The sequence below is a fragment of the Photobacterium marinum genome, assembly GCF_000331515.1.
Lineage (GTDB): Bacteria > Pseudomonadota > Gammaproteobacteria > Enterobacterales > Vibrionaceae > Photobacterium > Photobacterium marinum.
This window is the reverse complement of record NZ_AMZO01000002.1, coordinates 115343-230685: the sequence shown is the minus strand read 5'-3', so window position 1 is coordinate 230685 and position 115343 is coordinate 115343. Positions and strand designations below refer to the sequence as shown.

97 protein-coding genes, 3 tRNA genes, 1 other RNA gene and 1 other annotated feature are annotated in these 115343 nt (G+C 47.5%); of the genes, 41 read left to right on the top strand and 60 right to left on the bottom strand.

Annotated elements, in window-relative coordinates:
* Positions 1 to 74: 74 nt before the first annotated feature.
* From lapB to aroA, 6 genes are all read right to left on the bottom strand, one after another.
* Positions 75 to 1244 carry a lipopolysaccharide assembly protein LapB gene (lapB, locus tag C942_RS02405; RefSeq protein ID WP_007462032.1) on the bottom strand — a complete coding sequence of 390 codons (1170 nt, stop codon included), beginning with the start codon at positions 1242 to 1244 and terminating at the stop codon, positions 75 to 77.
* A gap of 6 nt (positions 1245 to 1250) precedes the next feature.
* Positions 1251 to 1535, bottom strand: a complete 285-nt coding sequence (locus C942_RS02400; RefSeq protein ID WP_007462031.1) for a LapA family protein — start codon at positions 1533 to 1535, stop codon at positions 1251 to 1253.
* Between the two features lie 130 nt (positions 1536 to 1665).
* On the bottom strand, positions 1666 to 1956 hold the full coding sequence (gene ihfB / locus C942_RS02395) for an integration host factor subunit beta (RefSeq protein ID WP_007462030.1): 291 nt from the start codon (positions 1954 to 1956) through the stop codon (positions 1666 to 1668).
* Between the two features lie 74 nt (positions 1957 to 2030).
* Positions 2031 to 3701 carry a 30S ribosomal protein S1 gene (gene rpsA / locus C942_RS02390; RefSeq protein ID WP_007462029.1) on the bottom strand — a complete coding sequence of 557 codons (1671 nt, stop codon included), beginning with the start codon at positions 3699 to 3701 and terminating at the stop codon, positions 2031 to 2033.
* A 99-nt stretch (positions 3702 to 3800) separates the two neighbouring features.
* Positions 3801 to 4484, bottom strand: a complete 684-nt coding sequence (cmk, locus tag C942_RS02385) for a (d)CMP kinase (protein WP_007462027.1) — start codon at positions 4482 to 4484, stop codon at positions 3801 to 3803.
* 257 nt (positions 4485 to 4741) lie between these two features.
* Positions 4742 to 6022, bottom strand: coding sequence for a 3-phosphoshikimate 1-carboxyvinyltransferase (gene aroA, locus C942_RS02380; RefSeq protein ID WP_007462026.1), 1281 nt, complete (start codon positions 6020 to 6022; stop codon positions 4742 to 4744).
* 145 nt (positions 6023 to 6167) lie between these two features.
* Between aroA and C942_RS02375 the strand changes: the two genes are divergently transcribed.
* Complete coding sequence (locus tag C942_RS02375) at positions 6168 to 6593, top strand: nucleotide triphosphate diphosphatase NUDT15 (RefSeq protein WP_007462025.1); 426 nt, start codon at positions 6168 to 6170, stop codon at positions 6591 to 6593.
* Positions 6594 to 6696: 103 nt separating this feature from the next.
* Here C942_RS02375 and C942_RS02370 read toward each other — a convergent pair whose 3' ends face one another.
* Complete coding sequence (locus C942_RS02370) at positions 6697 to 7371, bottom strand: hypothetical protein (protein WP_007462024.1); 675 nt, start codon at positions 7369 to 7371, stop codon at positions 6697 to 6699.
* A gap of 333 nt (positions 7372 to 7704) precedes the next feature.
* On the opposite strand from C942_RS02370, the gene C942_RS02365 reads away from it, so the two are divergent.
* Positions 7705 to 8223, top strand: a complete 519-nt coding sequence (locus C942_RS02365) for a lipocalin family protein (protein WP_036798391.1) — start codon at positions 7705 to 7707, stop codon at positions 8221 to 8223.
* 74 nt (positions 8224 to 8297) lie between these two features.
* On the opposite strand, the gene C942_RS02360 is transcribed toward C942_RS02365, so the two are convergent.
* From C942_RS02360 to gyrA, 3 genes are all read right to left on the bottom strand, one after another.
* Positions 8298 to 9554 (bottom strand): DUF5666 domain-containing protein, encoded by a 1257-nt coding sequence (locus C942_RS02360; RefSeq protein ID WP_157372534.1) that lies wholly within the window; start codon positions 9552 to 9554, stop codon positions 8298 to 8300.
* Positions 9555 to 9702: 148 nt separating this feature from the next.
* Entirely contained in the window at positions 9703 to 10785 is a 1083-nt protein-coding gene (gene serC, locus C942_RS02355; protein WP_007462021.1) for a 3-phosphoserine/phosphohydroxythreonine transaminase, read from the bottom strand.
* 270 nt (positions 10786 to 11055) lie between these two features.
* Complete coding sequence (gene gyrA, locus C942_RS02350; protein WP_007462018.1) at positions 11056 to 13692, bottom strand: DNA topoisomerase (ATP-hydrolyzing) subunit A; 2637 nt, start codon at positions 13690 to 13692, stop codon at positions 11056 to 11058.
* Between the two features lie 728 nt (positions 13693 to 14420).
* Between gyrA and ubiG the strand changes: the two genes are divergently transcribed.
* Both ubiG and C942_RS02340 read left to right on the top strand, forming a co-directional pair.
* Positions 14421 to 15131, top strand: a complete 711-nt coding sequence (gene ubiG / locus C942_RS02345; RefSeq protein ID WP_007462014.1) for a bifunctional 2-polyprenyl-6-hydroxyphenol methylase/3-demethylubiquinol 3-O-methyltransferase UbiG — start codon at positions 14421 to 14423, stop codon at positions 15129 to 15131.
* Between the two features lie 280 nt (positions 15132 to 15411).
* Positions 15412 to 16089: an HAD family hydrolase gene (locus C942_RS02340; protein ID WP_007462011.1), complete on the top strand. Its 678-nt coding sequence runs from the start codon at positions 15412 to 15414 to the stop codon at positions 16087 to 16089.
* Positions 16090 to 16097: 8 nt separating this feature from the next.
* Here the strand turns inward: C942_RS02340 and C942_RS25270 are convergent, their stop codons facing one another.
* Positions 16098 to 16268, bottom strand: a complete 171-nt coding sequence (locus C942_RS25270) for a hypothetical protein (RefSeq protein WP_198287459.1) — start codon at positions 16266 to 16268, stop codon at positions 16098 to 16100.
* A gap of 203 nt (positions 16269 to 16471) precedes the next feature.
* On the opposite strand from C942_RS25270, the gene nrdA reads away from it, so the two are divergent.
* From nrdA to C942_RS02325, 3 genes are read left to right on the top strand one after another with little or no spacing between them, the layout of a single operon-like run.
* Positions 16472 to 18739, top strand: coding sequence for a class 1a ribonucleoside-diphosphate reductase subunit alpha (gene nrdA, locus C942_RS02335; RefSeq protein ID WP_036798489.1), 2268 nt, complete (start codon positions 16472 to 16474; stop codon positions 18737 to 18739).
* A 53-nt stretch (positions 18740 to 18792) separates the two neighbouring features.
* Positions 18793 to 19926 carry a class Ia ribonucleoside-diphosphate reductase subunit beta gene (gene nrdB, locus C942_RS02330; RefSeq protein WP_007462009.1) on the top strand — a complete coding sequence of 378 codons (1134 nt, stop codon included), beginning with the start codon at positions 18793 to 18795 and terminating at the stop codon, positions 19924 to 19926.
* Positions 19923 to 20222 carry a 2Fe-2S iron-sulfur cluster-binding protein gene (locus C942_RS02325; RefSeq protein WP_007462008.1) on the top strand — a complete coding sequence of 100 codons (300 nt, stop codon included), beginning with the start codon at positions 19923 to 19925 and terminating at the stop codon, positions 20220 to 20222. Before nrdB ends, C942_RS02325 begins: the two co-directional genes overlap by 4 nt.
* Positions 20223 to 20300: 78 nt before the next feature.
* Here the strand turns inward: C942_RS02325 and C942_RS02320 are convergent, their stop codons facing one another.
* Complete coding sequence (locus C942_RS02320; protein ID WP_269744758.1) at positions 20301 to 21506, bottom strand: CinA family nicotinamide mononucleotide deamidase-related protein; 1206 nt, start codon at positions 21504 to 21506, stop codon at positions 20301 to 20303.
* A gap of 506 nt (positions 21507 to 22012) precedes the next feature.
* Here C942_RS02320 and tyrP point away from each other — a divergent pair.
* The 3 genes from tyrP to C942_RS02305 all read left to right on the top strand — a co-directional run bounded on the left by tyrP (position 22013) and on the right by C942_RS02305 (position 26553).
* Entirely contained in the window at positions 22013 to 23221 is a 1209-nt protein-coding gene (gene tyrP / locus C942_RS02315) for a tyrosine transporter TyrP (protein ID WP_007462003.1), read from the top strand.
* Between the two features lie 229 nt (positions 23222 to 23450).
* Positions 23451 to 24338, top strand: a complete 888-nt coding sequence (locus tag C942_RS02310; RefSeq protein WP_007462002.1) for a DUF3943 domain-containing protein — start codon at positions 23451 to 23453, stop codon at positions 24336 to 24338.
* A gap of 250 nt (positions 24339 to 24588) precedes the next feature.
* Positions 24589 to 26553 carry a putative bifunctional diguanylate cyclase/phosphodiesterase gene (locus C942_RS02305; RefSeq protein WP_007461999.1) on the top strand — a complete coding sequence of 655 codons (1965 nt, stop codon included), beginning with the start codon at positions 24589 to 24591 and terminating at the stop codon, positions 26551 to 26553.
* Positions 26554 to 26610: 57 nt separating this feature from the next.
* Here the strand turns inward: C942_RS02305 and C942_RS02300 are convergent, their stop codons facing one another.
* Both C942_RS02300 and cysB read right to left on the bottom strand, forming a co-directional pair.
* The gene (locus C942_RS02300; RefSeq protein ID WP_007461997.1) at positions 26611 to 27810 is read right to left on the bottom strand and encodes a methyltransferase; all 1200 of its coding nucleotides are present in this window, start codon (positions 27808 to 27810) and stop codon (positions 26611 to 26613) included.
* A 125-nt stretch (positions 27811 to 27935) separates the two neighbouring features.
* Positions 27936 to 28910 (bottom strand): HTH-type transcriptional regulator CysB, encoded by a 975-nt coding sequence (gene cysB, locus C942_RS02295; RefSeq protein WP_036798388.1) that lies wholly within the window; start codon positions 28908 to 28910, stop codon positions 27936 to 27938.
* Positions 28911 to 29231: 321 nt separating this feature from the next.
* Here cysB and C942_RS02290 point away from each other — a divergent pair, with 321 nt between their 5' ends.
* Together C942_RS02290 and miaE are read left to right on the top strand one after the other, a co-directional pair.
* A complete protein-coding gene (locus tag C942_RS02290; RefSeq protein ID WP_007461987.1) occupies positions 29232 to 29993 on the top strand; it encodes a hypothetical protein in 762 nt (253 codons plus the stop codon).
* Positions 29994 to 30145: 152 nt separating this feature from the next.
* Entirely contained in the window at positions 30146 to 30934 is a 789-nt protein-coding gene (miaE, locus tag C942_RS02285) for a tRNA isopentenyl-2-thiomethyl-A-37 hydroxylase MiaE (protein WP_007461985.1), read from the top strand.
* A 47-nt stretch (positions 30935 to 30981) separates the two neighbouring features.
* Here miaE and topA read toward each other — a convergent pair whose 3' ends face one another.
* A complete protein-coding gene (topA, locus tag C942_RS02280; RefSeq protein WP_036798385.1) occupies positions 30982 to 33627 on the bottom strand; it encodes a type I DNA topoisomerase in 2646 nt (881 codons plus the stop codon).
* A 618-nt stretch (positions 33628 to 34245) separates the two neighbouring features.
* Between topA and C942_RS02270 the strand changes: the two genes are divergently transcribed.
* The gene (locus C942_RS02270; RefSeq protein WP_007461981.1) at positions 34246 to 34506 is read left to right on the top strand and encodes a YciN family protein; all 261 of its coding nucleotides are present in this window, start codon (positions 34246 to 34248) and stop codon (positions 34504 to 34506) included.
* A gap of 69 nt (positions 34507 to 34575) precedes the next feature.
* Here the strand turns inward: C942_RS02270 and C942_RS02265 are convergent, their stop codons facing one another.
* Together C942_RS02265 and sohB are read right to left on the bottom strand one after the other, a co-directional pair.
* On the bottom strand, positions 34576 to 34989 hold the full coding sequence (locus C942_RS02265; RefSeq protein ID WP_036798486.1) for a DUF805 domain-containing protein: 414 nt from the start codon (positions 34987 to 34989) through the stop codon (positions 34576 to 34578).
* An 8-nt stretch (positions 34990 to 34997) separates the two neighbouring features.
* The gene (sohB, locus tag C942_RS02260; protein WP_007461978.1) at positions 34998 to 36059 is read right to left on the bottom strand and encodes a protease SohB; all 1062 of its coding nucleotides are present in this window, start codon (positions 36057 to 36059) and stop codon (positions 34998 to 35000) included.
* Between the two features lie 106 nt (positions 36060 to 36165).
* On the opposite strand from sohB, the gene C942_RS02255 reads away from it, so the two are divergent.
* Positions 36166 to 36927, top strand: a complete 762-nt coding sequence (locus tag C942_RS02255; RefSeq protein WP_007461976.1) for a YciK family oxidoreductase — start codon at positions 36166 to 36168, stop codon at positions 36925 to 36927.
* Between the two features lie 83 nt (positions 36928 to 37010).
* Here C942_RS02255 and rluB read toward each other — a convergent pair whose 3' ends face one another.
* The 3 genes from rluB to rnm form a co-directional block, all read right to left on the bottom strand.
* Positions 37011 to 38018 carry a 23S rRNA pseudouridine(2605) synthase RluB gene (gene rluB, locus C942_RS02250; protein ID WP_007461974.1) on the bottom strand — a complete coding sequence of 336 codons (1008 nt, stop codon included), beginning with the start codon at positions 38016 to 38018 and terminating at the stop codon, positions 37011 to 37013.
* 187 nt (positions 38019 to 38205) lie between these two features.
* Complete coding sequence (locus C942_RS02245) at positions 38206 to 38826, bottom strand: L-threonylcarbamoyladenylate synthase (RefSeq protein ID WP_007461972.1); 621 nt, start codon at positions 38824 to 38826, stop codon at positions 38206 to 38208.
* Complete coding sequence (gene rnm / locus C942_RS02240) at positions 38826 to 39716, bottom strand: RNase RNM (RefSeq protein WP_007461970.1); 891 nt, start codon at positions 39714 to 39716, stop codon at positions 38826 to 38828. Before rnm ends, C942_RS02245 begins: the two co-directional genes overlap by 1 nt.
* 121 nt (positions 39717 to 39837) lie before the next feature.
* Positions 39838 to 39934, top strand: a sequence feature (Trp leader region).
* A gap of 85 nt (positions 39935 to 40019) precedes the next feature.
* On the opposite strand from rnm, the gene aroF reads away from it, so the two are divergent.
* The 12 genes from aroF (at position 40020) to C942_RS02180 (ending at position 51373) form a co-directional block, all read left to right on the top strand.
* Positions 40020 to 41033 carry a 3-deoxy-7-phosphoheptulonate synthase gene (gene aroF / locus C942_RS02235; protein ID WP_007461964.1) on the top strand — a complete coding sequence of 338 codons (1014 nt, stop codon included), beginning with the start codon at positions 40020 to 40022 and terminating at the stop codon, positions 41031 to 41033.
* Positions 41030 to 42610, top strand: a complete 1581-nt coding sequence (locus C942_RS02230) for an anthranilate synthase component 1 (RefSeq protein ID WP_007461963.1) — start codon at positions 41030 to 41032, stop codon at positions 42608 to 42610. Before aroF ends, C942_RS02230 begins: the two co-directional genes overlap by 4 nt.
* A 12-nt stretch (positions 42611 to 42622) precedes the next feature.
* The gene (locus C942_RS02225; protein ID WP_007461962.1) at positions 42623 to 43243 is read left to right on the top strand and encodes an aminodeoxychorismate/anthranilate synthase component II; all 621 of its coding nucleotides are present in this window, start codon (positions 42623 to 42625) and stop codon (positions 43241 to 43243) included.
* Positions 43244 to 43264: 21 nt separating this feature from the next.
* On the top strand, positions 43265 to 44275 hold the full coding sequence (gene trpD, locus C942_RS02220) for an anthranilate phosphoribosyltransferase (RefSeq protein ID WP_007461954.1): 1011 nt from the start codon (positions 43265 to 43267) through the stop codon (positions 44273 to 44275).
* A 2-nt stretch (positions 44276 to 44277) separates the two neighbouring features.
* Positions 44278 to 45648 (top strand): bifunctional indole-3-glycerol-phosphate synthase TrpC/phosphoribosylanthranilate isomerase TrpF, encoded by a 1371-nt coding sequence (gene trpCF, locus C942_RS02215; protein ID WP_007461952.1) that lies wholly within the window; start codon positions 44278 to 44280, stop codon positions 45646 to 45648.
* A gap of 14 nt (positions 45649 to 45662) precedes the next feature.
* A complete protein-coding gene (trpB, locus tag C942_RS02210) occupies positions 45663 to 46853 on the top strand; it encodes a tryptophan synthase subunit beta (protein ID WP_007461949.1) in 1191 nt (396 codons plus the stop codon).
* Positions 46853 to 47662: a tryptophan synthase subunit alpha gene (gene trpA / locus C942_RS02205; protein WP_007461947.1), complete on the top strand. Its 810-nt coding sequence runs from the start codon at positions 46853 to 46855 to the stop codon at positions 47660 to 47662. The genes trpB and trpA overlap by 1 nt, the downstream gene beginning before the upstream one ends.
* A gap of 435 nt (positions 47663 to 48097) precedes the next feature.
* Entirely contained in the window at positions 48098 to 49354 is a 1257-nt protein-coding gene (locus C942_RS02200; protein ID WP_007461944.1) for a dicarboxylate/amino acid:cation symporter, read from the top strand.
* 234 nt (positions 49355 to 49588) lie between these two features.
* Positions 49589 to 50128 (top strand): septation protein A, encoded by a 540-nt coding sequence (locus C942_RS02195; protein ID WP_007461936.1) that lies wholly within the window; start codon positions 49589 to 49591, stop codon positions 50126 to 50128.
* A 15-nt stretch (positions 50129 to 50143) separates the two neighbouring features.
* Positions 50144 to 50542, top strand: coding sequence for an acyl-CoA thioester hydrolase YciA (yciA, locus tag C942_RS02190; protein WP_007461934.1), 399 nt, complete (start codon positions 50144 to 50146; stop codon positions 50540 to 50542).
* Between the two features lie 96 nt (positions 50543 to 50638).
* On the top strand, positions 50639 to 50938 hold the full coding sequence (locus C942_RS02185; RefSeq protein WP_007461933.1) for a YciI family protein: 300 nt from the start codon (positions 50639 to 50641) through the stop codon (positions 50936 to 50938).
* 42 nt (positions 50939 to 50980) lie between these two features.
* A complete protein-coding gene (locus C942_RS02180; protein WP_007461932.1) occupies positions 50981 to 51373 on the top strand; it encodes a GspS/AspS pilotin family protein in 393 nt (130 codons plus the stop codon).
* An 88-nt stretch (positions 51374 to 51461) separates the two neighbouring features.
* Here C942_RS02180 and C942_RS02175 read toward each other — a convergent pair whose 3' ends face one another.
* From C942_RS02175 to C942_RS02165, 3 genes are all read right to left on the bottom strand, one after another.
* Positions 51462 to 52400 carry a class I SAM-dependent methyltransferase gene (locus C942_RS02175; protein WP_007461931.1) on the bottom strand — a complete coding sequence of 313 codons (939 nt, stop codon included), beginning with the start codon at positions 52398 to 52400 and terminating at the stop codon, positions 51462 to 51464.
* 496 nt (positions 52401 to 52896) lie between these two features.
* A complete protein-coding gene (locus C942_RS02170) occupies positions 52897 to 53583 on the bottom strand; it encodes a TIGR01621 family pseudouridine synthase (RefSeq protein ID WP_007461929.1) in 687 nt (228 codons plus the stop codon).
* A gap of 130 nt (positions 53584 to 53713) precedes the next feature.
* Complete coding sequence (locus C942_RS02165) at positions 53714 to 55048, bottom strand: sodium-dependent transporter (protein WP_051035691.1); 1335 nt, start codon at positions 55046 to 55048, stop codon at positions 53714 to 53716.
* A gap of 352 nt (positions 55049 to 55400) precedes the next feature.
* On the opposite strand from C942_RS02165, the gene cls reads away from it, so the two are divergent.
* Positions 55401 to 56858: a cardiolipin synthase gene (cls, locus tag C942_RS02160; RefSeq protein ID WP_007461925.1), complete on the top strand. Its 1458-nt coding sequence runs from the start codon at positions 55401 to 55403 to the stop codon at positions 56856 to 56858.
* Between the two features lie 119 nt (positions 56859 to 56977).
* On the opposite strand, the gene C942_RS02155 is transcribed toward cls, so the two are convergent.
* The 5 genes from C942_RS02155 to C942_RS02135 all read right to left on the bottom strand — a co-directional run bounded on the left by C942_RS02155 (position 56978) and on the right by C942_RS02135 (position 61351).
* Positions 56978 to 57820 (bottom strand): nitrilase-related carbon-nitrogen hydrolase, encoded by an 843-nt coding sequence (locus C942_RS02155; protein WP_007461923.1) that lies wholly within the window; start codon positions 57818 to 57820, stop codon positions 56978 to 56980.
* An 87-nt stretch (positions 57821 to 57907) separates the two neighbouring features.
* Complete coding sequence (locus tag C942_RS02150) at positions 57908 to 58798, bottom strand: glycine betaine ABC transporter substrate-binding protein (RefSeq protein WP_007461922.1); 891 nt, start codon at positions 58796 to 58798, stop codon at positions 57908 to 57910.
* Between the two features lie 12 nt (positions 58799 to 58810).
* Positions 58811 to 59542 carry an ABC transporter permease gene (locus C942_RS02145; RefSeq protein ID WP_007461921.1) on the bottom strand — a complete coding sequence of 244 codons (732 nt, stop codon included), beginning with the start codon at positions 59540 to 59542 and terminating at the stop codon, positions 58811 to 58813.
* A 3-nt stretch (positions 59543 to 59545) separates the two neighbouring features.
* Entirely contained in the window at positions 59546 to 60667 is a 1122-nt protein-coding gene (locus tag C942_RS02140) for an ABC transporter ATP-binding protein (RefSeq protein WP_007461920.1), read from the bottom strand.
* A gap of 27 nt (positions 60668 to 60694) precedes the next feature.
* Entirely contained in the window at positions 60695 to 61351 is a 657-nt protein-coding gene (locus C942_RS02135; RefSeq protein ID WP_007461919.1) for an ABC transporter permease, read from the bottom strand.
* A 481-nt stretch (positions 61352 to 61832) separates the two neighbouring features.
* Between C942_RS02135 and C942_RS02130 the strand changes: the two genes are divergently transcribed.
* Positions 61833 to 62330, top strand: coding sequence for a hypothetical protein (locus tag C942_RS02130; protein ID WP_007461918.1), 498 nt, complete (start codon positions 61833 to 61835; stop codon positions 62328 to 62330).
* Between the two features lie 3 nt (positions 62331 to 62333).
* Entirely contained in the window at positions 62334 to 63485 is a 1152-nt protein-coding gene (locus C942_RS25585) for a diguanylate cyclase domain-containing protein (protein WP_007461916.1), read from the top strand.
* Between the two features lie 100 nt (positions 63486 to 63585).
* Here the strand turns inward: C942_RS25585 and yiaY are convergent, their stop codons facing one another.
* The 6 genes from yiaY to cobA all read right to left on the bottom strand — a co-directional run bounded on the left by yiaY (position 63586) and on the right by cobA (position 72546).
* Entirely contained in the window at positions 63586 to 64734 is a 1149-nt protein-coding gene (gene yiaY / locus C942_RS02120; protein ID WP_007461911.1) for an L-threonine dehydrogenase, read from the bottom strand.
* Between the two features lie 454 nt (positions 64735 to 65188).
* On the bottom strand, positions 65189 to 66946 hold the full coding sequence (locus tag C942_RS02115; protein WP_007461909.1) for a bifunctional protein-serine/threonine kinase/phosphatase: 1758 nt from the start codon (positions 66944 to 66946) through the stop codon (positions 65189 to 65191).
* 71 nt (positions 66947 to 67017) lie between these two features.
* The gene (locus C942_RS02110) at positions 67018 to 68493 is read right to left on the bottom strand and encodes a NarK family nitrate/nitrite MFS transporter (protein WP_007461907.1); all 1476 of its coding nucleotides are present in this window, start codon (positions 68491 to 68493) and stop codon (positions 67018 to 67020) included.
* A gap of 286 nt (positions 68494 to 68779) precedes the next feature.
* Positions 68780 to 69109 (bottom strand): nitrite reductase small subunit NirD, encoded by a 330-nt coding sequence (gene nirD / locus C942_RS02105; RefSeq protein WP_007461905.1) that lies wholly within the window; start codon positions 69107 to 69109, stop codon positions 68780 to 68782.
* A 9-nt stretch (positions 69110 to 69118) separates the two neighbouring features.
* Positions 69119 to 71668 carry a nitrite reductase large subunit NirB gene (gene nirB, locus C942_RS02100; RefSeq protein ID WP_007461903.1) on the bottom strand — a complete coding sequence of 850 codons (2550 nt, stop codon included), beginning with the start codon at positions 71666 to 71668 and terminating at the stop codon, positions 69119 to 69121.
* 26 nt (positions 71669 to 71694) lie between these two features.
* Complete coding sequence (cobA, locus tag C942_RS02095; protein WP_007461901.1) at positions 71695 to 72546, bottom strand: uroporphyrinogen-III C-methyltransferase; 852 nt, start codon at positions 72544 to 72546, stop codon at positions 71695 to 71697.
* Between the two features lie 442 nt (positions 72547 to 72988).
* On the opposite strand from cobA, the gene C942_RS02090 reads away from it, so the two are divergent.
* Both C942_RS02090 and C942_RS02085 read left to right on the top strand, forming a co-directional pair.
* Positions 72989 to 75712, top strand: a complete 2724-nt coding sequence (locus C942_RS02090) for a nitrate reductase (RefSeq protein ID WP_036798377.1) — start codon at positions 72989 to 72991, stop codon at positions 75710 to 75712.
* Between the two features lie 181 nt (positions 75713 to 75893).
* On the top strand, positions 75894 to 78356 hold the full coding sequence (locus C942_RS02085) for an ATP-dependent Clp protease ATP-binding subunit (protein WP_007461896.1): 2463 nt from the start codon (positions 75894 to 75896) through the stop codon (positions 78354 to 78356).
* A 104-nt stretch (positions 78357 to 78460) separates the two neighbouring features.
* On the opposite strand, the gene C942_RS02080 is transcribed toward C942_RS02085, so the two are convergent.
* From C942_RS02080 to C942_RS02070, 4 genes are all read right to left on the bottom strand, one after another.
* Positions 78461 to 80095, bottom strand: coding sequence for a methyl-accepting chemotaxis protein (locus C942_RS02080; protein WP_007461893.1), 1635 nt, complete (start codon positions 80093 to 80095; stop codon positions 78461 to 78463).
* A gap of 932 nt (positions 80096 to 81027) precedes the next feature.
* A non-coding RNA gene (locus C942_RS24530) (RtT sRNA) lies at positions 81028 to 81156 on the bottom strand.
* Positions 81157 to 81202: 46 nt separating this feature from the next.
* Positions 81203 to 81293 (bottom strand) — tRNA-Ser (locus C942_RS02075).
* Between the two features lie 6 nt (positions 81294 to 81299).
* Positions 81300 to 81387 (bottom strand) — tRNA-Ser (locus C942_RS02070).
* 199 nt (positions 81388 to 81586) lie between these two features.
* Between C942_RS02070 and mscM the strand changes: the two genes are divergently transcribed.
* The gene (gene mscM / locus C942_RS02065) at positions 81587 to 84901 is read left to right on the top strand and encodes a miniconductance mechanosensitive channel MscM (protein ID WP_232428122.1); all 3315 of its coding nucleotides are present in this window, start codon (positions 81587 to 81589) and stop codon (positions 84899 to 84901) included.
* A gap of 95 nt (positions 84902 to 84996) precedes the next feature.
* Here mscM and C942_RS02060 read toward each other — a convergent pair whose 3' ends face one another.
* The 3 genes from C942_RS02060 to C942_RS02050 all read right to left on the bottom strand — a co-directional run bounded on the left by C942_RS02060 (position 84997) and on the right by C942_RS02050 (position 87254).
* On the bottom strand, positions 84997 to 85449 hold the full coding sequence (locus C942_RS02060; RefSeq protein WP_007461884.1) for an L-alanine exporter AlaE: 453 nt from the start codon (positions 85447 to 85449) through the stop codon (positions 84997 to 84999).
* Between the two features lie 837 nt (positions 85450 to 86286).
* Positions 86287 to 86709, bottom strand: coding sequence for a hypothetical protein (locus tag C942_RS02055; protein ID WP_007461882.1), 423 nt, complete (start codon positions 86707 to 86709; stop codon positions 86287 to 86289).
* A gap of 457 nt (positions 86710 to 87166) precedes the next feature.
* Positions 87167 to 87254, bottom strand: a tRNA-Ser gene (locus C942_RS02050).
* Positions 87255 to 87538: 284 nt separating this feature from the next.
* Here C942_RS02050 and C942_RS02045 point away from each other — a divergent pair.
* Positions 87539 to 88114, top strand: coding sequence for a UPF0149 family protein (locus C942_RS02045; RefSeq protein WP_007461880.1), 576 nt, complete (start codon positions 87539 to 87541; stop codon positions 88112 to 88114).
* Between the two features lie 80 nt (positions 88115 to 88194).
* On the opposite strand, the gene C942_RS02040 is transcribed toward C942_RS02045, so the two are convergent.
* The 19 genes from C942_RS02040 to aspS form a co-directional block, all read right to left on the bottom strand.
* Positions 88195 to 89049: a bile acid:sodium symporter family protein gene (locus tag C942_RS02040; protein ID WP_007461878.1), complete on the bottom strand. Its 855-nt coding sequence runs from the start codon at positions 89047 to 89049 to the stop codon at positions 88195 to 88197.
* 77 nt (positions 89050 to 89126) lie between these two features.
* Positions 89127 to 90188 (bottom strand): quinolinate synthase NadA, encoded by a 1062-nt coding sequence (nadA, locus tag C942_RS02035; RefSeq protein ID WP_007461877.1) that lies wholly within the window; start codon positions 90186 to 90188, stop codon positions 89127 to 89129.
* Between the two features lie 213 nt (positions 90189 to 90401).
* Positions 90402 to 91157, bottom strand: coding sequence for a tol-pal system protein YbgF (gene ybgF / locus C942_RS02030; RefSeq protein WP_007461876.1), 756 nt, complete (start codon positions 91155 to 91157; stop codon positions 90402 to 90404).
* Positions 91158 to 91175: 18 nt separating this feature from the next.
* Positions 91176 to 91715: a peptidoglycan-associated lipoprotein Pal gene (gene pal / locus C942_RS02025; RefSeq protein ID WP_007461875.1), complete on the bottom strand. Its 540-nt coding sequence runs from the start codon at positions 91713 to 91715 to the stop codon at positions 91176 to 91178.
* A gap of 34 nt (positions 91716 to 91749) precedes the next feature.
* Positions 91750 to 93096 carry a Tol-Pal system beta propeller repeat protein TolB gene (tolB, locus tag C942_RS02020; RefSeq protein ID WP_007461874.1) on the bottom strand — a complete coding sequence of 449 codons (1347 nt, stop codon included), beginning with the start codon at positions 93094 to 93096 and terminating at the stop codon, positions 91750 to 91752.
* 13 nt (positions 93097 to 93109) lie between these two features.
* Positions 93110 to 94174, bottom strand: coding sequence for a cell envelope integrity protein TolA (gene tolA / locus C942_RS02015; protein WP_007461873.1), 1065 nt, complete (start codon positions 94172 to 94174; stop codon positions 93110 to 93112).
* A gap of 13 nt (positions 94175 to 94187) precedes the next feature.
* On the bottom strand, positions 94188 to 94634 hold the full coding sequence (tolR, locus tag C942_RS02010) for a protein TolR (RefSeq protein ID WP_007461872.1): 447 nt from the start codon (positions 94632 to 94634) through the stop codon (positions 94188 to 94190).
* 3 nt (positions 94635 to 94637) lie between these two features.
* On the bottom strand, positions 94638 to 95327 hold the full coding sequence (gene tolQ, locus C942_RS02005; protein ID WP_007461871.1) for a protein TolQ: 690 nt from the start codon (positions 95325 to 95327) through the stop codon (positions 94638 to 94640).
* Positions 95324 to 95731 carry a tol-pal system-associated acyl-CoA thioesterase gene (gene ybgC, locus C942_RS02000; protein WP_007461870.1) on the bottom strand — a complete coding sequence of 136 codons (408 nt, stop codon included), beginning with the start codon at positions 95729 to 95731 and terminating at the stop codon, positions 95324 to 95326. The genes tolQ and ybgC overlap by 4 nt, the downstream gene beginning before the upstream one ends.
* Positions 95732 to 95994: 263 nt before the next feature.
* Positions 95995 to 96222 (bottom strand): cyd operon YbgE family protein, encoded by a 228-nt coding sequence (locus C942_RS01995; RefSeq protein WP_232428128.1) that lies wholly within the window; start codon positions 96220 to 96222, stop codon positions 95995 to 95997.
* A gap of 70 nt (positions 96223 to 96292) precedes the next feature.
* Positions 96293 to 96400, bottom strand: coding sequence for a cytochrome bd-I oxidase subunit CydX (gene cydX / locus C942_RS24525; protein ID WP_036798371.1), 108 nt, complete (start codon positions 96398 to 96400; stop codon positions 96293 to 96295).
* A gap of 11 nt (positions 96401 to 96411) precedes the next feature.
* The gene (gene cydB / locus C942_RS01985; RefSeq protein ID WP_007461867.1) at positions 96412 to 97548 is read right to left on the bottom strand and encodes a cytochrome d ubiquinol oxidase subunit II; all 1137 of its coding nucleotides are present in this window, start codon (positions 97546 to 97548) and stop codon (positions 96412 to 96414) included.
* 17 nt (positions 97549 to 97565) lie between these two features.
* Positions 97566 to 99152 carry a cytochrome ubiquinol oxidase subunit I gene (gene cydA / locus C942_RS01980; RefSeq protein ID WP_007461866.1) on the bottom strand — a complete coding sequence of 529 codons (1587 nt, stop codon included), beginning with the start codon at positions 99150 to 99152 and terminating at the stop codon, positions 97566 to 97568.
* Positions 99153 to 100142: 990 nt separating this feature from the next.
* Positions 100143 to 101156, bottom strand: coding sequence for a Holliday junction branch migration DNA helicase RuvB (gene ruvB, locus C942_RS01975; RefSeq protein WP_007461865.1), 1014 nt, complete (start codon positions 101154 to 101156; stop codon positions 100143 to 100145).
* 13 nt (positions 101157 to 101169) lie between these two features.
* Complete coding sequence (ruvA, locus tag C942_RS01970) at positions 101170 to 101790, bottom strand: Holliday junction branch migration protein RuvA (protein WP_036798369.1); 621 nt, start codon at positions 101788 to 101790, stop codon at positions 101170 to 101172.
* 100 nt (positions 101791 to 101890) lie between these two features.
* Positions 101891 to 103345 (bottom strand): methyl-accepting chemotaxis protein, encoded by a 1455-nt coding sequence (locus tag C942_RS01965; RefSeq protein WP_007461863.1) that lies wholly within the window; start codon positions 103343 to 103345, stop codon positions 101891 to 101893.
* A 157-nt stretch (positions 103346 to 103502) separates the two neighbouring features.
* Entirely contained in the window at positions 103503 to 104024 is a 522-nt protein-coding gene (gene ruvC, locus C942_RS01960; protein ID WP_007461861.1) for a crossover junction endodeoxyribonuclease RuvC, read from the bottom strand.
* A 67-nt stretch (positions 104025 to 104091) separates the two neighbouring features.
* The gene (locus C942_RS01955; RefSeq protein ID WP_007461859.1) at positions 104092 to 104835 is read right to left on the bottom strand and encodes a YebC/PmpR family DNA-binding transcriptional regulator; all 744 of its coding nucleotides are present in this window, start codon (positions 104833 to 104835) and stop codon (positions 104092 to 104094) included.
* A gap of 171 nt (positions 104836 to 105006) precedes the next feature.
* Entirely contained in the window at positions 105007 to 106791 is a 1785-nt protein-coding gene (gene aspS / locus C942_RS01950; protein WP_007461858.1) for an aspartate--tRNA ligase, read from the bottom strand.
* Positions 106792 to 107104: 313 nt separating this feature from the next.
* On the opposite strand from aspS, the gene C942_RS01945 reads away from it, so the two are divergent.
* The 8 genes from C942_RS01945 to C942_RS01910 all read left to right on the top strand — a co-directional run bounded on the left by C942_RS01945 (position 107105) and on the right by C942_RS01910 (position 115093).
* Positions 107105 to 107992, top strand: a complete 888-nt coding sequence (locus C942_RS01945; RefSeq protein ID WP_036798366.1) for a DUF72 domain-containing protein — start codon at positions 107105 to 107107, stop codon at positions 107990 to 107992.
* Between the two features lie 175 nt (positions 107993 to 108167).
* On the top strand, positions 108168 to 108896 hold the full coding sequence (gene cmoA, locus C942_RS01940) for a carboxy-S-adenosyl-L-methionine synthase CmoA (protein ID WP_007461855.1): 729 nt from the start codon (positions 108168 to 108170) through the stop codon (positions 108894 to 108896).
* A 16-nt stretch (positions 108897 to 108912) separates the two neighbouring features.
* Complete coding sequence (gene cmoB / locus C942_RS01935) at positions 108913 to 109887, top strand: tRNA 5-methoxyuridine(34)/uridine 5-oxyacetic acid(34) synthase CmoB (protein WP_007461854.1); 975 nt, start codon at positions 108913 to 108915, stop codon at positions 109885 to 109887.
* A gap of 89 nt (positions 109888 to 109976) precedes the next feature.
* Positions 109977 to 110753 carry an ATP-dependent zinc protease family protein gene (locus tag C942_RS01930; RefSeq protein WP_007461852.1) on the top strand — a complete coding sequence of 259 codons (777 nt, stop codon included), beginning with the start codon at positions 109977 to 109979 and terminating at the stop codon, positions 110751 to 110753.
* A gap of 14 nt (positions 110754 to 110767) precedes the next feature.
* A complete protein-coding gene (locus C942_RS01925) occupies positions 110768 to 112273 on the top strand; it encodes an inactive transglutaminase family protein (protein WP_007461850.1) in 1506 nt (501 codons plus the stop codon).
* 4 nt (positions 112274 to 112277) lie between these two features.
* Positions 112278 to 113252, top strand: coding sequence for an alpha-L-glutamate ligase-like protein (locus tag C942_RS01920; RefSeq protein ID WP_007461848.1), 975 nt, complete (start codon positions 112278 to 112280; stop codon positions 113250 to 113252).
* 103 nt (positions 113253 to 113355) lie between these two features.
* The gene (locus C942_RS01915) at positions 113356 to 114516 is read left to right on the top strand and encodes a MalY/PatB family protein (protein WP_007461846.1); all 1161 of its coding nucleotides are present in this window, start codon (positions 113356 to 113358) and stop codon (positions 114514 to 114516) included.
* Between the two features lie 67 nt (positions 114517 to 114583).
* Entirely contained in the window at positions 114584 to 115093 is a 510-nt protein-coding gene (locus C942_RS01910; protein ID WP_007461844.1) for a VC2046/SO_2500 family protein, read from the top strand.
* The last annotated feature ends 250 nt before the right edge of the window (positions 115094 to 115343 follow it).

Here is a 115343-nt window from a genome sequence, read left to right as displayed (position 1 = left end):
TTGTCTGCTTTTTTACTTTCATTAGATAATAAAAAACCCGTTCGGATTACGAACGGGTTTTTCGATAATTCATTTTATTCGCCATCCAAGCCACGGATTGGTTTCACTGCTCCCCAGCCTTTACACGACGGGCATTGCCAATAGAGCGAATGAGTCGCAAACCCACACTTACGACAGCGGAAATGCGGTTTAATCTTCAACTGCTCACCAACCAGCTCTCGCAGAGTACCAAGACTATCTTTTGCCCGGCCTTCTTCAGCTTCATCCAGATGGTAGTCCATCAACTGATAAAATCCTTTCATAGTCGGGTTTTTAGTCAGCTGCCTGGTCATAAATGCCTGAGCAACGATCGAACCTTCATGCTTAGAAATTTCATCTGCCAGCATCAATTCAGCAGTAGCACCCGCCTTAAGGTCAACGCAATGACGAAGATACTTCAGCCAACCGGTCTCATTATTCATGGCTTCATAGCATTGCAACAGCATCGGCAATGTTTCACTGACGTAATCAATATCCTGCTCAGCAACACGCTCCAGCTGTTTAGTCGCTGCCTTGTATTCTTCTGCACTGATCATGATTTTAGCCATCATGATAGATGCCCGTACACAAGTTTTATCCGCTGAAAGGGCTTTTTTGAGGAACTGTCGTGCTTTATCCGAATTCAGTGCGCTCATTTCCAACATCGCCATTTCACACCAGTAATGAGCGATGTCATGCTTAAGTTCAGGCTTACCCATCTTAACCAGTTGGGTCGCCATCTCAATAGCCTTTTCCCACTCGCGGGTTTGCTGATAAATAGTCAGCAACTGCTTCAATGCCCCTTTACGGTGGTCCGGCTCATCCAAAAGCTGCTCGAAGATTTTTTCAGCACGATCAAGGAAGCCTGCGACCATATAGTCCTTAGCTAACTGCTGCAACGCCAGGTTACGTTGATCAATAGTCAGATTAGGGCGGGCAATCAGGTTCTGGTGAATACGAATAGCGCGATCAACTTCACCCCTGCTTCGGAACAGATTCCCCAAAGCAAGGTGAGTATCAATAGTTTCACTATCAACCTGGAGCAGCTCTATGAATACATCAACAGCCTTGTCTGACTGATCAGACAACAGCAAGTTCAAGCCAGTTACATACTGGCGTGACATGTGATGCGACTGCTCCTGTTGTTTGTTACTAGCGCTCCTGTTACCCATGTACCAGCCATAAGCAGCTGCAATTGGAAGTAACAGGAACAACAGCTCTAGCATTAACGATTATTCCTTAACAGGCTCTGCACGAAGCTGATCCAGCTCTTTTTGCTGCTTTTGTACTTTCTTGCTCAGACGATTTTTAGAAAAACGCGCCTTCAGGTAAAGCGTACCGCAAATCAACCAACCAATAGCAAAACCGGCACCAAATGCGATACCAAGTAGAGTAGATAATTGGAACTCACCTTGAGCTATCAGAAAATCAAAGTTGACCAGCTGTTGGTTTTGCGCACCAAGCGCCAATGTAACCAAAAAGCAGACAACTAATACAAGAATGCTAAGTATCTTCATCGTGAATCCTTATCACTTGATCAAAAGTTTGATTGGTTGATTATGCAAGATTTTCACTCGTCAGACCATGATCTATAGACATAAAAAAACGGCATACTATCAGCATGCCGTTTTTTTGTTCTATGTGTGGTTAGCCAGCAAAAGCTGTGTTAACCCGGTCACGTAATTCCTTACCTGGTTTGAAGTGAGGAACGTACTTGCCGTCCAACTCAACCTTATCACCAGTTTTTGGGTTACGACCTACACGTGGAGCACGGTAATGCAATGAGAAGCTACCAAAGCCACGGATCTCAATACGATCACCCTCTTCAAGAGTGGTCGCCATGTGCTCAAGGATTTCCTTGATTGCATCTTCTACCTGTTTGGCAGAAAGATGTGTTTGTTGACTACACAGCCTTTCAATCAATTCAGACTTTGTCATAAACACTCCGTCTTTTTAGTATGTTTCTCAATAGTATAACCGCTTAGGGGGAAAAATCCTCCCCCTATGCTCAATTATTCGCCTTTAGCAGCTTTGAAAGCGTCAGCCATAGCGTTACCGAATGCAGCATCATCTTGCTTGTTCAGTGCAGCCATTGCTTCTTGCTCTTCAGCAACGTCTTTAGCGCGTACAGATAGGTTGATTACGCGGTTCTTACGGTCAACGCCAGTGAACTTAGCTTCAACTGAATCGCCAACAGAAAGAACTAGAGTTGCGTCTTCAACACGGTCAACTGATGCTTCAGAAGCACGTAGGTAACCTTCAACACCTTCAGCTAGCTCGATAGTTGCGCCTTTAGCGTCAACTGCAGTAACAGTACCAGTTACTAGAGCACCTTTCTTGTTTACAGAAACGTAGCCGTTGAATGGGTCTTCTTCGATCTGCTTGATACCTAGAGAGATACGCTCACGCTCAGCGTCAACTGCTAGAACAACTGCAGAGATTTCGTCGCCTTTCTTGAAGTCGCGAACTGCTTCTTCACCTGCAACATTCCAAGAAATGTCAGATAGGTGAACAAGACCGTCGATGCCGCCTTCAAGACCGATGAAGATACCGAAGTCAGTGATAGACTTAATCTTACCAGTTACGCGGTCGCCCTTAGCTTGCATTTCAGCAAATGACTGCCATGGGTTAGCTTTACACTGCTTAAGACCTAGGCTGATACGACGACGTTCTTCGTCGATATCAAGAACCATAACTTCAACTTCGTCGCCCACGTTAACAACTTTAGATGGGTGGATGTTCTTGTTAGTCCAATCCATCTCAGAAACGTGAACAAGACCTTCAACGCCTTCTTCGATTTCAACGAAGCAGCCGTAGTCAGTTAGGTTAGTTACGCGGCCAGAAAGCTTAGTACCTTCTGGGTAACGCTTAGCGATAGCTACCCATGGATCTTCGCCTAGCTGCTTAAGACCTAGTGATACGCGAGTACGCTCACGGTCGAACTTAAGAACTTTAACGTTGATCTCGTCGCCAACATTAACGATTTCAGATGGGTGCTTAACGCGTTTCCAAGCCATGTCAGTGATGTGTAGAAGACCGTCAACACCACCAAGGTCAACGAACGCACCGTAGTCAGTAAGGTTCTTAACGATACCTTTAACTTCCATGCCTTCCTGTAGAGAAGCAAGAAGTTCATCACGCTCAACGCTGTTTTCAGATTCGATAACTGCGCGACGAGAAACAACTACGTTGTTACGCTTCTGGTCTAGCTTGATTACTTTGAACTCTAGCTCTTTGTTTTCTAGGTGAGCAGTGTCACGAACTGGACGTACGTCTACTAGAGAACCTGGTAGGAACGCACGGATGCCGTTAAGTTCAACAGTGAAACCACCTTTAACTTTACCGTTGATGATACCAACAACAGTTTCAGCATCTTCGTAAGCTTTTTCAAGCTGGATCCAAGCTTCGTGGCGCTTAGCTTTGTCACGAGAAAGTTTAGTCTCACCGAAGCCGTCTTCAACAGCGTCTAGAGCAACGTCAACTTCTGCGCCAACTTCGATTTCAAGTTCGCCAGCAGCGTTCTTGAATTCTTCAACTGGGATAGAAGACTCAGACTTAAGGCCTGCGTCAACCAGTACGTAACCGTTTTCGATAGCTACAACAGTACCTTTAACGATCGCGCCTGGACGTGTTTCTAGTTCGTTTAGAGACTCTTCAAAAAGTAGAGCAAAAGATTCAGTCATTATTTAATCTTCAACTTGATTAACAACCATGGGTATCCTACCGCATGGGGTTGGAAGTAAAGTCGATCATCATCCATGATACCGACGCCATCACGCTGATTACTCAGCCGATAATTTTGTTTCAATATAAGCCAATGCCTGGGCAGTTACCTGCTCTATTGACATCTCAGTAGAGTCTAGCACCAAAGCATCAGCCGCGGGACGCAACGGAGCGACCGCACGATTGCGATCTCGGTAGTCACGTTCCTGAATTTCTTTCAAAAGGTGGTCAAAGTTAACATCTAAGCCTTTCTGTTGCAACTGATTCATACGGCGATTCGCGCGCTCTTCAGCACTTGCATCGAGGAAAATCTTAACTTCAGCCTGAGGGAAGACCACTGTTCCCATATCTCGACCATCAGCAACCAGGCCCGGAGCCTCACTGAATGCGCGCTGACGACGAAGCAGCGCTTCTCGCACACGAGGCAAAGCAGCCACTTTTGATGCCGCCATGCCAGTTTCTTCCTTGCGCAGCTCAGAAGAAACATCTTCACCTTCAAGAACAACCTTTACCAGCTCGCCTTCAGCCACAAACTGAACATCCAGATGTGCAGCTAAAGGAACCAACGCGTCTTCAGACTCAAGATCAACACCGTGATGAATCGCAGCCAAAGCCAGAACACGATAAATAGCGCCGGAATCAAGTAAATTCAGGCTCAGTTTATCTGCCAATAGCATACACAGGGTACCTTTACCGGCGCCGCTTGGTCCATCAACAGTGATCACTGGAGCATCTGTAGACATAGTTTTCTCCGAACTTGTTATAACTTAAAGCGATATAATGAAATGCATTCGTTTTGCGTTGCATTATACCCTTCACAAACGGGGGCGCATTATACGGGAAAAATTAACGAAGTACTATTAAAACAAAGGAATTCACCGTTCGAGATTTGACCGTTACCAACTGAGAATTTGTAGGACAAAGAATAACTTGGTTCTATTTCTGTACAAAAAAACCCGCCAGAGGCGGGCTTGAATCAATGACTTACTAACCTTCCGACTTAGCTGCTCAACTGAGCCAATTTGTCGAAATAATCAGGGAAGGTTTTAGACGTACATTTAGGATCATTAATCGTCACCGGCATATCACTCAGTGCCACCAGCGAGAAACACATTGCCATACGATGATCGTCATAAGTATCGATCGCAGCATGCGTTAATTTTGACGGTGGTGTAATCGTAATGTAGTCATAGCCCTCTTCAACTTCAGCGCCAACTTTGCGAAGTTCGGTGGCCATTGCTGCCAGTCGATCAGTCTCTTTAACCCGCCAGTTATACACATTGCGAATAGAGGTCGTGCCTTCAGCAAACAGTGCCGTGGTCGCGATAGTCATCGCAGCATCCGGAATGTGGTTAAAATCCATGTCGACAGCTTTCAGCTCTCCGCGGCGGGCAATCACGTAATCATCCCCCCACTCGATTTCAGCCCCCATCGCGGCCAGTGCATCTGCAAACTGAACATCACCTTGGATGCTTTTCTTTCCAATACCAGTAACTTTCACTTCACCGCCACGAATCGCGGCGGCCGCCAAAAAGTAAGATGCTGACGACGCATCACCTTCAACCAGGAAGTCACCCGGTGCTATGTATGTCTGTCCAGCAGGAACAACAAACTCTTTATAGTCACGATTTTCAACAGACACACCAAACTGCGACATAATCTGCAGCGTGATATCAATATAAGGTTTAGAAACTAGATCGCCTTTAATGCGAATGACGGTGTCGCTTTTCGCCATCGGTGCTGACATTAAAAACGCAGTCAGAAACTGACTGGAGATCGAACCATCAATTTCAACTTGACCACCTTGCAGGCCCGTTCCATTGATCTTCAACGGTGGATAATTGTCCTGTTCAAGGTAAGTGATATCAGCCCCAGCCGTGCGAAGCGCTTCCACTAGGTGGCCAATCGGACGCTCCTTCATACGTGGTTCACCCGTCAGCACAAACTCACCGCTTCCCAGACAAAGAGCTGCAGCTAACGGACGCATAGCAGTACCTGCATTCCCCAAAAACAACTCAAGAGCCTGAGACGGATGGAAGGCAGCCCCCAAGCCTTCAACTTCGCAGACGGTTTTATCGTCTGAAAGCTGATAGTTTACGCCCAGCTGTTTCAATGCATTCAGCATGTGGCGGATATCATCACTATCAAGCAAGTTAGTGAGGCGCGTGGTACCCTGTGCTAGTGCAGCTAACAATAGCGCACGATTAGAAACACTTTTCGACCCCGGCAGATTTACTTCGCCATTAATCTGATTTATCGGCTGTAACGTTAAACTTTCCATCTGTTTGTATTCGATCCTGTATTTTATGCGTTCCAGCAGATTAGCGAATAATGTCTCAGTCCGCTAGTACTGATTCAGTCAATTACTTCAGGCAGAAAATGGTATGCTTAGCCCCCGGGAGCCTCATTCAAAATAAGGAGCAATTGTGGCAGCAGAAACACCTATGGTAGGTATCGGTGTGATTATCGTAAACCGCAAAGGGGAAGTACTGGTTGGTAAGCGACAAAACAGCCATGCGCCCTATTATTCCATTCCCGGCGGCCACATGGAAATTGGAGAGACCTTCAGTCAATGCGCGGCTCGGGAAGTCGAAGAGGAAACCGGACTGCTAATTAAAAACCCACATGTTATCGCTGTTACCAATAACCTGGAAACTTACCACGAGTCAGGTAAGCACTATATCAGCATTGCTTTGCTTGTTACTGAATTCACTGGGGAGCCGGAGCTACGGGAGCCCGATAATTGTGAAGGCTGGTTATGGGTCGATCCTGCCAACCTACCCCAACCTCATTTTGATGCCAGCGAACAATCCATCCGTTGCTACCTTGAACAACGATTCTGTCTGAATTGAGCAGCCCACGACTGAACGAAAAGTTATAGGCCCGCAGTTATCGCGAGCGCATTAAAAAACGGTGTCAGGAACACCGTTTTTTTAGATGAGACGTAGTTTGTTGTTAACATTCAAACTTAAGAAAAGTCCCTTCAACCCACTTATCCCCTAGCTCATCTTGAGACAAGGCAACAATTCGTTCCATTGCCGGTAATGAGGTCAAACCGCTATATATGATGCCGCAACTTTCGGTTACAAAAAGGCGTTTAATCAGCACAAGAACTAAAGAGGTATAACTCTGATGTTGCTTTTCGGAGTCGGTATCGAAAGGAACTACCAGATTATCAGCACCAGCAACCAGACAGAGCTTAACGATATCTTTCAGCTCATTCTCCGAGGCGATTCCCCACAAAGGCAGACGAATATTGAGAGTGTGGTATTCATGCTGTTCTTTCAATGCAAGCAACAGATTAAAAATCGTATGGCGATTAACTGCACGATATCGTGCCAGCGGGAAATCAACATCAATCTCTTCTACAGCAGAATCTGTCATTGGTGAATTAATAGAAATATGCTCACCGTCAGTAACACCTTCAAATGCTTTGACGTCAATACGATGCTTTCTTAATGAATAAAAGTGCGGAGCCTGTTGCTTAAACACCAGATAGCGAGTGACATCTTGTTGCTGATTCGCCTTGTTCTCATTGAACAGCGATGCCAGGTTCTTCATATCACAGCTAGCTAAGTTCAATAACTGAAAATCTGATGCTTTATTATTATGTACATCTGAGTTCATCATTGTTCTGCCCATCCCTCGCAAATTTTTTGCAACATAATACTCGAAAAATGAGCAATTACTGTTTCTGTAGAGGGAAACTGTGTTTATCCTAGTGATTGATTTTCTTACAGTCTTTGTGATTTACATCTGATGTTAATTGCATAAATATATATAGAATGGTGTTGATTATTTCTGTCTCCTATCAACACAACTAGCATTCATATCAATACTTCTTCAGTGCTGGACAGATGCTCGAAGATTTACACTACATACGTATAGAAACAGGCGTATCAAGTCAGTTACAAAGCAATAAATAAAGAAGCTATCTAATCACCTGTAAAAAGAGATTGTAAGATGCGAAAAATCACCCGATTTCTTGCTACTGTTATTTTGTTCGGAATGACAGGATGTACTGGCATGCCAGTACAGGTCACTCCGGTGAAACCATTTAGCATAGAAAGTTATCTTGGCACCTGGTACGAAATTGCCCGCCTAGACCACAGCTTTGAACGTGGACTGTCACAGATCTCCGCTACTTATTCGCTTAATGATGATGGTTCAGTAAAAGTGATAAACAGAGGATTCAATGAAGAGGCTGGTGAATGGAAAGAAGCCGAAGGCAAAGCGAAATTTGTCGGATCACCAGATATCGCCCATCTCAAGGTCTCTTTTTTCGGCCCTTTCTACGGTAGTTATGTGGTGTTTTATCTTGAGCCTGACTACTCCACAGCTTTAGTCAGTGGGTATAACACGGATTATTTTTGGATCCTTTCCCGCAACAAATCTCTACCACAAGAAAAATTGCAATATTACTTAACTATCGCAAGACAAAAGGGCTTTGATACCAGCCAAATTATCATGACAACTCAGTAAGTTTTAACCTGATAAAAGTTAACATGATGGAGCCACTTCACTACAAACCATCGTATTAACCAATGGCTTTTTTACTAATTCAAATCAAGCCGACATAAGGTCAGAACATTACCATTACGTGAACACTCTATATCTACCCACTGCCCGTTGAAGGTTGCCAGCGAATTATCTAAAGAGGAGTAACCCCACAGAGTGTTGTTTTCTACCGGTCCTTCCAGGCTGATTTCATTATCTCGGGATTCCGGCTCGATTACTTTCAGCACCAGCTGGTTATTGATATTCTTTCCTTTTAATTCAACCCAGCTACCATCAAGGTTGTTAAGCGTCAGTCCGTCATCAAAACGTGTTCCGGTATTAACTTCAAAAGGGATACCATTTATCGACACTACGCCATTAGAGAAGCGGGCCTCTCCTTCCACCTTGAATTCAAGGTTATCAGGTGCCACAACCTGATCTTCAAAATCGACCTTAGTGGCAATAAGCGAACTACCGGACTGAACTAAATCCAACTCAACAATAGCACCAGCCTGAAGGTTATTAGCAGTACCATCATCAAATACAGTATTACTGTTGATATTAACTAATAAATATCCTGCGACTTCAAACAACGTCTTGTCATCACTGACCCAGGTCACCACACCTTCAAATTCCAGTCCGTTAAAATCCTGTGGGTCCTTAATATCAATTGAAAAAGCCACAAAGCGACCATTACTAAACAGTCCGTATATTTCAACCCACATACCATTCTCTAATGCACGGTCATCTTCAATCGTGGCATTACTATAATCAACCAGAACGGTTCCCAACAAAGCCGTTCTCGTTCCGTTTTGGTCAACACCGGTAAGGACACCTTCAATTTCAGCATTAAGCAATGGATTAATTTGATTTAAAGAAGTGACCGACCAGGTATTATCTGGGTGGAGCCGGGCGAACAGCATAACCCAGTCACCAACCTCCACTCCGCTTGCAGAAAAGTTAAAAGTAATCCCGTTGACAGTTATAGAATCAGCAGATAACGCGCTTACAGCCCCGGTTACAATTGGTTTCAGAACAATTTCCTGTGCAATATCGTTCTGGTTACTGACTTCAACCTGCATCCCCGTAGTGACAAAATCAAAATTGAAAGTTTGTCCGTTGTAACTCACATCAGAATCAGATGCATCAAGCTCATGACCATTAACGCTAAGCTGTAGAGCAGTATAAGAAATCGTATCAACGGTACCGTTAATTTTGGATACCGAACCCGAACCATCAGCCGAAGAATCAGAACCGTCACCTCCACAGCCGGACAGCAAAATACCCCCTATTACTACGTAAACTAACGCTCTCATTTTTCTATTCTCAAGGAGTTTACCCAATCTTAAATGTAGGCAATCCCTGTGTAGTTCCTGAAAGCGAAAATAAGAAAAGGAACACAATAGTTGCGAGTCATAAAAAAAGCCTCTCAACAGAGAGGCTTCATTATTATATTTCAGAAGGTTATGCGTGCTCTTGCTCGAACTTCGCCATAAAGTCGACTAATGCCTGCACACCTTCAATCGGCATTGCATTATAAATTGATGCTCGCATACCACCTACTGCACGATGACCTTTCAGTGCTTTAAGACCTGCCGCATCAGCCTGTTCCAGGAACAAAGCATCAAGTTCAGGGCTCTTTAACTGGAAAGGTACATTCATCAGGGAACGATTGTCCGGGTGGATCTCGTTACGGTAGAAATCAGAGTGATCAACGAAATCATACAAAATCTTGGCTTTCGCTTCATTGCGGCGCTGCATCTCTTCAACACCACCAATCGCTTTCAGCCACTTGAATACCTCACCAGCCAGATACCAGGCAAAAGTCGGTGGTGTGTTGAACATTGACTCTTTATCAACCAGCACGGTGTAATCCAGGATACTCGGCAAGATCTGCTTGGCCTTACCCAGCAAATCATCACGGACAATGACAATTGTCAGGCCGGCCGGACCCACATTTTTCTGCGCACCGGCATAAATCACACCGTACTTAGAAACATCAATCTTACGTGACAGAATAGTTGAAGACATATCGGCAACAATAGGCTTATCCGTATCCGGCAGATCGCGGATTTCGATACCATCGATGGTTTCATTCGGACAGAAATGAACAAACGCCGCATCATCAGACAGCTGCCACTCAGAAGCAGGCAAAATAGCCCGCTTACCGTCACGCTCACAGGTAATATCAACAACATTCGGCTGACAGTACTTTTGCGCTTCATTTGCAGCGCTATGAGCCCAGTAACCACCATCCATGTAATCAGCCGTTTCAGCATCACCCAGCAGGTTCATCGGCACTGCGGCAAACTGACCACGTGCACCACCGTGGCAGAAAAGCACATGGTAGTTATCAGGAATAGCAAGCAGATCACGCAAGTCCTGTTCTGACTGCTGAGCCACCGCAATGAACTCTTTACTACGGTGACTGATTTCCATCACGGATGTCCCTAGACCATTCCAGTTCACCAGCTCTTCCTGTGCTTTCTTCATAACGTCTGCTGGGATCATTGCCGGACCAGCACAAAAGTTATAGACCTTTTCCATGATGTAAGACTTGCTCCTGCTGTATAAAACATTGGTTTTAAAAGGCATTGTGATTTATCAACCGTAAACCACACGACCTATCTTTGACTCTGTCCGCCTCAAGATGTGACGGAGATCAGGTCTTTGTTTTTACACCTTTATTGCATAAGAGAAAAGTCTTTCTTGATATCTTTCGCAGGAAAAGCAATTAAGTGGACAGGAAATAAATGCTGAAAACAAAAAAACGCAGCCCATAGGCTGCGTTTTTATCAGAACAAATGACTAAAGCAATTATTCTTCGTCAGTTGATTCATCGGCTTCAGAATCGGCTGCCGGTTGTTCTGACACTTCTGCAGTTTCACCTTCGGCTATTACAGCCTCTTCGATGTCCTGCTCGTCTTCTTCCGGCTCATCGATACGCTGAAGACCAACAACCTGCTCGTCGTCAGCAGTACGGATCAGGGTAACACCCTGGGTGTTACGACCCACTCGGCTCACCTCAGCTACACGGGTACGAACCAGTGTACCGCCGTTGGTGATCATCATGAACTCGTCACCTTCCTCAACCTGTACCGCACCTACAACGCTACCGTTACGCTCTGAAACCTTGATAGACACAACGCCCTGAGTTGCACGGCTCTTGGTTGGGTATTCGCTCAGCTCAGTACGCTTACCGTAACCATTTTCAGTTACAGTCAGTACATCACCTTCATTCTGAGGAACAATCAGTGAAACAACCTGGTCGTTTTCAGCCAGCTTGATACCGCGTACACCAGCCGCTGTACGGCCCATGCCACGAACCTGATCTTCAGAGAAGCGAACAACTTTACCCGCAGAAGAGAACAGCATGATGTCATCAGAACCGTCTGTCAGGTCAACGCCGATCAGCGAGTCACCATCACGCAGGTTCACTGCGATAATACCGGCACTACGAGGACGACTGAAGTCAGTCAGCGGTGTCTTCTTAACTGTACCGTCTGCCGTTGCCATGAATACGAACTTGTCTTCTTCATATTCTTTCACTGGCAGGATAGCAGTAATACGTTCGTCTTCTTCCAGAGGAAGGATGTTAACAATCGGCTTACCGCGTGCAGTACGAGTTGCATGTGGCAGCTGATAAACTTTCAGCCAGTACATGCGACCACGGCTAGAGAAGCACAGAATTGTATCGTGGGTATTGGCAACCAGCAGACGTTCAATGAAGTCTTCATCCTTCATTCGCGTTGCCGCCTTACCTTTACCACCACGGCGCTGAGCTTCGTAGTCGCTCAGTACCTGATACTTCACGTAACCTTCGTGAGATAGGGTCACCACTACATCTTCCTGGTTAATCAGATCTTCCAGATCGATGTCATGGCTTGCTGCTGTGATTTCAGTGCGACGCGCATCGTTGAACTGCTCTTTAACCAGTTCCAACTCTTCACGTATCACTTCCATCAGACGCTCAGAGCTAGACAGGATGTGCAGCAATTCTGCAATTTCTTCCAGCAACGTCTTGTATTCGCCAAGAATCTTCTCGTGCTCAAGACCAGTCAGCTTGTGCAGACGAAGGTCAAGAATAGCCTGAGCCTGTTGCTCAGTCAGGTAGTATTTGTTGTCACGGATGCCGTATTGCTCTTCCAGCCATTCTGGACGAGCAGCATCTGTACCGGCACGCTCCAGCATCGCTGCAACGTTACCCAGATCCCAGCCACGAGCAACCAGGCCAGCTTTCGCTTCAGCCGGAGTCGGAGCATTCTTGATCAACTCGATGATTTCATCGATGTTCGCCAGCGCCAGTGCCAGACCTTCAAGGATATGAGCACGGTCACGAGCTTTACGCAATTCGAAGATAGTACGACGAGTCACCACTTCACGGCGGTGATCGACGAAGCACTTCAGCATCTCTTTCAGGTTGAACAGTTTTGGCTGACCATCAGCCAGTGCAACCATGTTGATACCGAATGTTGTTTGTAGCTGAGTCTGTGCATACAGGTTGTTCAGTACAACCTCACCTACAGCATCACGCTTACATTCAATAACAATACGCATACCGTCTTTATCAGACTCATCGCGCAGTGCACTGATACCTTCAACTTTCTTATCTTTAACCAGCTCAGCAATCTTTTCGATCAGACGAGCTTTGTTTACCTGATATGGAATCTCTGTAACAACAATGGTCTCTTTGCCATTCTTGTCCGCTTCGATATCAGCTTTTGAGCGCATGTAAATCTTACCGCGACCCGTTTTATAAGCGTCAACAATGCCTTTACGGCCACTGATCAATGCTGCGGTCGGGAAGTCCGGGCCCGGGATGTATTCCATCAGCTGATCAATGGTGATGTCTTCATCATTGATGTAAGCCAGACAGCCGTCGATAACTTCGCCCAGGTTGTGTGGCGGAATATTCGTCGCCATACCAACGGCGATACCAGACGCACCGTTAACAAGAAGGTTCGGGATCTTTGTCGGCAATACTGCCGGGATCTGCTCAGTGCCATCGTAGTTAGGCACATAATCAACCGTCTCTTTTTCCAGGTCGGCCAGCAGCTCGTGGGCAATTTTTGCCATGCGCACTTCGGTATAACGCATTGCCGCCGCAGAGTCACCATCGATAGAACCGAAGTTACCCTGACCATCCACCAGCATGTAGCGGAGAGAGAAAGGTTGCGCCATACGTACGATTGTGTCGTAAACCGCGCTATCACCGTGCGGGTGATATTTACCGATTACGTCACCAACCACACGGGCTGATTTTTTGTATGCTTTATTCCAGTCATTGCCAAGCACATTCATCGCGAATAATACGCGGCGGTGTACAGGCTTAAGGCCATCACGCACATCCGGAAGAGCACGACCAACGATGACTGACATCGCATAGTCGAGGTATGAGCCTTTCAGCTCCTCTTCAATATTTACGGGCGTGATCTCTTTTGCAAGATCGCTCATGGAGCCAATATCCCTCAGGTAATTTCTGTCGTATATCTATACGTGCAAGGTGCGAGAATATAGCACAAATCGGCCCAGATAGGCACACCTTTCACTATTTATGTTGTGAGTAATTTAGCGGATTTACCAAAAATCAGACACAAACTTATGTCTCTCTTAAGCTCTTTCCGAGTTGAATGGTTATTTTTCAGGCAAAACACTTCCTTGTGATTCATAAACACTGAAGTGAAAGTCATCACACCAAAATATAAAGTGCTACCAATTGTAAAATTCCGACCCGATATCCGTTTATGCAAATTAACGCATTAAGCGCCATCATGCTGGGAAGAAGCCCGATCATGGTCACTTTTATCCTTTAACAGAAGCGTAGAATTGTCTTTGCACCCAGCCGTTTAGCTGTTCGAAACGGGCCTGCACTCTAATTTTTAACACACAAAAATAAGTGAGGTCGTTATGTTAGGAAAAGCAATCAATACTATCGGACTATGCATCATTGGCGGAAAATATATTCTGATACTCATTCTCGCTGCCATGACCTTATCTTCCGGCTCATTTGAACCTGAGTTTCTATCTTTTAGTCAGGAATAAAACTCACTTGTCTATGCTGAACTGTCATCAGTACAACACAAGGGAACAAGTCAGGCAAAACCCGCTATCGAATCAAATATTTCAAGTCGCGACGGTTCCGCTATAATAGCGCCATCAATTGATGATGAATGGCAATAAGAATGACCAAACAGTTAAATGTCGATCCGGCTGAAATCAGTAAATTTGAAGAAATGGCATCCCGTTGGTGGGACATGGAGGGTGAATTCAAGCCCCTGCACCAAATCAACCCTCTACGCCTGAACTATGTGATTGATAATGCCGGTGGCCTGTTTGGCAAAAAAGTCCTCGATGTTGGCTGTGGCGGCGGCATCCTGGCTGAAAGCATGGCCGTTGAAGGTGCAGAAGTTACAGGCCTGGATATGGGCAAAGAGCCATTAACCGTAGCCCGCCTGCATGCTCTGGAAACTGGCACTAAACTGGAATATGTCCAGCGCACTGCAGAAGAGCACGCCGAACTGCACCCGGCAACCTATGACGTCGTCACCTGCATGGAAATGCTGGAACACGTTCCAGATCCGGCGTCTGTGATTGCTTCTTGCGCCAAAATGGTCAAGCCGGGCGGTCACGTCTTTTTCTCGACACTGAACCGCAACCTGAAATCCTACCTGTTTGCGATTGTCGGTGCAGAGCAACTGCTGAAACTGGTGCCAAAAGGCACCCATGACCACAATAAGTTTATTCGACCGTCTGAGCTGTTAGGTATGATTGACGAGACCCCACTTGAAGAGCGTCATATCACCGGCCTTCATTACAACCCACTAACGGACAATTACTGGTTGGGTAATAACGTGGACGTCAACTACATCATCCATACCGTTAAGCCAGAATAATTTTTCACGGCTAACGTTATCGTCCAAGATACGTATCAAAGAGACATAAAGAAGAGAGGATGCCAGCCAGCATCCTCTCTTTCTATCCCCCGCCCACAATTCAACAAGCCAATCACTCTGTTACGAAGCTCAACCCGCCTGTTACTACAATAGTTAAGATGGTTCACAACACTGACGCTCCTGCTTGTTTTTTGTTCTGCAGCCATAAGCTAACCCCATAGATAAGGCGTATAGTAGATACCAATTGATTTAATCAGTCTCACAGATAAGGATATTCACGATGAGTTCACCGATAATGGCAGTATTATTTGATCTCGACGGTACCTTACTGGATACCGCGCCTGATATGGCAGATGCCGCTAACAAGGTACTTGCCGATTATGACTATGGTCCGCTAACTGAAGAGCAAATCCAGGCTAACACCAGCTACGGCGCCAAAGGACTGCTTACTGCCGGCTTCGGCACAGTTCCATCACACTTGGATCACAGTCAGCTCAGACAACAATTCATCAACTATTATCAGCAGAACATTTGTGATGGTACCTCCATCTATAGCGGAATCACCTCGCTACTTACCTACCTAGAGTTAGAAAAGATCCCATGGGGGATCATGACCAATAAGCCCGGTTTCCTAACAGAGCAACTGCTTCCTTTTTTCCCGGAGCTGATGAAAGCACAAACTGTTGTCTGCGGCGATACCCTCAGTGTTGCCAAACCCCACCCCGAACCATTGCTACATGCTTGTGAACTATTGGGAGCCTCCCACCATCAATGTGCTTATGTCGGTGACATTGAAAAAGACATGATCGCAGCCAGAGCCGCTAGTATGTCCGGATATGTTGCCGGTTGGGGCTATATAGGAGAACGCCATGCGCCGGACAGCTGGCAGGCTTCAGGTATTCTTGCCCAGCCGGAGTCACTGATTGATGTTCTCGAACACCAAAAATCGCTCAGATAAGTCAATAATTAAGCAACCAAGTCACGACCCTCAACGAGTGTATAAAATTGATAAAAATCAAGGAAAAAATTTTTTCTTGTGTATTTTTTTGCTGCGATTTTTCGTTGATTTTTTCTATTATATTGGCGTGCCTGCTTAAATCGGTTGGTAGGCACTAACTTATTTTTGCGAATCCCCATGTTATCCACAGCTGCTTAAAATTTCCCACCTTGCAAAAAGGTCGACACATCACTATCTTGTAACCAAATAAGCTCAACACCCCAATATATAGTGTTTTTGCCCACAAGTGATAAATGTAACAAAGATCACAATCTTTGCTAACGTTATCGTTAAAGTTGCAAAAAACGCTGTTATTAAAGAAATACTGGGAAAACTACAAAAAATGAATCAACAGCTAACTGTTACCAAGCGTGATGGACGCAAAGAAAGTATCGATTTAGATAAAATTCACCGAGTGATCGCATGGGCTGCGGAAGACCTGGAGAACGTCTCGGTTTCACAAGTCGAACTAAAATCCCACATTCAGTTCTATGACGGAATCAAAACTGAAGATATTCACGAAACCATCATTAAAGCAGCAGCAGACCTGATTTCAGAAGAAACCCCAGATTATCAATACCTTGCTGCACGTCTGGCGATCTTCCACCTACGTAAGAAAGCGTACGGTCAATTTGAACCGCCAACGTTGTACAACCATGTTTCTAACCTGGTAGAGCAAGGCAAATACGACAAACATCTGCTTGAAGACTACACCAAAGAAGAATTCGAGCTGATGAACGATTTCATCGATCACTGGCGCGATATGAACTTCTCATACGCGGCAGTTAAGCAACTTGAAGGCAAATATCTGGTACAGAACCGTGTTTCCGGCGAAATCTACGAAAGTGCACAGTTCCTGTACATTATGATCGCAGCATGCCTGTTTGCGAAATATCCGAAAGAAACTCGTCTTGATTACATCAAGCGTTTTTACGATGCAGTATCAACATTCAAGATCTCACTGCCAACGCCAATTATGTCCGGTGTTCGTACTCCTACCCGTCAGTTCAGTTCATGCGTACTGATCGAGTGTGACGACAGCCTGGACTCAATCAACGCAACAGCAAGCTCAATCGTACGTTACGTTTCCCAGCGCGCCGGTATCGGTATCAACGCAGGCCGTATCCGTGCCCTTGGCTCTGAAATCCGCGGTGGTGAGGCATTCCATACGGGTTGTATCCCGTTTTACAAATACTTCCAGACTGCTGTTAAATGCTGCTCTCAGGGCGGTGTACGCGGTGGTGCGGCAACTGTGTTCTACCCTATCTGGCACGGTGAAGTTGAATCACTGCTGGTATTGAAGAACAACCGTGGTGTTGAGGAAAACCGTGTCCGTCACATGGACTACGGCGTACAGATCAACAAACTGATGTACACCCGTCTGATCAAAGGCGAAAACATCAGCCTGTTCTCTCCGTCAGATGTTCCTGGCCTATATGATGCCTTCTTTGCCGATCAAGACGAATTTGAGCGTCTGTACGTAAAATATGAGCAGGACGAAAGCATCAAGCGCAAGAGCATTAAAGCCATTGAGCTGTTCTCGCTGCTGATGCAGGAGCGTGCGTCAACCGGCCGTATCTACATTCAGAATGTTGACCACTGTAATACCCACAGCCCGTTTGATCCATCTGTGGCTCCGATTCGTCAGTCTAACCTGTGTCTTGAAATTGCGCTACCAACCAAGCCACTAAACAACGTTGAAGACGAAAACGGCGAGATTGCCCTGTGTACCCTGTCTGCATTCAACCTGGGTGCAATTGATTCACTGGATGATCTTGAAGAGCTGGCAGACTTGACAGTTCGCGCACTTGACGCCCTGCTTGATTACCAAGACTACCCGCTGCCGGCAGCTCGTCGCGCAACAATGAACCGCCGTACACTGGGTGTTGGTGTGATCAACTTTGCGTACTACCTGGCGAAACACGGTGTGCGTTACTCTGACGGCAGTGCAAACAACCTGACTCACCAGGCATTTGAAGCAATTCAGTACTACCTACTGAAAGCATCTCTAGGTCTGGCTAAAGAGCAAGGTGCGTGTCCGGCATTCAACGAAACAACCTATGCACAAGGTATCCTTCCTATCGATACCTACAAGAAGGACATCGATAAAATTTGCACGACAGAACTGAACTACGACTGGGAAACACTGCGCGAAGAGATCAAAACGCATGGTCTGCGTAACTCAACCCTGTCAGCACTGATGCCATCCGAGACATCGTCTCAGATCTCGAACGCAACCAATGGTATTGAGCCACCTCGCGGCTTCGTATCAGTTAAGGCGTCTAAAGACGGCATCCTGAAACAGGTCGTGCCGGAATACAGCAAGTATAAAGACAATTACGAGTTACTCTGGAACATTGGCAGCAATGACGGTTACCTGCAGCTTGTCGGTATCATGCAAAAGTTCATCGATCAGGCAATTTCAGCTAACACCAACTACGACCCGAGCACACAGCCGAATGGTAAGGTACCAATGAAGCTGCTGCTTAAAGATCTGCTGACCGCATACAAGCTTGGTGTGAAGACCCTGTATTACCACAATACACGTGACGGCGCCTCTGACGGCCAGAGCGATATGGGTGCAGACGACTGCACAAGCTGCAAAATTTAACGAATTACCGAATTAAATGGGAGCTTCGGCTCCCCTTTGATGCTGAGGATATAATGGCTTATAGCACTTTTTGTCAAACTAACAATGATCAGCTAAAAGAACCGATGTTCTTTGGCCAGCCTGTCAACGTTGCTCGCTACGACCAACAGAAATTTGAAATTTTCGAAAAACTGATCGAAAAACAGCTGTCTTTCTTCTGGCGCCCGGAAGAAGTTGACGTATCTGGTGACCGTATCGACTACAACGAGCTGCCAGATCACGAACGTCACATCTTCATCAGCAACCTGAAATACCAGACACTGCTGGATTCCATTCAGGGCCGCAGCCCGAACGTTGCTCTGCTACCGATCGTTTCAATCCCTGAGCTGGAAACCTGGATCGAAACATGGTCTTTCTCAGAGACCATCCACTCACGCTCGTATACGCATATTATCCGTAACATCGTAACCGACCCATCGATCGTATTTGACGATATCGTGGATAACGAGCACATCATCAAACGTGCCGGCGATATTTCAAAGTACTATGATGATCTAATCACTGCAACCAACGACTACCACCGCCTTGGTGAGGGTTCGCATACAGTTAACGGCGAGACAATTACCGTCAACCTGCGTGACATCAAGAAAAAGCTATACCTGTGCATGATGTCAGTTAACGCACTGGAAGCGATTCGCTTCTACGTCAGTTTCGCCTGCTCGTTCGCTTTTGCCGAGCGTGAACTGATGGAAGGTAACGCTAAGATCATCAAACTGATTGCCCGAGATGAAGCACTTCACCTGACAGGCACTCAGCACATTCTGAACCTGCTTCGCACCGGACAGGATGATCCTGAAATGGCAGAAATTGCCAAAGAGTGTGAACAAGAATGCTTCGACATCTTTAAAGATGCCGCAGAGCAGGAAAAAGAGTGGGCTGAATACCTGTTCAAAGATGGCTCCATGATCGGTCTGAACAAAGACATCCTGTGCCAGTACGTTGAATACATCTCTAACCTTCGTATGGCTGCAGTTGGCTTGGATCACGCTTACCCTGGCGCAACCCAGAACCCGATCCCATGGATTAATTCATGGCTGTCTTCCGACAATGTTCAGGTAGCACCACAAGAAGCCGAAATCAGTTCTTACCTGGTTGGTCAGATTGACAACGACGTCAGCGCCGACGATCTGGGTGATTTCGAGCTATGAGTCAATTAACCATTAAGGTTAACGGACAAACGGTTCACGGCAACAGCCGTGAACCCTTGCTGCACCAGTTGGAGAAAGCCGGACTTCGACCTGAATTTCAGTGTCGTACCGGTATGTGCGGAGCTTGTCGGTGTAAGCTGAAAGCTGGGGCGATTGATCAAGGTGATGCGATGGCCTTCATCGCTCCGAATGAAGTACTGGCGTGCTGTTCGATACCAAAATCCGATGTCGATGTTGAATTCGACTATCAGTTGGCATCTTTGCCAGAAACTAAAAAGGCTGTCGGCACCAACTAATAGCAACAATTGCCATTAGCTAAAACGCCATTCAGCCTCTTTCTTTTATTCTCTCTTAATTTCTATTTTCTGACTTATTTAGCGAACACGAGTCAGAAATTCATACTGCCCTATAACCGGCTTTCCATCCAGATAACGTCTCAGCATATCCAACATTACAGTTGCAATTACATTGCGATACGCTCGGTACTCATAATGGCGTTTTGACTTAATTATCTGCGCCCACTCACCTTCAGGTGTAATCAAAGCGACCGGAATCCCTTCTTCATATTCAGCCCCGGAAACCAGAGCCAGCTGTGCTCCACTTTCTTTCATGATTGATGGAGCCTGCACCGTTACTGCAAGTAACGGATCTGCGACCTGAACATCGCTAACCAACGCTTTTTCCTGTACCACTTTTCCCTGTAAAAGCGCTTTCCGACTGTCAGGGTAATCCTGTAACCAGTTTGTCAGCCAACCTCCACTGAACTGTTCTTGTAACGCCAGATGCAGTTGCCTTTCCTTCAGAACATGACCGACATGGATCGGCAACTCACGCTCAACACTCACAACATTGTCGCCGAGCAACTCAATCATCTGATGTTGAAGCTGAGGAGCCATACCATCTCCTTTTGGCGAGAACAGCTTCACCTCGATAAAAGGCAGTGATGAACGATAACCGACTTCATACTCATCCGGCACATTCAAATCCTGCAACTGCTGACCAATACCAGATTCTGACAGTCCGAATGTATAGAAACGATGACAGTCTTTAGCATGGCTGTGCTCAAACCGCTCGCGTATCCGAGGCAGAATTTCATCCTGAACCATCATTTTGAATTCGCGAGGTACGCCCGGGGTAAAATACAACCAAGCCCGGTTCAGCTTCATTGCAAAACCACAAGCCGTACCTATCGGATTTTTCAGTAGCTCTGCGCCTTCCGGCAACATGGCTTGCTTAAGGTTGGTATGCGGCATTTCTCTGCCCAGAGCACGATATTTTTCCTGCATCTGCTCAACCCAATAATCCGATTGCTCCAGACCAGAACCCGCAGCGACAGCAGCAGCCTGAGCCGTGAGATCGTCAGTTGTCGGCCCTAGCCCGCCATTAACCACCACAACATCAGCAATCAAACTACAGTGCTCAATTTCAGCTGCCAATGTTTCCAGGTGATCGCCAACTGTTGTTCTGCGTGATAATGGAAAACCTTGCTGGAAAAAAATACGTGACAGCCAAGCTGCATTGGTATCGGTGATATCACCATGCAACACCTCTTCCCCGGTACTGATCATTGCTACGTGCAACTTGCTTCCCCTCTGGTTGCGATACTTATATGCTTTCTATACACCTTATACCAATTTACATCAGCCGATACAGATTTATCGCACAGTAACAATAATGCAATAAAACCAGGCAAGTATGAGTAGTTATAAATGCAGAAAGATGCCAGGCACGTACCAATTGTAAAGCTAGGTTTACACACAAACACAATAGTTGACAGTCAGGAAAACTCCCTTTAAGGTAGCAGTCAGTCGCAATCATCACTGTATGATGAGATATTAGACATTACAGCTAAAGAAAAGGTAAACCACCGTGAAAAAGCACTACAGCTACACCTACTATCGATAGCCACAGTGGCTCGATCAGGTGTAAAGAAAAGTTACCACCCGTAACCCATTCATCTCGATTTCGCCATTGTGGCCATTTCCTCACCAGGGAGATAGACCACAGGTCGGCGTCCTTCATATTGCCAACCTCTCCCACAACGCATAACGGCAGCAGACACAAATATTTGGGAGCAACAAATAAAATGAGTATGAACAAAACTTTCGGCAGTACATTGATTATTGCCGGAACAACTATTGGTGCCGGTATGTTGGCACTTCCACTTGCTTCTGCCGGTTTAGGCTTTGCCACAGCAACACTGACTATGTTCGGGATCTGGGCGCTGATGAACTACACCGCCCTGCTAATGCTGGAAGTCCATCAGCACGCAGACAAGGACGCAACCCTGCATACCCTTGCCCATCAGCTATTAGGTAAAAAAGGCCAGCTGATTGCCAGCTTCGCCATGATGTTCCTTTTCTACTCTCTGTGTGCAGCATACATCGCAGGTGGCGGCGCGCAGCTTAACGACAAACTGAATAACTGGATGGGGCTTAACGTCGGCCCGCAAACAGGCACCATTTTCTTTACCCTGATGATTGCCTCTGTGGTTTCAGTCGGTACCCATTCTGTCGATATGGTCAACCGTGTTCTGTTCGGTCTGAAAATTGTTGCGCTGACGGTTATGCTTTGCCTGTTAGTTCCACATGTACAGAGCGTTCACCTGATCGAGATGCCTGTTGAAAAAGGCCTTCTGCTATCAGCACTACCAGTTATTTTCACCTCATTCGGCTTTCACGGCAGCATTCCTTCAATCGTTCGCTACGTCGGCCTAGACATGAAAGCACTGCGTAAAATCATGATTATTGGTTCAGCGACACCACTGATGATCTACGTACTGTGGCAGGTGGCAAGCCAAGGCGTACTAAGCCAACCGGATTTGATGGCCAGCACCACACTGGGCACATTTATCGGAACCCTGAACAATATGCTTCACAACCCAATGGTCAGCCAATCGGTTTCAATCTTTGCTGACCTGGCGCTGGCAACCTCATTCCTGGGTGTGAGTCTAGGGCTATTTGACTTCCTGTCTGACACCCTGAAGCGCGACGATCAGGCAAAGGGACGTGTACAAACAGCATTAGTGACCTTTGTTCCTCCGCTTTGTTTTGCTCTGTTTTACCCTCAGGGCTTCATTATGGCTCTTGGCTTCGCAGCAATCGCACTGGTTATCCTTGCTATTTTCCTACCAGTCGCAATGGTTAAGGCTCAACGTCGTCAACGTCCTGCCAACTGTAACAGCTACAAAGTTGGTGGTGGTAACCCGGCACTTATCATCGCCAGCGGCCTGGGTTTAATGATTATCGCTTCCCAGTTCCTACAGATGGCGGGGATAATTCCTGCCGTGGGCTAAAACTTGAGTTCAAACAGTTAAGTTCTCTAATTACAAAAAGGCCTGCATATGCAGGCCTTTATTCCAATTAAAGCTAATTATCACGAAACAGAAGCGATGTTTCGCTAAATTGCTTTTAATATCGTGATTTTTGACAAGAACTTTTCATTTTCGCTCTATGAATCCAGCATTTTTTCAGTGATACTAAATTATTCCGTATCCTGTTCTGCTTTATATTTCGGAGCGTAACTTGCGCACTTGTGTTTTATCTTCCATTGCTTTGGGCCTTTCGCTTAGCGGACCTGCTATTGCCTGGAGCGATACCCAATCAACTTATAATACCTATACCCAAAACACATTTTTAAACAACTATAGTGATCAGATCTATTATGCCGACTCTGAGACTATGCCATTTGCTGTTGATGCTGATACACAGTCGATCAATACACTTCCGATGCACCTTTCTGTCGCACCGGAAAAAGACTGGGATTATCTGCTCGGTCAGTCCTACACCATTTTGGGTCTCAGCCTCGCCACAGTCGGTTTGATGACCTTATTACCGGAAAGCGTCACTAACTGGGATGAAGAAGACAGAAACCTAAGCAACCTGGGGAAAAAATGGTGGGATAATGTCAGCGCAGGGCCTGTTTGGGATGAAGATGATCACTACCTGAACTACATCATGCACCCTTACTTCGGTGGCGTTTACTATACTGCAGCCCGCCATGCCGGCTTTGATGAGTGGGAATCATTTTTGTACTCAGCAACCATGTCGACTTTTTTCTGGGAATATGGTGTGGAGTCTTTTGCTGAAGTCCCTTCAATTCAGGATATTATTGTGACACCGTTATTCGGCGCAGCGGTGGGTGAGTGGATGTTTCAAGCAGAAACTGAAATTACGGCTAACGGCGGTGAAGTAATGGGATCTAAAACTCTTGGTGATGTCAGCCTGTTCTTACTCAATCCAGTGGGTCACATCCATTACTGGGTCAATGGCTGGTGGGATGGCAAAACGGATGTCAGCCTAACTTACACCCCGTGGTTCGGCAATACTGAAGCTGCAAACTTTGCCCTTGATGCCGGTGCAAACTACGACCCTCTGTTTATTGGTTTGCAAATATCACTGCCACTGAACTAACATCACCATTTCACTGGGGCTGAATAAAATGTTACCTTCGCAAATCTCTTCTAAGACATCATGGATTTCATTCAGCCCTTCAGCTTAAAAAGCAAAAAAGATTATTCTATTCCATACGTACTCAATTTGTATGACTTTCCTTTTATTTAGTGAAGCAAGCTCACGGATTTTTGCTTGTTTCATATTTATACATTGCTTTTTAAGCTAACCTGTTGATAACAAGTATCAAAATAATAAGCCCAACCAGGTAATGAACCATACCTTTTCACTTTTCAATCGACTTCAGTCTCCGGTGTGGGTCTATGATCTTCATCAGAAAAAAATCATCTGGGCCAACAGTGCCTCATTACCACTCTGGGAAACTGACTCCGTAGAAGAACTTACTGCAAGAGATCTCGGTGCTGATATGTCCGAAGCTGTCAGTGCTATGCTCGATAACTACCAAGAAAGTTTCCAGCAAGGGAAAGCCATCAAGACATGGTGGTTCTTCTCTCCAAACAACACATTGAAAAAAGCACTTTGCCATTTTTCGGGTATCCCGCTTTCAGACGGTCGGACAGCTATGCTAGTGGAAGTCGTTTCCGAAGAATCCAGTCTTCGCCGTGATCTGGCTTTCTCTGGCTGCTCAAATCTTGCTTTACTCTTCTCGGCTGAGGGGGATTTGATCAGTGCGAATAATGCTTTCAGTCACTCATTCGGTGCCCACCTTAATGATCTAGCCAGCTTTCTGGGTGATTTAAACCAATCCCATAACTGGATTAACGAAGCACGCCAGCGCGGTACGATCCACCACAAAAAATTATGTTGGACAGGTAAAAGTCATTACTGGTTCGACATTGATGGCAAGTGGCTGCAGGACAAAGAACAGTTACTGCTAAACCTTGTTAATATAAGCCAGGAAAAAGAACAGCTTCATACTGCCAAGTACAATGCTGAACATGACTTCCTGACAGGGTTACTGAACCGCCGCGGCATCAGCGATGCCATCACAGAAAACCAGCATGAACAACAGCACTACAGCCTGTTCTTCCTGGATATCGACGGCTTTAAGCTGGTTAACGATACATACGGGCATGCCATCGGCGACAAGCTACTGCGCGCCATTGCCATTCGCCTTCAAGAATGTGTGAAATTCAAAGGCCTGTTGGCTCGTTTCGGTGGTGATGAATTCATCATTCAGGTTGAGCAGCGTAACGTCGCCGATCCGGCAGTCTTTGCAAAAAACATCATTGCCGCACTGAACAAGCCGTTTCATCTTAAAGAAGTAGGTGAGCTGTCAATAGGATGCAGTATCGGTATTTCCAGCTTTCCAGATGATGCCAAAGATATCGAAACACTAATCACCCAAGCCGATATGGCAATGCATCGAGCCAAATTACGAGGCCGTAACCGCAGTCACCGTTTCTCTCCAGATATGGCCGATGCTCTGTACCGGAAGATGACGCTACGTCACCATATGACAATGGCGTTGGAAGAAGATGCGTTTGAATTGTATTACCAACCAATCATTGATTTAAAGAAACGCGATCTGAAAGGTTTTGAAGCACTGATCCGCTGGCATAACGAAGAACTAGGACATGTTTCCCCTGCTGAGTTTATTCCGCTGGCAGAAGAGACCGGACAAATCGTTCCACTAGGCCACTGGATCCTCAAAACCGCCTGCAAACAACTTGCTGACTGGCGCAAGAAATATGATCAGAACTTTGTCATGAGCATCAATCTATCTCGGGCTCAGCTTCAGTCCAGCCTTGCTCACAGTATTGAACAGGTGATTCAGGAGAATGATATCGATCCTAAACAGCTGGCACTGGAACTGACCGAGTCCACCATGCTGCAGGAACATGACGAAGCCAAACAGTGCCTCAAAGATCTTGATGCACTTGGGATCGAGCTTTACCTGGATGATTTTGGCACAGGCTACTCTTCTCTTTCCCAACTGCAGGATTTGCCAATCAGTACGGTAAAACTGGACCGCAGCTTTGTTCAGGGTGAACACAAAGGCAGCCAAGCGATAATCGAAGCGACACAAGCTATTTGTGAAAAGCTTGATTTGAAAGTTGTTGCCGAAGGTGTTGAAACCCTGAGCCAGCTAAAGTATCTGCAAGCCTGTAACTTCGATTTCTGTCAGGGCTTCTATCTTGGCAGACCTCTGCCAAGCTATGAGCTGGAAGCAAGAAACTTCAGCCTGCTCAATGAAATCCCGGATATTGCGTAGAGATAATTAATTATTATCTATTTCAAAGGCCTCGAAAGAGGCCTTTTTTCTACGAGCTCAACTCTTCTGGTTAAGCTGGGCATGAATAAGAATATTTCTCGGCGTCACCGGCTTATCACAGAATGTACCGACAGAAACCCGATAACCAGACTCTTCCATATAGCTTGCCCGATCATAAACCAGCCACATCTCCAGTGGTCGCCTAAACAATTGACGCACCAGCTCCATCCTGTCAACAAAGTGAAAACGTTGTTCCCCCTGCGACTGCCAGTGATCATAATCAACGCCATCATGCAAACTAAGCCCCTTCTTTTCTGCAGCCCATTGACAAAATGCAGCAAAACCATCATTTAACAATGCTTTTTGGACGTTTGGAACTGGCATGTAATCATTACTACTGCGCAGATGCCTTTGAAGGCTGTCAAAGCCGAGGCGAAAGCTCACTTCAACAAAGCGCTGACGGCGTACACGCTCACCCGCTGTCACTGTTTCCTGAAGTGGCAGGCGAAGGTCATGCTTGCTCAGCACCATTTCACTTTGCTTTCCTATTTGTGATAACGGCTGATACTGTTTATCGCGGATCAAATGGTAACAACAAGGAGAGATGGTTACTGCTTTGCCCTGCTTCGCCGTTACACGCTGCAACAACGAGACATGGAGATCGCCACAGGCATGAAGAGCCACAGCGTGTTGTTCAGCACAAATGTGCTGCTCACTTTCAGGGGAAAAAGCATCACCATGAATAAAACGTATGGGTAAGTTAAGCTGTCGAGCAGCTACGTCACCTTCATCACATAATGTTTTTTGCCATTCCAGGCTGGTTACCGGCATCTGGTGACTGGCCGCCAGAACCCGGCCAAGATGGCCTTTGCCGGCACACCACTCTAACCATGGCAATTGCAAAGCCGGAATAGCGCCATTAAATGCAGTAATTTGTTGCCATTTTCTTCCGGGAATACCAACATCCAGTCCTTTAGGTAACACTTTATCTTCTATCGGATAAGCTGTGACATGAGACAGCTCATAAAGCTCAACCGCATCAGGAATCCACCGAGCCAACTCATCGGCAAGAACTTTACCATCTTGGATATAACATTCGATAACGTCATCACTTAATGACATCAGCCACTGACACAGTTCAGGCTGACTTTTCTCCCACACCAACTGCTCAAAGGCAAACGGCATGAACTGCCAGAACGCAACATTTTTTGTTAATAGTTCATCAAGTCGCTCAAACTGCGGGAAACAACCAGACATGGCCTCACTCTTCGAATTCATGATCGATAAAACAACTGGTCATTCTATAACAGGGATAGCGACAGACACAAAAAAAAGGACTGCACTAAGTCACCCTTAATGCAGCCCTTATCTGGTGTTTCTGGTTATCTGACTGGCAAGTCCATAGTCGAGAACAATGCCTCAATTTCAGAATTATTCTTCAGACCCACAGCCTGATCGACCACATTCCGGGTAAGGTGCGGCGCGAAACGTTCCATAAAGTCATACATGTATGAACGTAAGAACGTCCCTTTCTTGAAACCTATCTTTGTGGTACTAGCATCAAAGATATGGCTGGCATCAATAGCAACCAAGTCGCTGTCAGTGGCAGGATCCATTGCCATGCTGGCAATCACACCCACACCGATTCCCAAGCGAACATAAGTCTTAATCACATCGGCATCAGTTGCCGTAAAGACAATCCTCGGCGTCAGGCCTGAACGGTTAAATGCACTGTCCAGTTCTGAACGGCCGGTAAAACCAAAGACGTAGGTAACCAAAGAGTAGGCTGCCAGATCATGGATCGTAATTTCCGATTTCTTAGCCAGCGGATGATCAGCCTTAACCACAATTGAACGGTTCCAGTGGTAACAAGGCAACATAATCATGTCCTGGTAAAGATGCAGCGCTTCCGTCGCAATGGCAAAATCTGTTGTACCTTTGGCAACCGCATCAGCAATTTGAGACGGTGTACCCTGATGCATGTGCAGTGACACCTTAGGATAACGTGCCGTAAAGCCTTGTATCACTGAAGGCAGCGCATATCTTGCCTGTGTATGGGTTGTCGCTATGTTAAGTGTCCCCATTTCCGGATGGGTATGCTCACCTGCTACGGATTTTATGCTCTCAACACGTGACAGAATATCACGGGAAATACGAACAATATCTTCCCCGGCTGACGTTACTTTTGTCAGGTGCTTGCCGCTACGCTCAAAAATCTGAATACCCAATTCATCTTCCAGCAGGCGTACCTGTTTACTGATGCCGGGTTGAGATGTATACAAACTCTCTGCTGTAGAAGAAACATTGAGGTTATGATTAACAACCTCAACAATATACCTTAACTGTTGTAATTTCATGGTACCGCCCAATTTATAGTCCGTTACATCATATCAGTCCAACCATGTATATCATCATGTTATATGTTAAAACATGTTAATTTCATAGCATTTCTGCTTTATTTTGCCAGCCGTTAGCGTCTTTTTTATTGTTAAAGCGTGATCCTGAGATAAGGATGCTGAAAACCTTGTAAGCAGATGTTTCTGATGCACAACAAGGCGCTTTACTCTTAATGCTTTTTATCGATAGAGATATCAAAATTTACTCTCCCGCTATGCCGCATTAGCCAGATAGTGTATCTTATAAGGCTCGACTAAAACCACGGAAGACAGACGCATCTTATGAGCATACCTTTAATCATTGGTCTCATAGCATTGTTGCTATTTCTGATCGTTGGCTACAACATCATCATCCAGTACCGCCAGCGCATCGAAAATACCAAACATCAGGAACTTGCCAAGTTCATCGCTATTATCGATGCTACAGAGGAGCTGATCGGTAACGCCCATCACCTACCTTACAGCAAAGAACTGTTAGTTTGTTTGAACCAGCGTGTACTTTATGCACTTGAAGGCATGAGAGAGGTTGATCCGTCGGATAAGTCACTACCAGTCAGAATCAAAAACGTGTCTGAGCAGATGCGTCAGCTGAAAGAAACGTATTCAGACTCCGACATTACACCATTTAAAGTACCAAGCACGGATAAACAAGCCATTGGCATGCTTCAGCTTGTCAAACGCTTGAAAACCGTAATTAAAAGCGAGCATAGTAAGGGCCGAATGCCAACTCAGGCATTTGTGAACGAAAATGCGCGTCTGGAAAATATCCAGTTACGGATTAACATAGAAAACGTGGTTAAACGCGCTAACGATGCCCGCATCAAGCGACAGCTGGGTACAGCCAAACAGTTGCTGAAAAAAGGTATCGATGCTCTGGCAAGTAAAAACGATAACTACGCCAACCAAGCCAGGGAAAAACTTCAGACTATGCTGGCTGAAGTCGACAACAGCCAAAGCCGCACTCAGGAAGAAGAGCGTCAGCAGATCATCGAGAAGGAGCAGGACGAGCTGGATGTTCTGTTCCAGCCAAAACGTAAGTGGTAATTCACTTATTTTAGTCGAATAAGAAAAGGTCGCGGGCGCGGCCTTTTTTATTATCCCTTCCCATTCCACCCTCTATTTACTGATATACTCCTTCACGGTAAAAGGCTGGATGGCCAGCTCCTAAAAAAAACAAGTCTCAACAAAAGTCAGCCATGAACTATCAACAAAAACAGATAAACGAATTGCTGGCTCCTGTACGGCAGTTCCTACAGTGCGAAACGCCTGACAGCTGGTTAGCTGAAGCTACGAAACCTGAAAACCTAAACGCCCTGCTGGTGGATCACTGTAACTGTGAACTTAAAGCCAGTCAGACGGCGATCTTCCTGATCCGTAAATATGCTGTCGATGCTGAAAGCGGTAAGGCATTGCTGGAATGGGCGAAACCGTATGAAGACTTTGTCTACGGTAAAGAACGTAACAACCACTTTTTCCACGGCAGAAAAAACGGCTTATCAGCGAGCCTGACACCTCGTGATAATTTTCCTTTTGGACAAGAACTTATCGACAAGATGGTTCGCCTAATCAAAGAAGAGTTCCATCACTTTGAACAAGTGCTGGAAATTATGGAGGCCCGGCAAATCCCCTACCAAAGCCTCCGGGCAGGTCAATATGCCAAAGGGCTTATGAAGATCGTCCGTACCCATGAACCAGGTACGCTGGTAGATAAACTCATCATTGGTGCTTATATTGAAGCACGCTCCTGCGAGCGCTTTGCCAAACTGGCTCCATTACTAGATGAGGAGCTTTGCAAATTCTATATTTCCCTGCTCCGTTCCGAGGCGCGCCACTACCAGGACTACCTTAAGCTGGCCGAGCAAGTTGCCGGGGATAATATCAGTGGGCGAATAAAACAAGTAGGTATCAAAGAAGCGGAATTGATCACCAGCCCAGATGAGATATTCCGCTTTCACAGTGGTATTCCAGCTTTTACAGAAGCTTGATGTTATGCCCGATACCCATAAAAAAACCGCCTTTCGGCGGTTTTTTATTATTTCTCGGCTTTTTCTTTCTTAGGCTTCTTTCGCTTGTCGGTAATTTCCCACTTACCGTCAATGAACAAACCTGTCCAGCCTGATGGCTTACCATCGATTTCCGAACGAATGTAGTTCTCTTTGCTCTTACGGCTGAAGCGAACAACTGTCGGGCGACCATCCGGGTCTTCTGTCGGTGCGTCAGCCAGGTACTTGAACTTAGGCGACAGTCGCTCTTTGAAGCGAGCCAGCTCAGAAACCAGCGGTGCGCGTGTTTCACGAGATTTAGGGAAAGTGCTCGCCGCCATGAACAGACCAGATGCACCGTCACGCAATACAAAGTAAGCATCAGGATCCTGAGTACAAGGTAATTCAGGCAGATGTACCGGATCTTCTTTCGGCGGTGCAATTTCACCGTTCTTCAGAATCTTGCGGGTGTTCTTACACTCTTCGTTAGTACAACCCATGTACTTACCGAAACGGCCGTTCTTCAGCTCCATGTCCGAGCCACACTTATCACATTCGATAACCGGACCGTCATAGCCTTTCAGCTTGAATTCGCCTTTTTCAACAATATAGCCGTCACAGCTCGGGTTGTTACCACAGACGTGCAGCTTGCGCTCCTGGTCAATCAGGTACGCATCCATTGCTGTATCACACTTAGGGCAACGTTTCTTAGCACGCAGCGCCGCTGTTTCAACGTCTTCTTCCAGAACGTTGACAATACCTTCCTCGTCACCAAGGTTAATAGTCGTCTTACAACGCTCTTTCGGTGGCAGAGCATAGCCTGAACAACCAAGGAACACACCGGTAGAAGCAGTGCGGATACCCATTGGGCGACCACAAGTCGGACACTCGATATCGGTCAGCACGATGTTGTTAGGCTTCATGCCGCCTTCATTTTCATCAAGCTCAGCTTTTTCCAGCTCAACCGTGAAGTCGTTGAAGAACTTGTCCAGCACGCCCTTCCAGTTCGCTTCGCCTTCAGCAATCTTATCAAGGTTACCTTCCATGCGAGCAGTGAAGTCGTAGTCCATCAGATCAGAGAAGCTTTCATCCAGACGATCCGACACGATCTCACCCATTTTCTCAGCGTAGAATCGACGCTGATCAACGCGCACATAACCACGATCCTGAATAGTCGAAATGATTGACGCGTACGTCGAAGGACGACCAATGCCCTTCTTCTCAAGCTCTTTAACCAATGCAGCTTCTGTAAAGCGCGCTGGCGGCTTAGTGAAGTGCTGTTTAGGTTCCAGACCTTCCAGCGCCAAAGTATCGCCTACGTGTACCATAGGCAGCGTAGTATCTTCGTTCTTACCAGACGGACGCTGAACATGAGTCCAACCTGCAAAGCGCAGGGTACGGCCTTTCGCTTTCAGAGTGAAATCACCGGCTTCAACGGTAATCGTGCTCGAGTCGTATTTCGCAGGCACCATCTGACAAGCCACAAACTGACGCCAGATCAAGTCATACAGCTTAACGGCATCAGCATCCATTCCTTCCAGGTTTTCAGCTTTCACATCAACACTGGACGGGCGGATCGCTTCGTGCGCTTCCTGGGCGTTTTCTTTGCTGCCGTAAGTGTTCGGCTTCGCCGGCAGGTAGTTTTCACCGTACTCGTTTGTAATAAACTCACGAGCAGACTCAACCGCTTCTTTCGACAGGTTAGTCGAGTCAGTACGCATGTAGGTAATGTAACCGGCTTCGTACAGGCGCTGTGCAAGGCCCATAGTACGCTTAACACCGTAGCCCAAGCGTGTACTCGCCGCCTGCTGCAGCGTCGAGGTGATATATGGTGCTGACGGTTTACTGCTTGTAGGACGGTCTTCACGATCGATAACCTTGTATGCAGCATTTTCAAGCAGTGCTTTGGCAGCCATGGTCTCGGTTTCGTTGACCGGACGGAAAGCTTTACCTGCTTGTTGGGAAACCATCAGGCGCAATGCATCTTTACCCTGAGTCAGAGTATTAGCATGCATGTCCCAGTATTCTTCCGGCGTGAAAGCTTTGATTTCGCGTTCACGCTCAACGATAAGTTTTACGGCAACCGACTGAACACGTCCTGCAGACAGGCCACGCGCAACTTTTTTCCAAAGCAGCGGTGATACCATAAAGCCAACAACGCGATCGAGGAAACGTCGAGCCTGCTGGGCATTAACCCCATTGATATTCAATTCGCCCGGCTGTTCAAAAGCCTGCTGAATTGCATTTTTGGTGATCTCGTTAAAAACCACTCGCTTATAGCGTTCATCATCGCCGCCGATGATCTCACGAAGGTGCCACGCAATAGCTTCCCCTTCGCGGTCCAAATCGGTTGCGAGGTAAACGCAGTCTGCGTCAGCCGCAAGTTTCTGTAGTTCGTTAACTACTTTTTCCTTGCCCGGTAGCACTTCGTAATGCGCATCCCAATCGTTATATGGGTCTACACCCATCTTGCCGATCAGCGCCTTACGTTCTTTCTCTTTCTTAATACGGGCTTTCTCTTCCGCGCTCAACCCTTTTGTCGAGGTCGCCGCAGCTTTCTTACCCGTACTACGTGCACCCGTCGGCAAATCACGTACGTGACCCACGCTCGACTTTACGATGAAATCCTTACCTAGGTACTTATTAATAGTTTTTGCCTTGGCAGGGGACTCCACAATAACGAGAGATTTACCCATAATGACTCTATTACGTCCTCGTGCTCGTAAAACTTTATAATAAAAACAGATAGTTGCTCGCTAAAACTCAAAATGGCACGGCAACGCTAGCTAGTAAACCAATCTGATTAAGTAACTAATCAAGAAGCGCTTTCTCAACCTAGCCAGATAGAACGCTGGATAAGCAGTTACTTAATGTAATTGGTATTTACATATTGGGCTACAATCCAAGAAGGTCAACTGCTTTTTAACAAAAACAAACTGTTTGCTCGTCCCTTCCCCACCTGCTAACAACAAGTTAACAGCAGGATAAGAGCAGGTTAACGGCAAACATTTACTCCTGCGGATATAACCCGCCACTCTCTACTTTATATAGTCTTGCAGTGGCTGAGGGCGCTAATCATTACCACCTCCAACCCATTTTGACTATTAAAACCCATGAATTTTTGCCATCGCTCACATAATTTGGCCACATTAGCAGCGAAAGCATACACTCTTTAGTCGATTTGGCTACCAAGCCCTTATCCATAACAAGGGTTTGTTTTATCGCGCCAACTTCAATAAACTGACCGCCTTCATCGCTTCCGGATTTCAACCGCCAGCCATGAATTAATCGTTTTTAGTTCAAGAGATAACAGCATGAGCGACAAAAAACCTATTTCTGCAAGCGAATTACTGATGATCGCTAACCAACTGATCCAAGACCACGAAGCCTACATTGAAGACATGCGAGCGACATCAGTTGAAGAAAAAGACGGTGTACTGGTATTTAAGGGCGAATACTTCCTGGATGAGAAAGGCCTGCCGACCGAAAAAACCACTGCTGTTTTCAATATGTTTAAATTCCTGGCGCACAAGCTTTCACCGGAATTTACGGTACAGAGCGAATTCTCGGCCTGATACAAATTGAAACGAAACAGCCCTGCAATTGCAGGGCTGTTTGTTTTAAGCGACCAGATAGGCCTCCAATTAAATATCAATCGTAATTGAATCTTTATCGTTGCCTTGATCTTGTGATGGCGGTGTTGTTCCTCGCCCTTTCGGGTCTGGACCAAACTGGTTAGTCCCTTTAGTACCATCCAGAATGCCCAGCTCGACAATCACAAAAACCGGGCCGATCACCGGTAAAAATGTCACGATCACCCACCAACCGCTTTTGTTCCGATCATGCAGGCGCTTAACGTTCAGAGCCAGTGAAGCCCAGAACACAAAACCCAGAATGACCAACGACAAAATATCCAGCAACGGATTTGCTGCCGTCGCTTCCGGTGTCGCATACAGAAATACCGGCAGGGAAACCAACAGCACAGGCAGACTGTAAAGCCAGTAATCCCGACGACGCATCCGTCCTTTAAGGGAGAACAGAGCCCATTTCTGATTCATCATAACAATTAAACAATCGGACGCTGACCGCGGCTAATCCATTTTAGCAGCAGGTTATCGGCAGCTTCGCTGGTCGCACCGGCCAGTTTCTCAGCCAACTTTTTACGCTGAACATAACGAATATTCAGCACTTCACGATCTTTACAGGCATTAGTGATGAAATCATCACTGGTACCAAGCTCATCAACAAGACCCAGCTCAAGAGCCTGCTTACCGAACCAGTGCTCACCGGTTGCCACTTTTTCCAACTCCAGAGAAGGACGATGAACCTCAATGAACTGCTTGAACAGGTCATGCGTTTCTTCAATCTCAGCCTGGAATTTCTCGCGTGCCTTATCGGTATTTTCACCGAACATTGTCAGGGTTCGCTTGAACTCACCGGCAGTGATCTGCTCAAAATCAATATCGTTTTTCTTCAGCAACTTATTGAAGTTTGGCAACTGGGCAATAACACCGATAGAACCGACAACCGCAAACGGTGCCGAGATGATTTTATCTGCCACACAAGCCATCATATAGCCGCCACTTGCCGCAACCTTATCGACGGAAATTGTCAGCTTAATACCAGCAGAACGCAGGCGATCTAACTGAGATGAAGCCAGGCCGTAGCCATGCACCATACCGCCGCCGGTCTCAAGGCGAAGTAATACTTCATCACCTTCAATAGCGACAGCCAGAATCGCGCTGATCTCTTCACGCAATGCTGTCACTTCACGTGCGTCGATACTGCCGTGGAAGTCCAGCACAAACAAACGAGGTTCGCGGGTATGATCAAGATCGCCGGCTTTAGCCGCTTTCTTAATCTCGCTTTGGCGAACCTTATCTTTTTCTTTATCGGCTTTTTTCTCTGCCTTGGCACGGGCCTTCAGTAAAGGCTTGTCAAACAAATGAGATTCTAACTGATGTACTGTGTCTTTGTACTGCTCAGTCAGATCAGTCACTTCCAGTTCACCCTTCTGTGAACCATGACGACCACTTAATCCCTTTGCTAAAACCAGAATGCTGACAATCGCGATGACAACTGTCGCGATTTTGGCCAGGAAAAGCCCGTAATCAAACAAAAAATCCAATGTTGAGTCCTCATTTTTGGAAATTGCCCCATTGTAACCAAGTTGTCACTGAGACTGCTATGGCAATACAATAGGAAGACTAAAAAAACCAATAAGGAAGTTACACGTGGAATATCAAATCGCTGCTGATTCTCTTAAAGATCGCGTCATTTTGGTAACCGGTGCCGGTGACGGTATCGGACGTCAGGCAGCTATCAGCTACGCAGCTCACGGTGCAACTGTTATTTTGCTGGGCCGGACGGTCTCCAAACTCGAAGCCGTTTATGACGAAATCGAGGCACAGGGTTACCCACAACCGGCAATTATCCCTCTAGATCTTAGCGGAGCAACCAAACAAAACTACCTGGATATGGTTGAAACCATTGAAAGCCAGTTTGGCCGACTGGACGGCGTCTTGCACAATGCTGGCTTACTGGGTGTTCTGAGCCCGCTGGATCAGCTTGGCGAAGAAACTTTTGATGACGTCATACAGGTGAATGTCAAAGCTCAGCTTTTGATGACCCAGGCGATTCTTCCGCTAATCAAAAAAGCAAAAGACGGCCGTATTGTCTTTACTTCGTCAACCGTTGGCCATGAAGGACGGGCTTTCTGGGGGGCATACTCAATTTCTAAGTTTGCTACCGAAGGGATGATGCAAGTACTGGCTGATGAGCTGAGCAATACAAATGTCCGCGTTAACGCAATTAATCCAGGCGGCACCCGAACAGGTATGCGCGCCCAGGCATTCCCGGCAGAAGATCCGGCTCAACTTAAGACACCGGCAGACATCATGCCACTATATCTTTACCTGATGGCACCAGAAGGCCGTGATGTACATGGTCAATGCATTGATGCCCAACCAAAACGTAAGCCAGGCGCTGCGTCTTAGGTAAAACAAGAGAGACAAAAAAAGCAGCCAATGGCTGCTTTTTATCATCATCAAAACCTTTGCTCTGATTTAACCCGTTAGTCTTACTTACGGGTACGAGGCTTAGCAGGTTTATTTTTCAGTGGATTACGGCGATTAGCCGCATTTCCTGAAGGTTTACGACGACCACGGGAAGAACCGTCTACATCTTGGTTACGTGAAGATGAACGGCGCTTATCCTGTCGACCACGACGACTACCGCGTGACGATTCCTCGTTCAGACGCTCTTCATGACGGCGAACCGCACGACGGATCTGACGAACACCACGCTTACGTTTCTGGCCTTCAACAGTCAGTGCTGTACGGGTTTCCGGCTCAAGTTCAACCATCTCACGCAGGTAGTTCACTTCCTTCAGCTCAAGTTCCATCCAACCGCCTCGCGGCAGATCTTTTGTCAGGAAGATATCACCGTAGCGAACACGCTTCAGACGGCTTACTGTTACGCCCTGAGAATCCCAAAGACGACGAACCTCACGGTTACGACCTTCGGTGATCACTACGTAGAAAGTATGGTTCATACCTTCACCGCCGGCGTATACTACGTCTTCGAAGCGAGCCATACCATCTTCAAGCTCAACACCGCGAACGACGTTACGAACCATTTGTTCGGTCACTTCACCGAATACTCGAACCATGTATTCACGCTGCACACAGCGGCTTGGGTGCATCAGGCGATTAGCCAGCTCACCATCGGTTGTAAACAGCAAAAGACCTGCGGTATTGGCATCAAGACGACCAACAGAAACCCAGCGACCTTCATTCAGGCGCGGCAGACGGTCAAACACCGTGCGACGACCTTCAGGGTCATGACGAGTACATAACTCACCTTCCGGCTTGTTATAAGCCAGAACACGACACACTTCATCAGAAGGCGCAACCAAATCGATCTTATGACCATCGATGCGAACATTAACGTCAAGATCGTCCAGACGGTCACCCAATTTGGCGACATTGCCGTCGATACTTACACGTCCATGCTGGATCATCAATTCGATCTCACGACGTGAACCCTGGCCAGATCGGGCCAGCACCTTCTGTAATTTTTCACTCATCAGACAAACCTTTGTCGCCTTCACAGGCGTCGAAATATCATCAAAAAAACGCTTTAAGCCCTCTTAAAGCGGTCGTGAATTATGCCAAAAGCAAGCGCCGGATACCATCACAAATGACATATTAGACGATAATCATTAAGAATTTTGTAATGGTAATAAACCTAACTCTTACTTATCCCGATAGGTATTACTCAAACGGTTCAGGATCACCGGCACCAATACGGACAACTTCCATCTCATCGTTGCTGAAATCAATCACGGTTGTCGGCTGCTCACCCAGGTAGCCACCATTAATAATCAAATCAACAGCGTGTTCCAGTTTATCGCGAATATCATCCGGATCTGACTCAGCAACATCATTGCCCGGCAGAATCAACGACGTAGACATCATCGGCTCGCCCAGCGCTTCCAACAGGGCCAAAGCAATTGCGTTATCCGGTACGCGAATACCTATGGTCTTTCGCTTAGGATTCATCAGGCGACGCGGTACTTCTTTGGTTCCCTTAAAGATAAAGGTATAAGCGCCCGGTGTATTGTTGCGCAGCAGGCGAAATGCAGTGTTATCGACACGGGCATACAAAGACAGTTCAGACAGGTCACGACACAACAAGGTAAAGTTATGTTTGTCGTTAAGGCGACGGATCTGGCAGATACGATCCAGGGCATGTTTATTTTCCAGCTGACAGCCCAGCGCATAGCCGGAGTCCGTCGGATAAACAATCACCCCGCCGTTACGAATGATAGCAACCGCCTGATTGATAAGGCGTGTCTGTGGCGTTTCCGGGTGAACATAGAAAAATTGGCTCATTATTCCTCCTGTGATGATTCCGTATACTGCGGAACCTCCTGTTCAACTCGCTTCTTTTCAACGTCCCAGTCCTGCCAGACCTCAGTCACACCCTTCGGCAACCACAGGTTGCGCCCAAGCTCGGTCCACGGAGAGGCATAATGAAAATCGGAACCCTGGGAAGCAAGCAATTTATAATCTATTGAATAGTCAGCGAGAGTTCTTCGCTCTTGCGGGGCCTGCTGCGGCTGCGACACTTCCATCGCATCACCATTCGCCTCAACAAATGCGGTTAACAGACGCTTCAACCATTTCGCCGTCATATTGTACCGCCCCGGGTGGGCAAGTACGGCCTGACCGCCAGCAGCATGAATCGCATCTACAGCGTCAGCAATCGAACACCAGTTCGGCGGGACATAGCCCGGATTGTTTCGGGTCAGGAATTTCTTAAATACCGCCTGCATATTTTTGGCATACCCCTGCGCCACCAGCCATTGGGCGAAGTGGGCACGAGTCAGGGTGGCATCACCGGCCAGCGCCTTTGCCCCTTCCAGAGCTCCCGGCATCCGGTTCTTTTCCAGCCGTTCAGCCATCAGCTCGGCACGGACCTTACGACGTTCGAGCTGTTCCTTAACAAGGTTTGTAATAGCCGGGTGTTCAATGTCGATATTCAAACCGACAATGTGAATATCAAAATTTCGCCAAACTGTCGATATTTCAATGCCTTTGATGAGAGTTATTGGCAGGTTTTCTGCGTCAATAGCTTGTTGTGCCGGAACCAGCCCAGCCACCGTATCGTGATCTGTAATTGCAAGCACATCAACACGTCGTTCAACTGCTCTTTTCACCAGAGCTTCTGGAGTCAGACGACCATCCGATGCCGTAGTATGGCTATGAAGATCAAATAACATAAATTTATTTTCTTGACTTTATTTCTATGAACTAGTTTACTAGTACGCAGTTACCCAGTAATCGCTTCAATTACAGGATATTTACATGGTACAGCAAATTCATCGTCAACTCTGCGCTTTCTTTTCTTGGTGGTGGCACTTCCCTCTGCGGGTGGTGTGATTTGCTGTGCCTGACAGGCCAGACCTAACACAAGCCCGCTCTGTGCGGGCTTTTTTCTACCTGAAATTCACTGGTAAACCGAAATCAGCCAATGCACCAGACGCACAAAACAAAATAAAGCATTGAATATAAAGGAATAACAAATGATTATCGTACTTAAGCCCAACGCCACTGCAGAACAGGCCAAAGAAATTCTCAGCCGTATTGAACAGGCTGGCCTGAAGCCACTTTACATGCCTGGCGTAGAACGCATCGTACTCGGAGCCCTCGGTGATGAACGTATATTGCAGCAACTCCACCTTGACGCCTACCCGTGCGTAGAAAACGTTAAACCTATCCTGACCAAGTACAAAATGGTCAGTCGTGAAGTACAGGCTCACGACACTGTGGTTCGCTTCGGCAATGCCGCTGTCGGCGGTGAAAAGTTTGCCGTTATTGCCGGCCCTTGCTCGGTCGAGTCGGAAGAACAGTTAATGTCTGTGGCCGAAGTAGTCAAGAAACACGGTGCGGTGGCCCTTCGCGGCGGAGCTTACAAACCTCGCACCAGCCCTTATGACTTCCAGGGTATGGGAGTGGACGGCCTGAAACTGCTGCACAAAGCCAAGCAACAACTGGGCTTGCCAACGGTTTCCGAAGTGATGGAAGTCAGCCAGATGGATTCAATGTGTGAATACGTCGACTGTCTTCAGATTGGCGCGCGCAATATGCAGAACTACGCTTTGTTAAAAGCTGTGGGTGAAAGTAAAAAACCAGTCTTGCTCAAACGCGGACTTTCAGCCACTATCGAAGAGCTGTTACTGGCCGCGGAATACATCTATGACGCCGGAAACCCTAACATTATTCTGTGTGAACGTGGTATCCGCACCTATGAGACAGCGACAAGGAATACATTGGACCTCAATGCAGTCGCTTACCTGAAACAGCGAACCCACCTGCCGGTGGTTGTTGACCCGAGCCATGGTACCGGTGTCCGCGAGCTGGTGATCCCACTGTCGCGCGCCGCTGCCGCAGTCGGTGCCGACGGCATCATCGTCGAATCGCACCTTAATCCGTGCGAGGCACTGTCCGACGGTCATCAGGCCCTGACAGGTCCAATGTTTAAACAGTTGATGCAAGAGCTAAAACCGTTTGTAGAAGCGGCAGGGAGAACGCTGTGAAAACAACCCCTTTAGGTTCAGGCGAGCTTGAACTGCTCAGTCTGGACGTGCCTTATGTAGCGGATCCGACGGAACTGTATTATACCGTCTGCGATGACCGCCCGCATAACCTGTTGCTGGAGTCGGCAGAAATCGACTCCAAACAGGATCTGAAAAGCCTGATGTTAATTGATGCAGCAGTACGCATTGTCTGCCGCGGCAAAGAGGTTCGTCTTGAAGCGCTGACAGACAATGGGCTCAACGTCCTGCAAACTCTGGAGCAACAACTTACCGGCAACATCCGCGCCAAACGAGAAAGCCACTGCCTGATCCTGAACTTTCCGGCCGCCGGACGTGATCTGGATGAAGACAGCCGACTAAGGCAGTTGTCGTCATTTGATGCCCTGCGGATGATCCAGCATGCTTTCGATACCTCAGACCATCCGCGCGAGGCTCTGTTCCTCGGCGGGCTGTTTGCCTATGACGTCGTCGCCGGCTTCGAGCCACTGCCAGATGTTGAGCAGGACAACCGCTGTCCAGATTACCTGTTCTATATTGCCGAAACCCTGCTGGTGATCGACCACCAGCGTCGCCGGGGCAAACTGCAAGCAACCCTATTCGGCGGTGATGAATACACCTCCAGCTATTTTGAACTCAGCCGCCGCCTGCAGCATATCAAGGAAGCCTGCCTTGAACCAAAACCGCTGCCGATTGCGGAATACTTAGATCAATGCGAACCGATTACCAGCGTGAGCGACGAGGATTTCTGCCAGACAGTCGTTAATCTGAAACAGCACGTAATTAACGGTGATGTGTTCCAGGTGGTGCCGTCAAGACAGTTCACCCTACCGTGTCCGTCACCGCTGGTTGCCTACAAAGAACTGAAAATCGGCAACCCTAGCCCGTATATGTTCTACCTGCATGATGCCGAGTTCACCCTTTTCGGAGCATCACCGGAAAGTGCCCTGAAGTACTGTACGGAGAGCAACCAGGTAGAAATTTACCCTATTGCCGGCACCCGCCCGCGCGGCAAAAACACTGATGGTTCCGTTAACCTTGATCTCGACGGCCGTATCGAACTTGAGCTGCGCAGCGACATGAAGGAAAACGCCGAGCACATGATGCTGGTAGATCTGGCGCGTAACGATGTTGCACGGATCAGTAAGCCCGGCAGCCGCTATGTTGCCGACCTGCTAAAAGTTGACCGCTACAGCCATGTGATGCACTTGGTTTCCCGCGTTGTCGGCCAGCTACGCGGTGATCTTGATGCTCTGCACGCTTATCAGGCCTGCATGAACATGGGCACCCTGACCGGTGCACCAAAAATCCGCGCTATGCAGCTTATCCGCGAAGTCGAACAGCGCAGACGAGGCAGTTACGGAGGCGCCGTAGGTTATCTGACCGGGCACGGAGATATGGATACCTGCATTGTGATCCGCTCAGCCTATGTCGAAGACGGTATCGCCAGTGTTCAGGCCGGTGCCGGCGTTGTCTACGACTCAGTTCCTCAGGCTGAAGCCGACGAAACTCGTGGTAAAGCCCAGGCCGTCATTAATGCAATCCGCAAGGCACACAGTGCCCCGACTCAGGCGATATAAGGAGAACCAGGCATGCAAAAAAGCAAAACCACAAGCAACGCCCATATCGTCCTGCTGGATAACTTTGACTCCTTTACTTACAACCTGGTGGATCAATTCCGCTCATTGGGTTACCCGGTCACCATCTACAGAAACAGCCTGACTGTTGAGCAAATGGAACAGGCTCTGACAGAGAAAGACAATCCGGTTCTGGTGCTGTCTCCGGGCCCGGGTGCACCGGCCGACGCAGGCTGTATGCCGGCTCTGATTAAAAAAGTCCGCGGCAAAGTCCCGATGATCGGCATCTGCCTGGGTCATCAGGCCATTGTTGAAGCCTACGGCGGCAAGGTTGAAGGTGCCGGCGACATCGTCCACGGCAAATCAGCCATGATGAAGCATAGCGGCCACACTGTGTTTGGTGCCCTGCCGAGTCCGCTTTCTATCGCCCGCTACCATTCGTTGGTTGCCACCAATGTGCCGGAAGCGCTGGAAACAGTTGCTGACGTTGACGGCCTGGTCATGGCTGTCGTCAACAATGAGGATCGTGTCTGCGGTTACCAGTTCCACCCCGAGTCGATTCTGACTACTCAGGGCGCACAACTGCTGATCAGCACACTAAACTGGGTGACATCAAAACCGGGTCTGAGCGTATAAGAATTTAGGGAGAAAAAGATTATGGATGCAATCATTTACACCATCGCCAACAAACTTTATGACCAGCAGTCACTGACCCGGGAAGAAAGCCAGATTCTGTTCGATGCCATCATCAAGGGCGAAGTCGATCCTATCCTGCTTTCTGCTGTACTGACAGCTCTGAAAATCAAAGGGGAGACACCAGACGAAATCGCCGGAGCCGCCAGTGCTCTGTTGGCTAATGCCAAACCCTTTCCGAGCCCGAATTACGATTTCGCCGATATCGTCGGTACCGGGGGTGACGGTGCCAACACCATCAATATTTCCACCACCGCTGCTTTTGTTGCTGCGGCCTGCGGCGTAAAAGTTGCCAAGCATGGTAACCGCGGTGTATCGAGCAAATCCGGCTCTTCCGATCTGCTCGACAAATTCGGCATCAACTTGGCAATGACACCAGACAATGCCCGTGGCGCACTAGACGAGCTTGGCGTCTGCTTCCTGTTCGCGCCGGAATATCACGGCGGTGTACGCCACGCAATGCCGGTTCGCCAAACCCTTAAAACCCGTACCATCTTCAATGTACTTGGCCCGCTGATTAACCCTGCTCGTCCAAACATCGAACTGATGGGCGTTTATGACAAAGCTCTGGTTCGCCCGATCGCCGAAACCATGGCGGCAATGGGTATGAAGCGGGCAGCCGTTGTACACGGCAGTGGCCTTGATGAAGTCGCAATCCACGGTGAAACCACCGTCGCAGAGATCATTGACGGCGAGATTAAGGAATACACCCTGACACCGACAGATTTCGGGCTGGACACTTATCCACTTGAAACCATCAAAGGTGGTGAACCGGAAGAAAACCGCAGAATTATTACCAATATTCTGATCGGCAGAGGCACCGATGCCCAGCAGGCAGCTGTCGCCGTTAATGTCGCCCTGCTTCTTCGCTTGTTCGGTCAGGAAGATTTAAAAACCAATACCCAAAAGGCCATTGACGTAATGCAATCAGGCAAAGCATTCGAGCTGGTTGAAAAACTGGCAGCACGAGGTTAAGCATGGAAACAGTACTAGCAAAAATCGTTGCCGATAAACGCATCTGGGTTGAAGCGCGCAAACAACAACAGCCACTGGCTGAATTTAGAGATGCCCTGACACCCAGCGACCGCAGTTTTTATCAGGCACTTTCCGGCGAACAGACGGCTTTTATTCTGGAATGTAAAAAAGCCTCGCCGTCAAAAGGCCTTATCCGTGCCAACTTCAACCTGGACCATATTGCAAGTGTCTATAACGGCCATGCCAGCGCCATCTCTGTTCTGACCGACGAAAAGTATTTTCAGGGAAACTTTGAATTCATTCCTCAAGTTCGCAATCAGGTTTCCCAACCGGTGCTGTGCAAAGACTTCATGATTGACACCTACCAGGTATACCTGGCACGTCATTATGGTGCCGATGCCATCCTCCTGATGCTGTCTGTACTTAATGATGCTCAGTATCGCGAGCTGGCCACTGTCGCAGAACAACTGGGTTTAGGCATCCTTACCGAAGTCAGTAATGAAGAGGAACTGGAACGCGCCATAACCCTGAAAGCAAAGGTGGTGGGTATCAATAACCGCAATCTGCGTGATTTGAGCATTGACCTCAGCCGAACCAAGCAGCTGGCCCCTCGTCTGCCGGTAGACACCATAGTGATTTCAGAATCAGGTATCTACAACAACCAGCAAGTACGGGAACTGTCTGCTTATGCCAACGGCTTTCTGATCGGCAGCTCGTTGATGGCAGAAGAAAATCTGGAGCTGGCAGTCAGGCGCGTACTGCTCGGCGATAACAAAGTCTGTGGCCTGACCCACGCAGATGATGCCAGTGCCGCCTATCAAAGCGGCGCTGTCTATGGTGGCTTGATCTTTGTCCCGAGCTCACCACGTAATGTGGATATCGAGCAGGCCCGGATGGTCATGAGCGGCGCACCACTGAAATACGTCGGCGTATTCCGTAATGACAGTCCAGAGACCGTGGCAGAAATAGCAAAAGCCCTGTCGTTATCTGCCGTACAGCTTCACGGCGATGAGTCACCGGAATATATCGAAGCTTTAAAAAAACAACTGCCAGCAGGCTGCCAAATATGGAAAGCACACGGCATTGAAGATGCAATTCCGGATTTTGCCCGCTGGGCTGCCGACCGACACCTGCTTGACAGCCGAAACGGCCAGCACTTTGGCGGCACAGGCAAAACCTTCAACTGGCAACTGCTAGAAGAAGCAGATAAAGAAAACATTCTGTTGGCCGGTGGCCTGACTCCCGAAAACGCCAGCGAAGCGGCCACCATCGGCTGCCGGGGACTGGATTTAAATTCCGGAGTCGAAAGTAAACCGGGCAAGAAAGATAAGAACAAATTGGATGCGGCATTTGCAGCAATCAGGAAGTATTAAGGAAAATTAAAACTATGAGCAAATTAGAAGCCTATTTCGGTGAATTTGGTGGTCAGTATGTACCACAAATTCTGGTACCGGCCCTTGACCAGCTGGAAGCTGCATTTGTCGAAGCACAGCAAGATCCAAGCTTTCAGGAAGAATTTATCACCCTTTTGAAAGAATACGCAGGCCGCCCGACCGCGCTGACCCTATGTAAAAACCTGACCAAAGGCACCAACGCCAAACTGTACCTGAAGCGAGAAGACCTGCTTCACGGCGGTGCCCATAAAACTAATCAGGTGCTGGGTCAGGCACTACTTGCCAAACGCATGGGCAAAACTGAAATCATCGCCGAAACCGGTGCCGGACAGCACGGCGTGGCAACCGCCCTGGCCTGTGCCCTGTTGGGCCTCAAATGCCGTGTTTATATGGGAGCAAAAGACGTAGAACGCCAGAGCCCGAACGTCTTTCGTATGAAGCTGATGGGTGCCGAAGTCATCCCGGTTCACTCGGGCTCTGCCACACTCAAAGATGCCTGTAACGAAGCAATGCGTGACTGGTCTGCAACCTATGACAAAGCGCATTACCTGCTGGGGACCGCAGCCGGTCCGCACCCATTCCCGACCATTGTTCGTGAGTTCCAGCATATCATCGGCGAAGAAACAAAGAGCCAGATCCTGGAAAAAGAAGGACGCCTGCCGGATGCAGTCATCGCCTGTGTCGGTGGCGGTTCCAACGCTATCGGTATGTTCTCTGATTTCATTGAAAGCCCTGAAGTTGGCCTGATTGGCGTCGAACCTGCCGGTAAAGGACTGGATACCAATATGCACGGCGCACCACTGAAGCACGGCAAACTGGGTATCTTCTTCGGCATGAAAGCGCCGCTGATGCAGGATGAACATGGTCAGGTAGAAGAATCATACTCAGTTTCTGCCGGACTGGATTTCCCGTCTGTCGGCCCGCAGCACGCTCACCTGAATGCAACCGGACGTGCCGTTTACGAATCCGTGACTGATGACGAAGCGCTGGATGCCTTCCAGGCACTGGCACGTAGCGAAGGGATTATTCCGGCATTGGAATCTGCCCACGCACTGGCTCATGCACTGAAGATGATTCAGGCCGAGCCTGAAAAAGAACAACTACTTGTCGTTAACCTGTCCGGTCGCGGCGACAAAGATATTTTCACCGTACACGATATTTTGGAAGCAAAGGGAGCGCTGTAATGGATCGTTATCAAGCACAATTTGAACGTCTGGCAGAGAAAAACGAGGGCGCCTTTGTTCCCTTTGTCACTATCGGTGACCCTGACCCTGAGCTGTCTTTGAAAATTATCGATACCCTTATCGAGTCCGGCGCGGATGCCCTGGAGCTGGGAATCCCGTTCTCTGATCCACTGGCCGATGGCCCGACAATCCAGGGAGCAACAATTCGCGCCCTGGATGCGGGCACCACCCCTGCGATCTGCTTCGAACTACTGACAAAAGTTCGCCGCAAATACCCGCAAGTGCCAATCGGCTTGCTGATGTACGCCAACCTGGTTTTCGCCTCCGGGATCGAGAATTTCTACCAAAAGTGTGCAGAAGCTGGTGTCGACTCAGTGCTGGTTGCCGATGTGCCCGTCAAGGAGTCAGAAGAATTCCGCGCGGCTGCTGAAAAATACGGTATCCACCCGATTTTCATTGCTCCACCAAATGCTAACGAAGCAACGCTGAAAACCGTTTCAGATTACAGCGGCGGCTACACTTACCTGCTTTCACGGGCTGGCGTTACCGGGACAGAAACTCAGGCGGGAATGCCGATTACTCACCTGTTGGAAAGCCTGAAGGCCCATAACGCGCCACCAGCATTGCTTGGTTTTGGAATCTCGGAACCACAACAGGTTAAAGACGCACTGCAAGCTGGCGCAGCAGGCGCAATTTCTGGCTCTGCGGTCGTTAAGATCATCGAAAAAAACCTCGGCGATGAGCAGATGATGCTTGGCGAACTTGGACAGTTCATCAGTTCAATGAAAGCAGCAACCAGACGTAGCTGAATAAACCGCTAGATAAAAAGGGCTGTTAGGGAAAAATTCTTCATTAAACCTAAACGGCCCTTAAACTCTTATCAAAAATTCCACATCAGTGATGACTGAAACAACTTTTCAACCTGATGTTAAATCAACGCCGCATACTATGCGGCTTTTTCACACCAAAACACACCAAAGCGATCAAAGCTTAACCACCACTTCAGAACCAAGATCAAAGAATTCCATTAAGCCACGGAATACAGTAGCAAAGATGTTAAGTTTGCTTATTTGTCACATAGCATTCTCAGCAAGCATAAATTCAGAAGAAAATATTAAAAATAACAATTGTAAAATCGTTAAATTGCGTGTAAAAACACACCCGTAAAATATCAATGCAACATTTATAACAATAACAGTACTTGAGCCCATACAGGATTAACAAACACAACTGAGGTATCTAAAGTGTTAAATCAAAAAGGATTATTGGGCAATATCGGCGTACAGGTCGTTATTGCAATGTTTCTCGGTACACTTGTCGGTGCGATGATGGGGCATTCTGCCAGCATGTTCGCTCCGCTTGGCAGCATTTTTATCCACCTGATCAAAATGCTGGTTATCCCACTAGTAGCCGTTGCTATCATTTCCGGTGCTGCCGGTCTTGGCGGCAGCCACTCCGCCGGTAAAGTCGGCTTCTCCACCCTTGGATTCTTCGCCCTTACCTCTGCCGTCGCTGTTGCACTGGCACTGTTTATGGGGCAGGTATTCGAGCCGGGCCATGGTATTGACCTTGCCGGTGTTGAAGGCATGTTCTCTGACGTCTATGCAGACAAAGGTGAACTGCCAAGCTTCTGGGCCACCGTTCTGGGTATGATCCCGACCAACGTTTTCCAATCTTTGAATGAAGCGAATATTCTGCAAATTCTGGTTTTCTGCCTTTTCTTTGGTATTGCTTTATCCAAACTGGAACAGGAACGTCGTGACCCGCTGTTAAACGGTGTAAATGCTATCGTTGATGCCATGGTATGGATGATCAACGTGGTAATGAAGATTGCTCCGCTAGGCGTATTCGGCCTGATGGCTGATGCTGTCGGTACTTTCGGTTTCGGTGCCCTGATGGTGGTATTCAAACTGTTTGTTGTTTACGTCGCAGCTATCCTGATTTACGGTTTTGTTTTCTACCCGCTACTAATCAAAACATTCAGCAAGACATCACCGTTTAAGTTCCTGTCGGTAATGAAAAAGCCTCAGGCTGTGGCACTTTCAACTGCTTCATCAATGGCAACACTGCCGGTTACCATGGAAGTTTGTGAAGAAGAACTGGGCGTAAAGAACTCTACCGCTTCCTTCGTTCTGCCACTGGGTGCAACCATCAACATGAGTGGTAACGCGATTTACTACGGTCTGGTTGCTATCTTCTTTGCCCAGCTGTTCAATATCGACCTTGGTATGGGCGCATACGTTGCGATTATCATAACCTCTACCCTGGGAGCAGTAGGCCAGGCCGGTGTTCCGGGTCCGTCATTCCTGGTTGTTGCCGTACTGCTTTCAGCCGGTATCCCGATTGAAGGTCTGCCACTACTGTTCGCCCTTGACCGTATCTTCGATATGATTCGTACAGCACTGAACATTACAGGTGACGCAGCCTGTGCTGTAATTATCAATGATATGATTGGTGATGCGCCTGCTCAGGTAGCAGAAGACGAAGCACAAAACGCTTAAGCCCAAATACGGAACAAAATATTGTTCCGCTTGGTATAAACTCCAGCAGGCTGTCGGTAATCATCTACCGGCAGCCTGTTTGTTTTATATCCATACTTGGTTACAAATATGCAATATCACTCATAAACATACTGGTAGACTCTGCATATTGGAACTGTTTGGGTATACTAGCGCCTTCGAGTACCAGATTCCGTCCGGCTCACCGACTTCGGACGACCATAAGGCTGTTAATTCATGAAACAACTGATCGATTTTATTCCGCTGATCATCTTCTTTGCCCTGTACAAGCTTCAGGACATCTACGCGGCAACCGGCGCACTGATAGTTGCAACGGCAATACAGGTAGTCCTGACCTGGTTCTTGTATAAGAAAGTAGAGAAAATGCAGCTGGTCACTTTTGTTATGGTTACAGTTTTTGGCGGACTGACACTCGTGCTGCACGATGATAACTTCATAAAATGGAAAGTGACGATCATCTACGCCCTGTTTGCGGGCGGACTGGCAGTCAGCCAGTACCTTGGCAAGCCACTAATTAAAGGAATGCTGAGTAACGAAATTCAATTGCCTGAACATGCCTGGAAGCGTATCAACGCTGCCTGGTTCCTGTTTTTCGTTATCTGTGCGTTAGCCAATATCTATATTGCTTTTTATCTGCCTCTTGATGTTTGGGTAAACTTTAAAGTCTTTGGCCTGTTGGGCCTGACCTTTGCGTTTACACTTGCGACCGGCGGATATATTTACCACCATATGCCCAAAGAAACCGATTCAAAGTAGTAGAAGAGTCAAAGCATGACCACTGAAAACAATGTTCCTCGCGGACAACTTTTGCTCCGCACATTAGCAATGCCTGCAGACACCAACGCCAACGGCGATATTTTTGGTGGCTGGATCATGTCACAGCTGGACCTGGCCGGTGCCATTCTGGCAAAAGAAATTTCTGGCGGACGGGTTGTTACCGTCTCCGTTGAAAGCATTACCTTCAAGGCACCGGTTGGCGTTGGTGATGTTGTTTGCTGTTACGGTGAATGCAGCCGTATCGGTAATACCTCAATGAGTATTGCCCTGGAAGTCTGGGTTAAACCGGTTTCCCACGACGAAGTCGGTGATCGCTACCGCGTCTGTGAAGCGACATTTAATTACGTTGCGATTAATAGCGAAGGCCGCCCGAGACCAATCAAAAAGTCTTGAGTGCATGCCGCAAAAAAGCCCTGACCTCTGGTTAGGGCTTTTTTTATTGGTTAAGATACGAAAACTTAATCGCTTCTAATAGGGAGATACCTGCGAATGTGGTATGTGATTTTTTCTCAAGACGTTGAAAACAGCCTGGAGCGTCGCATGAGCGTGCGTGAAAAGCACCTGGCTCGCCTGAAAGACCTTCAGGAACAAGGTCGTTTGCTGGTTGCGGGTCCAATGCCGGCTATCGACAGCGAGAACCCTGGCGAAGCAGGCTTCACCGGCTCCACGGTTATTGCTGAGTTTGATTCCCTGGATGATGCGAAAGCATGGGCTGATGCCGATCCTTATATTGAAGCCGGTGTTTATGAAAAAGTGATCGTGAAACCATTCAAGAAGGTTCTGCCATAAACAGCAGTTCACACCCTGCGACATAACGAGAACAACAATTCAATGTTTAAAAAAGTATGTGCATGCATCGCCCTGCTGACCCTGGCAGGCTGTGCATCAACTCAGGATGATGCAGCTATCGCCCTAGCGAAAAGCCGGGCTGCCGCTATCAATAACAAAGCCCCATATGACACGGTTGGCGAATACCGAATCATGAAGGCTAAAGCACGTGAAAATACTGTCGAGATCACTATCCTTTACGGTGGCGGCGGTAAAGTACCACCTTCAATTGCCGTGAAGAATGCAGCCGTCAACTACTGTGCGAGCAACGAGCTAAGCCCGCTGGTCAATGAAGGGGTGAATTACAATATCGTGGTGATGGATATGCGAGGCCGAACTATGGCTGAGCAGCCAGTTTACGCCGACTATTGTACGAATCTGGAACAAGCCCAATAGATTACTAAATCTGAACAGTAATCTCGCTGGAATTAATATATACCGCCTGACTCACAATCAGGCGGTATTTTTTTATTTGTACTAACTGTTAATTCCGGTCAAAAACCAGTACCTTCAAGCCACCTTCCGGATCAATGTCTTTGAACTCCGGCGGATTATCCAGTCGCTCTGTAAACGTCAGTTCTGGTGCTTCGGCTGCCATTCCGTCAATCAAAAACTGAGCAGAAACCGAAGGATCATTCACACATGCCATAACCTGACCTTTCTCTGTCAGCAGCTCAGGCAAGCGACGTAAAATCTTCTGGTAGTCTTTCGTTAAGGCAAAACTACCCTTCTGGAAGGATGGCGGATCAATAATGATTAAGTCATAAGGGCCAGACTTGCGCACCTTACCCCATGATTTAAACAACTCATGGCCCAAAAAGCTGACCTTCTTCAGATCATGCTTATTGAGGTGATGGTTATCACGCCCCCGGCTCAGCGCAGCTTTTGACATATCCAGGTTAACGACGTGCTCTGCCCCGCCGGCAATTGCGGCAACAGAAAAGCCACAGGTGTACGCAAACAGGTTAAGTACTCGCTTTCCTTCTGAGTGGCGCATTACCCAATCACGGCCATAGCGCATATCAAGGAACAAACCGTTATTTTGCTTGCGACCCAAATCCAGCTTGAACGTCAGGCCATTTTCGACCACGTCCTGATATTCCCGCATCTCACCCCACAGCACTTCCGTCGGCGACCCCTGACGGTCACGGTGCTGCAGCAGCAATGACACTGCGTTACTTTGCTGCCAGATTTCACTTTCAGTCAGTGTGATTAGCGTTTCGTTCAGCGCAATAAGAAATGACTCGGATGGTTCTTTAAACAGGGAAACCAGTACCTGGCCGCCAAGCCAGTCAACAGTGAGCTGTTCAAGGCCCTGCCAGCAACGACCACGACCATGAAAAAGGCGACGCACCTCAGTAGGTGGTGAAGTCAGCTCATTAAGCAAATGTTGTTCTAAGGTTGGTAGCGCACTCGTTTCCATAAATCTTCAGTGTTTAATGAAATAAAGGCGCTATTCTAATACCAACCTCTCACACCGTGCCACACAATTATTCGAGCTTAGCAGTAATACCAAACTTAATAATGGAAAATGATCAGGCGACTAATTTGGTTGTTTCATCAGGGAGGCGATGACTGGCGAGAACGACATACTCTGCGGTGATACGAACATGTCTTTGGCGTTTGGTGCGGGCTTTGAACTTGAGACGATTACGGCGGAATGTAGCCAAACCCCAAAAACGCGATTTAGTCTTTTTCTTCTTCAATCGCATCCGAAGCGACACAGAGCGGTTAAGTCGGCGCATTGTAATCCTCAGTCTAGGTAAATCCTAGACGGGCATTATATGCGAATTTTTATATTAATATAATTAAAACTGGTCATTTAAACGCCACTTAGCACAACTTATTTTATAGTTTCAGCTAATTTGCACCGACAATAACCAGTAATTTCCATTTTCAACAGTTTTCGATATTTGTCATCAAGCATTAATCGCCAGCTTCGGCCAACTTATATCCCAAGGGGCGTTCCATTGTTCCATCGCCTCTTGCACTTCAGCACTATGCCAAAACTCCCCCAACTCAGGAATACAGACAAACTGTTGCAGCTCACCCTGATAAGGGAAGCGCAGCGCATACGCATGCAGGTAACCACGATCGGCACCTTCACAGCCGTAAATATCATCTCCGGAGATCCCGGAACCGACACTTCGAAGTGCAACCCGGATCTGATGTGTTTTACCGGTATGAGGCTTACACAGGAACAAGCGCCGTCCATTTCCGGCAGCAGCCGAGAAAAACTGGGTTATCGCCGGGTTTTCTTTGCTGCTTTCCAGCTTCCAGCTACTTCGACGGGAACGAGTCATATCACCAATCACTGCTCCCTGCTTCTTCTTGGGTTTTTTAGTGCCGATTGCCAGGTAATATTTTTCAACATTACGCTGAGCAAAATTAGCCGACAGCACTGAAGCCGCTTCCCGGTTGCGCCCTAACAGCAATAAGCCCGACGTCATCTTATCGAGACGGTGGATTAGATAAAGCTTTTCATCGCCGGTTTGTTTTGCCACTTCGGCCAGCAATGGCTGCTCATTATCGTCTTTGTGAACACTCACTCCCGGATGTTTATTAATAACCAGAAAATCAGGATGTTGATAAACCAGAGTGAACATAAGCCGATACCATCTCACGAAATAAAAAACGAAGTGCGGAGTATATACTCTCAATGCCGAGAAACCACTCCCCACAACGTAAAAAGCCGCTCAGATGAGCGGCTTTCGTTCTGCTATACCGTGTTCAGCCTTATGCAAAGAAAACAAACAGCATCAGCAGCGGACAAACAACACGTACATACCAAGGCCAGATTTTCCAGAACAGTCCCTGTTCCAGCTCAGGGTAGCCTTGTTTGATTTCCTCTAGCACTTTGTCACGCTTCCATACCCAACCAACTAGCAGAGCAAACAACATACCTAAAATCGGCTGCGCGTATTCAGTCGTCAGCGAAATCACCAGGCCAAACATATCGCCGAAATTGAAGACAATGATGCCTGAGAACAGGGTGATCAAACCACCAATCCACCATACTGCAATTTTTCGGTCCTGCTGTAACTCTTCGGTCGCACAGGCAACCGGCACCTCGAGCATAGAGATAGAGGAAGTCAGTGCTGCAATCACCATCAGAACGAAGAACAGCACACCGATAAACAGGCCGGCTGCTCCCATGGTGTCGAACATCGCAGGGAGAACACTAAAGACCAGCGTATCGGAAGACAGCAATGCACCGGTATCGCTGTAAATTTCAACACCATTATGCTGCGCCACAAACATCGCAGGAAGAATCAACAGGCCGGCAATGAAAGCAACTGAGGTATCCAACATCGCCACCTGAGCAGCAGTTTTAGGCAGGTTAACGTCTTTTTTAATGTATGAACCGTAAACCATCATCGAACACACGCCCAGCGACAAAGAGAAGAAAGCCTGCCCCATTGCACTGACGACAAGTTCCGGGCTCATGTGTGAGAAATCAGGAACCAGATACATTTTCAGGCCATCAATGGCACCATCCTGAGTCAGGATATAGGCCACCATGACTACAAATAGTCCCAGTAATACCGGCATCAGACGGGTTGACCAACGCTCAATACCGTCAGCAACACCATTGCGGACAACTAAAATAGTCAGCACCATAAAAATGATCATCAGGGAAAGGTTACGACTGGCACTGAAAGACTCAAGCCACTCGGCGGCAGACACCATACCGATAGCTTCTAAAACCGGGCCGACCAGGAAACCGAACAGCCATCCGGCAACAATCGCATAAAAACTCAGGATCATTGATACTGCAATCATCCCTGCAACACCCAGTACTGCGGCAACTCCACGTTGCTGAGGCCATACAGCACGAAGCGACTTAATCGGGTTGGCGCTGCCATAACGACCAATCGTCAACTCAGCCACCAGTAATGGATATGCCAGAGCAAATACCATCAACAAATAAACAAGAAGGAAAACGGCACCACCGTTACTGGCAGCCTGAGTCGGGAATCCCCAAATATTTCCCAGGCCAACAGCGGAACCTGCCGCCGCCAAAATAAAACCTATCCTTGAGCTGAACTGCGCTCTTGATCCACTCGCCATATCAGAATCTCTTAATTAGTCGTTATGTATTGCTGTAATAATGTTGTGCTTTGCCTGGTGTAAAGTATTGTGTACATCCATTCAAATATCAATCACACCCTCTTCATTGGCAAGTAAAACAGTTTAGGAATAAAATGTGAAGCCCGCTTTTATATTTTTTGATCAATCACCAGCATTCCGCCCAATTCCAGCCAGTTTCGCTTATAAAGCAATCAATAGTTAGTTTTATTGTTTTCTGTTTGTTAACTGAAACACTTATAAGTAACTCTTTAACAAGATAACGCTGGTATTCCTTCAATTTCGATGCAAAATAATAGAAACAAAACTCTGTTGAATTAGATAACTCTCTCACATGGAACAGTTTTATCAGGTACTCGCTTGGGTAAGCGTCTTTTTCTACTGGCTGGTTATAGCCGGTGTGACAATGCGTGTCGTTTTCAAACGCCGTGTTGTCGGTGTCTCCCTTGCCTGGCTGATGATCATCTACATCATTCCGATTGGCGGTGTCTTTGCCTATTTATTGGTTGGAGAACTTAATCTAGGAAGAAAACGTGCCGAACGGGCAAAAGAGATGTTCCAGCCATTTGCCGACTGGTTTCAGCGCCTCAACGACTGCCCCGGCCACCAGCCACAACAAATGAGCCACCAGGCTCGACCTATCAGTGATTTATGTGAAAACCGGCTTGGCCTTCCGGCTCTTTGTGGCAACAGCATGTCCCTTCAGGACACTCCACATGAGATCCTGCGTTCGATTATCGAAGACATTCGTAACGCTGAAGACAGCATTCACCTGGAGTTTTATATCTGGCATCCGGGAGGACTGGCTGATGAAGTCGCTTCAGCCCTGATCATTGCCGCCAAACGGGGAGTGTCAGTTAAACTTCTGCTGGATGCTGCCGGCAGCAACCGCTTTTTTCGCTCTTACTGGCCGGGACTGATGGCTCAGGCTGGTATCGAAATTGTTGAGGCACTGGCAGTATCACCGTTGAGGATGTTCCTGCGCCGACTGGATCTGCGCCAGCACCGCAAAATTGTGGTAATAGATAATAAGATTGCTTATACCGGCTCGATGAACCTGGTTGATCCTGAACACTTTAAAACTGATGCCGGTGTCGGCCAGTGGATTGATGTGATGGTCAGGCTGACCGGCCCTTGTGTCTCGGTGCTTAACTGTATTCAGGCCTGGGACTGGGAAGTGGAAACCGGTAAACGCTTCCTGCCGGAACTGCCGACAGAAGAAGTCAGCACAGCAACAGAAAAACATGAAATCATTCAGGTAATTCCGTCTGGTCCGGGCATGCCCGATGAACTTATCCATCAAGTATTGCTGCTGAGTATCTACCAGGCCAAAGAGAGTGTGGTGATCACCACCCCGTATTTTGTCCCGAGTGAGAACCTGCTCCATGCCCTTGAAAGTGCAGCCGAGCGCGGGGTCCGTGTCGACATAGTCATTCCAGACAAAAATGATTCGGTGATGGTTGAATGGGCCAGCCGTTCCTTCTTTACTGAATTACTAAGTGCCGGAGTTAAAATCCACCGCTTCCATGGGGGGTTACTGCACACCAAGTCAGTGGTTATTGATAACAACCATTGCCTGATTGGTACCGTGAACCTTGATATGCGTAGCCTGTGGTTGAACTTCGAAGTCACCCTGGCGGTCGATAACCCTGAATTTACCCAGCAACTAAGCTGGCTACAGCAGGAATATATCGCTAACTCTACCCATATTTCTTTGAGTGAGTGGGAAAAACGCCCGGTCTACAAAAAGCTCGGCGAACAATTCTTCTATATGTTCAGCCCACTTTTGTAACTCATTCAATCGCTTTAACTCTGCAATCCATTAGTTTGCTGTCAGGTATCAGCAGGAACCTATAAAAAGACAGGCATTTGCCTGTCTTTTTTATCTTTATCCGCCACCTCAACCAAGGCTTAAAGTCGCTTTTTCAGCAAATCCAGCACCAGGCGGTTATCAGCATCACGGATAGTCGGAAGCTGGAAACGCGCCTCACGGGTATCAGACAGTTTCACAACCGCTGAAATCAGCGCCTCTTCTGCACCAGCTTCGGCCAAGCAGTTGCCGAACGCATCCATAATACGAGAACCGCCCCAGAATCGGCTGTTACCCTCAAGCGCACAGCTGTTTGCCATCAGCAACGGCACACCATAAGTCATTGAGATGAAATCTGTATTAGTCTTCCAGCCTTGCGGGTTAGAAAATTCATCTGAAACGATATCTGCAGCAGAGTTTACCGGAGCCAGCATCAGCGCAGGTTTGTCCAGCATTGCCAGGTGCGGTAGTGCCGGATTCCACAAGTCAGCACAAATCAAGGTGTGCGTCGGCCAGCCGGAAAACGGCTCGCATAATTCCAGGCCCTGACCTTTGCTATACCACTTGGCTTCTTCCAGACCACCATAATTTGGCAGGTTTAGTTTGCGGTGCAAGTGAATAAGCTGACCGTTTTTCACCATGCCCTGAGCATTGTAAAACTCACCGGCACTGGCTTCCTCAACAAAGCCAAAGCTGACTGCCATATCACCGGCCGCAGCTGCCAATTCATCCAGTACATCCGCAGATAGAGGCATCGCCACATCCAGCGTTTTCTCACGCAAGCTATAACCTGTCATTGACAGCTCAGGGAACAGCAGCAGCTCAATCCCTTCTTTTCTTGCTGCTTCAATATATTGCAGGTGCTTTTCAAGGTTCGCCGCAACATCACCCAATACAGGTGCGATCTGGGCAATACCGACTTTCAGTTCATTTTTCATTGTCATGTTTCACCAAGTGTTCAGCAAGGTAATAAAAAGGCCAGCACTCTGGGTCTACACTCAGGGAGCCGGCCTTTCCTCGCTTTCTTACTGCTACAGCAAGTTATTCTGTTGTAGGAAGTCGTGAGCAACGCGCTCGATTGAAATGCCGTCAACATCCACCTGAGCATTCAGGGAAGCCATTACGTCATCGTTCATCAGTGCCGCCAGCGCATTCAGCTGATCAGCTAGTAGCGGATTCGCATCCAACGAGTCCTGTCTCACAACCGGAGTCAGTGCATAGTTAGGGAAATGCTGACGATCGTCTTTCAGTACATAAAAGTTAAATGCCTTAACACGACCATCGGTTGCAAACACCATTGAAATATCTACAACTTCCTGTGAAAGCGCCTGGTAAACCAGACCTGAGTTCATTTTTTTCAGGTTGCGGCGCGGCAACTCAAACTCATAAGCCGCCAGCAAAGATTTAAGACCATCAGCACGGGCAGAAAACTCAATGTTACTGGCCAGCAGCGCATCTTTACCGTCTTCAGATTTCAGCCAGGCCATCATGTCACTGATGGTTTCCAGCCCTTTCTCTTTGGCAAAGTCTTTACGCATTGCTAGTGCATAAGTGTTATTTGCCTTAGAAGGGTTAAGCCAAATCAGGCCTTTCTTTGCATCCAGAGACTTAACACGATTGTAAGTCTCTTCCGGGCTCAGTTTATCAGTCACCTTGTTATAGGTGATAAGGCCGGTGCCGGTATATTCCCAGTACAGGTCAATCTGACCGTTTTCCTGTGCTGTTCGCAGAACGGTCGACCCCATACCGTCACGCTGGTCTACTTCGTAGCCCTTCGCCTGCAGGTACTGAGCAGTCATTGATGACATGATCAGCTGCTCGGTAAAGCCTTTACCGCCAACAACCAATTTGTTTGCAGCTACTGCTGTCTGGGACATAGCCAATACCACAACCGCAGCCATCATTCGTGAAATAAACGTCATATCTCAGATTCCTCAGTTACGGTTCGGGTTAACGCCTTTGCTGACAATTACAAACGTCAGCATACCCAGCAGGATATCGGCGATCAGCGCCAGAACAGCCGTCGGGATCGCACCCGCCAACATCATAGGCGTATCGTACAAATCAATACCAGCAAAAATCAGCTCACCCAAGCCGGTACCACCGATTTGGAATGCCAGCGGCACTGTGCCGATATTGATCGCAATTGCAGTACGAATACCCGCCATAATCACATAAAGCGCATTCGGCAGTTCTACTTTAACCAACTGCTGCCATGGCGTAAGACCGATACCGGTTGCCGCTTCTTTCAGGTGCGCAGGCACAGCAATCAGACCGGTATAGGTGTTGCGCAAAATAGGCAGAACCGATGCAATCGCCAGCGCGAAAATCGCCGGCTTATCACCAATACCCAGGAAGCTCATCGCCAGAGCCAGTACCGCCAGTGTCGGTACAGTGGTACCAATGTTGAAGATTTGCATAAAGAAATCTGCATAACGTCGGCAATACGGGCGGCTCAGAATCACACCCAGCGGCACACCAATCAACACGGCAATCGCGCCGGAGATCAGGGTCAGCTTCATATGATGACCAGACAGGTACAGGATCTCATCCCAGTAAAAAATAAACTGGTCTACAAAGCCTGATGACTGCGCCCAGATCCCCACCATAAATACGACGAAGAACATCAGCGCATTGAAGTAAGGACTCAGATTAATCGACTTCATCGCTTACCCCTTGGTACGGAAACTGGCTCCCAGGTGGTGAGTAATACCACGCTGTGAAATTTCACCGCACAGGCGGCCCTGCTCATCAACCACGGCCAGCCAACTGATGTCGTGTGCAAACATCTTTGATACTACCGCACGCAGATCCTGCTCTTGCTTCATCAGGATTGGCAGACCGTCAAAGTGCTCACCACACAAACCACGTTCACTTGATGCAACACTCTTGTTGATCACACCGACAGGCTGCTGCTGTTTGTTAACCATCACGATCATGCCGTGACCGTAATCGGCCATCAGCTTCTTAGCTACGTCCAGATTATCATCCGGCGTTACAGTCGGAACATTGCGCTCCATTACCTCGCCCGCCGTCGACAGCTGAAGACGCTTAAGAGTACGGTCGGTACCGACAAAGTCAGCCACAAAATCAGTTGCCGGATGAGCCAGAAGCTGGTCCGGGCTTGCGTACTGTTCAAGCTGACCATCGCGGAAAATTGCAACTTTGTTTGCCATTTTCACTGCTTCATCAATGTCGTGAGAAACGAACATGATGGTCTTTTGCAGCTCTTTATTCATCTTCAGGAATTCTTCCTGAATCACTTCGCGGTTGATTGGGTCGATAGCACCAAACGGTTCATCCATCAGCAGAACCGGTGCATCTGCCGCCAGGGCACGAACCACACCAACACGCTGCTGCTGACCACCGGACAGTTCATTCGGGTAACGCTTCATAAACGCATTCGGATCCAGTGCTACCATGTCCAGCAGATCTTTGGCGCGGTTAGTACAGCGCTTCGGATCCCAGCCCATCAGTTTAGGGATCAGGGCAATGTTCTCTTCGATGGTCATATTCGGGAACAGACCGATCTGCTGGATAACATACCCGATGTTACGGCGCAGGGTTACGGTATCAATGTCAGTCGTATCTTCACCGTTAATGAAGACTTTACCGGATGTTGGCGTAACAAGGCGGTTAATCATCTTCAGTGTTGTTGTCTTACCACAACCGGAAGGACCCAGCAGAACACAGATCTCGCCAGTCGGAACTTCCATATTGATATGGTCGGCAGCCGTCACCACGCCCTGTGGGGTTTCGAAAATTTTTGTCAGGTTCTCAAGTTTGATCATGAAAACACCCTCTTAATTCTTAAATCTTTAGCCGTGAACGACGACGCCTTTCGGCGTGAATTTCTTCTGCACCATAGCCAGAATGGTGTCGGCAAAAATGGCCAGCAAACTCACAGCCACCGCCCCAACAATCAGCTGGCGCGGATCAGACTGGCTGATACCACGGGCAATAAAGGTTCCCAAACCACCGGCACCGATATAGGTCGCAATCGCCATTACACCGATGTTCATCACAACGGCAGTACGAACACCAGCCATGATGACCGGAATCGCCAGTGGAATTTCAACCAAGCGCAATCGCTGGATATTGGTAAGACCGATACCACGAGCAGCTTCTCGTAGTGCAGGATCTACATTGTTAATGGCGGTATAGGTGTTTCGGATAATAGGCAGCTGCGAATACAACAACACAGCAATTACCGCCGGCAAATAGCCGATACCCTGACCGATCATCGACAGTACAGGGATCATGATCCCGAACAGAGCAATCGACGGAATCGTAATAATAATGGACGCAACATACAGCACGATGTTCGCTGCACGCTGATTCTGGGTAATAGCAATCCCTACCGGTACACCCGTCAAAATCGCAAGGCCAACAGCAAGGCTGACCAGTGACAGGTGTTCAACAGTACGAGACGCAATGATTTCCCAGTTGTCCAGAATGAAATTGAAAATTTCCAATTTGCACCTCTGGATTAAAAAGGTTAAACACAGATTGTTTTCAGAATGCGCATCCAAGCGCTTGGATATAACCGACTGGTTATGTAGGCAGGGTTACCCCCTGACTGACATGGCTTAAAGCCATAAGCGTCATTCCACCAGCACGCTCGCTGGCGAGTGACAAAATGAGTTGGTGATTCTATTGAGTTGCTATGATGAGCTCAAGGAATTTCCGACTTTATTTTGAACTTTGTCATTAATGACGAATAAAAAACCAACAAAACGTACAAAAAAAAGGATCGCATCGACGAAAAACAGCAAAAAACGTCAAAAAAATGTCGATAGTGATCACACTATATCCTTACGCAGGTTTCTTGTTTGCTGACTAGAATGTACAAAAAACCATGTAACAAATGATTTACCTCGCCAATGGAGTGGCGACTTATCATCACTGCCGCGAAGGCGATGTAAGATTTAAAGATAACCCAAATGAGGTTTCAGGATGTCCATCAGGTTGTCATTTTTTACTCTGCAGCTACTTATACTTTCCCTGGTTATTGCGCTGTCATCACCAGCGTTCGCTTATGAAACTAAACTGACCATAGCAGGTCACAATACATCCGGTGAATACATCACTGTCACCCTGACCAGAGAACAAATAGAACACCTTCCACAAAGTACACTTATAACCCACCTGCCGTGGATTCAGGGCAAAGCTGAATTCAAAGGCGTGAAGCTTACCACCCTGCTGCAAAACTACCAGTTGGAGCCAACTCAAATAAAAATGAGTGCACTCAACGACTACTCAGCCGAAGTCAGCAGAGAACATATTGAAAAATATCAGCCCATCGTTGCTATAAAAAAGGACGATCAGTACCTACGTATTCGGGATTACGGTCCTTATTGGCTGGTCTTCTCCATTGACCAGTATCCGGAATTAGGACAAACCAAAAATCTGGCAAAAATGGTCTGGCAACTTGAACACATTACAGCGAACTAGCCTATGGCAAGAAGTAAGCTACTTACCACACAGCAAAAGTGGGTCAAACGAGGGTTATACATCATAATCTCTGTTTTACTGTGCAGCACAGTATTCGCGGTAACCCAGCTGAAAAATAATTCAGAGATCGTTTCCAAGAGTCAGAACGAAGCTATCTGGTTTGTACTGCAGTTAACGAAAGAATATTCAGAGTTTATCTTTCAGCTACAGAACTACCAGTTTGGCAATAGCGATCATAATGACATGATGATCCAGTATGAGATCTTATGGAGCCGCTTTAACACCATTATTAATAACAAGCAGGTGATGCACTTTGACCAGTTCAAAGGAGCTTATAATGTCGTGAACGAACACTTCACGAATATCAAACAGCTCGAACCGGCATTACTTGAACTACCTAATACGCAGAATGTCCAGCCGCTCCTGGATACCTTCCGGGATGATTATGAAAACCTGATTATCTTTCTTAACCATAAATTCCGGTTATCCAGCGGTGATCTGGGCGATCGCATCCATGCTATCTCTGAAATAGAGAAAATCATCCACTATTTATTACTGACTATGTTGCTGATAGGCGTGCTGACCGCTTTCTTGATTCTTCGTGAATCCCACACCCATCACAAGCTGGCAATGAATGATTCGCTAACGGGGATCCGCAACCGACTATGGCTGAACCACAAACTCAAAGACCTTGAGCAACTTAACTATCCATTTAATTTTTACCTGATCGATTTGGATGGCTTTAAAACCATTAATGACACCCTGGGTCATCATGCCGGTGACGAATTGCTGATCGAATTAGGGCGCCGACTCTCTGAGCTTGATTGCGACAGTTATTATGCCGCACGTATGGGTGGTGATGAGTTTGCAATCATTGAGCTCCGCTCACCATCTGGTAAGCCATTACCAGGCAATAATCTGGGTCTAAAGCTGATTGAAGTACTTCGCCGTCCGGCACGAATCGGCGGTAAAAACCTGATTATTTCAGCCAGTATCGGTGTCAGCCATTTTCCCGGCAGGGCGAAAACTATTTCAGAAGTGTTCAGACAGGCCGATTTTGCGATGTACGAAGTGAAGCAAAAAGGTAAAGATGGCCTGAACCACTATCAACCGAATGAAGCCACCTGTTCAGGCGAAGAAGAAGTCATTTCCTGATAAGAGCGTCTTAATACAGAAGCTAAAGCAAGAAGGCAAAAAACAAGCATAAAAAAAGCGGCCAAACGGCCGCTTTTCTGCTTATTCAATCAACGAAGAATTACAGTGCTGCAGTGAAGATTGCAGAAATTTCTTCGTGAGTTGCTTGTTTAGGGTTTGTAAGACCACAAGCATCTTTCAGTGCGTTGTCAGCAAGAATAGAGATATCTTCTGCTTTTGCACCCAGCTCAGTCAGACCTGCAGGGATACCTACATCTTTAGATAGCTGCTGGATTGCTTCAAGAGCTGCATCTGCACCTTGCTCTGCAGTCATGCCTTCAACGTTAACACCCATCGCTTTAGCAACATCACTTAGACGCTCTGGACAAATCTGAGCATTGTAGCGCTGAACGTGTGGCAGAAGAACTGCGTTACATACACCGTGTGGCAGGTTGTAGAAACCACCCAGCTGGTGTGCCATTGCGTGAACGTAGCCCAGAGATGCGTTGTTGAACGCCATACCCGCCATGAACTGTGCGTAAGCCATTTGCTCACGAGCTTCCAGGTTCTGGCCTTCGTTTACTGCAGTACGCAGGTGCGCCTGAATCAGTTCGATCGCTTTGATAGCTACTGCGTCAGTGATAGGAGTCGCCGCAGTTGAAACGTAAGCTTCGATTGCGTGAGTTAGTGCATCCATACCAGTTGCAGCAGTCAGAGATGCTGGCTTAGCAAGCATCAGCTCAGGATCGTTAACAGACATCAGCGGAGTTGTGTTCTTGTCAACGATAGCCATCTTAATGTGACGCTCTTCATCAGTGATGATGCAGAAACGAGTCATTTCAGATGCAGTACCCGCAGTTGTGTTGATTGCAAACAGTGGCATCTGAGGCTTAGCTGAACGGTCAACACCTTCGTAGTCAGCAATTTCACCGCCATTTGCAGCTACCAGAGCGATACCTTTTGCACAGTCGTGTGGAGAACCGCCACCTAGAGAAATAACGAAGTCACACTCGTTCTCTTTTAGCAGTGCAAGACCTGCTTCAACGTTACCAATTGTAGGGTTTGGTTGTGTACCGTCAAAAACAACAGATTCAACTTCACGCTCAGCAAGAAGGTCTGCAACCTGCTTAACTACACCAATTTGATTTAGCACTTTATCAGTAACAATCAGCGCTTTTTTGAAGCCCTGTTCTTTTACTGCATTCGCTGCATCAGTAAGACAGCCAGCGCCCATCAGGTTTACTGTAGGGATAAAAAATGCACTACTCACAATAATTCTCCTTAATATTCAAATACTAATTACTTTAGCTGATTAATTAACCATTCCATTTCAACTCAAACAGCTACCTGTAATGAGTATCTTGTCACCCTTCTCGGGTTTGGTGTGCATATCTAACACTGTCGAAATGTGCAACAATTTGATCTCAAACAAATTATGAAATACCGATGTTTACTTCAGTTAAATTTTTTGAATTTCGTCACTTTTTCACTACATTTACTGACTTTATTGTTTATTGGGGTAAACATTATCTTTCTTCCGGTCACCGATTAATATGCATTAATGCGATTAACAGCACATTAAAAGAAATAGAAAAATGTCAGCCCTTTTCTGGTCACATCAGAAGGTAAATTTCAGGTTTAAAAAGTGGGAGTAGAAAGGAAGCAAAATCCCGACATTCGAAGTCAGTTGAAAATGAATTTGAAGCGAAATTGTGGTGAAAAAATCAACGCATCAGGAAATAGGTTTCGACAATAACGATAATCAGCAATACCCAGGTAAAAACCTTCCACGCCAGCAAAGGGTTCTTTTCAAGTAGAGGTGCGCCCTTAAGCTCTTTTACTATCGCCGGATTCGGGGTCGATAAATCCTGAAGAAACTCAGACATCACCTGATAGCGACATTGAGGTAATGGATGACAAACCTTTTTCAGAACCAAATCCATCCATGCCGGAATGTCATTTCGGTAGGTCAAGGTCGATACATAACTGAAATCCTGACGTTGAGTGACATCATAAACTGTGGAGCGTAATCGCTCATAGGGCTTTTGCCCTGTCAGCATTTCATAAATAATGATGCCGACTGAAAACAGATCAGAAAAAGGCGTTGCCTTCTTCCCAGCAAGATATTCTGGTGCCATATAATCAATATCCCCGACGGGTATCGACTCTTTGATGCCCCCAGCTATATCTTCAAGGCCCTCTACCTGGGCCGTACCAAAATCGATGAATACAGCCCAGCCTTTATCAGTCAAAATAATATTCTCAGGTTTCAAATCCCGATGAACTATTCCCATTCGCTGCAAATAGCGTAGCGACTTAACCAACTCACTGGCTATCACACGAACTTTTTCCAATGTCGGCTCAGGGTTATCAAGCATCCATTGCCTCAGCGTTGTGCCTTCAACATAGTCACAGACATGATAGAGAAAAGAAGACTGCATCGAGTAACGGTGAATTTTCATAACCGAAGGGTGATCGATTTGATTACCCAACCAACCTTCACGGATAAAACCCTGAAGATAGAGCATATCGTCAGAAAAATTTTGCGAAGGCACTTTTAAGACATAGCTCTTACCGTCGAACTGACTAGCAGCGAGATAGACATGACTTCGGGAGCCACTGTGGATCACCCGGGTTATTTCATACTGATCGATCCGATTGCCTTCTTTCATTACCGGCGGGATCACCCTTTGGGTCAATCGCCTTTCCGCTTCCTGTAAATTCTCTTCAGGCAAAGCATCAACACTCAGCAGCAAGCAGGTCACATTATCCGTACTGCCATTTTCAATCGCTCGCTCGACAATAGTTCTGGCCCTGGCTTTCAGGGATTGCCCGTGCACCGATAACAAACCAGCCAATTCAGGTTCTGTCAGCCAATCATGGAGGCCATCTGTAGACAGCACAAAAATATCATCCTGTTCAAGTAACTCCCGGCGATAGTCAACATCAAGTCGATTATCCATCCCCAGCGCCCGGGTAAGAAAATGACTCTTTCCTCCCTGTTTACGACTGTGATCGCTTGTCAACTGAACCAATCGGTGTTGGCGATAACGGTAAATCCGGCTATCACCGATATGAAGAAGGTGTGCGGTATTCGATTTAAAAATAATGCTGCTGAAAGTCGTCACCAGACCGTTATGGCGCAAATCACTCTGACAGCCGTGAAAATACAACCAACTGTTAAGCGCTTTAAGCACCCTGGCTGCGGAATGCTTTGCCCCCCAACTGTCAGGAGTACTGTAATAATCATCAATGAATTGGGTAACGCTGGTGTGGCTGGCTTGCTGCCCGTTCTCACTACAACTGACGCCATCAGCAATACATGCAACTATTCCTTTGTACTTCTTCACGTTATCGCGATGCGGACAATGCGCCGCAAAAGCATCCTGATTGGCCTTCCTGCTCCCGGCTGTTGAATAGCCCCCCAGAGACACCTGAAGGTCATCAAGCGGTTGCGTTGTTACATCTTCAGCGACATCCATTTGTTCACCTCCCTGACGGATGGAATAGCTGCCATCGCAGGCAGCTATTCCATTATCACTATTATGTGTTTCTAACTGTTAGCAACATCAATCATAGTCACACTACCGTCTTCATTGATTTCAGCAATCTGCCCGGATGGTTCTTCCATCATCAGCAGAGTAACAAAACCAATAATTGCCGTTGCACCGATAACAAAGAAGAAGGTGCTGTAATCCACCAGCGACAAAATAGTAAGGTAACAAACAGCCCCGACATTACCGTAAGCGCCTGTCATTCCGGCAATCTGCCCGGTCATACGACGCTTGATAAGAGGAACCGTAGCAAAAACAGCCCCTTCACCGGACTGAACAAAGAAAGAGCAAGCCATAGCGGCTGCGACTGCCAGCCATACCGGCCAGCTACTATCAACCATGCCCATCAGGAAGTAACCGCCCGCCAGGCCTGCCGTTAAAATCAGTAAGGTCAGCTTGCGGCCAAACTTATCGGACAACCAGCCTCCGCCAGGACGGGACATCAGGTTCATAAACGCATAAGCCGACGCCACCATACCGGCAACCACAGGCGTCAGTTCAAAGGTTTCTGAAAAGAACAGCGGCAACATAGAAACGACAGCCAGCTCTGAGCCGAAGGTAGCAAAATAAAGCACATTCAAAATAGCGACTTGCTTGAATTTATACTGATGGATCTCCGGTACCGGCTCTTTAAAGATATGCTTATTGACTTTCCACACCTGACTCACTTCATAAAGGTATATAACGGCCAGCACCAGATAAATCGCGATTTCCATTGTCTCACTAAGCAAAGAAACACCGGCCGGTGACAACTTCCAAGCCAGCAATGCCAGTGCACCGTACATAGGAAGCTTCATCAGCAGCAGTAGGTAAAAGTCCCCTTTAGAAGTAACTTCCATCGCCCCTAAGTTCTTAGGTTTAAAATAGGTAGCGCCCTTTGGTGTATCGGAAACATTGATATAAAAGATATAAGAAAAGATCAGGCTCATTGCTCCGGTGATAGCCATGGCATAACGCCAGCCATCTTCCCCGCCAAACATCACGGCAATAGTCGGTAGGGTAAAAGCTGCTGCCGCTGAACCAAAGTTACCCCAGCCGCCGTAAATCCCTTCGGCTGTACCCAGCTCATTATGAGGAAACCACTCAGACACCAGCCTGATTCCAATCACGAAACCGGCACCGATAAGTCCCAGCGCAAAACGGGCTATTGCGGCCTGAACAAAATCATCGGCAAATGCGAACACAAAACAGGGAACGGCACAAACCGCCAGCAAAGCTGAATACACTAAACGAGGACCATACTTATCGGTCAGCATACCGATCAGCACCCGCGCCGGTATGGTAAAGGCAACGTTAAGAATAAGCAGTGTTTTGATTTCTGCCGTGGTCAACCCGAGCGACTCTTTCACGGACTGCAACAAAGGCGCAAAGTTGAACCACACTACAAAGGTGATGAAAAAAGCAAACCAGCTAAAGTGAAGGATTTTCATCTTCCCGGTCATCGAAAATATGTTGAACTTACCTGTATCTGTCATTGTCTCTTTCCTTTATTGACTGACTGATAAGCCAACTGCAGTAAACATGCCAATTTACATTCAAGTAAAAACAAAAGGTTAAATCAAAAAAATCAGATAAAATGAGAACTTAGAAATAAGGCTGCACCAAAGCGATCATTTCCGCACCAGATATAAACATAAAAGAACAATTAATTTCATATTTATGCAGTTCAGTTAATTTAAATATCAAAAATAAGAATTAGTTAGTTATATAGATATAAAAGATGGAGCCTTATGCTCCATCTTTACTTATAAACCCAGTTTTTTAACTCAATCTCAGCTGAACATCACCCTGTTTTAACCTCACCGCATAGGTTCTCAGCTGATACTCCGGCTGCTCAAGACATTGTCCTGTATTCAAGCTGAAGTGCTGCTTGTACAAAGGTGATGCAACAACCGCCTCCCCCTCAAGCGAGCCGATGATCCCCCTTGAAATCACATTTGCCTCACCAATCGGATCGTAATTAGATAATGCATACAAGGCGCGGGTACGGCCGCAATAAAAAACCGCTATCTGCTCGTCACCAACCAATGCACACACCCCGGTGTTTCTGATTAAATCCTGTTGCTTACAAACCGTCTGCCACTGTTCCATCAACTGCTCCTACTCATTAACCTGAACGACATCAATTTGGCCTTGCTTGAGATACTCGTGAGCTAAAGCAGGGCGACGTTGCCCCCGTTCACTGATGTAACGTAACTGACTGTCCGGTTCTGGACTGTTCACAAAGTGCCTGAAACGCTTCAATTTCTCCGGTGATGCCAGGGTAGTTTTCCACTCACACTGATACTGACCCAGAGTGTTTTCCATTTCAGTTTCCAGCTCATCGCCAATACCAAGCTTATCTTCAATTACAACCTGTTTGAGGTAATCCAGGCCGCCTTCCAAATTTTCCAGCCAGACGGATGTCCGCTGTAAACGATCAGCGGTGCGAATATAGAACATTAAAATTCGATCGATATAGCTAACCAGAGTCTGGCTATCCAGATCCGAAGCAAATAAATCAGCATGGCGAGGACGCATCCCGCCATTACCACAAACATAAAGGTTCCAGCCGTTTTCGGTGGCGATCACCCCAATATCTTTCGACTGGGCTTCGGCGCATTCACGGGTACAACCTGAAACTGCAAACTTCAATTTATGAGGAGCACGTAAGCCTTTGTAGCGATTTTCCAAATCAACCGCAAAACCGACACTGTCCTTAACGCCATATCGGCACCAGGTGCTGCCGACACAGGACTTCACCGTTCTGACCGCCTTGCCGTACGCATGACCGGTTTCAAAACCGGCATCCACCAGTTTCTGCCAAATCAACGGCAGTTCATGAAGCCGGGCTCCAAACAAATCTACCCGCTGACCACCGGTGATCTTGGTATAAAGGTTAAACTCCTTAGCAACCATACCGAGGACAATCAGTTTTTCCGGTGTGATTTCCCCACCGGGGATCCGCGGAACCACAGAGTAAGTGCCGTCTTTTTGCATGTTACCGAGGAAGATATCATTGGTATCCTGCAGGCCGATATGCTGCTCATCAAGCACATAATTATTCCAGAAAGAAGCCAGAATCGACCCGACAGCCGGTTTACAGACATCACATCCCAGTCCCTGACCATAGTCATCCAGCAACTCATCAAAAGTTCTGATCTTCTTCACCCGGACAATATCAGCCAGCTCCTGACGGGAGTAAGCAAAGTGCTCGCACAAATGGTTATTCACTTCGTAGCCAAGAGTAGCCAGCTCATTGTCCAGGATCTGTTTAGCCAACGCCGAGCAACCACCGCACCCGGTTGAGGCTTTAGTCTCGGCCTTAAGGGTAGCCATATCACTACAACCTTCAGCCACGGCTTGTTTGATCTGAGCTTTGGTGACATCAAAACACGAACAAACCTGAGCATGGTCGGGCAAGGCATCAACACCCAACGCAGTAGCTCCGTCATCATCCACAGGGGGCAATAACAATACCGCCGGATTTTCCGGTAAAGGCATGTCATTTAGCTTCATCTGCAAAATCTGGTCATAGGCCTCAACATCGCCTACCAGCACGGCCCCGAGGATTTCGTCGCCGTCAGCGGAAACAATCAGTCGCTTATAGATCTGCTCGATATCATCACTGAAGGTATAAGACTGCGCTCCCGGAGTCTGGCCATGGGCATCACCGATACTGGCGACATCGACACCAAGCAGCTTGAGTTTGGTACTCATATCCGCGCCGGTGAAAAACTCATTAACACCAAAGAGATGAGAAGCCGCGACTTTTGCCATCTTGTAACCCGGTGCCACCAGCCCGAAAACCTTCTGCTGCCACAGCGCACACTCACCCACTGCGTAAATATCCGGAACACTGGTCTGACAGTTGTCATTAATAACAATGCCGCCCCGTTCTCCCACTTCCAGACCACACCGGCGGGCAAGTTCATCCTGAGGGCGAATACCGGCTGAAAACACGATCATATCGGTTTCAAGAAAACTGCCATCAGAGAAGTTCATCCGGTAGCGGCATTTTTCTCCGGCAATGATTTCAGTGGTCGCTTTCTCTGTATGAACCTCGACTCCAAGCTGACTGATCTTATGGCTCAATAACTCGCCGCCACCTTCATCCAACTGGACGATCATCAGCCTGGGAGCAAACTCAACCACATGGGTTTCCAGCCCCATATTTTTTAATGCATTGGCGGCCTCCAGCCCTAACAAACCGCCTCCGACGACCACACCAACCTGGCTTTGTTTGCCGGAAGCTTCAATTGCCTCCAAATCTTCGATTGTCCGGTAAACATGGCAGTGTGATTGATCATTTCCAGGAATCGGCGGCACAAAAGGATAAGACCCCGTTGCCAGCACCAATTTGTCATATGCTTCCGTTCTGCCGTTCACTGTCACAACCTGACGAGCCTCGACATCAATCTCTGCCACTTTTTCATTCAGAACATAGTTAATACCGTAGGACTGATAATAATCTTCATCAGTCAAAGCCAGATCCTGCGCCGACGCTCCGGAGAAATACTTACTGAGCTGAACCCTGTCATAGGCCAGTCTGGGCTCTTCAGAAAACGTAACAATCTCAAATTGTTCTTCTTCGTTACGCTGCACCAATTCATCAATAAAGCGATGGCCTACCATACCGTTGCCGACCACAACTACACGCTGCCTGTCCATATAACATCCTCACTGTCATTTGTTTTTTAAGCCGACAACCTGCTGGCCTGCTGGTTTTCCGTGGCTGAAAACCACTGCAATTGCTCAGCTAAACCAACAACCTGGCCAACAACAATTAATGCCGGAGACTGAACCTGATGCTGAATAACCAAAGCTTCAAGCTGACACAACTCACCGCAGATCACCCGCTGTTGCGGACAACATCCTTTTTCAATCAAAGCAACCTGTGTATCCGCAGAAAGGCCGGCCTCACTTAACCCCTTACTGATTAATCCGGCTTTAGTAAGCCCCATATAAAACACCAGGGTATGATTGAGCTTTACCAGCGCGTCCCAACGAATCATGAGATCTTTTTCTGTATGGGCAGTCACAAAGGTGCAGCCCTGTGACAGGCCGCGATGAGTCAGAGGAATACCGGCATAAGCACTACACCCGGCAGCAGCTGTGATCCCCGGCACCACCTCAAACTCAATCCCAGCCTCACTGAGCGCAAGAATTTCCTCTCCCCCACGGCCAAATACAAACGCATCTCCGCCTTTAAGGCGGCAGACATTCATCCCCTCTCTGGCTTTAGCAACTAACAAGGCATTAATCTCTGCCTGCGACAAGCTTTGCTTCCCTTTGGCCTTGCCGACATAATTTGTTGCTGTCGCCGCAGGAAACAAGGCACAAATTTCAGGGCTGACCAACCTGTCGAACACAATCAGATCAGCCTGCTCAATTACCCTCATCGCTTTCACCGTCAACAACTCAGGATCTCCGGGACCAGCCCCGACAAGGCTGACACACCCAGACTTACCTTCACGCTTTGTCGTTGTGACAGTAAAGTCAGAAAAACCGGGTGACAGTATTTCATTCGCTATTGCTCTCTCTAACATCACTTTTCCTTACGTACAGTCCATGTACGTTCATTGCGACTTTACTTATTCAAACTTGCTTTCATGCTTTACTTGAAAGAGCAAAGACAATGCCAGCTTCATTCTCCTTTAAGCCGTCAGCAATAAGCCATTGTTATTAAAAGAAACACCTCTAAATTAAGGCCAATTCATCAGCTTTTATTCCCAAAACAGAAGCTGTCCGGCCATATTTAATCGCACTCATTTTGTGCACCGCACACCAGAATAATGCATGGCAAAAAAGCCAGACTCCGCACAGCAAACCCAGCCAACTACCACTTTATGGCTACATTTGGAACAATATTCCAACAGATCCCTGTTAATGGCGTGTTTGACCTTTTACCCAGCTACCTTAAGTGCCGATATCCGGATCTGGCTTAGTTATTGCTGCTGTTGATGCAAGGAAAGAGGGGGGATATTAAAGATGCAAAGGAAGCAATCATGGATAAAAAGCACCTGCGCCTATTGTGGCGTTGGCTGCGGTATAGAAGCAAAGCATACCAATAGAGGGGGCCTGGAAATCCGGGGAGATAAAACCCACCCAGCCAATTTCGGCAAACTGTGTTCGAAAGGAATGGCGCTGGGAGAAACAGTGATCCATCAGGGACGACTGCTCAAACCCAGCATAGAAGGTAATAACTGCAACTGGGATCAGGCTCTGGATTACGTTGCCGATCAGTTCAGCGAAATCATCCGCGAACATGGCCCGCAGGCTGTAGCTTTTTATGTTTCGGGGCAATTGCTGACTGAAGACTACTATGTCGCGAACAAGCTGATGAAGGGGTTTATCGGCAGCAGTAATATCGACACCAACTCCCGACTCTGTATGTCATCCAGTGTGGCCGGACATAAACGCGCTTTTGGAGCAGACTGCGTTCCCGGATGCTATGAAGATCTGGAGCTGGCCGACTTAATTATTCTCACCGGTTCTAATCTGGCCTGGTGCCACCCGGTTCTTTACCAGCGGGTCAAAGCTGCTAAACAAGCCCGTCCGCAACTAAAGATCATCGTCATCGATCCACGCACCACTGCCAGTTGTGAAATTGCCGATTTACACCTTGCTATCAAACCGGGCACTGATGTTGCTTTGTTCAACGGACTGCTTTGCTATATGGCTCAGCACGGAAAGCTCAACCAGGACTACATTGCATCCCATACAGAAGGCGTTAAACTCGCCTTGTCGAGCGCCCGAACGGATGCCGAAGAACTGTTAAAGCTAGCTCAGAAGACAGAACTCTCACCGCAACAACTGACAGCTTTTTTCCAACACTTCGCTGACACCGAAAATATCGTCACCGTTTATTCTCAAGGAGTCAACCAATCCACCCACGGTTGCGATAAAGTCAACAGCATTATCAACTGCCACCTTGCAACGGGACGGATCGGCAAACCCGGCTGCGGCCCTTTTTCTGTCACCGGACAACCCAATGCCATGGGAGGTCGCGAAGTCGGCGGATTAGCCAATGTGCTCGCCGCCCACATGGATTTCGGTAACGACAGTCACCATCAGCTGATCAGTGAGTTCTGGCAAACGGACAAACTTACCAAAGCCCCCGGCCTTAAAGCCATAGAGATGTTTGATGCTATTGACCAAGGCAAAATAAAAGCCGTCTGGATCATGGCGACCAACCCGGCGGTCAGCCTGCCGGACAGTAAAAAAATCAACCGGGCTTTAACCAAGTGCCCCATAGTCGTCGTCTCCGACTGCATGGCTGATACAGATACGACCCGCCACGCCAGTGTCTTACTGCCGGTACAAGGCTGGAGCGAAAAATCCGGCACTGTCACTAACTCAGAACGCAGAATATCACGCCAGCGCCGATTGCTGCCGACACCGGGTGAAGGCAGGCCGGACTGGTGGATCATCAGCCAGGTCGCCAAACGAATGGGATTCACCCATGCTTTCAACTACCGTCACGAAGCGGAGATTTTCAGCGAATACTGCAAAATGACCGGATTGGGAAATCACGGCCAAAACAGGCGACAACTTAACCTTTCTGGATTCGCAAACCTGACAGCTAAAGAGTACCACCAGCTAACACCAGTCCAGTGGCCTGTTATCTCCAATCAGGATTTCACCACTAACGAAGAAACTCAACACAACAAGCGGCTGTTTGCCGACGGAGTATTCTCAACACCTTCCGGCAAAGCTCAGTTCATCGCAGTTCACAGCCAGCCACCAGCTAGCCGAACAACAGTCGATTACCCTCTGCTTTTAAATACCGGACGAATTCGCGACCAATGGCACACCATGACAAGAAGCGGTCTTGCTCCCAGGCTGAGCGAACATTCCCCTGAACCATTTATCTCTGTGTCCCCAGAAGATGCCAGTGCCTATGGGCTCAGCCATCATCAACTGGCTCAAATCAGCAGCCCATTAGGCAGTGCCACTCTGCACGTGAATATCACAAATGATGTTCGGCAGGGTGAGCTGTTCGCCCCTATCCACTGGAGCAATACCAATACCAGCGCCGCTAAAATTTGTACTCTGATCTATCCGCATACCGACACACTGTCAGGGCAGCCTGAGTTCAAATGCACTCCGGTAACCATTAAACGATTTAATTACCGCAGCGAAGCTGTTTTACTTTCAACCGACTCCTCTGAATTCGAACCTGAACTCCATAAATACGAATACTGGAGTAAGCAAAGAGTAGCCAACGGTTACCTGTTCCGTATCGCCAGCCTACTGCCACCAAAAGAGTTAATGCTTCAGCTCCGTCATTACTGCTATCGACAAAACGGGCGGCAACTCAACTTCAGTAACGAAGCCAAAGAACATTACCGCTTTGCGGCCATCAGTCATCATCAGGAACAACAACAGCTCAATTGTTATTTCTGGGTTGCAGGCAAATTACAACATCAGGAACTGGACTGGCTTCATGCCATTGTAGGCGAGAATGCTGATGACACTGTCGCCCGTTCGCTATTGTCAGGATCAGCAGAAGGCAGGCTCCGCGCCGGAAAAAACGTATGTGCCTGCAAGAAAGTCGGAAAAAACACCATCTGCCAGGCAATCAGGGAGCATCAGTTAGACTCTGTTGAACAAATCAGCACCCACACTCAAGCAGGCACCGGATGTGGCAGCTGTATCGGAGAAATACAGCAGCTACTGTCAGAACAGCAGGCGAAAAGCCCAGCGCCATAGTCTTACATTCACACAAATATTCATGAGCCACATAAAACGAAAGCTAGGAGATGAATGAAACTGAGATAGCGACCCGCCGAAGATAAGGTCTATATTTTAACTATCAGATTTTTCAGGAATTAAGTAATACCTGTCGGTATTTTATCTTCGGAAGCGACTTTGAACGCGATAAGGAGCTGGCATGTTTCAGCAATACATCCATCAGAGCACACAAAAAGTCCATGAAATAATGCAGCTGGCAGTTAATGAACTGCTCAGCCTTCATCTCAATACTTTGACCTCAGACTTTATCCTGCTCGGCCTGCTACTTCAGGATAAATCTGAAGCCCTGGAAGTGTTGAACTCCCTACTTCCTGATCACGCCGCCAAACGTAAGGCGATGATGGATCAAATATACCAACGTCACCCTCCCCAACCGACAGTCAATGTAGAGAAAGTCGCGACCTCACCGGATTCCGATAAAGTTATGGAAATTGCCAGCCAGGAAGCCAACCGAATAGGCGATACCTATATCGGCGCAGGCATTTTGCTGGTGGCACTCAGCAACGAACAGTCCGGCCCCGCAGCCGAGATACTGAAAACCACGGGCTTAAACCCAGAGCAGATCAGGGCTGAACTACTAAAAAAGCGGGAAGGTAATATCCTGGCCACCGCCGATGCCGAAAGCCGGGTTAACGTTCTCAAAGAGTACACCATCGACTTAACTGAAATGGCACTTCGGGGGGAGCTTGATCCTGTGATCGGCAGGGAGGATGAAATGCGCCGGGTGATCCAGACCTTGTCACGCCGCAAGAAAAACAACCCGGTACTGATCGGTGAAGCTGGTGTCGGAAAAACCGTCATTGTCGAAGGTATTGCCCAGCGTATTGCAGAGGCCGATGTGCCGGAAACCCTGCTCAACAAACGCATTCTCTCGCTCGATATGGCCCAAATTGTTGCCGGCTCAAATATGCGGGGAGAGTTCGAGCAGCGACTGGTTAGCGTCCGAGATGCTGTTGTTGAAGCCGAGGGAAAGATCATCCTGTTTATTGATGAACTGCATACCGTTGTCGGCACCGGTTCATCCCCCGGCGGCATCGACGCCCCTTCTCTGCTCAAAACCGCCCTCGCCAAAGGAAGCCTGCAGGTGATCGGCGCAGATACCACAGATGAATACCGCAAGTATGTGGAATCCGACAAAGCCCTCGAACGCCGCTTCCAGCCGATACTGGTTCAGGAGCCGACACTGGATGAAACCGTGCAAATTCTGGAAGGTCTGTGTCCCCGCTACGAAAAACATCATCAAATCACCTATGACAGTGATGCATTGCAAGCAGCCGCACGCCTTTCTGAACGCTATATTGCCGACCGTTTCCTGCCCGACAAGGCCGTCGATTTGCTGGACGAAGCCGGTGCGAGAAAACGGCTGGAGTTTATCGCCATGCCGACCAAGCTGCGCAAACTCGAACGCAAACGCCAGCAACTACTAAGTAAAAAACAAGCCGCCTTTGATCAGCAGGATTATGAAACCGCCGCCTCGCACCAGGTTGAACTCAGTAAGTTAATGGAAAATCTGGAAAACGAACGGCAGGATTGGCAAAACGCCACAGCCAACGCCGAAAAAGTTGTTTATGCCGAAGACATCGCCAAAGTTGTTGCAAAATGGACCGGGATTCCGATAGCCAGAATGGTTGAATCTGAAGCCGACAAACTGTCAAACATGGAAGAAAACCTCCATAAGCGTATTGCCGGACAGGATGATGCCATCAAAGCGATTTCTGATGCTATTCGCCGTAACCGGGCCGGAATTTCCGAATCCAAACGCCCGATTGGCTCGTTTTTATTCCTCGGCCCTACCGGATCCGGTAAAACCGCCCTTGCCAAAGCTCTGACTGAGTTTCTGCTTGATGATGAAACACGAATTATCCAGCTCGATATGTCCGAATACATGGAGCGGCACGAAGTTTCCAAAATGATTGGTGCGCCTCCTGGCTATATCGGGTACGGCGAAGGCGGACAACTGACAGAGAAAGTACGGCGTAACCCGTATTCCGTTGTCCTGCTGGATGAAATAGAAAAAGCACACCCGGATGTGTTCAACATGCTGCTGCAAATCCTCGAAGACGGCCACCTGACCGATGCCCAGGGACGACAAGTCTCTTTTCGTAACACCGTTATTATCGGCACCTCAAACCTGGGAGTAGAAACTCTTGGTCCGGATCGCAAGCAAATCGGCTTTATGTATTCAGTAACGCCGAGTTATGAAGAAGCCAAGCACAACGTCTTGCAGGAAGTAAAACGCTTCTTTAAACCGGAATTTCTCAACCGCCTCGATGACATCATCGTGTTCCATTTCCTTGAACGGAACCATGTCCTGCTTATTGCTCATATGATGATTGCCGAGCTAAAAAAAAGGCTTGGAGAGAAAGAGATCCAACTGAATGTAAATGAAGAGGTAATTTCGAAGCTGGCAACCGACGGGTTCGATATCAACTATGGTGCCAGACCACTGCGCAGGGAAATAGAAAAACAGCTGGAAAACCCGCTGGCTTCTTACTTAATCAACCACGGTGGAAAAACACAATGCACTGTCGATGTTTTTCTGGAAAACCATCAAATTTGTTTCCAGGTTAACGGCGATAAAGTTGTAACTGGCAGCAACTGAAGCCGTGATCAGCCATCATAACTTGAGAAGCTTGTTACCATACCAAAAGAAAAGGCTGAGACTATCATCCGATAATCTCAGCCCTTGTATTTTAAGAGAGTTAATTAACTAATTCGGAAACGGCTCATCATTGATTGCAGGTTCGCCGCCAGCTGACTCAGTTCAACACAAGCCTTGGCTGTTTGCTCAGCACCAACAGCAACTTCAGTCGATGACTGGTGAATGCTTTCCACATTGCGACCCAGCTCTTCGGTTACCGAATCCTGCTCACTGCATGCACTGGCAATTTGCTGGCTCATGTCAGCAATCTGCGCCACCGTCTGTTCGATGTTCTGGATAGTTTCACCGGTATTCTGGCTTTGAGTCACACACTCCTGAATCATCACACAACTTTCACTTGTAGCATCCTTCGCGGCATTGGCGCTCTTCTGCAGTTTCTCGATAATCGCGACAATCTCACCGGTTGAGTCCTGAGTCCGGCCAGCCAATGTTCTTACTTCATCAGCCACCACAGCAAAACCGCGGCCCTGCTCACCGGCACGAGCGGCCTCAATTGCTGCATTCAATGCCAGCAGGTTAGTCTGATCGGCAATACCTCGGATAACATCAACCACCATGCTGATATTGCCCGACTCCTGCTCAAGCTGCTGAACAAGCTCGCCCGCATTCTCAATTTTCTGAGAAACACGAGTAATAGAGTCAATGTTCTGCTGGACGTCATCACAGCCCTGTTTGGCTTCATCATTTGCCGAAGACGCCGAGATCGACGCCGTTTCAGTATTATTTGCCACATCAGCTACAGTCGCTTTCATCTGATCCATGGCTGTTGCCACCATGGTGATTTCACTTTGCTGTTGCTGCATGCCTGTTGATGACTGCTCAGATACTGCACTCACCTCTTCAACCGCCGCACTCAGCTGAGTCACCGATGCAACGATTTCTTCTACCAATTTACGCAGATTATCCTGCATTTTTATGGACGAATCCGCCAACTGGCCTAATTCATCATTACCGATCTCATCACGCTTAAGGAAATGAGTTAAATTACCCGAGGCGATTTCCGCCGACAGAGCCATCACCTGATTCAGCGGCAGACAAATCTGACGGGTCAGGAAGATATTCATCAGTACCATAATCGCCAACACAGCCAAAATACAGGAAAGAGTGAGCATAGTGACCCGACTAATACTACCCAGCATATTTGTACGGTTGTTCGCCACAAACTCCAGGTTCAGCTCTCGCAAATCATCAAGCGAAATCATTAATCGATTAAACTGTGCAAAAGTATTAACCAATAAATCTTCCGCTTTATGCGCATCTCCGGCCTCTGCTGCGGCTTCATAACCACGAATACCAAACAGATAGGTATCCCATGCAAGGTTCACCGCATCAAATACTCTTTGCTCCTTATCAGAAACAACTGTCGCTTCATAATCCGACAGCTTTTTTTCAATACTCTTAATATGCAGCCTTGTTTTCTCAAGCGTATTGCGCATTGATGTAGGATTATCCTCGAAAGTCAGGACAAAAAACTGGGTTGTACGAACACTGGTAACTTCATATTTCAGCTCTTCAACCGACAGTACACTCGGAATGGTAGAGTCCGTGAAATCCATGGTTCCTGCACGAACCAATTTCAACTCACTAACCAGAAACAAACCAAATGCGATAAAAACTGCAGCAATGGCAGCAAAGACAACCGCTATTTTTTTACCTATCGATAAATTTTTATACGTCATTGTTTATCAACCTGTAGCCTTATAGGCAAAGTTTTACAGCTCAACTACACGTTGGATTAACCATCTCCTTTCTGGTTGCAGTTCACACCGTCACAAACCCAACAATAAAATTATTAAAAATAGCTTTTAACTACTTCTTCTCTCGCAATGTAATTGAATACAAAACTTACAAAAGTTATTAAAGCCACTATTTTTATTCGCTACTAATGAGTGCAATAAATCACAATCAAATATCGAGTCAATATTGACTCATCAATCAAATTCAAATAACTAAATCAATAAAGCAAATGCAGCAAGAATCTTTTCTTGAGTGATTCCGAATAGCCTGCGCTGCTTTATAAGAAACCAACGACAAAAAAGGCTGCCCGGCATACAGCCAAACACCCTTTCTCATTAAACTAATTGAATTCACATGCGTTTCGCATCCTAAACCGAAACGCTAATCAGCAACTAGTGTTACTCACTATCTGATTGAAATCTACAGCATGATTCATAACAAGCGACATCCCTTTCTATTTTCTTAAGTACCACAACAATAAAAAACTGAATTTCTATTGGTAACCAATAAAAACATCACCAAAACCGATAACCAAACCGAGTTATATAAATCACATCTAAGCTAAACAACTTATTTTTAATTATTAAACCTCAGAAATAAATACAAATATAAATTAACAAAATTTAATGCATTCAATGCAGGGAAAAGATAAATATGTCGATGAAAAAAGAGAACAGAATATCGCTAATTGCTCAATCTGCGGAAGTAATCAAGAAAATAACTTTTCGAAATTCCAAAATAACAAAGCCCCGACATTTCTGCCGGGGCTTTTCTAATGTGGCGCAGCGCTCAGGGTATAGGGGACTTTCAAATCCCGAATAGCGTTAGCCTAAACGAAAAAAAGCCGCTGATTAATCAGCGGCTTTCTTAAATGTGGCGGAGAGATAGGGATTTACTTCGCCCTTCGGGCCGTTGCTTACAACGCCTTCGGCTAGCAACGTTGTCTCGCTTCGCTCGGCTGAACCCTCTCTAAGGTTCTTCACCCTATCTCTACATCATAAAATTTAAGCATAAAAAAACCGCTGATAGTTCAGCGGTTTCTTTAAATGTGGCGGAGAGATAGGGATTTGAACCCTAGATACGCTACAAACGTATGCCGGTTTTCAAGACCGGTGCTTTCAACCACTCAGCCATCTCTCCGAAATGTGGCGGTGAGGGAGGGATTCGAACCCTCGATACGTTGCCGTATACACACTTTCCAGGCGTGCTCCTTCAGCCACTCGGACACCTCACCAAATTGTTGTCGAGCCTTGCTCGTCTCAACGGCGGCTAATTTAATGGCTTAGAGAGTTAGGGTCAAGCGCTTTTCTCTAAATATTTATCGACTGCTGGCGAATAAAACAATTCGCTCTATTCTTGATCCAATCTGCTGTTTTTATTCACTGCTAAACTTCTAACAAAGTGCTCATTAATGAGCTCAATAAGAAAAATCAGTGGCAAAGGACATCTCTATGGGTCTGAAAGGGATATGCGTTTTTTTGATTTTATGGGTCACCGCAGTCTGGGGCTCGGAATCATCAGAACAGACCGATCCCCGAGTGGCTCAGTTGGAAGAGCAAATCCGCCAACTCCAGAGACAAGAACAGACACCAGAAGTTACCAAAACACTTGATTCTCTCTCGCAAGCTAAAAGCCAATTAGAAAAAACCGCTGACTTTAATAAAGAAACCCAAAAGTACCGTAATCTTGTCGCTGAGTTTGACGAACGCAGTCAGGTAATCAAGGAACAAATAGCCAGTTTCACAACTACTAAGTTTCCTGATTTTAACGACTGGGATCAGGATCAGTTGACACTGGAAATTGCCGAACAAGATAACCATCTTGATCAGCTAGAGCTGAATCGTCAAAACAGTAAAAACGAATTACAAGCTATTGAGCGGGGTATTGATGAGTTTTCTTATCTATCCAAACAATTACAACAACACATCCAGGAAACAGAAAAACTGCTCAAGCACGAACAGCAACAGGCAACCAGCAAAATCACGCTGATAACGCTGGAAATCGCCCACCAGTTTTATGTTAGCCAGCTTTATGCCCTTGAAGCTAAACAGCTCAGTGCCGGCAACCGACGAACTCTGGCTAAACAGCAAATTCAGCTTTTTAATCAGGAAATTGAAGCTCGTCAGGCCTATCGCAACAATCTCCAACGCCGGCTGAGCAGGCTGATGCGCGCCGAAGCCAGAGACTCGACAGAAGACAGTGAAGAACTCCAGCAGGAGCTATCCGATCAGCCACCTTCCCTGAAGCAACTGTTACAGAATAACCAGCGTTATACTTCAGAGCTGACTGTATTTGCCAACAGAACAGAGCAAATTCAACAACAACAGCAAAACTCATCTGATCAAATCGACCTGGTAAATAAAACCGCCGATGACCTCGAAACCATGACCGAATGGCTCAAACTCAGCCCGGCATTCAGCGAAAACCTTCGCACCCGGATGAAACGCCTGCCCAGCCCGCCGCCAATTGAATCTCTGGACAGGGATATAGCACAAAGCCAAATCAAAAAATATGAATACCAGCAACGCTACGATGCCCTGACAGAAATGTCTCAGGGACCAAGAACCCAGTCGCTAACACCGGAGCAGCAACAAACAGAGCAAAAGCTGATAGAAACCAACCTGATTCTGTTAGATCGGCTGATCGATAATTCCGACATTCTGATTTATCAGCAAGCCACGTTAAAAGTCGCCTATGAAAAACTCAACAGCAATCTGACAGAACTAAAAAACCTGGCCGCCAAGAGGCTTTTCTGGGCACCGGATACCAATCCACTCAATCTGACCGTACTCAGCAATACCTGGGACAAGTTGAAATGGTTCTTCTCCCCGGCTCAATGGCTAAACCTGGGCAAAGTTCCGGCGGCAGCTGAGTCATCCACCCTGTTATTTGTTCTCGGTTTTATTGCTTTCATTATTGCCACTCTTCGCTGGTTAAAAAAACACTGGCTGAACTACCTGACCACCACCAGCCACATGATCGGCAAAGTCACTCTGGACAAATTCAGCTATAGCTCACTCAACGTTCTGATTTCTTTTCTACTGGCATGGCCAATACCTATCATCATCACCTTAATCGGGTTCCTGTTGAGCTCGGCCTGGCAGTACCCCTTTATTCATCATCTCGGCCAGGCTTTGACGCTCCCTATCTCCCTGACCATCTTTCTTTTCATGCGGGAACTCGTCCGGGAAGATGGTCTGTTAATCCGTCATTTTGACTGGGAGCCGCATTATGTCCACGGTGCATTCACGTATTACCGCCAGTTGATCTGGCTGTACATACCTATGATGATCATTCAGGATTTTTCCCATCTTTACAGTGATATCGATGTTAATGCCACACTCGGACGACTGGCATTTATCATCAGCAACCTAGCCGTCAGTGTTTTCCTCTGGCAGCTGTATCGAATGAAGTTGCCGATGACTTACGGCGAGATGCCCAAGGGTAAAGCGCATATCGGCCACCATCTATTTTGGTCTACCTTGGTTGCTACTCCTCAGGTGCTCAACTATACGGCTTTGAAAGGTTATCTCACCTCATCTCAGGCCGTTATGGAAAAGCTGGAAATATCGGCTGTCGTCGGTGTCATCACTTTGCTGATCTACTACCTGATCAAACGCCTGATGCTGCTGCAGAAACGACGCCTCGCCTTTGAAAGAGCCAAAGCGAAAAGGCAGGAAATCCTTGCTCAGCGACTGGCTGAAATGAAAGAAGATAAAGAAGAGAGTTTCAGCAGCAGTGAAATGCAAATCGAAGTTGAAGAGCCAGTAGTGGATCTGGATAAGATCAGTGCCCAGTCTTTGCGCCTGTTGCGTTCGGTTTTACTGCTGATTTACCTCTCCATCATTACCTTAGTTTGGTCAGATTTCTATCAGGCAATTACCTTCCTGGAAGATGTCACCCTATGGGATGTCAGCAGTAGCATCGACGGAATTGATGAAATCAGTGCAATATCACTGAAGAGTATTTTGCTGGCAGCACTGGCCTTCTGGCTTACCGCTATCCTTGCCAGAGACATGCCCGGTGCGATGGAGCTGTTAGTCCTTCAGCATATCGACTTATCACCGGGGACCGGATATGCCATCACCTCCCTGACCCGCTATCTGGTGATCTTTATGGGGATCATAATCGGATCTGCACTGATTGGCTTTGACTGGTCCAAGATGCAGTGGCTGGTCGCGGCTTTGGGGGTGGGTTTAGGCTTTGGCTTGCAAGAAATCTTCGCCAATTTCATCTCCGGCCTGATCATATTATTCGAACGGCCGATCCGCATCGGTGATACGGTCACAATCCGCCAACTAACCGGTGTGATCACTAAAATACAAACCCGAGCGACAACCATCATTGATTGGGACAGAAAAGAAGTCATCATGCCGAATAAAGCCTTCGTCACCGAGCAATTCGTCAACTGGTCGCTCTCGGATCCGATCACCCGGGTAACAATTTCGATCAGCGTCAAGTATCTTGCCGACAGCGACCTGGTTACCCGACTGCTGTTTGAAGCCGCAGAAGAGTGCGAACTGGTGCTGGATAACCCGGCCCCGGAAGTCTTTTTCCTTACCCTGACCGCTGACAGCCAGAACTTTGAAGTACGCGCCTATGCTGCCGAAACCGCACACCGGCTCAGCCTGACCCATGACCTCCACAACCGGATCAAGAGCAAGTTTATTCAGCACAATATTGATATCGCCCATCCGCAACTGGAAGTGACACTGAAAAAGCGACAAATGCATCCGCTCAGTCAATAATTGATCCCTATGAACCAAAAACGCGAGAAACGGTAATTCCGCTTCTCGCGCATATTCTCTGCTCAGAGTATCAAAGCAAATTTAATTCTCAGCGATTAAGCCTGCTGATGTGTGTAGCCTGGAACACGGAACAGACGGCGGCACAGGTCAAGAAACTGACCGTAAACCACACCCAGCATGCTTGAAACCACGGCGTTACTGGTTACCGCTGTAATGATCTGGTCAACATCGGCACCAACAACCCACAGAATTCCGGCATAAACCGGAGACTGGAACAACACAAATGCCACCATGTCTGACAACCACTTCATCCAGTTGGTTGGTGACAGGCGATGTCCGTTACGCACTACAAAGTCACGGAATACGCCATATGGCCAGGCAATCGCAATGTTGACCGGAATCGACAGAGTTCGCGATGCTAAAGACTGTTCAAAGGTCATCCCCGACACAAATACCTCAATCAGCATGCCGGTGACGAAACTGAAGATCACCATAGCAAAAGTATCCGCCGCCGCGTTTCGAACATTGAATTGACCTTTAACAGACATACCGCAAACCTCCATAATTAGAAAATAAGGCCAAGAAAAACCATATATAAAGTTACTTACACTGGATAAAAAGCAAATAGCCAGTTGATTTGCGTATTAGAACAGGTTTTTAGCAAAATAACCCACCAAAGTTAATCTTAGTTGGTTAATTTACGACTAATTTTCAGCCAATTAGTGGCAGATTCAACTACCCAGGCAGAACTGACGTGCTGCAATTCAAAATAACGCCTTAGTCAGACAATAAATCTAAATTAATTCTGTGATATCCGACCTAATATATGAAGTTAGCAACACAAAGTTCACCCTGAACACTAACTATCAATAATAACCTCGTTTTTATTCATAGCTTCAAACAAAAAACGTTAAGAGACAAAATTAAAAATCAAGCATAATACCTTGTTTTATAGGCGCTTAATGGAAATACATAAAAGAAAAAACACAAATTAAAACACTTCATAAAAACACTTATTAAGGATAGTAAATCATCATTTATTCCACTTAAACTATCATCTTTCCATCTCATAAGTTTATCTAAAGCCAAACCTTAGAAAATCTCACCTTTACCTTGATAAATTTAAATCAAACCTCTTGGCACTGATTAATTATCCGACCAATATCCTGTTATCTCCTGCAATAGAAGCATTTTCCACCGCTACTTAACTGACAGAACTGAAAGTGAGTTACATGTTTGTGTTTTTCTTAGAGAACGCCACCACTTTTTTGTCATACATACCGTTCCTGAACGAAAAAAAACACCTCTCTGACGAAATACGGCAACAAGCACTAATCAAAAAAAAGCCCCAACCAAATGGCCGGGGCTTTGCATAGCTACTCAGCTTATCTCTCTATTATTGCCAAATCTGAAGGAGCGACACGATGAGAACCAACAAAATAGCTGCCATTGGGGCTCAAACTGTAACCGACAAATGAAGCCGCTTCGACAGCCAGTTCCGTCGCAGCTCTGTCTACCGAGCCAAAGTCAGCATTTCCTTCAACCTCTGCACTTGTGAGGGTGCCGACGCCGATGTTATGGGTACCTGTCATCAATCGTGTATACGAGCGAGAAGTACTGTTCAGAGTATTTTCCAAACCGTATAGCACCTCCAGAGGCCCGGCTTCATCTTCAAACGCATCTACAAACTGCCCTTTGCTGAATTCGATCTGGATATCCGGATCGATATAGGAAACACCGGTGGAAATATTCGTCCCGCCCATACTCACGACAGATGCCATGATTACAGTCAATTGCTTCTTGTTCATTTTGACACCATTTTTTATTGTTAGATTTGGATTTATCACACCACCGCAATAAGCCACTAATTGCACTTAATATTTGGCGCAAAACCCACAGAACAATGCTCTGTATATCTGCTGTATTTGGACAAAATGTTAAGTGGAATATTTTAAATTAAACTCCTAACACACTGTTTTTAAGTAATAAATATAATGAGCAAAGATTCGCTTTAACTTATTTACTCTACCGCAAACGGATGATTTCCAAAGATATACGGAATGTCGTCCGATTTAGTTCTGGGGAGTTTAAGATAAAGAAAATGAAGCAATAATGAGGAGAAAAAATTTTGCTTTCGTGACAAAAATAACGGGGAAAATGACGAAAGAATAGACTCAGAAAGCCCACACCAGAAGCTGGTTTTACACGACAGAGCGCGAATTACAGGCATAAAAAAACCGCCTAAAAGGCGGTTCTTTCGGAAGATGGCGGTGAGGGAGGGATTCGAACCCTCGATACGTTGCCGTATACACACTTTCCAGGCGTGCTCCTTCAGCCACTCGGACACCTCACCAAATTGTTGCTGAGCACTATCGTCTCAACGAGGCGTTACTATAGTGTTCTCGCTGTACAAGGTCAATAAAAACCAGGAAAAAGGCAATCAAACGCTCAATATTACAGCAGCATAACGTACAGACCCGACAAAAAAACATGTTAGCCTGTCCAGAGCGTGCCAGACTGATACAATACCCGCCCGGGGTAAGCCCCTCAATTTATGTCATCAATTTCTGTTGACGCTTTCGTTCCTGTACCGCGTTCACCGGAAATGAAAATAAATCAATTAACTGAGATTGTATTATGTCTTCACAACTGAGTGAGTTACTACAAAACCCACAACTGGCAGATCAGCTACTTTCCGAAGCTCAAACCCGTGGTTTTGTTACCGCGATGGCTGCAGCCCCTCACCTGATTGATCCGGCAGAGTGGCTGGCTTTCCTTTGGGGCGGAGAGGAAACGTCACCATTTGCCAGCCATGAAGAGCTGGAAACGTATGCCAATGCAATCGTCAACCTGTGGAACGAAACCCGTGAAGCTCTGCTGACCGGTAGCTGGCAGTGGCCAGAAGCCTGCCGCCTGGACGATAAAGAGCTGGTTACCCAGGAAACCCGCGAACTGGCTGAAGGTGTCCTGCAGGGTTGGCAGCTGGCCCGTGATGACTGGGAAACCATCATGCCGGAAGAAAGTGAAGACAACGCCCTGCTTGGCGGCGTACTGCTTTGCTTCAGCCTGCTTTACGATCCGGAAAATGCAATGGAAGCTCTGTCACAGGAAGGCGCTGACAGCCTGGCACAGTTTGAAGAGATCTTTAATTCTGTACCGACCATGATTTGTGGCCTGACACTACGAGCCCACGCCCTGGTTGAAGAGCAGTAATCGCCCGTAACAACAAATTGTAAAAATGGCAGCGAATCCCCTCCGCTGCCATTTTTTTACTATTAGCTATTCGTTACCAGTTAAGCACTGACTAAAGCTCGTCGCTGATTTAAATAAATCATTGCAAACGCAGGCAAGTTCATCAAGACACCATAAAGTAGAGGTGTCAGAGCCAGTTCCGGTCGCTGCAACTGAACTACAGCAACAAAAATCGCAGTCCCGGCATTTTGAATCCCGACTTCAATCGCCAGTGTTTTCACCAGCGCTTTATCTCCACCAAGCAACTTTGCCGAGGCAAAACCCAATAGCATTCCCGCAATACACAAACCGACAGCCGCGATTGATGCAACGGAAAACAACTGATGGAAAACAGCGGTATTGGCCCCGACGGTCACAATAACGGTCACAAACAACGCAACCAATGAAGAACGTCCGGCAAGGCGAGAAAAACGCGCAAACCAGTCCCCCTTTGCCCGGTGCTTGATCAGCATGGCAAGCAAAACAGGCACCAAGGTCACTGCAGCCAGCTGTAAGATTGCCGTTTTCAACGGAAACACTAACTGAACGTCCGGCATCACCAGCGTCAACATGACAGGCAGGCTGACCGGTATTATCAAACTACTGATGGCTGTCATAGAGATCGATAATGCCGAATCCCCACCACTCAGGTGAGTGATCGCATTAGATGATGCTCCACCCGGTGCTAATGCCAGCAACCAGAGGCCAATAACGACCGGCTCTGGTAACGCGAATACTGAGATCATGATATATGCCAGCAAAGGCAAACCAATAAGCTGGGCACATAAGCCGGCTAAAACTCGCTGCGGATATAAAGCTACCCGTTTAAAATCAGCGACAGTCAGGGTTAAACCGACACAAAACATCATCCATGCCAGCGCCAATGGCAATACCACGGTCAACATTGTCTGACCCATTATTGTTATTCCTTATTATCAAAGAAAAATGGCGACCATTACGGTCGCCATCTGTATTTTCTGTCAGCACCGACGGCTTAAGCGTTACCTTTCACCTTAAGCTGTAACTGGGCGGCAAATTTCAGCATACGGTTCAGTGGAATCAGCGATTTCTCTCGTAAAGATTCATCGACAAATATCTCGTGCTTTTCACCGCCTTCAAGCAACGCAAGCTCAATCGCTTTCAAGCCATTCATCGCCATCCACGGACAGTGTGCACAGCTACGGCAAGTTGCCCCTGCACCGGCAGTCGGTGCCTCAAACAACTCTTTTTCCGGCACCATCTGCTGCATTTTGAAGAATATGCCTTTATCTGTCGCAACAATAAGCTGTTTGTTCGGCAGCTCTTTCGCCGCTTTGATCAACTGGCTGGTTGAACCTACAGCATCTGCCAGCGCAACCACACTGGCCGGAGATTCAGGGTGAACCAGAATCGCAGCATCCGGATACAGGTGTTTCATGTCACGAAGTGCTTTCGCAGAGAACTCATCATGAACAACACATTCACCCTGCCACAACAGCATGTCAGCGCCAGTCTGCTTTTGGATATAAGAGCCAAGGTGGCGATCCGGTCCCCAGATAATAGGTTTACCTTCACTATCGAGGTGCTCAACAATTTCAAGGGCGATACTGGAAGTCACCACCCAGTCAGCACGAGCCTTCACGGCTGCTGAAGTGTTGGCATAAACAACTACGGTGTGATCCGGGTGGGCATCACAAAACTCGCTGAACTTATCCGCAGGACAGCTCAGATCAAGTGAACATTCCGCTTCCAGCGTCGGCATTAATACATGCTTTTCCGGGGTCAGAATTTTTGCTGATTCGCCCATAAAGCGAACACCACAAATAATCAGGGTCTTAGCCGGATGCTGGTTACCGAAACGGGCCATTTCCAGCGAGTCGCCAACGAAACCGCCGGTCTCTTCTGCAAGGGCCTGAATTTCAGGATCGGTGTAGTAGTGGGCTATCAAAACCGCGTCTTTTTCCTTTAACAGGGTTTTGATGCTTGCCTTGTATGCCTGTTGCTGCTCTGCAGTCAAAGGCTCAGGCTTGGGAGGAAACGGGTAAACCATTTCAGAAGGATCAAATGTTAAGCTCATCACTCACTTGCTCTGTCAGCTAGTCCTTGTTATCCGGGTATTATACCGCAAACGTTGAAATGATCACCTTTCTGGCTTTTCTCATATCAATACGAACAAAGAAATTGCAGAACTATGCTGATATAGCAAATCATCACGATCAAAAAAGGCCAGTAAAAACCGGCCTTTCTTTCCATCCTGACAGTTCTCTGTCCAGCAGAGCTATCGGGATGATTACTTACCAAGCTTACTAAGATTACGCTCAGCCTGACGCGAACTGGTTGAATCAGGATAGGTAGAAATCACTTCCTGATAATGTTTCTTCGCTTCTTCAGGCTTTTTGCTACGTTCAGCGATAACGCCTAACTTCAGCATGGCATCAGCACGCTTATTTGAGTCTTTAAAGCTGGCGACAGCTTTAAACTGTTCCGAAGCTTCTGCCAGTTTATTTTGGGTAAAATACAACTGACCAAGCCAGTAATGGGCATTTGGCTTGTAGACCGATTCCGGATAAGTTGCCAGGAACCCGTTGAATGCACTCACCGCTCCCTTGTAATCCTTTTCTTTAAGGATCAGGTTAACGGCCTTTTCGTACGCTTCGTTTTCACTTACGTTGCTGGTGTAAGTTTCGGAAGATTTTGCCTCAGTTTCAGGCGCTTCCTTAACTTCTTTTTGAGGCTGACGACTCAGCGCATCCACTTCACGATACAGCTCACGCTGACGCTCAAGCATCTGCTTCAGATCATAACTGTTTCGCTCAACGATACCGCGCAGTTCATCCATTTCAGAGGACAGCTGGTCAAGCTGTCGCTGCATATCAATTTGAACCTGATTTCGGGCCTCAATCAACCGCTCCAGACGCTCAAGGCTGGTATTGCCATTAGCGTTGTTACCATTTAACTCAGTAACAGGAGCAGGCGCGGCGACCCCCTGGGTCGCCGCGCCAACCAGCAACGTAAATGCGATATTTCGCATCATGTTACTGTTCATAATATGTTTACCTATGAATTAGTAAACCAGAACCGAACGACGGTTCTTCGCATAGTCAGCATCTGTGTGACCAAGAACCAGAGGCTTCTCTTCACCGTAGCTTACGATAGAGATCTGGCTTGCTGGTACACCCAGAGCCTGAAGGTATTTAGCAACCGCGTTAGCACGACGTTCACCCAGCGCGATGTTGTACTCAGGAGTACCACGCTCATCGGCATGACCTTCAACAATCACGTTAACACCAGCGTTGGTACGCAGGTATTCAGCGTGAGCATTCAGCATATCTTCATACGCAGGCTGGATTTCAGCGTTGTCAAACTTGAAGTAAACAGTTTGTTCCTGACGAAGCTGCTCGCTGCGTAGTTCCTGCTCAGAAAGAGCAGCAGAACCTGATTCAACTGGTGTTGCAACTGTAGTTTGCTCGGTAGCTACTGTACCTGTACCAGTATTTGTTTCAGATGCCGCAGAGCTGTCAGTGCTTTCGCTAGAGCTACATGCCGCAAGAGTGATCATCGGCAGCGCAATTGCCAGCCCCTTTAAAACTTTATTCAGTTGCATTTTATTTTCCTTATTTTACTAATTACGGTGAACGTTATAAGAACGGCCCCCATGACGGAGCACGCACTCTCCCGTTCGTCGCAGGTAATCGTGCTTTAAAACGCCCGTCAATCGACACTAACGATAGCTCATTAAACTTGTTATTCACTGAGCTGTAAATCACCATACCACCATTTGGGGCAATACTTGGTGATTCATCCAAGAATGTCTTGGTTAAAATTTGAAGTGCGCCAGTTTTCAGGTCTTGTTTTGCAATGTTATACCCGGATTCTGAACGGTGCACCATTACCAGGAATCGTCCGTCCGGTGTCAACTGACCACCCAGGTTCTGCCTTCCTTGCCACGTCAGGCGCTCGGTCGATCCGTCAGCTAAATCTACTCGATATATCTGAGGCTTACCACTTCTGTCTGAAGTAAATACCATCGACTTGCCGTCAGGATACCAAAATGCTTCGGTATTGTTGGCACGGCCACGTGTTATTTGTTTCATTTGCTTGGTTTCCAGATCAAGAACATAGATCTGAAGGCTGCCACTTTTCGACAATACCATCGCCAACTTTTTACCATCAGGAGAGAAGCGAGGTGAACCGTTATGGCGTGGGAAAGAAGCCACCATCTCACGGGTACCTTTATAGATATCCATGATAAAAATCTGAGCCTGCTTATTTTCAAAGCTCACATAGGCCAGTTTTTTTCCGTCTGGAGACCATGACGGTGACATCAACGGTTGTTGGGATTTAAGTGCTAAACGCTCGTTATAACCGTCGTAGTCCGCAATACGTAACTGGTACGGGTAGCGAGACTTATCATCAATCACTACATAGGCGATATTGGTCAGAAACGCGCCTTTTTCACCGGTCAGCTTTTCATAAACAATATCGGCAATTCGGTGTGAGTACATGCGTAATTTACTTTCTTCAACTACCGCCCGACCAGTGTAAAGCACATGATCCTTAGTCAGAACCAACTTTCCATCTTGCAACCCGCGACTTTCGCCACTGGTCAGCTGACCACGAACCACATCCACCAGCTGATAAAATATTTCATAGTGTCCTTCTGGCGTTTTGCTCACTTTGCCTGTTACCAGGGCATCCACTCCCAGTAATGTCCAGGCATTATAATCAACCTGCTCTTCACTATACGGGGTCTGTGGCATCTTACTTGTTGCAACCGGGCTGAATTTGCCGCTTCGGCGCAAGTCAGAAGCGATAACAGCAGACAAGTCAGTAGGCAGTCTGCCCTCACCTTCCCATTGAAATGGCACCACCCCGATTGGACGCGCTGAATCGATCCCTTCAGTGATCACCAATTCCAACTCAGCTTGTGCAACCTGACTAAAGCTCAATAAAGCAAGACACAAGCCCATTAGCCAACGTTTCATAACAGCTCCTTCATCATTGTGGGCTTACCGTTAATCGAATACTACGCAGTTTCTCAACAACAGCCGGATCTTCCGGCATTGGGAACTGACTAACTTTAACTACTGCAGCTTTAGAAGCACGGCACAGCGCACTGTCGCCACCGACTTCACTTGCATCCAGCACTAAGCCACTGGCAGAAAGACGCATACGAATGACACATTCCTTTCCAATAAAGCCCTGATCAACAAGCAGGTTTTGTTCAATCATCTGCTTAAAGATAGCACCATATCGGTCGGTCTCATCTGCAATATACTGCCCTCTGGCACCACCTCGCTGCTGTGTCTCAGCCTCAAGACCAGCGAACATATCAGTCAACGCAGCTTCCTGCTGGCGTTGAAGCTCACGAGCTTCAGCCGCTTTTCGCTCTGCTTCTTTGCGTTCAGCTTCAGCCTTTCGCTTAGCAGCCAACTCAGCCTTTCGTCGCTCCTCCGCTTTGCGCCGTTCTTCTTCTGCCTTGCGCTTAGCTGCTTCAGCTTTACGTTTCGCTTCCTCAGCTTCACGCTGCTTAGCCAGTTGGCGCTGACGTTCCTGCTCAGCCTTGCGAGCAGCTTCCTGTTTTGCTTTACGCTCAGCTTCAGCCTTCGCTGCCTTTTGGCGGGCAATACGCGCCGCTTCATCGGCACGGCGTTTTTCTTCTTCCGCCTTGCGCTTAGCTGCAGCCGCTTTTTCACGTTCAGCTGCTACACGCTTACGTTCTTGCTCTGCCTCACGCGCTGCTTTTTCTGCTTTAAGCTTTTCAGCTTTAAGTTGACGTAGTCTTCTCTCTTCAGCCTGACGCTGTTGCTCAAGCGCTTCTGCTTGCTGTTCCAGACGTTTCAGGCGCTCAAGTTCAGCCTGTTTAGCCGCATTTCGTTGCTGGCGTATACGCTGCGCCTGCTGATTAACAAGGGCCGGATCAACCACAACAGCCTTGATAGTACTGCCCTGAGGCTTAGGCTTACTCATGGAAAAATCCGTTCCCCACAGCAATGCCGCCAACAATAAACCATGAAGGATCAAGGAAATAATGATGGCAGCAGAGTAATTGCTTTTATTCATCCTGCTCGCCTGCCTACTGCTCCAGTGGTTCTGTCATCAACCCGACAGAACCGACACCGGCCTGGTTCAGGGCATCCAGAGTTTCAATAATGTACGCGTAAGGAGCACGACTATCGCCACCTACCAGTACAGCAGACTTAGGGTTAATTTGCAGTTCAGCCCTGACACGGGTGAGAAGATCGTTCATGCGCAGACCGCGGATCATATCGCCATTATCAACACTCAGGCCCAGGTTTCCGTCCTGATCCACTTCGACAATAATCGGCGCACTGCTGTTATCTTCACCCACCAGCTCGACAGCAGACTTAGCTGTCTGTGTTGCAGGAAGCTCAACATCCACGCCTTGGGTGACAAAAGGTGCCGTTACCATAAAGATGATCAACAGCACCAGCATGACATCAATGTAAGGGACGACGTTTATCTCCGCCGTCATTTTTCGCTTTTTCGGTTGATAAGCCATGGCTTACTGCTCCTGAGAAGCGGCAAAGGCCTGGCGGTGAAGAATGCTTGAAAATTCTTCCATGAAGGTTGCATAGGTGTGTTCCAGCTTCGATACCTGGTTGGTCAGGCGGTTGTAGAACATAACTGCCGGAATCGCGGCAAACAGACCCATCGCTGTTGCTACCAATGCTTCTGCAATACCCGGAGCAACCATAGACAATGTCGCTTGCTTTACAGCACCTAGCGCGATAAAGGCATGCATAATACCCCATACCGTACCGAACAGGCCGATATATGGGCTGATAGAACCTACTGTCGCCAAAAATGGCAGGTTGGTTTCCAGCTCATCGACTTCACGGGACAGTGCCACACGCATCGCACGACCTGTACCTTCCATAACCGCTTCCGGTACCTTGCCGTTACTACGGTGCAGACGGGCAAACTCTTTAAAACCAGCATGGAAAATTTGTTCGGAGCCAGTCAGGCTGTCTTTACGGGCCTGAACTTCCTGAAACAACTGAGAGAGGTCGATACCAGACCAGAAGCGGTCCTCAAAACGCTCAGCCTTAGATGCTGCGTGAGAAAGAACCTGCGAGCGCTTGATGATCATCGCCCACGAAATCACGGACATACCCAGCAGAACCAGCATTACCGCTTTAACAAGCAAACTAGCCTGTAGAAATAGATCTAAAATGGATAATTCAGCAGTCACTTAGATATCTCCGACTTAATAACTTCTGGGATCTTGATTGGTTTCATAGTTTTAGGGTGAACACAGGCTACCTGAACCATTGCTTTACACAAGGCTTGACCGGCATTGTTGACTAAAACCTGACAAAAATCGATAGAGGCACGGCGGATATTGGCCGGCCAGGTGCGAACAACAAGCTGATCATCAAGTTTTGCGCCACTCAGGAAATCGATATCGATATGGCGAACAACAAAGCTGACATCCAGCTGGAAAAATTCTTGTAAACTGACACCGTGACTGCGGAAGAGTTCCGTTCTTGCCCGCTCAAAAAATTTCAGATAATTGGCATGATATACAATGCCACCTAAATCAGTATCTTCGTAATATATCGTGATTGGCCATTCAAAGGCATTTTCTTCTGTCATCTGTTTCCTATGCCATCACATAATCCGGTAATTGTACCGGGGCTCTTGCTATTAACCGCTTACTATACCTAACTTGAATAGCAGAATGAAACGCCTCATTTACCAGGGCTCACAAAACTTCAAACTTTTTGACTGTTTTATTCAGCCTTTTGCAATCATAACCGACAAATGCTGCACTTTTATTCACCTTCAAACAGATAGCAAACAGCCCGATGCATATTGCATCGGGCTGTTTTCATTAAACTTATCAGTCGGATACCCGACTAGGAAAACAAACGTAGCCACAGAATCCAGGTCAGTACCGGCATAGCAACGAACGGCGTGAAAAACACTTGCCAGTACCAATGGCGGGGCACAAAGCCCACACCAAAAACCATTGCAGTGCAGGTTGACCATATCAGGGCCGGAGAGATTATCGGTCCGAATCCCCCAATCGCCTGGGCAAAAAGTCTAGGATCCCACATCACCAGCCCGGTGGCAGCCAGTGCCATCGCTAGGGAAAACAAGCGTAACAGCCCGTAGTCCATACGCTGGTGAACACCCTTCACCCAGAGATCAAGGTTACTCACCGTTTGCATCCATGTTTTCTGTCGCTTCAAGCCACAGGGCGTTAATGATGCCAAATGAGCAGGCTAGCAGAACACCCAGAATCCAAGCGAAATACCACATAGTCTGTCTCCTTAGTACAGTGAATTCTTGTTGTCTTCGATAAACTTGTTATCAAGACGGCCAAACATTTTGTAGTAACACCAAGTGGTGTAGCCAAGAATAATTGGCACCATCACAAACGCGACACCCGTCATGATGTTCAGCGTCAGCTCAGATGATGTCGCATCCCACATGGTCAGGCTGTGGTTTGGCGCCTCGCTTGAAGGCATTACGAACGGGAACAGCGCAAAGCCTGCAGTCAGGATCACACCGGCCATTGTCAGGCTTGATGAGATAAACGCCAGCGCACCGCGGTCAGCACGGGAAGCAACCACAGTCAACAGCGGCATAATCACAGCCAGAGCAGGAGCAATCCATAGCAGCGGGTACTTGTCAAAGTTGGCAAACAACGCACCAGACTGACGAATAACTTCTTTCGTCAGAGGGTTAGAAGGCGCATTCGTCACGATTTCTGAAGTCACGATATAACCTTCAATGCTTTGAGCCCAGAAACCTGCGATAGCGAAACATACAGCGGTAGCAATTGATGTGATCATAGCTACGTTACGAGAACGAGTATGAAGTGCATCAGTTGTTTTCATCTGCAGGTAAGCCGCACCCTGAGTTGTAATCATCAGGATACTGACGATACCGCATAGCAGTGCAAACGGGTTAAGCAGACCGAAGAAAGAACCTTTGTAAGTCGGGATCAGCAGATCGTCTAGCACAAATGGTACACCCTGAAGCAGGTTACCGAATGCAACACCGAAGATCACCGGCGGTACAAAGCTACCTACAAAGATCGCTTTGTCCCAAGCGTTACGCCATTTTGGTTCTTCAATCTTTGAACGGTAATCGAAACCAAGCGGGCGCAACCACAGCGCAGCCAGAGTGACGATCATCGCCAGGTAGAAACCGGAGAACGCTGTTGCGTAAACCAGAGGCCATGCCGCAAACAGTGCACCACCAGCCGTGATCAGCCATACCTGGTTACCGTCCCAGTGTGGGGCGATTGAGTTAATCATTACACGGCGCTCAGTGTCTGTCTTACCGATAATGTTCGACAGCACACCTACACCCATATCAAAACCATCTGTGATTGCGAAACCGATGCAAAGCACACCAATCAGCACCCACCAGATAAATCGCAATACTTCATATTCAAACATTGCTTAATTCTCCCTGATTACGCTTCAACCTGACGCGATACCACGTTCTGTGGTGCATCGGTAGTTTCAAAGTGGTAGCGACCTGTCTTCAGGCTGCTTGGACCCAGACGAGCAAACTTGATCATCAGGTACATTTCAGCAATCAGGAACACAGTGTACAGGCCAAGAATTGCCAGCATTGAGGTAATAATGTCTGACGCGGCAAGGTTAGATGCAGCCATAGATACAGGCAGGATCTCACCAACGGCCCATGGCTGACGACCATATTCAGCAACGAACCAACCGGCTTCTACCGCAATCCATGGTAGTGGAATACCGTATAGCGCAGCCTTCAGAACCCACTGCTTCTCGGTGATCTTATGACGGCAAGACTGGATAAATGCAGCACCAATGATACCCAGCATCAGGAAGCCACAGGCAACCATGATACGGAAGCTCCAGAACAGTGGCCATACTGTAGGGATTGAGTCGTCAGCAGCTTTTGCGATGTCTTCTTCAGAAGCGTCAACCACATTGTCTGCGTATGGCTTAACCAGTAGGCCATAACCCAGGTCATGTTTCACTTCATCAAACGCAGCCAGATTTTCAGGTGTCTTCTCACCGGCACGTAGTTTCTCCAGCAGACCGTAAGCAATCATACCGTTACGGATACGCTCTTCGTGTTCTACTTTCAAGTCACGCAAACCGGTAACTTCTGTATCGAAAGAACGCGTCGCAATAATACCCATTACGTAAGGGATCTTAAGTGCGAAGTCTGTTTCCATCGTTTCCTGGTTCGGCAGACCAAACACAGTAAACGCAGCAGGCGCTTCTTCTGTATGCCATTCCGCTTCAATTGCAGCCAACTTAGTCTTCTGTACATCACCCAGCTCATAGCCAGATTCGTCACCCAGAACGATTACCGACAGGATTGACGCCATACCGAATGCAGAAGCAATAGCGAAAGAACGACGCGCAAACGGAATATCACGACCTTTCAGCAGATAGTATGAGCTGATACCCAGAATGAACATCGCACCAGTAACATAGCCTGAAGCCACTGTGTGTACGAATTTAACCTGAGCTACCGGGTTCAAAACAACTTCGGCAAAGCTAACCATTTCCATACGCATGGTTTCGAAGTTGAAATCAGCACCTACCGGGTTTTGCATCCAGCCGTTAGCAACCAGAATCCACAGAGCCGAAAAGTTTGAACCAAGAGCTACCAGCCAAGTGACAGTAAGGTGCTGACGCTTAGACAGGCGATCCCAGCCGAAGAAAAATAGGCCGACAAGGGTAGATTCAAGGAAGAAAGCGATCAGTGCTTCGATAGCCAGAGGGGCACCGAAAATGTCGCCTACATAGTGAGAGTAATACGCCCAGTTTGTACCAAACTGGAACTCCATGGTAAGGCCGGTAGCCACACCCAGAGCAAAGTTAATACCGAACAGCTTACCCCAGAACTTGGTCATGTCCTTGTAGATTTGCTTTCCGGTCATTACATAAACAGACTCCATGATGGCAAGCAGGAACGCCATCCCCAGAGTCAATGGGACGAACAAAAAGTGATACATCGCAGTTAATGCGAACTGTAACCGCGATAGTTCGACGATATCAGTGAACATTGAGAACTCCTTTTTTCGCCAGGCTGACTGACGACAGTACTACACAGTGTACCGATGGTTGGGCTTAGCAAATGCAACTTTATAACTGCAATTTAGGTACCTTCCTGGCCACCATCTTTTAATAATCAATGGCTTCCTTTTGTATGTTGCAGTTGTGTACTAAATTAGTTAATTTATTGTTAAGCTACAGCTAATAAAGTCATTGCTAATATTACTGTCATTCTTCTCGCCGCTCAATGGGTTTATCGCACATTTTGCTTTGATAAATATCAAAAAAAGCAGTTCATTTTTTAAACACCAAGCTCTTGATTGATTTAGATCAAGCTTTTTTCAATACTCGATATTTTCAGGTTTGAACAGAAAAAAACACTATCTTTAATGCCAATGAATAGCGGTTAACACCCATTCATAACCTGTTTTTAAATCATCATACATCTTGCTTATCACGGTTAGAAAAAACAGGCCTTCTTGCTCTGATTAAGAGGAAGCATTACACCTCTAATATCATTAATTCCGTGACTAATACGTAATTTAGGGGCTCAACACCCCACTCATCACATAAAAAAATCTAATCCGAAATACAAATTTATATCGCTTTCTAGAGATGGAAAAATATCTATAATCAGCGTCAGAAACAGATGAAGCCGCCCAGACAGTAAAAATCGTCTTTTTGGCGGGTTATGCGCTGTTTCCCCAACAATGAATTTGATGATTGAGGAAGTAGTTATGGCTCGTTTTATTGAAAAAATTATTGCTCTTTACCAACCAAGCTTCACCGAGTTGTATAAGAACAATATCTAAAAAGTGGTCAATAATGACCCACTAATCGCCGTTGTGAGTACTTTGCTCCTTTATTTGCGCCTTTAATTGCCGAAGTGATGTCAAAGTTATGTAAACGAAGCAGGATTTTTTTGAGCGATTAGTGTGCTCTGGGAATAGCAAAAACAAAAAAACGAGGCCTTGGGCCTCGTTTTTTACTTATCTTCCGAATCAGCTTTCCGGTATATCCAGACCAAAATGCAAATAGGCGCGATGAGTCGCAATTCGGCCTCTTGGCGTGCGCTGCAAGAAACCCTGCTGGATCAGGTAAGGCTCCAACACATCTTCAATCGTATCTTTTTCTTCACCGATCGCCGCCGCAAGGTTATCCAGACCTACAGGTCCCCCCATAAACTTGTCGATAATAGCCATCAGCAACTTGCGATCCATGTAATCAAAACCGCTGCTGTCTACATCCAGCATATCCAATGCTTTACCTGCAGTATTCGGGCAGATATGGCCATTGCCTTTTACTTCCGCATAATCTCGGACCCGTCGCAGCAGACGGTTAGCAATACGAGGTGTACCACGGGAACGCATCGCGACTTCTTTGGCCCCGGCTTCTTCCATCGACAATCCCAGGCAGTCAGCACTGCGCTGAACAATGCCACACAGATCCTCAACCTTGTAGTATTCCAGACGCTGGGTAATACCAAATCGGTCACGCAGAGGTGAAGTCAGAGAACCAGCCCGCGTTGTCGCACCAATCAGGGTAAACGGCGGCAGATCAATCTTAATTGAGCGAGCCGCTGGCCCTTCACCAATCATGATATCCAGCTGATAATCTTCCATCGCCGGATACAGCACTTCTTCAACCTGCGGGCTCAGACGGTGGATTTCATCAATAAACAGGACATCATTTTCTTCCAGGTTCGTCAGCAGAGCCGCCAGATCACCGGCTTTTTCCAGCACCGGACCGGAAGTAGTGCGAATACTCACCCCCATCTCATTGGCGACAATGTTAGCCAATGTGGTTTTACCCAAACCGGGAGGACCAAAAATCAACAGGTGATCAAGGGCTTCATCACGAAGCTTCGCGGCTTTGATGAAAATTTCCATCTGATCACGGACATGATCCTGCCCCCGATAATCCTGCAACAGTTTGGGACGGATCGCGCGATCTATCAGCTCTTCTTCACGAGTTGTAGGAAAATCACCGGCTACCAGTCGATCGGCTTCAATCATGAATAACTACACCTTAAACCATAGAACGTAGGGCATCGCGGATAATTTCTTCGCTGGTCATATCCGCTTTTGCTACCTGAGAAACTACTTTCGAAGCCTGCTGTGGCTTGTAGCCCAGCGCAATCAGCGCGCTGACAGCTTCATCTTCAGCCTTGGCTGCATTTGGCTCTTCAACCGGAGCATTAGACGCCGCAGAATCAAGTGCCGGAGTAAACAGATCACCTTCACCCCAGCCTTTCAGACGGTCTTTCATTTCAACAACCAGACGCTCAGCCGTCTTCTTACCAACACCAGGAATTTTCACCAGCGTAGTAATGTCTTCATTTTCGACACTCAGAACAAATTGGCTCGCCGTCATAGCAGACAGAATAGCCAGACCCAGCTTAGGACCGACACCGTTAGCCTTAATAACTTCACGGAAAAGCTCTCGTTCGCTCTTCTTATTGAAGCCATACAACAACTGAGCATCTTCGCGAACAATAAAGTGTGTTGAGATAACCGCTTCCTGCCCGACTTCCGGTAGTTCATAGAAACAACTCATCGGCATTTGTACTTCATAACCGATGCCACCCACCTCAATTAGTACTTCAGGCGGTTGTTTTTCTAAAATGGTTCCACGTAGTCGGCCAATCACAACAATATCTCTTTATTGATTCACAAAATTGGCTCTAGGATAGTAAAGAGCTGGATGTATATCCAGCTCTTTTTCATTAAATATGGTGGGATTAAAAGACTCAGTTTCTGGAGGAAACAACCGCATTAAGGCTGTCAGCCAACCCTTTAAGGGTTTCAACCTGCTCTGCCAGCTGCGCACCCTGTGTCGCTACCGAGTCAGAAACATGGTTGGTTTCAACCACACTGTTTGCCACTTCACTACTGGCTGAATTAAGCTCTTTCAGGGCATCGACCTGATGGCCCATTATGTCCGCCAGACGGTTCACGTCCACGGAAATACTGCCAATTTGCTCAATAATACCTGTCAGCTCGGTTGTCGTTGCTTCAATAACCGCTTGCCCGTGCTGAACTTCATTTCGGCTTTTTTCCAGCAAAGCCCGTATCTCGACGGCAGAATCATTACTTTTCGCCGACAGCTCCCGAACCTGATCGGCAACGACAGCAAAGCCCCTACCCTGTTCTCCGGCCCGTGCCGCTTCAATGGCGGCATTCAGTGCCAACAGGTTGGTCTGCTCTGCGACTGAAGTGATCAAATCCGCGACGGACATGATCTCGTCATTACTACTGAGGATTTGGGCGATCGCCTGTGTTGAAGCATTCAGTGAACCTGAGCTCTTCTCTGCTTGAGTACGGATTGTTTCGCTACGAGCTTTCAGTTCGCTTACGAAACGGTCTGATTCATCAATGCCTTCTGTCATCTGCACCAACTGCTGGCTCATCTGTTCAGCCGCACTGGCCTGAGATTCACAGTTAAGGTTCAGATCATTAACCTGCTGGTGCAAGCTCAGCGACTGCTGCTCTAACTGAGCTGCAACCTGTCCAAGCTGGCTGGCATTATCGCTGGCTTGCTCAAGCACCACTGATAGTTGCTGCTCACCCTGTTGGGCTTTATCAGCAATTGCCTGGCTACTTTGCTGAGCCTGCTCTGATGCTTCAATCGCATCATGGCGCTGCTTCACGGTATAAGCCTGAGCAATGCCAATCACCACCAGCGGCATAATCATCCCGGACCAGATTTCAGCTGCAGCTGCAGAATCCGTCAGCTCAAGGTGCGGGAATACCGCTCCTGACAAATGCTGACTTATCATCCATGCGGAAACAACGACTACAAATACGCTCCAGAACGATGCCATCAATGGCTTTGCCGCCAGGAAGAAAGCAATGATCAGCAACGGCATCCAGAATGCCTGGGTCGAAACGACAATACCGCCGCTTTGATAAACGATATTGATGGCATGGGTCACCATACCAAGGAAGCCGATGTTAAGCGCAAACTCAGGTGAACGCAGCATGCGTAAAACCACCCCAGCCATGAGTTCGCAACCTATCAGCAACAGTGATGTCATTATTAACAGCGAATGCTCATGATTGAACCATTTAAATAAGCTGTAGCAACCGACAAAGAAAGATAGCAGAGTAAAAAAGAGAAGTGTTTCAACATAGCGGGCCTGTTCTCCTTGCCAGCTATGCGATGATGGCATAAACAAAATACGCCAAATCGCCAATGGGGTCATTGCCTACGTTCCTTATTCCTTATATGACCACTGGTTAATATAATTCATATAAGTGTGTGTTAACAAAAGAAAAAAGCAGCCAATGACTGCTTTTTTGATCAAGTTAACAACAGCTGCCAACAGCTATTGATAGAACGAATAATAACACACACCGCCGTTAACGATAGCGTCCGCGCCTTGCTCCTCTTGCCTGACCTGCCATTGCAATCAGGGTCTTATGAGTGTGGGCATGACAGATTGCTACCGCCAGGGCATCCGCCGCATCGGCCTGAGGTTTACCCGGTAACTTCAGCACAGAACAAACCATATGCTGCACCTGAGCTTTATCGGCACCACCGGAGCCAACAACAGCCTGCTTGATAAGGCGGGCTGCATACTCGCTGACAGGCAGCCCTGCATTTACTGCCGCAACAATAGCACTGCCGCGCGCCTGGCCGAGTTTAAGGGCCGAACTGGCGTTCTTCCCCATAAACACTTCTTCAATAGCGAAAAAATCTGGCTGGAACTGAGTGATTACTTCTGAGACACCGGCATAAATCTGTTTTAGCCGGCCGGGGATATCCTCGGCAGAGGTGCGAATGCACCCACTGCCAAGATATTCAAGGTTGCGCCCTACCTGCCGAATCACACCATAACCGGTGATCCTCGAACCAGGGTCAATCCCTAAGATGACTGACATTCAGTCACGCTCCTATAACGGTATGCTTTACCTGCCAATTTGCGGATAAAACCACTGCACGTCAAGATTACAGCTGAGCTGCAACCTCATCAGAAATATCACCGTTATGGTAAACTTCCTGAACATCATCAAGATCTTCAAGCGCATCAATCAGGCGTAGCAGCTTAGGTGCAGTGTCTGCATCCAGCTCTGCTTTAGTAGATGGAACAAGAGTTACTTCTGCGTTTACCGCTTCAAAGCCTGCCGCATCCAGTGCATCTTTCACCGAACCGAAATCAGTCGGCGTAGTGTAAACGTCGATAGAACCATCATCATTGGTTTCAACGTCGTCAGCACCGCCTTCCAGTGCCGCTTCCATCACAGCGTCTTCATCAAGACCTGTCGCGTAAGAAATCACGCCTTTCTTGTCGAACAGGTAGTTTACGCTGCCGTCCGTGCCCAGGTTACCACCCGCTTTAGAGAACGCGTGACGAACACCGGATACAGTACGGTTGCGGTTATCAGTCATGGTTTCAACCATTACCGCAGTACCGCCAGGACCGTAACCTTCGTAAATCACGGTTTCCATGTTGTCGTCACCTTCACCACCAGCACCACGACTGATTGCACGGTTAACGGTATCACGGGTCATATTGTTTGACAGCGCCTTATCAACGGCCGCACGCAAACGAGGGTTATTGTCAGCTTCCGGGCCACCTTCTTTGGCTGCCACAACGATTTCACGGATCAGCTTAGTGAAGATTTTACCGCGCTTGGCATCCTGCGCCGCTTTACGGTGTTTGATATTGGCCCATTTACTATGACCTGCCATAACATACTCCGGATTCTGATTAGCCAACAAATGGCTAAAGTTTCACAAATGAATACCAATCTGATGAATACGTTTTAATACAAAGCCGATTTAATTCAGCAATGATTTTGATACAGACTGGCCTAAAAAAAGACTGGCCTTTCGGCCAGTCTAATAAAAGATGAAAGAAACTTATTTCTGCTCTTCCGTTTCTTTCTGAGCAACCTGAACTGCAATTGCCAGTTCTTCCAGCGCTGCCGGGTTAGCAACACTTGGTGCGTCAGTCAGAAGACATGCTGCCGCCGTTGTTTTAGGGAAAGCAATCACGTCACGGATGTTTTCAGTACCGCACAGCAGCATAACCAGGCGGTCAAGACCGAATGCCAGGCCCGCGTGTGGTGGAGTACCGAACTTCAGAGCGTTCAGCAGGAAGCCGAACTTCAGTTGCTGTTCTTCTGCATTGATACCCAGGATATCAAATACTGTCGCCTGCATATCCGCATTGTGGATACGAACAGAACCTCCACCCACTTCGTAACCGTTGATAACCATATCGTAAGCGTTAGAGTTCGCTGCCGCAGGGTTCTCTTTTAGTTCTTCCGGACTAACGCCCAGTGGAGATGTGAATGGGTGGTGCATTGCGTGCAGGTTACCTTCGTCGTCTTCCTCGAACATTGGGAAGTCAACAACCCACAGCGGAGCCCATGCTTTAGTATCTGTCAGCTCAAGGTCTGTACCCAGTTTCAGACGAAGTGCGCCCATTGCTTCTTCAACAACACGCTTCTTGTCTGCACCGAACAGGATGATGTCGCCAGATTCAGCCTGAGTGCGATCAAGCAGCTGAGCAACAACATCTTCGTTCAGGAACTTAGCAACCGGAGACTGGATACCTTCGAAACCAGCTTCACGATCGTTAACCTTCATCCATGCCAGGCCTTTCGCACCGTAGATACCAACGAACTTAGTGTATTCGTCGATCTGCTTACGGCTCAGCTGAGCACCGCCTGGTACGCGAATAACAGCAACACGGCCTTTCGCATCGTTTGCAGGGCCAGAGAATACTTTGAAGTCAACGTCTTTCAGGATGTCTGCAACATCAACCAGCTCAAGTGGGTTACGCAGGTCTGGCTTATCAGAACCGTAGCGACGCATTGCTTCTTCAAACTTCATTACAGGGAATGCGCCAAGATCTACGTTCAGCAGCTCTTTCCACATTTCATTGATCATGCGCTCAGTTACTTCACGCACCTGATCTGCGCTCATGAATGAAGTTTCGATATCGATCTGGGTGAATTCTGGCTGACGGTCAGCACGCAGGTCTTCGTCACGGAAACACTTAACGATCTGGTAGTAACGGTCGAAACCAGACATCATCAGTAGCTGCTTGAACAGCTGAGGTGACTGAGGCAGAGCGTAGAAGCTGCCTTTATGAACACGGCTTGGTACCAGGTAGTCACGAGCACCTTCAGGTGTCGCTTTAGTCAGTACCGGCGTCTCAATGTCCAGGAATGCATTGTCATCAAGGAAACGACGGACAAAGCTAGACGCTTTCGCACGCAGCTTAATACGGTCGCTCATTTCAGGACGACGTAGATCCAGGTAACGGTACTTCAGACGCTGTTCTTCAGTGTTAGTCTGGTTGAAGTCAAGCGGCAGAACGTCTGAACGGTTGATGATTTCAAGGCCGTTTGCCAGCACTTCAACTTCACCTGTTGCCATGTCTTTGTTTACCTGGCTTTCAGGACGAGTGCGAACTTCACCGGTCAGACGGATACAGAATTCGTTACGCAGTTGGTTAGCGACTTCGAATACGTCTTTCATATCCGGATCGACAACTACCTGAACAATACCTTCACGATCTCGCATATCGATGAAGATTAGACCGCCTAAATCGCGGCGACGATTAACCCAGCCGCATAACTCTACTGTTTGCCCTGCTAAGGACTTGTTCAGGTGACCACAATATTGGGTGCGCATATGAAATTCCCGATCTGTTTACTTACTTTCCTGTGAGCGAATTAGGTTTGCTAATCACTTATCATGCACAGGCTGAATCAATCCCGGCCGGAATCGCTCATTCCTTATCCGATTTCAAGGGGGTGGCTCTGGCCGAGAGGCAAAAATAACGAGGTATTATAAAGAAAAACTCTAATGTAGGAAAAGGTACAACTCGAGATCAAGTAAAAATCCCCGATTATTTTGACTAATTCCAAACAATCTAAGCACAATAGAGAAATAGTAGACTGATTATCGCGGATATTTTCCCCAACCCAGCAAAACAGGCCTGAATATGTCCAGTTCGCAGACACCTCCACTTCGACTTGGTTTAGCCATGTGGTCCCACAGCCATTGGCAACAGAGCCTGTATGGTTCCGGCTGCAAATCCGGCGAGCGACTGACACGATATGCCCAGACTTTTAATACTGTTGAAGGTAACACGACTTTCTATGCCACCCCGGCTAACACGATTGTCAAAAAGTGGAATGAAGCGACACCGGACAATTTCCGTTTTACCTTTAAGCTGCCACAAACGATTACCCACCAAAACCAGTTGATGCATTGCGAACAACTGGTGGCAGATTTCCTGACGGTAATGGAGCCCCTGGCTGAAAAAACCGGATTATGGAAAATCCAGCTGCCCGCCAACTTTGGCCCAAATGCCCTGTCAGCCTTAAATAAATTCCTGGCAAAGCTGCCATCTCACCTCAATTGCGGCGTCGAAGTTCGCCACCCGGCCTTCTTTGCCAAAGGTGAAGAAGAAAAAATACTGAACCGCCTGCTAATTGATCACGGAGCAAACCGCATCATCATGGACAGCAGGCCAGTCTTTGCGGCACCGCCAACCACAGAAGCAGTCATCGATGCCCACCAGAAGAAACCAAAAGTCCCGGTTCATGCCATTGCAACAGCAACCAACCCGATGATTCGTTTTATTGGTCACCCGGATGATCACAGTAATGATCCGTTTTTCGCCAACTGGCTTCAACGCATTCCCCAATGGCTGGCTGATGGTAAACAGCCCTACCTGTTCATCCACACCCCGGATAACAATCAGGCACCGGAACTGGCTACCCGTTTGTATCAGCAGCTTCAGCGACAACTTGGTGAAGCTAATACGCTGCCCGATATTCGTCTTCCTGATCTCAATGGTAAGAGTTCGCAAATCACGCTGCTTTAGCCAAACCGCACTAAAAACAGCTTAATTGCAGCTGATAACAAATTAACTATTCATAAATCACTAAAGACAAGCGGCCGCATTTTCACTACAATACGCGACCTTTCAAAGAGTGACGGAACACACTTTGTATCTTAGAAAGGATCAGGTTCTTTAACGTTTTAAGAGGTTCGTGAGAATGGCAGGCCACGACAATATTTTTGCTGCGCCAATCGAAAAGCTCGGTGATTTCACTTTTGATGAACGTGTAGCTGAAGTTTTTCCGGATATGATTCAACGCTCGGTACCGGGTTACAGCAACATCATATCTGCAATTGGAATGCTGGCTGAGCGCTTTGCCAAACCTTACTCAAAAGTTTACGACCTCGGTTGCTCACTGGGTGCCGCGACTTTATCTATGCGCCGCCACATCCAGCAGGAAGGCTGTCAAATTATCGCGGTTGACAACTCAGCTGCCATGGTTGAGCGTTGCCGCCTTCACATCAATGCCTACCGCTCAGATACGCCGGTTCAAGTGATTGAAGCAGATATCCGCGATATCGAAATCAAAGACGCCTCCGTCGTCGTTCTGAACTTCACCCTCCAGTTCCTGGCACCTGACGACCGCCAGATGCTGCTGGAAAGAATCTACGCCGGCCTGCGCCCTGGCGGTATTCTGATCCTGTCTGAAAAATACATTTTTGACGATGAGTGCTCACACGAGCTGCTGATCGACCTACACCATGACTTCAAACGTGCCAATGGCTACAGCGAGCTGGAAATCAGTCAGAAACGCAGTGCTATCGAGAACGTGATGCGTCCTGACAGCATTGACACTCACAAGCAGCGCCTTAGCAATATCGGCTTCAGCAGTACTGAGGTCTGGTTCCAGTGCTTCAATTTCGGCTCAATGTTCGCCATTAAATAAGGTATACCGCTCCACTATGTTTAGTTTTTCCGAGTTCTATCAGCTCATTGCCCAACACGAAACCCTGCGTCCGTGGCTGAATACCCTACCGAAGCAATTAAGCGACTGGGAAGAAGCCGAGCACGGCGACATGGGCCGCTGGATGCGTGCCCTTAAAAAATTCCCGACCGACAAGCCGGACATCATTGATATCAAAAATGAAGTTAGTGTTCGCTACGAAGACGGCGTTGCCGATGGCGAGAAAAAGCGCCTGGAAAGCTTGCTTCGCCTGCTTCACCCGTGGCGTAAAGGCCCGTACAACATGCACGGTATTCACATTGATACCGAGTGGCGCTCAGACTGGAAATGGGATCGCGTTCTGCCGCACATCTCTCCGCTGAAAGGCCGTAGCGTACTGGATGTAGGCTGTGGTAACGGCTATCACATGTGGCGAATGCTGGGTGAAGGAGCGGAACTGACTGTCGGTATCGACCCGTCAAACCTGTTCCTGATCCAGTTTGAAGCAATTAAGCGCCTGATGGGACAGGACAACCGAGCCTTCCTGCTACCGTTGGGTATTGAACAACTGCCGGAACTGAAAGCATTCGACACTGTATTCAGTATGGGTGTGCTTTACCACCGCCGTTCACCGCTGGATCATATTATTCAGCTTAAAAACCAGCTACGCAAAGGTGGTGAAGTGGTTCTGGAAACCCTGGTTATTGATGGCGATGAAAATGCCGTACTGGTTCCGACTCACCGTTATGCCCAGATGCACAATGTTTATTTCTTCCCGTCAGCCAAGGCGCTGAAAGTCTGGATGGAGAAATGCGGTTTTGTTGATGTCCGTATTGTTGACGAATGTGTTACCACTACCGATGAACAACGATCAACAGACTGGATGACCAATAATTCACTTCCTGAATATTTGGACCCGGAAGACCCTACCAAAACAATTGAAGGCTACCCGGCACCGAAGCGAGCCATACTGGTAGCCACAAATCCTGACTAAGACTTGACAAGGGATGCTATTCGCATCCCTTTTTGTACGCTAAACTATCGCCGCTTAAAGAAAAATTAGAAATACTACCGGGAGATACGATGCTTCGCCGCAGTGTGCCACTTTTAACGTTTGCTTTACTTTCCGGCTGCACCATTACGCAGTCTGCAGACCATCAACAAACTATGACAGCCATCAACACCATGGAGCAGCGAGTCAACTTTCAGCTTGCGACCATGATAAAACAGATTGATGAGCAAAATACTTACATTGCCAATCTGGAAAAAGAACTGTCATCTATCTCGGAAGAGCTGGCACAGCAATCGCAGCAACTTAATGATGCTGCATCGCAACAAACGTTCGAAGACAAGGCAGCCCCTGCTCCCGTTGTCGCACCGGCCACAGATACTAAAGTGGCTCACGGCAAAGTCATTTTGGGTGAAGAAGAATGGGTTTGGCTAGACTCTATACAAACTTTCTTCAAAGCCAGGATTGATACCGGGGCTACAACCTCTTCGCTGAACGCCGTTGATCTACAGGTTTTCGAGCGTGACGGTAAAGAGTGGGTTCGTTTCAACCTTGACCACATTTCTGATGGCAACGACAAAGATACCGAGATTGTCGAAGCCCCTGTGGTGCGCTGGGTGAAAATCCGTCAGTCAACAACTGAGCAGTCAGAACGTCGTCCGGTCATCGAAGCATGGGTAAACCTTGGGCAACTTCACGAAAAGACCCAGTTCACTCTTGCAGATCGCTCTCATATGACCTACCCAGTATTGTTAGGTCGTGATTTCTTTAAAGATATTGCACTTGTGGATGTCGGTAAAAAATATGTTCAGGGCATGAACGAACAAAAAATACAAAAAACTAAAATCTGATTGATGAGGATGCCATGACGTCAAGAATCCCGTTTTATTTTTTAATCACCTTGCTCGTTATTGCCGGTGCTGCTCTTAGCATGTATCGACATGACGTCTACGGCGTACCATGGACACCGGGTGAAGAGCGTGCCCTGTGGGAACTCGAAGCACGTATTGAATTTGATGCTATCGGTGATCCGGTCAAAGTATCTATGGCCGCTCCGGAAACCCAGCAAGGTTTCACCCTTATTGATGAAAGTACCTCTTCACCGGGTTACGGCGTGGCTCTGATTGACACAGACACAGGCCGTCGTGCTGAATGGTCTGTTCGTGAAGCCACCGGCAAACAAATCCTCTATTACAAAACCCAGATGCTGGTTGACGACCAGGCTAGCTACACTGTTGAGCCACCAAAAGGTGACACACCCCCAGTCAGCCTCGACAACCCGCAACAAACGGCTGCAACGGCGCTTCTGGAACAGGCCCGTAAACTGTCTTCCGACAATATCACCCTGGCCCGTGAGCTAATCAAACAGTTCAATGACAAAAACAATCAGAATGCTTCATTGCTGCTCAACAACCTAAGTCGCGAAAAAGCCATTACCAGCCTGTTATCACTGGAAGGTATCCATTCACGTATTGTTGGCGGGCTGCAGCTTGAAGATGGTCGCCGCCGCCAGAGCATTGAACCTATGGTTGAAGTCTGGGATAGCGAACACTGGCAGCTGTTCGATCTGTACTCCGGCCGGGAAGGTAAACCAGACAATATTATGCTGTGGAACCAAGAAGGCCATTCCCTGCTGGATGTTATCGGTGGACGTAACTCTAATATCAGCTTCTCTATCATTGCCCAGGACATTACGCCACAGCAAGCAACAAGAGAAAAAGTACAGGCAGAAGATCTGCTGAACTTCTCAATCCACAGTCTGCCGGTCGAAGAGCAGGCAATGTTCAAGACCATCATGCTGGTACCTATCGGTGCCTTGATTGTGGTCTTCCTGCGGATCATCATTGGCCTGAAAACTTCCGGTACCTTCATGCCGGTACTGATTGCTGTAGCTTTTGTTCAAACCCAACTGCTCACAGGTATTCTCGGCTTCTTATTAATTGTCGGCACCGGTTTGATCATCCGTGGTTACCTGTCGCGGCTCAACCTGCTACTGGTTGCCAGGATATCGGCAGTAATTATCACAGTAATCATGATCATCTCGGTATTTACCGTGGTGGCCTTCAAGATCGGGCTGGTTGAAGGGCTTTCCATCACCTTCTTCCCTATGATCATCCTGTCTTGGACCATCGAACGTATGTCGATCCTATGGGAAGAGGAAGGTGCGAAAGAAGTCATGATTCAGGGTGGCGGCTCACTACTGACAGCGGTACTGGTTTACCTGGCAATGACTAATGACCTTGTTCGCCATCTGACCTTTAACTTTATCGGTATGCAGCTAATTGTGCTGGCACTGATCCTGATGCTGGGTAACTACACCGGCTATCGCCTGAGCGAGCTACGTCGCTTCAAGCCGCTTGCGGAGGGCTAAGCCAATGTCACTGTTTTCACAGTTTACCTCACCCTTCAAGCTTCGTGAGCGCGGTATTATGGGGATGAACCAGCGTAACCACAGCTATATCGGCCGCTATAACGACCGTAGCCTGTACCCGCTGGTTGATGACAAGCTGAAAACGAAGATCATTGCCCAGCGTGCCGGGGCAACCGTGCCTGAGCTGATCGGTGTTATCGACAGCCAGGTATATGTCAAACGCATCCACGAAATGGTGAAAGACTGGCCGGGTTTTGTAATTAAACCGGCTCAGGGCTCTGGCGGTAAAGGCATCCTGGTTGTCACAAAACACAAAGATGGGATTTACACTAAGCCATCCGGTGCCGAAATGAACAAACAGGATGTTGAGCGCCATATTACCAACACCCTAGCCGGCCTGTTCTCCCTTGGCGGTAAAAACGATGTCGCCATGGTCGAAGACCTGATCCAGTTCGATGATGTCTTTGACGGCTTCAGCTACGAAGGTGTTCCTGATGTCCGGGTTATCGTTTTCCGAGGTTACCCGGTGATGGCAATGATGCGTTGTTCAACCGCAGCTTCTGACGGTAAGGCTAACCTTCACCAGGGTGCTGTTGGGGTCGGCATTGATATCGCAACAGGCAAGGCAATCCGTGCCGTTCAGTTTGATAAGCCTGTTGAACGCCACCCGGATACTGGTCGCCTGCTCAAAGAGCTGGCCGTCCCGAACTGGGAACGGCTCCTGACCCTGGCATCCAGTGCCTGGGAGATGACGGGCCTTGGCTATATGGGAACCGACATGGTTCTGGATAAATACAAAGGCCCGATGGTATTGGAGCTCAATGCCCGTCCGGGGCTGGCAATTCAGACCGCCAACGGAAGCGGTCTCCTGCCTCGTCTGCGGCATATCGAAAACCTCGGCAGTTCAGTAGAACACCCGACTCCGGCAGAAAGAGTTGCCTATGCCGCCAAACAGTTTGGTGTAAGAGCCAAGTTCTAAAGAACATTACTTAAGCCCTGATGTCTCCCATCAGGGCTTTTTTAATGCAATTAAAACGACGGCCTAACACTCCGCCAACCAGATTCTGAACGGATTCAGTATGATGCAACCTTCAATAGAGACCCTCTTTGAACAAAACGTTGACCGCACGAACAGCAACAGCATCAAGTGGGATAAATACAAAGGCCGGGATATCCTCCCGATGTGGGTGGCCGACAGCGATTTCAGAGTACCCGATGCAATCACAGAAGCACTGCACCGACATGTTGATCATGGTGTGTTCGGTTATGGTTCCGCACCACAGCGGTTAACAGACCTGCTGGTTGAACGGATGAAACAACGCTATAACTGGCAAATTGAACCAGATTGGATCGTGTACCTTCCCGGCCTTGTCTGTGGCATCAACTTGTCGGTAAGAGCGCTTACTGAAAGCCATCAGGGCGTGATCAGCCCCAAGCCTGTCTATCCGCCATTTATGTCCGCCGCCAAGCTTGCCAAACGGCCTCTGGATATTTCCCCGGTCAGGTTACTTAACCACCGCTGGCTAATGGCTCTTGAGCAAACAGACATCTCCGCAAACGCCAAACTGCTGCTGTTCTGTAACCCTCTCAATCCCGGCGGTACGGTTTACACACGAGAAGAACTCGAGTCTGTGCTGACTTTCGCTGAACAGCACGATCTCTTAGTCTGTTCAGATGAAATACATTGCGACTTAATTCTGGATGAAGAAAAGCAGCACATTCCATTTGCCAGCCTGAATAAGAGTGCTGAGCAACGCTCTGTGACCCTGATCGCTCCCAGTAAGACATTCAACATTGCCGGGTTAGGTGCATCTATAGCAATTATTCCCAATCCCGCGCTGCGACGCCGGTTTATGAAAGCCAAAGCAGGCATAATACCCGATGTTAATGTTCTAGCCTTTACCGCCGCTCAGGCAGCCTATGAACACTGTGAACCGTGGCTTGATTTACAATTGGCTTTTTTACGCCAGCACCGCGACACGCTGGAAAAAGAAATCAATGCCATGCCCTATTTGACTCTTGAACATATTGAAGCCACCTACCTGGCATGGATTGATGCATCCTCACTGCCAGTTGCCAGCCCATTTAAATTTTTTGAACAAGCTGGTGTCGGTCTCTCACCCGGTGCCGATTTCGGTAATTCAGGCTTTGTTCGATTAAATTTTGCCTGTAACAGCAAAACACTGAGTGAGGCTCTGAGGCGCATGCGGTCAGCAATCGAGCAACTGCCTGCTACCAAGTGATTTTTTCCTAAAGTTCTGACAATTCGCTCCGATAAAAGGGAATCATTAGCGAAAAACCCTTTATCAGATGCAGATCCATACCTTAGACAAAGCACAGCTTATTAATGAAGTGCAGCTAGGTGGCCAGCTCAACCACGCGGTTGAAGGCGGTCGCCGAGCTGACTTTGCATTAATGCTGGCGATGTTGTCTCCGGATCATCTGGAAACGGTACCTATTGACGCCCCTCCACCGAAGGGGAAAACTGAGGCAGAGCTGCGTGCTTATTTTGAGCTCCGCGATCCTCAACCTCTGACAACATCTGAACACTGCTATGAAAATGCGGCGGCACAGGCCAAAGCCTTTCACGAAAGCGGGCTCAATGGCGTTCGCCTGCTGCAAGAGCTTCAGCCAACCGCGCTAACCTTCCCTCCACAGGATACAAAAGGCCTGCCTGAAGAGGTTTATCACAACCTGTCGGGCCATGAACGCCGTATGTTGCCGCCGAAAGAAGAGGCAAAAATTAAGGCATCACCTCAGGATCTATACCTGTCGCTTATTCAAGCAAAACGCTTTGCCGAGATGTATCAGACTGCTTAAAAAACCTTACTGATCACACTCTTGGGCTTTTCGTGACCCCTATCATGACTTTGTTACTTTGCAGACGCACTTTGCTGACATTTCGCTAACATTAAAACGAACTAAATAATAATCTGAATCACTTTTCACAGTAAATTTAGCTGGTTAGATTCAGTATTTATGGGCGTCCAACTTTTCAGCCAACTATCGCCTGTATCAGGCAAAATGCTTCACAGCAAAGAACTATATTTAAATTTGCTTGATTAGTAGC

Bases quoted from the DNA above. Each gene is read 5' to 3' on its own strand.
- lapB (WP_007462032.1), bottom strand. From the start codon at position 1,244: ATGCTAGAGCTGTTGTTCCTGTTACTTCCAATTGCAGCTGCTTATGGC.
- C942_RS02400 (WP_007462031.1), bottom strand. From the start codon at position 1,535: ATGAAGATACTTAGCATTCTTGTATTAGTTGTCTGCTTTTTGGTTACA.
- ihfB (WP_007462030.1), bottom strand. From the start codon at position 1,956: ATGACAAAGTCTGAATTGATTGAAAGGCTGTGTAGTCAACAAACACAT.
- rpsA (WP_007462029.1), bottom strand. From the start codon at position 3,701: ATGACTGAATCTTTTGCTCTACTTTTTGAAGAGTCTCTAAACGAACTA.
- cmk (WP_007462027.1), bottom strand. From the start codon at position 4,484: ATGTCTACAGATGCTCCAGTGATCACTGTTGATGGACCAAGCGGCGCC.
- aroA (WP_007462026.1), bottom strand. From the start codon at position 6,022: ATGGAAAGTTTAACGTTACAGCCGATAAATCAGATTAATGGCGAAGTA.
- C942_RS02370 (WP_007462024.1), bottom strand. From the start codon at position 7,371: ATGATGAACTCAGATGTACATAATAATAAAGCATCAGATTTTCAGTTA.
- C942_RS02365 (WP_036798391.1), top strand. From the start codon at position 7,705: ATGCGAAAAATCACCCGATTTCTTGCTACTGTTATTTTGTTCGGAATG.
- C942_RS02360 (WP_157372534.1), bottom strand. From the start codon at position 9,554: ATGAGAGCGTTAGTTTACGTAGTAATAGGGGGTATTTTGCTGTCCGGC.
- serC (WP_007462021.1), bottom strand. From the start codon at position 10,785: ATGGAAAAGGTCTATAACTTTTGTGCTGGTCCGGCAATGATCCCAGCA.
- gyrA (WP_007462018.1), bottom strand. From the start codon at position 13,692: ATGAGCGATCTTGCAAAAGAGATCACGCCCGTAAATATTGAAGAGGAG.
- ubiG (WP_007462014.1), top strand. From the start codon at position 14,421: ATGACCAAACAGTTAAATGTCGATCCGGCTGAAATCAGTAAATTTGAA.
- C942_RS02340 (WP_007462011.1), top strand. From the start codon at position 15,412: ATGAGTTCACCGATAATGGCAGTATTATTTGATCTCGACGGTACCTTA.
- C942_RS25270 (WP_198287459.1), bottom strand. From the start codon at position 16,268: ATGGGGATTCGCAAAAATAAGTTAGTGCCTACCAACCGATTTAAGCAG.
- nrdA (WP_036798489.1), top strand. From the start codon at position 16,472: ATGAATCAACAGCTAACTGTTACCAAGCGTGATGGACGCAAAGAAAGT.
- nrdB (WP_007462009.1), top strand. From the start codon at position 18,793: ATGGCTTATAGCACTTTTTGTCAAACTAACAATGATCAGCTAAAAGAA.
- C942_RS02325 (WP_007462008.1), top strand. From the start codon at position 19,923: ATGAGTCAATTAACCATTAAGGTTAACGGACAAACGGTTCACGGCAAC.
- tyrP (WP_007462003.1), top strand. From the start codon at position 22,013: ATGAGTATGAACAAAACTTTCGGCAGTACATTGATTATTGCCGGAACA.
- C942_RS02305 (WP_007461999.1), top strand. From the start codon at position 24,589: ATGAACCATACCTTTTCACTTTTCAATCGACTTCAGTCTCCGGTGTGG.
- C942_RS02300 (WP_007461997.1), bottom strand. From the start codon at position 27,810: ATGTCTGGTTGTTTCCCGCAGTTTGAGCGACTTGATGAACTATTAACA.
- cysB (WP_036798388.1), bottom strand. From the start codon at position 28,910: ATGAAATTACAACAGTTAAGGTATATTGTTGAGGTTGTTAATCATAAC.
- C942_RS02290 (WP_007461987.1), top strand. From the start codon at position 29,232: ATGAGCATACCTTTAATCATTGGTCTCATAGCATTGTTGCTATTTCTG.
- miaE (WP_007461985.1), top strand. From the start codon at position 30,146: ATGAACTATCAACAAAAACAGATAAACGAATTGCTGGCTCCTGTACGG.
- topA (WP_036798385.1), bottom strand. From the start codon at position 33,627: ATGGGTAAATCTCTCGTTATTGTGGAGTCCCCTGCCAAGGCAAAAACT.
- C942_RS02270 (WP_007461981.1), top strand. From the start codon at position 34,246: ATGAGCGACAAAAAACCTATTTCTGCAAGCGAATTACTGATGATCGCT.
- C942_RS02265 (WP_036798486.1), bottom strand. From the start codon at position 34,989: ATGAATCAGAAATGGGCTCTGTTCTCCCTTAAAGGACGGATGCGTCGT.
- rluB (WP_007461974.1), bottom strand. From the start codon at position 38,018: ATGAGTGAAAAATTACAGAAGGTGCTGGCCCGATCTGGCCAGGGTTCA.
- C942_RS02245 (WP_007461972.1), bottom strand. From the start codon at position 38,826: ATGAGCCAATTTTTCTATGTTCACCCGGAAACGCCACAGACACGCCTT.
- rnm (WP_007461970.1), bottom strand. From the start codon at position 39,716: ATGTTATTTGATCTTCATAGCCATACTACGGCATCGGATGGTCGTCTG.
- aroF (WP_007461964.1), top strand. From the start codon at position 40,020: ATGATTATCGTACTTAAGCCCAACGCCACTGCAGAACAGGCCAAAGAA.
- C942_RS02225 (WP_007461962.1), top strand. From the start codon at position 42,623: ATGCAAAAAAGCAAAACCACAAGCAACGCCCATATCGTCCTGCTGGAT.
- trpD (WP_007461954.1), top strand. From the start codon at position 43,265: ATGGATGCAATCATTTACACCATCGCCAACAAACTTTATGACCAGCAG.
- trpCF (WP_007461952.1), top strand. From the start codon at position 44,278: ATGGAAACAGTACTAGCAAAAATCGTTGCCGATAAACGCATCTGGGTT.
- trpB (WP_007461949.1), top strand. From the start codon at position 45,663: ATGAGCAAATTAGAAGCCTATTTCGGTGAATTTGGTGGTCAGTATGTA.
- trpA (WP_007461947.1), top strand. From the start codon at position 46,853: ATGGATCGTTATCAAGCACAATTTGAACGTCTGGCAGAGAAAAACGAG.
- C942_RS02195 (WP_007461936.1), top strand. From the start codon at position 49,589: ATGAAACAACTGATCGATTTTATTCCGCTGATCATCTTCTTTGCCCTG.
- yciA (WP_007461934.1), top strand. From the start codon at position 50,144: ATGACCACTGAAAACAATGTTCCTCGCGGACAACTTTTGCTCCGCACA.
- C942_RS02185 (WP_007461933.1), top strand. From the start codon at position 50,639: ATGTGGTATGTGATTTTTTCTCAAGACGTTGAAAACAGCCTGGAGCGT.
- C942_RS02180 (WP_007461932.1), top strand. From the start codon at position 50,981: ATGTTTAAAAAAGTATGTGCATGCATCGCCCTGCTGACCCTGGCAGGC.
- C942_RS02175 (WP_007461931.1), bottom strand. From the start codon at position 52,400: ATGGAAACGAGTGCGCTACCAACCTTAGAACAACATTTGCTTAATGAG.
- C942_RS02170 (WP_007461929.1), bottom strand. From the start codon at position 53,583: ATGTTCACTCTGGTTTATCAACATCCTGATTTTCTGGTTATTAATAAA.
- C942_RS02165 (WP_051035691.1), bottom strand. From the start codon at position 55,048: ATGGCGAGTGGATCAAGAGCGCAGTTCAGCTCAAGGATAGGTTTTATT.
- cls (WP_007461925.1), top strand. From the start codon at position 55,401: ATGGAACAGTTTTATCAGGTACTCGCTTGGGTAAGCGTCTTTTTCTAC.
- C942_RS02155 (WP_007461923.1), bottom strand. From the start codon at position 57,820: ATGACAATGAAAAATGAACTGAAAGTCGGTATTGCCCAGATCGCACCT.
- C942_RS02150 (WP_007461922.1), bottom strand. From the start codon at position 58,798: ATGACGTTTATTTCACGAATGATGGCTGCGGTTGTGGTATTGGCTATG.
- C942_RS02145 (WP_007461921.1), bottom strand. From the start codon at position 59,542: ATGAAGTCGATTAATCTGAGTCCTTACTTCAATGCGCTGATGTTCTTC.
- C942_RS02140 (WP_007461920.1), bottom strand. From the start codon at position 60,667: ATGATCAAACTTGAGAACCTGACAAAAATTTTCGAAACCCCACAGGGC.
- C942_RS02130 (WP_007461918.1), top strand. From the start codon at position 61,833: ATGTCCATCAGGTTGTCATTTTTTACTCTGCAGCTACTTATACTTTCC.
- C942_RS25585 (WP_007461916.1), top strand. From the start codon at position 62,334: ATGGCAAGAAGTAAGCTACTTACCACACAGCAAAAGTGGGTCAAACGA.
- C942_RS02115 (WP_007461909.1), bottom strand. From the start codon at position 66,946: ATGGATGTCGCTGAAGATGTAACAACGCAACCGCTTGATGACCTTCAG.
- C942_RS02110 (WP_007461907.1), bottom strand. From the start codon at position 68,493: ATGACAGATACAGGTAAGTTCAACATATTTTCGATGACCGGGAAGATG.
- nirD (WP_007461905.1), bottom strand. From the start codon at position 69,109: ATGGAACAGTGGCAGACGGTTTGTAAGCAACAGGATTTAATCAGAAAC.
- nirB (WP_007461903.1), bottom strand. From the start codon at position 71,668: ATGGACAGGCAGCGTGTAGTTGTGGTCGGCAACGGTATGGTAGGCCAT.
- cobA (WP_007461901.1), bottom strand. From the start codon at position 72,546: ATGTTAGAGAGAGCAATAGCGAATGAAATACTGTCACCCGGTTTTTCT.
- C942_RS02090 (WP_036798377.1), top strand. From the start codon at position 72,989: ATGCAAAGGAAGCAATCATGGATAAAAAGCACCTGCGCCTATTGTGGC.
- C942_RS02085 (WP_007461896.1), top strand. From the start codon at position 75,894: ATGTTTCAGCAATACATCCATCAGAGCACACAAAAAGTCCATGAAATA.
- C942_RS02080 (WP_007461893.1), bottom strand. From the start codon at position 80,095: ATGACGTATAAAAATTTATCGATAGGTAAAAAAATAGCGGTTGTCTTT.
- C942_RS02060 (WP_007461884.1), bottom strand. From the start codon at position 85,449: ATGTCTGTTAAAGGTCAATTCAATGTTCGAAACGCGGCGGCGGATACT.
- C942_RS02055 (WP_007461882.1), bottom strand. From the start codon at position 86,709: ATGAACAAGAAGCAATTGACTGTAATCATGGCATCTGTCGTGAGTATG.
- C942_RS02045 (WP_007461880.1), top strand. From the start codon at position 87,539: ATGTCTTCACAACTGAGTGAGTTACTACAAAACCCACAACTGGCAGAT.
- C942_RS02040 (WP_007461878.1), bottom strand. From the start codon at position 89,049: ATGGGTCAGACAATGTTGACCGTGGTATTGCCATTGGCGCTGGCATGG.
- nadA (WP_007461877.1), bottom strand. From the start codon at position 90,188: ATGAGCTTAACATTTGATCCTTCTGAAATGGTTTACCCGTTTCCTCCC.
- ybgF (WP_007461876.1), bottom strand. From the start codon at position 91,157: ATGAACAGTAACATGATGCGAAATATCGCATTTACGTTGCTGGTTGGC.
- pal (WP_007461875.1), bottom strand. From the start codon at position 91,715: ATGCAACTGAATAAAGTTTTAAAGGGGCTGGCAATTGCGCTGCCGATG.
- tolB (WP_007461874.1), bottom strand. From the start codon at position 93,096: ATGAAACGTTGGCTAATGGGCTTGTGTCTTGCTTTATTGAGCTTTAGT.
- tolA (WP_007461873.1), bottom strand. From the start codon at position 94,174: ATGAATAAAAGCAATTACTCTGCTGCCATCATTATTTCCTTGATCCTT.
- tolR (WP_007461872.1), bottom strand. From the start codon at position 94,634: ATGGCTTATCAACCGAAAAAGCGAAAAATGACGGCGGAGATAAACGTC.
- ybgC (WP_007461870.1), bottom strand. From the start codon at position 95,731: ATGACAGAAGAAAATGCCTTTGAATGGCCAATCACGATATATTACGAA.
- C942_RS01995 (WP_232428128.1), bottom strand. From the start codon at position 96,222: ATGGCACTGGCTGCCACCGGGCTGGTGATGTGGGATCCTAGACTTTTT.
- cydX (WP_036798371.1), bottom strand. From the start codon at position 96,400: ATGTGGTATTTCGCTTGGATTCTGGGTGTTCTGCTAGCCTGCTCATTT.
- cydB (WP_007461867.1), bottom strand. From the start codon at position 97,548: ATGTTTGAATATGAAGTATTGCGATTTATCTGGTGGGTGCTGATTGGT.
- cydA (WP_007461866.1), bottom strand. From the start codon at position 99,152: ATGTTCACTGATATCGTCGAACTATCGCGGTTACAGTTCGCATTAACT.
- ruvB (WP_007461865.1), bottom strand. From the start codon at position 101,156: ATGATTGAAGCCGATCGACTGGTAGCCGGTGATTTTCCTACAACTCGT.
- C942_RS01965 (WP_007461863.1), bottom strand. From the start codon at position 103,345: ATGACCCCATTGGCGATTTGGCGTATTTTGTTTATGCCATCATCGCAT.
- ruvC (WP_007461861.1), bottom strand. From the start codon at position 104,024: ATGTCAGTCATCTTAGGGATTGACCCTGGTTCGAGGATCACCGGTTAT.
- C942_RS01955 (WP_007461859.1), bottom strand. From the start codon at position 104,835: ATGGCAGGTCATAGTAAATGGGCCAATATCAAACACCGTAAAGCGGCG.
- aspS (WP_007461858.1), bottom strand. From the start codon at position 106,791: ATGCGCACCCAATATTGTGGTCACCTGAACAAGTCCTTAGCAGGGCAA.
- C942_RS01945 (WP_036798366.1), top strand. From the start codon at position 107,105: ATGTCCAGTTCGCAGACACCTCCACTTCGACTTGGTTTAGCCATGTGG.
- cmoA (WP_007461855.1), top strand. From the start codon at position 108,168: ATGGCAGGCCACGACAATATTTTTGCTGCGCCAATCGAAAAGCTCGGT.
- cmoB (WP_007461854.1), top strand. From the start codon at position 108,913: ATGTTTAGTTTTTCCGAGTTCTATCAGCTCATTGCCCAACACGAAACC.
- C942_RS01930 (WP_007461852.1), top strand. From the start codon at position 109,977: ATGCTTCGCCGCAGTGTGCCACTTTTAACGTTTGCTTTACTTTCCGGC.
- C942_RS01925 (WP_007461850.1), top strand. From the start codon at position 110,768: ATGACGTCAAGAATCCCGTTTTATTTTTTAATCACCTTGCTCGTTATT.
- C942_RS01920 (WP_007461848.1), top strand. From the start codon at position 112,278: ATGTCACTGTTTTCACAGTTTACCTCACCCTTCAAGCTTCGTGAGCGC.
- C942_RS01915 (WP_007461846.1), top strand. From the start codon at position 113,356: ATGCAACCTTCAATAGAGACCCTCTTTGAACAAAACGTTGACCGCACG.
- C942_RS01910 (WP_007461844.1), top strand. From the start codon at position 114,584: ATGCAGATCCATACCTTAGACAAAGCACAGCTTATTAATGAAGTGCAG.